Here is a 115343-nt window from a genome sequence, read left to right on the forward strand (position 1 = left end):
AGCCCGCGGAAGCGAGCGCTCGGCGGGCGCGCGCAGCGGCGGCTTCGCCGGCAAGGGCCCGCGCGGCGGTGGCGGCGCGGGCGGCAAAGGGCCGCGCGGCGGCGGCCAAGGCGCGCGCGGACGTTCAGGCGGACGCGGCAGATAACCGCGTCGCCCTGCGGCAAAAGACCCCCAATCCGGGTAACCGGACTGGGGGTCTTTGCTTTTCGCCGCTAAGGTATGCTCCATGGCAAAGATGCTGAGTTAGCTCCAAAACCACCATTTCCGGCAAGTAACTATCACTGTGGAACAGCCTTCTCCACTCTAACGAATCCTGTGATCGCTATTTGCTCAAAAATCGGCTGTTTCTAATTCTAACGAATTGAGGACACGCTATTTGGATCAAATCATCGCCGCAAGCACCAAATTGGCTGAATAGCGTGTCTATGATTCGTTAGAAGTCCACCAGCGCGATATTGCTCAAAATAGCGTGTCTGTGGTTCGTTAGCTATTCGATCCATAGATTGTACGCGCTCAACACTACCATTTCCGGCAAGTAACTACACTGTGGAGCAGCCTTCTCCACTCTAACGAATCCTGTGATCGCTATTTGTTCAAAAATCGGCTGTTTCTAATTCTAACGAACTGAGGACACGCTATTTGGATCAAATCATCGCCGCATGGCACCCATTTGGCTAAATAGCGTGTCTGTGATTCGTTAGAATTCAGAAAGCCTGCTTCTGCACTCAATAGCGTGTTTGTGATTCGTTAGAATACGGCAAGCTTGCTTTTATGCCCTATTCGGCACTAAACTGGGCGCAGCCCGCGGCTACTCCCAACTCCCTCCCTTGGCCCCGCCTATTTCCCCTCCCACACAAAGGTCAGGTAGTCCATGGACGCTCCTTTTTGGCCGAGTGCACGCAGCATCGTTGTGATTTGTCCGCGGTGATAGGTACCGTGGTTTACGAGATGCTGAACGACCTCAACCAACGAAGCCTGCAATGAGGAACCATCCTTTCTTGGGAAGGGAACGGTGCGAGTCAAGTCGCTCTGATCATTCAAGTACTGCGCAATCTCATGATGCTGCTTACACATCTCCTCTTTCAGCCAGTCGTAGGAGACCGCTTTTTCCTCCTGCACCTCTACCTCGTACTCTTTCATCCGCATCAGTATGCGGCGGTCCGCCTGGTAGATATGAGCCAGAGTTTGCAGGATCGTCGGAAATGAGCTCGGCGACTCCTGCTCCAGCAGCTCCGCGGGCATTCCGTCCAAATGTTGAAACAATCTTTCGTTCGCCCAAGCATGGTAAGCAAAAATCCTCATAGTTACTCCTCCTACTTTACGTTTTCTAGCCTGCTCTACTTCTCCCCAACCTCTTCACTTTTCCTACCCTGCTTTATTTTTCCTACCTATTGTACTCTTCCTAACCTACACTACACTCTCCTGCCCTGCACTGCATACGTTTGCCTTACCTGCTTTCGTCTTCCTATCTAGATTACCCTGAAATCCCCTTCCGTGAACGCTTCTGCAGAAGCAGGTTTGAGTTCGAGCCTTGGAAACACGCCGCGGAACTCACTTACTTTTTAACAGCGACTGTGATATAATAGGTGGAAAGGAGATGATTCAAGTGGATGAAAGGGATCTATGCGAGAAGTTCCAGATGTGCCCCCAATTTGAATCGGCTTTTCAAATCCTGAGTAAACGTTGGAGCGGTTTAATTATCCGTGTGCTCTTAGAGGGGCCGAAGCGGTTTAAAGATATATCGGAGCTGATTCCGAACATTAGCGACCGTATGCTGATCGAGCGTTTCCGGGAGCTGGAGGCCGAAGGCATTTTGGTGCGGCATGTGTACCCTGAGGTGCCTGTACGGATCGAATACGAACTGACGCAAAAGGGACGCGAGCTCAAGCCGGCTATGGAGGAAATCCACAAGTGGGCGAAGAACTGGTCCTTAACTAAAGAAGAGGTGCAGTCCTAAGTGGTTTCCCGCATAAAATAAAGGTAACGCTCTCCCCGCCAACGAAGGGCCAGGAGTATCGTTACCTTTTTTGTTTATTCCGACATCATGATTTCACGACCCACAAAGGGTTAGCTCCCCCAGACTGTACCGGTTTACCTAAACCGACCGCATTATACTCCAGCTTGACTGATTTCGGCAAAGACAGCACCAGCTGCTGCAGCGGCTCCCGGTTCTCGTCGAAGCCCCGGTGCTGCGGCGGGTTTTTGATAGTAATGTAGAGCGTTTTCCCGACTTGATTCCAAGCTATAAAATCCTCTTTCGTTACTTCCACATCAGCCGAAATGCCGCCGGAACCCGCAGCCGCAGATTCCACACTGCTCACCTTCCTGTAAGTACCGAACACGTTCACTTCCCGCGCATCCGAAGCCTCCAGCCGGATCGGCCACCTCGTGTATACGGAGCCCAGCACAACGATACGTTCCACCCCCGGAGCAACCGCTTGCTGCCACGCCGGGATGTCCTCCGTGGACTCGACCGAAGCCATCGTATACCGCACTTCCTGCAGCACTCCTGTGGAAGACAGCCCCAACACGCCCAAGCACACCATACCTAAAAATCCTACGAACACAATACTGAGCATATCCCATTTCAGGACCGGATTCTCTCTGCGGTGTACGGCCAGATAAACCAACACTTCCGCACCTAGCAAAATAAAAATAACGGGCCACCACAAACTCAACGCATCCTCAGCGGATTTGCCCGACACTTGCGAACTAAGCAGGAGCAGCCCGGCCATAATAAGACAAGCTGCCATTGAAAATGTACCTACGCGCCACTGCCTCATTCCGTATCCGCCTCCTTCCGTTTCCGGCTGCCGGACAGCAGCTTGATGCCTCCTGCAATCAACAGGAACGATACCAGTGTAGTTTGAAAATACTCATTGTAATACCGGTAAATATTAATGCTGCTAAACATTCGCTGCAGAAGCTCCACCAGCACATGATCCAGCAGATAAAATCCGCCCAACGCCAAAAGCCCGATACCCACCCACCGCTGATGGTTCATCAGCCAGTCGACCAACGGGGCATCCGTCAAAGGCACCCTCTCCTGATAACGGGAAATTTGCTGCAGCGCATCGAAAAAGCTGAAAAACCAGATCAACGGAATCAAAAACAGAAACAGTGACAAATGCAGTACGTCCAAAATGTAAATGGAGAACAAAAAGAACGCCATCAGCTGCAGTCCGCGCCTTTGCAGCCCTAAGTACAAGTGCCCTGCCCCCGGGAAAATGGAAAGCAGCGTAGCCACCAGCCTGCTCTTCCGGCCGTCCTCCCGGTGCCGGTCCAAATCTTCCAGAATCGTACGGTCCTCTAATGTTTCGCCGCGCTGTTTCCGGTGAAGCAGCTGTACCGCATCGAACATGGAATACAGCCAGATGATAGGCAGCGCCCCCATAAAGACAAGGAAACTTTCCTCATTGGTTAACGCCGACACAAACACGACCATGATCCCCAGTCCGAAAAAGCCGATCAGCAGCGTCAGCCCCCGCTGCATCAGGCCCAGTTGAAAATGACCTAATCCAGGAATCATCGATAGCAATATGGTAAAAAAACGTTCATCGGTTCCGCTGCGCGAAGAGGCAGGGTACCCGGCATAACCTTCTGCTCCGCCTTCCATACCGGAGTGCTCCTCAGCTCCGCCGGCGGGCGTTTCGCCCGGGCCGTACGAATAGGATGGCAGCGGACGGCTCGCAGCCCCCGCCATCAGACTAAAAATCATATCCAACCCATTTACGACCCAAATGATAAAGCACAGCATCGCGCCGACCATTCCGAACTGATCGTCGTTGGAAAGAAAGGTCAGCAGCAAGAATAGCGCTCCTAAACCGAAGAAACTAAAGGCATAAAGAAATGCCCGTCCATATTTGTTCAGGTACATATGCCCCAAACCTGGAATCACGGATAAAAAGAATGCAAGCGCAGCATTTTTACGTATCATGGCCTCAAGTCCCCTTTTCGTAAGTCTTTGACAGGCAGTTCATCGAGAACTACGGCTGCCTTCTTCATAATTTTCTGTGTAACGGAAACCGGACGGCCCCCGCTCAATTCATCAGATACATGCTCCGTACGCTGGAGCAGCTGTTGGAAGACTCCAGAGGACATCAACAGCAGTGTAATCGCAGCCGCCACCGTATAATGCAGCCAAGTGCTGCGCCGCGGCACGGACCCGGGTTTACGCGAAACATTGCCCGCGTTCAACACCGCGGCAGGTTCCGGCAGACTTGCCATGACCCGGTCCGTAAAGTGATCCGGGAGTTCCGCTTCTACAGCAGACTCACCACCGGAAACCCCGTCCGCCTCCCCTTCCATTACATCTAAATAAATACTCATGCAGGCATCGCATGTGTAAAGATGCGTTTCCATCGTCTCCGCTTCGTTCAACGGCAAACTTTCCTGTATATAGTTCAGCCACGCTGCAGCCTCATAATGCCGTTCCGTCATCTGAAGTCTTCCTCCTTCCAGTGTTCTCGGATCCACTTGCGTGCGCGGTACAGCTTGGACTCGACCGTCTTCAGCTCTACGCCCTGTTCCGCAGCAATTTCCTGATAGGACTGCTCCCGGATGTAGTAGGCATGGATCACGCCCCTGTAATTCTCAGGCAGCTCGCCAAGCCTTTCCGCCAGCACCGCCGCCTTCTCGCCCCGCTCGAAAGCAAGCTCAACCGGACTGCCGCCGGCTCCGGCCGCATGGCCTGCGGGGGCAAGCTGCCCCTCATCTTCCAGCGTGTCTTTCAGTTCTTCGCGGGACCGCGCCCGCTTGCGCTTCACATCGATCGCATGGTTCAGCGCGATGCGGGAGATCCAGGTTTTCAACCCTTGCCCCTCATACTGCGGGAGAGAGAGGTACACCTTCACGAAAGCCTCCTGGGCCGCATCTTCCGCATCTTTGGGATGCTTCAGCACGGAATACGCAAGCCGGTATACCTGGGTTTTATATGTGTCTACGATGTCGCGGAACGCTTCCCTGTCTCCGCTGCGGATCCGCTCCACCGTTCCCCTTTCTTCGATGGCCCTCTCCCTCCTTCCCTCTAAATAGACGAAAGCAGGGGGAGGTCCCCCTGCACATGTTTGAAACTTTTTTAGTTATGTCCGCCGCGTCATCATTTCGTCCGTCTGAAAACCGAATTTCTCATACAACCCGTGCGCATCCCTGGTGGCCAGCCGCTGTTTCGTATTCTTCACATCCGGATGCTCCAGCACGCAGCTCATCAGCCACTTGCCTAAGCCCCGGCCGCGGTAATCCTCATGAATGATGACATCGCAAATCCACGAAAACACAACCTTATCCGTGACGACCCGGGCAAATCCAACCTGCTTGCCAAGCGCATCGTACAGCCCGAAGCACAATGAATTGCGGATACTTTCTACGATGCTGCTCCTCACCCGTTCCCCCGCCCAGTAGGACTTCGACAGCTCTCTGCATATAAAATCAAGGTCCAGAGCGTCCGACGCATCGCTGATTTTGTACATTCCCTTTTTCCATTCCATTGGCGTCTTCCCCCTGATCGGCCGATTCAATATTTTCCAATTAGGAAATACTACATCAATACTGGTATTATAAATAAGGATAGCGTTAGAAAGCTACTAAAAGGTTAATGTTAGGTGAGGCATCCCACCAATGGAGGGCGATACATATGGAAATGAAAAGTTTTATGGGCGGTAAAAGTGTCATACTTCGTCTTGAGATGGATACGGAAAAAACGAAGTTCGGCGAAGTGGCCGCGTTTATCGGGCAGCGGGGCGGAGATATTGTAGCGATTGACGTCATTCAGACGAGCAAAAATATTACGGTCCGCGACCTGACGATCACAGTGAGCGAATCGGGGCAAATCGAAAAAATTATCGAGAGCATCCCTCAACTGCCAGGCGTGAAGCTGGTGAATATTTCAGACCGGACGTTCCTGCTGCATCTGGGCGGCAAAATTTCGGTCAGCCCGAAAACGCCGATTCAGAACCGGGACGATCTGTCCCGTGTGTATACGCCGGACGTAGCGCGCGTGTGCTTGGCAATCAAAGAGGATCAGAAAAAAGCCTACTCGCTTACGATCAAGCGCAACACGGTTGCGGTTGTGTCTGACGGCTCCGCTGTGCTGGGCCTCGGGAATATCGGGCCTTATGCGGCAATGCCGGTCATGGAAGGAAAAGCGATGCTGTTCAAGCAGTTCGCAGACGTGGACGCGTTCCCGATCTGCCTGGACACGCAGGATACCGAGGAGATCATCCGCTCAATTAAAGCGATTGCGCCGGGCTTCGGCGGGATTAATTTGGAGGATATTTCCTCCCCGCGGTGTTTTGAGATCGAGGAGCGGCTCCGCCACGAGCTCGATATCCCGGTGTTCCACGACGACCAGCACGGAACGGCTGTAGTGCTGTACGCCGGCTTGATCAGCGCGCTGAAAGTGGTGAACAAGTCGATTGGCAACGTGCGGGTCGTCGTGTGCGGCATCGGCGCCGCGGGCATAGCCTGCAGCAAAATCCTTATGGCCGCAGGCGTGAAGGAGATTGTGGGCGTAGACCGCGAAGGCATCCTTACAGCGGATCGGGAGTACGAGAATCCGATGTGGAACTGGTACGCTTCGCGCACGAATCCGGGGCGCAAGAGCGGCACTCTGCAGGAGGCGATGGTGGGCGCAGACGTGTTTATCGGCTTGTCCGCAGGCGGTATTCTGAAACGCGAGGATGTCGCAAGCATGGCATCGGATCCAATTGTATTCGCGATGGCAAACCCTACTCCTGAGATCATGCCGCAGGAAGTGGAAGACATTGTTGGCGTCATGGCCACGGGCCGTTCGGACTTCCCGAACCAGATCAACAACGTGCTCTGTTTCCCGGGGATCTTCCGTGCGGCGCTCGACTGCCGCGCGACGGAAATCAATGAAGAGATGAAGCTGGCCGCCGCTGAAGCGATTGCCGACTCCATCTCCGATGAAGAGCGCGACCGCTTCTACATCATTCCTAGCCCGTTCAACACCAAAGTCGTGAAGAAAATGCGCGACGCCGTCATCAAAGCCGCCTTGGCCACCAACGTAGCACGCCGCGTACCGCGGGAGTACCGGTAAGCATACCGGATCGCGAGTGTTTAAGGTGTTAACTGCCTAGGGAGGTACATCAGTTTGAAATATGGTTGACCACCGTCCTGGCTGGCACTGGCAGTTACTATGGATGCAAGATACTAGTTGTTGTCCACGGGCTGCAATTTGGATAACCAATTTCGCTATCATGCCGTGCCATTACGTAAATTCGCCAATATCATCAACATATTTCAAATGAACTACACTAAATTTCCTTATTCGGTCGCTCGATGCACACATTAAGGAAATTGGTGGTCGAATAAAAGATAGTAGCCGCTAATCCGAGGGAAATAAGGTAATCCGGAGACAAATTAGAGTAATTCGTTACCATGAGTAATAGTTACTTTCCGGAAATGGTCACTTGATACGTACGCAGCACATCAACCACAATAGACCTCGATCCTGCTTCAGGATCGGGGTCTTTTATACGCTAACGAACCACAGACACTCTAATTAGACCAATAACACCTTTTGAAATGTAACGAATCCCAGCCGCCTTATTTAGCTGTTTTCCCGCCTAAGAGACGAGTTTTCTTCCATATAGCGCGTGTACGGTTCGTTAGATTGAAAAAAAGGCAATCTTTGATCAAATAACGTTCATAGGATTCGTTACGCTGTGGTAGCGGTTGATTTGTTCTTCGGCGGTTGGCAGCCGGGCTTAATGGCAACATCAGCTGCGATAGTTAATATGGGGAAGTGTGAGTTAGTAAGTCCGTGTACAGCGGTATAGCATACAAAACCCCAAAAAGCCCGGAAAGTCCGGGCCTGTGGGCAAGAAACGCTCCCCAACCCCCACTCAAGCGGCCTTCTTAGGCCAAAGCGTATAGCTAAAGCTATAGAGAAAATCGGCACCGAGGATGATGCTCCATAATTGGATGGTTCTCAACAGGCTTTCGGTACGGGCAGCATCGCCGACCATCCAGACCATGCCGAGCAACAGCAGGCAGCCGATGGCATAAGCTGCTAAATGGCGCTGCCACTGGTGCCGCTGTCTGCGGGCATGTTCAGGGCCTGACTTGGCTTTCGGCTGAGGCGCAGGGCCTCCCGCATACCGGTGGTGAAACCACCCGTCCGCCCTGCTGATCATCTGATGGCCGAATGCGATGGACACACCGATGTAAATCGCTGCCACCCCGTGCACAAATGTTGCCGTAACACCGCTTCGTAACTCCACAATGGTTGCGATGAGCAGCGCCAAGTCCACTAACGGAGTGCACATAAGCAAAACCGCACCCAACCTGGGTTTTCTCAGCAGGTATCTGCAAACCAATCCGGCCAGGACAAACACCCAGAACCCGATTTCGCATCCTATAATAAATGAAGTGATCATGGCGCATATCCCCTTTGTAATACAGGTGTATTATCAAGCACAATCGTATAATAGCACACTTGTATTATAAAAAACAACCATGCTACAATAAGTCTATGCCCAAAAAAGTAGATCACCACCAACGCCGCGAACAGCTCGCTGAAGCTGCGTGGCACATTATACGGCGGGACGGCATCGAAGGCGTCTCCGTCCGCAACGTTGCGGAAGAGGCCGGCATGTCGCTCGGTTCTCTCCGGCATTACTTCACTACGCAATCGGAATTGATTGCCTTCTCTATGCGCTTGGCTTCGGATCGAGTCACAGCCCGGATCGCCAAACTCACCTTCAGCGGCAACCCGCGAAAGGATGTTCAGATGCTGGTTTGCGAGCTCGTCCCGCTCAACGAGGACACGATTGCCGAGAGCGAGATCTGGCTCGCCTTAACAGCGAAGGCACTAGTAGATCCGGTACTTAAAACTCACTTTCAGGAGGTGCACAGTCAGCTTCAAGCTTTTTTCCTGCAGGCAATGCATGCATTCGCGGCTATAGAACAAGCCCTCCCCGGCTTACAGCCGGAATTGGAAGCCAAACGGCTGCATGCGCTGGTCGACGGACTGGTGCTCCACGGCATTCTTTTACCGGGGAGCTTGTCCGCAGACGAGATCATCACCATCGTTTCGCGCCATTTAGACAGCCTGCTGGAGGCCTAAGAACTTACCTTACAAGCACAAAGAGCAGCCCGCGGCTGCTCTCTTCTCATCCAATCTTACACTTCCCCGATATCATGCTGCCCGACAATCAGCTTCACCGGCTCCAAATATGCACGCGTCACGACCGGCGATTCCATCATATCGAATTCGATGTCGATGATCTTCGAGCGGTTCTTGCCGTTGAAACGCGGATCAATGACTACTTCAAACTGCTTCAGTCCCAGCGAAGGGACGATCACCGTGCATCCGATGGAGAAATTCGGGGTCTCCAGCTGCCCGTACTCGAACAGGGTTTCCGTGATCGGTTCTTCGTTCATATCCACGATTTCTACACGCTGACAAATGCTGTATTCCATCCAAATCCGCCTCTCAAAGACTTCCATTTCTTTCTATTATAAAGGCGTACCGGATAGCCTGTAAACGCAAAAATAGACGGGATTCGACATCCCGCCTACCTTTTTTATTCCTTATTTCTTTTCAAGAATAATGATGCTTTGGGACTCTTGATCCCAAGTTACGTTGGAGTTTAAGGACTCGCTCACGAAGCGGATCGGCACAACGATGCGGGATTTCACGGATTGGGCAGCCACTTCAAGAACAACCTTCTTGCCGTTGATGTAAGCCGCTTTTCCATTGACAACCAGTGTCAGTTTAACGGAACCTTTTACTACCAGGATCGTTTTTGTTTTTGCATCGTATGTTACAGTCGCATCCAGTGCTTCAGCGATAGCACGGAAAGGAACCAGTACTTTTCCTTTTTGAACCATAGGCTGTGTATCGAACTTAGGCTCTTCCCCGTTTACATAAGCTTTGATGGCCAGTTTGCCAAGTTTCTTCTGCAGTTGAGCCAGCTTTTTGTAAGCTTTCATGTCGTTAGGGTTTGCTTTCAGCGCTTCTTTTTGCAGATCGATGGCAATCGCCAGGTTGCCGCTTGCTTCGTACTTGGCAGCCGCTTCAGCCAATGCTTTTTCTGCGTCAACGCCATATTTGGTTTTCAGAAGCTCAGCAATGACTTTGCCTGCAGGTTTGTTTTTCACATTGTTGTATGCATTTAAAAGGCCCTTGTAACCTTTGTAAGTATCGTAAGTTACGGAAGTTACGCCGCCGCCGTATACGTCGTCGCTTACAGTTACTTTCACAGGCTTGTTAGGCTGAACTTTTACATCTTGCTTGGAGTCGGTTTTCTCTGCTTTAACGACAGCTTTCACTTCAGCTTTCTCAGCCGCTTTGGACTGGGATGCCGGTGCCGCCATAGCGGAAGATGCGAATAAGCTCAGAGACAGTACTGCTGCGCCTAGGGTTAGTAAATTTTTCTTCATCATTTGTTCCTCCTCAGAAACGGTTCTGTATTGTTGGTCACCATAAGCTTTCGCCAAGCTCGTCCGTTTTTCTGGGGGTGTCCGGAAAATTTAATCCAGTAAACTATTTCAAAGCGCTGCCCCCAAAAAGAATCCGATACTCCCAAGCCTTGCCTTCAAAAGAGTCCACACGAACGCCTCCGCTGGCCTGGGAATAGGTGTGCAGCACCTGCCCGTTACCGAGATAAATGCCTACATGAGTAATGGTTTGGGTTTCCTTGTCGATCCCTGCATAGTCGCTTGCCTTGTAACCTTTATAGGGCATAAAAAAGATCAAATCCCCGCGCTCAAACGTATGCCAGTCGGTTTTCCGGTTGCCTAAGCCGGTTACATGGTCCCCTTGGCCTCTGGAATCGGCAGGCAGCACCTTGCCAAGCGCATCTTTAAAAGCGGTTCTTACAAAATCGGAACAGTCAAACGTAGCCGTCGTGTTGCGGTCCGAACCATATTCATAAGGAGTTCCCAAATACTTCATTCCCGCTGCAATCACGGCTTCCGCCTGCTCGCTCGGACTCAGTACAGGCTTTGCAGGTTCGGCGCCCGGCACTTCTCCGGCTTGAATGTACCTGCTGTTGGTACTTACGTAACCGGCGGTTCCGCTGCTGTCTTTGATCTGGTACCAGTAACTGTTTACCTTGCTGACAATCTGCACTTGTTCCCCTGCCTCCAGCATGCGGATTATGGCTCCGGAAGCAGATGGGCTCTTACGGAAATTAACACCGGAGAGAATGGCTGCGTTCGAGGAAGGGGCAGCAGATATAATTTGAGTATATTTGTCGTTGGTCGAGATATAGCCTGTTTTCCCGGAGCTGTCTTTCACCCGATACCAGTAAGCATTGGTCTGTTCCAATATGGAAACCTGTTCGTCCGGGCGCAAGTAACGGATCAGGCCGCCTGACGTGCTTGGCTGCGTTCGAAAGGAAACGGATTGTTCCACTACAGCGGCTTTCGGCAGTTCGGCAGCTGCTCCTGTCAGGGGCAATGACGCCAATGAAAGGCTTGTCAGCAGGGTCCACAGGACGATCTTCTTCTTTTTCATCTGAACGTTCCTCCAAGTATGCAGTAATGTGAAGGGGCGCTTCTATACCCAAATAAGACAAGCTTGAATCACCCTCCTCCATTATCGGAAGAAAATTATTCATCTACTATGGTTCCTTTTCCTTAATTGGTATATCTTTCATAGGAAAAATGAACTAATTAATGTTGTTAATTCATACCAGTTTACTATGGTTACATCAATACGGATATACGGGTGTGATGCAAGAAGGAATGGTTTTGCGCATAAAAGGTATGAATTGGAACATGTTGCACACAATGGACTATAGAAGCCCAGTTGATATATGGAGGGGATATCTATGTTTCATGTCAAAGAGCACGGAACTTCCATCCGCAAAGAGATCGTAGCAGGACTTACGACTTTCTTAACGATGGCGTACATTATGGTCGTAAACCCGATCATCCTTGCCGACGCGGGGGTGCCGTTCGAGCAGAGCTTTACAGCAACGATTCTGGCGGCAGCCGTCGGGACACTGTTCATGGGATTGCTGGCGAACTACCCCTTTGCCGTGGCGCCCGGGATGGGCCTGAACGCTTATTTCGCCTATTCCGTCGTGCTCGCGCAAGGCGGCGCCATAGACTATCGTATCGCCTTCTCCGCCGTTTTCGTTACGGGCCTTCTGCTGGTCCTGCTCTCGCTGACTCCGCTGCGGACGAAGCTGATCGAAGTGATTCCGCGCAGCATGAAGCATGCGATTACCGCCGGGATCGGCTTATTTATCGCCTTCATCGGCCTTCGTTTATCGGGGCTGATCGTAGCCGACCCTAGCAACCTTGTGAAGCTGGGGAATTTGCACAGCCCTTCGGTCGTATTGGCCTTAACCGGTCTGTTAGTCACGCTGGTTTTACTGGTTCGGAATGTAAACGGAGCTCTTTTTATCGGGATGGTGATTACGGGGATTATCGCTTACTTATCCGGATATTTGTGGTTCTCCAACGGGTTTGTGGGAACCCCCGGCTTGCCTGAGGGGCTGCTGGTCTGGAACCCGGTGACCGCGGTTGGAGATGTCATTCGTTACGGGTTATATGGGGTGGTCTTCTCTTTCTTCCTTGTTACTTTGTTCGATACCACCGGCACCCTGCTGGGGTTGGGCGAACAAGCCGGTTTCATGCGGGAAGGCAAGCTGCCTCGCTCGGGGCGGGCGCTCTTTTCGGATTCAGCCGCTACGCTGTTCGGATCCATGGCGGGGACAAGCCCTTCCACAGCCTACATCGAATCCGCTTCGGGCGTAGGCGCGGGCGGCCGCACGGGACTAACGGCTATCGTGATCGCGGTGCTTTTCGGGTTGTCTGCCTTCTTTGGCCCTACGATCGGGGCGATAGCCGGCATCTCCGCCATCACATCGCCGGCCCTGATCATCGTCGGCTCCTTTATGATCACAAGCGTCAAGCATATCGAATGGGACAAGTTCCATGAGGCCTTTCCCGCCTTTCTTGTCATTCTCAGCATGCCGCTCACCTCGTCGATCGGCACAGGGATTGCACTGGGGTTCATTTCTTACCCGATTATGAAGGCCGCTAAAGGCCTTTGGAAGGACATCCATCCGCTGATGGCCATTCTGGCTCTATTGTTTATTTATCAGTTGGTGTTTTTGCCGCATTAGGGTTGGAGCTGGAGCCGTTATTTATACTCCTTCGCTTCAGGCACCATCAAACCTTTGCCTATCACGTTCGGCGACACCGGTTTTCTGCCGAGCTCCCGCGCCCATACGGACAACTGGCCGCAGTGGTGGATCTGATGGGCGATTGTATGGCGCATGATTTCCCCCCAAGTGTCCGTGACCGTCGTACCGTCAGCCCGGGTATCGGTAAACGCACGATTCTCCATCCGCTCTTCCCAGTTATTCACGAACGCCTCCACTTCCGGACGAAACAGCTTGTCCAGCTCCCTAACCTTGGTCAACGAAGCATATTCCTGGAACTTCTCTTGGAAGTCGGGCTTGCCTTGCATCGCACGAATCCAGCTCCACTCGACGTCAGCCATGTGAAAGAGCGTTTCCAGAATGCTCCCCACACCGCCGGTCCGGCGCCGCAGCAGCTCCTCTTCAGGTACCTCCCCGCACCACTCATACCACTGTTCTCTAATAATCCAGTTATAGCGGAACCATGTTTTCAAATCGAACGCCTCCCATTTCTACTATTCTTATCTCCATAGTTTACCACCCCTAGTTCCAAAAGGCATACCTGATTCGGCTTGATCTCAAACTTGGTCCGCATCTTATAGGCACTTATCTCCTCATCGGTCATATAGTGTAGGAAGAGTGAATAGGAGAGGAACTTAGAATATGTATAAAGACACCATTCTGCAAGAACCCGGCCTTACACTGGCCGCAGACTCGAATCGCGTATTGAACTATGAGAAGGATCCCCGGAATTACTTGACCCAGCTGTTCGGGGAGCAATTCCCTGCCATAGACACCGGTCTGTTCAATATCCGGCTCAGCCAAGGGAACGTTGTTCAGCCTCACTGGCATACCAATGCCTCCGAGCTTGTATTTGTGATCAGCGGGGAAGTGATGACTTCTATCTTCAATCCGTTTACTCAGCGGTTGCTAACATACCGTTTAAGTCCCGGGCAAGTATCCCAGTTCCCCAGAGGCTGGTTCCATTGGATTGTAGCGTTGTCCGAACAAGCCCATTTCCTTGCGATCTTCGACCAGCCTACACCCGACGTTGTGCTGGGCTCCGATTTCCTGCGCTATTTGCCAAAAGAAATTGCAAACCGGGCCTATTGCGCGAATGAAGCCGCTTATGCAGCAGCGGTAGCCCCTATTACGGAATCCGTCATTTTGGGGCCTCCTCCTAGCTGCAGTGTGTAGACAGACACAAAAAAGACCCTTATCAGGGTCTTTTCATTTTCTATCCTATAAACTCCTGCACCCATTGTCCGTTATAGAACGCTATCCCGATTTGGGTGAACCCCGAGTTTAGGATATTCGCGCGGTGGCCCGGGCTGTTCATCCAATCATTCATCACCTGGGTTGCACTGGTTTGGCCGCTGGCAATGTTTTCACCGGCCGTGGTATAAGTTACACCGAATGATTTCATCATATCGAACGGCGAACCATACGTAGGCGAATTGTGGTCAAAATAATGATGGTCATACATATCCCTGGCTTTCGCCATGGCTGCATTGGTCAGATTGGTATTGTTCATAGTTAAGGCAGTCAAGCCAGCTTTGGTCCGTTCCTGATTGACAAGGTCCAATACCTGCTGCTCGAAGCCCGCAGCGGCTGTAGACGTTGCCCCGGTATTTGGACTTCCCTGCCTCTCTTGGCCCGGATTGGCTGCATTCGGCGTTCCAGTCTCTACGGGTGCAAGAGGTGCTTGATCACCGGCCGGTGCCTGCGTCTGTCCTGGATTGTACAAGTCCTGCCAGTCCATGGTACCAGGTTCCGATTGCATCCTCATCCCGTTCTTCGCCGCCCCCTGCGTGGAGATGGATGAAGCTTGGGTAGTGGTGCGCAGATGGTTTTTGGATGGAGCAGGCTTAGCATAGGATTGATAGGTACCTGTGTCCCTTTTTGCCGGTGCTGCTTGTTGTTTCGCCTTCATATCCTGATTTGCTGAACAGCCTGTAACTAACAATAGAGCTGCTATGGCGACCCATTTCTTCATAAAGATAACCTCCCTGCACAATTGCCGAGTATTGGTGTTTTTATAAAGATATGGTTCGCTATCCGCCCTGCACTTATTCTGCAAAACAAGGAACTAGGAGAAACTTCTGTTTCCCTCGGCCAACTCCTTAAGGGCCAAAGCCCTTTCCTTCAGAAAGCGCCTCATATAACGCTCCAAAAACAGGCGGTCCGCCAATTTTCCAAGCACGCCTAAGGGTGACTTATATTCAAAATTGTCCACCATCAATGTACTCCCGTCGGGCCGGCCGATAAATTCATGCTGATGCACAAAAGAATCAAAAGCCCCCTTTACCATCACATCCACAAAGCGGCGAGGCGCTTCCATTTCGATAATACGGGCCGTCAGTCTCTGCTTTACCCCAAAATGAAGCGCCTCCCAAACCACTTCGTCCCCCAGTTTCAGCAGGCCGGTTGTTACTCCCCCTACTGCTTTTTCCTTGGTTGCGGCTGTAGTCTGCGTATGTACGTCCACGTTTCTGGCTAAATCAAAGCATCGTTCGACAGGTGCTTGAATTGAGACAGTGTGTTGAATGACCGGCATTTTTTCCTCCTTGCTCACTAAAAAAGGGTCGTCTTTGTGCATTAAAATGGTATAATACTAGGCAACTATAAACGGCAACGCATACAAATCCTCCATACGTTAGGGTGAGCATGATGTCAGCGAGCGAACCTCTTAGACTGCGCCAACTGTTTGCTTTCTTCCTGCCGCTGGGCTTGTCCGCAAGCCTGGTGACGATCTCGCATGTCATTATCAACAGTACGCTGGCCCGCTCGGCCGAAGCGGAAACGGTCATCGCGAGTTATGCGATTGCGCTAAGCCTGCTTACGATTACGGAACGGCCCGCAGTCCTTCTGCGGCAATCGTGTTCCGCGCTCGTAAGGGACCGCCTGTCGTTCCGCGCCATGTCGGCGGTGGCCTATTATGTGTTCGGGGCCATTTTCCTGATAGGGCTGCTTGTGTCTTTCACGCCGGTGGGAGAGTGGATTTTCCGCCATTTCTTCGGTGTGGCGCCCGAATTGCTGCGCGCCACCGTAAAGGTGTATCAAATTTTGATGTTTGTCAGCATCTTTTCGGCGATCCGGTGTTTGTATCACGGCATTATTATTTTTAATTACAGGACCAAATGGCTGACTATCGGGATGGCAGTCCGGCTTGCGGTGATGTACCTGCTCTCAGTATATTTCATTGAAACGGATCAAGTACACAGCGGGCAAATCGGGGCCATTATCTTTTTGTCAGGTATGATCATAGAAGCAGCCGTCGCCGTGTTTGAAGGCCGCAGGCTGCTGCGGACCATCCCCGAGCGGAAGCCGGATCATCCGGTGTCGTCGCCCGGCCATGTAATGCGGTTCTACAAACCGCTGCTGTATTCTTCGCTGATCGCGGTGTTTCTGGGTCCCTCCATTAACGCGCTGCTAGGCAAAACTGCGGATATTGAGCTGTCCATCGCCTCCTATGCGATCGCGGCAAGTCTGATCCAGCTGGTGTCGAGCTTTTTCTCGTATATGCACCAAATGGTGCTGAACTTCTACCCCCGGGACCGGCACTTGGTGAACCGGTTCGCGCTGCTGTTAGGTTTTGTTCCGGCGGCGCTCCTGTCGCTGTTATGTTACACCCCGTTGGGTGAATGGCTTATGCATCATGTCATGGGCGTACAGGACCGGCTGCTCCATGAAAGCCTGGATGCACTAAAAGTGTTCATCCTGCTAGCCCTCGTGCTGCCGTGGCTGGATTTCCTGAACGGCATCATCATGCTGCGCGGTGAAACACGGGTGATGGTCCGTTCGCAGGCTGCGAATCTGGCCGTTACTCTGGTTGTACTGGTCACCTGTGTGCTGCTCGTTCCCGCATGGGGAGGCCGCATCGGCGCACTAGCCGCCTCTCTCGGTTCCCTCGGCGAAATGGCCGCCGTGTTCTATATCATCCGCCGCCCGGCCAAAGCCTCTGCAGAGGCTATGTGACGGGCCTCCTGCAGCGGACAAAGCGGCCGCTGAGTGCGGGATATTCTAGGAAGAACAAGACTCTAATAGTTTCCTAGTGTTGATACTTTTCACATGACATCATAACACTCTAACCCTGCATTCCTTATATTTTGTTGAAGAAAGTTATTGTATTGCTATAATTAAGAAAAGTGTACTTAACTTTCATATGATATTTAGGAGGATTTACTGCATCATGACAATCAAAGTCGGAATTGTAGGATATGGGAATCTTGGAAAGGGCGTTGAACAAGCCATCTCGCAAAATCCAGATATCGAGTTAATCGCCATTTTCACCCGCAGACAACCAAATCAATTTAGTTCCCAACAAAACGGTGTGAAATTTGAGCATATTTCCGCAGCAGACAGCTATATGGGTGTAATCGATGTCATGATTATGTGCGGTGGCTCTGCTACGGATCTTCCTGAACAAACTCCGTGGTTTGCCCGCATGTTCAACACCGTGGACAGCTTCGATACACATGCCAAAATTCCTGAGTTTTTTGACGAAGTGAACGCCGCAGCTAAAGAGAACGGCAAGTTGAGCGTAATCTCAACGGGCTGGGATCCGGGCTTGTTCTCCTTGAACCGTTTGCTGGCTCAGTCTATTCTTCCCGAAGGAACCGATTATACGTTCTGGGGCAAAGGCGTAAGTCAGGGGCACTCCGACGCCATCCGTCGCGTACCTGGCGTAAAAGGCGGCGTACAGTATACGGTTCCGGTCGAAGCTGTGATCGAGCGTATTCGCTCAGGTGAAACACCAGAGCTGTCCACCCGGGAGAAGCATTTGCGTGAGTGTTATATTGTAGCCGAAGAACACGCCAATCAAGAGGAAATTCGAAACGCTATCGTATCGATGCCGAACTACTTCGCCGATTATAATACGACGGTTACATTTATTACCGAAGAACAATTAAAAGCAGAACATGGGGAAATGCCACATGGCGGCTTCGTGATCCGAAGTGGAGTTACTGGGCAAGGCAAACGCCAAATCATAGAATTCGGTCTGAAGCTGGAGAGCAATCCGGAATTTACAGCCAGTGTGCTGGTCGCTTATGCAAGAGCAGCATTCCGCTTGAGTCAAGAAGGCCAAACGGGCGCCAAGACCGTCTTTGATATTCCATTCTCTTACTTATCCCCTAAATCTGGCGAAGAGCTCAGACGCGATCTGTTATAGATCCAACACGAGGATGCCGCTGAAGAGCGTCAGCTTCATTAACTATCGGTTTTCAAAAAAGTCCCGGCGCATCCCGCCGGGACTTTCCTATTTCCCTGCTGCTGTCTGCTTATACAGCTGCAGGTACTGCTTGGCCGACTGCTTCCAGCTGAAGTCGGTCTTGCCGATGTTGGCGTTCAAGGCGTTCCACGTGTCCTTGTCGCCGAAAGCCCGCACCGCGCGCTGGATCGCATACAGCATCTCATGCGCGTTGTAATCGTGGAACGTGAACCCGGTGCCGGTTCCCGTTTCGGGGTTGTACGCCTGCACAGTGTCCTTCAAGCCGCCCGTCTCGCGGACGACCGGCACCGTACGGTAGCGCATGGCGATCAGCTGCCCGATGCCGCACGGCTCAAAGAGCGACGGCATCAGGAACAGGTCGGAGGCCGCATAAATATTCCGCGCCAGCTCCTCGCTGAAAAACAAATTCGACGACAGCTTCTCCGGATGCTTCGCCGCCGCTTCCCGGAACAGCGCCTCGTAATACGGCTGTCCGGTCCCCAGCACCACGAGCTGCACATCCAGCTCGAGGATTTCCTCGAGCACCCGGTGGATGAGGTCGAGCCCTTTTTGCTCCACAAGCCGCGTCACCAGCGAAATCACCGGCACATCCCCGTCCACCGGGAGCCCGAGCCTCGCCTGCAGCGCGGTCTTGTTGAGGCGCTTCTTGGTCAGCGCCCCCCGGTAAGTCGCTGTAAGATGGGGATCCGTCATCGGATCGTATTGATCGTAATCGATGCCGTTCAGAATCCCGTACAGCTCGCCGCTGCGCTGACGCAGCAGCCCATCCAATCCTTCGCCGAAGTACGGCGTCTGGATTTCCTCCGCATACGTCGGGCTCACCGTCGTGATGACGTTCGAGTAGCCGATCCCGCCTTTCATGAAGCTGACCGCGCCGTTAAACTCCAGCGCCCCCGGATGATAGTGCTCCTCGTTCAGCGTAAGAATGTCGCCCAGCACTTCACGGCCGAACACGCCCTGATATTTAAGGTTATGAATAGTAAACATCGTACGAATGTCCTTGTAGAACTCATATTGACGGTAATTGGCCTCCAGGAACACCGGGATCAGCGCCGCCTGCCAGTCGTGGCAGTGGATCACGTCCGGCTGGAACCCCAGCTTCGGCAGCGCCTCCAGCACCCCGCGGCAGAAGAACGCATACCGCTCCGCCTCATCCCCGAAACCGTACAGCCCCTGCCGGTTGAAATAGTACTGATTGTCTACAAAATAGTAAGTAACCCCGTCATGCTCCGCTTCTTCAATGCCGCAATACTGCTGCCGCCAATTCACATAAACGGAGAACGACTGGACCGTGTACATCTCCTCGCGCAGCTTCTCGGAAATATCGCCATACTTTGGCAAAATAACGCGGACATCCGCCCCCTGAGCATTCAGCGCTTTTGGCAGCGAGCCCGCTACGTCGGCGAGCCCCCCGGTTTTTACGAACGGTACTGCCTCTGATGCGACAAAAAGAACTTTCAACCCTAACACTCCCATCCCATGTTCATTCTTCTATCTGTCTCTACAGTCAAAATAGTGACAAACAACCGCGCCCCGCCCGCCAGGGAGGATCACCGTCATTTATCACTATTCCGGCCGACCTTAAATCACTTTCTTCTTCACCGCGATAAACGGCGCCCGGCTGTCGCCATGCAGCACGTTGCCGCTTTGGATGAACACATCTTTATCGAGAATAGCGCGCTCGATCTGCGCGTTCAAGTCGATGACGCAGTTTTGCAGCACGATGCTATTTTTCACGTGAGCTCCCCGCCGTACCCGCACACCCCGGAACAGAATTGAATTCTCCACTGTACCTTCAATGATACACCCGTTTGCGATCATCGAGTTGCTCACGTTGGCGTGATCAAGGTACCTTGCGGGCGGCTCGTCTTTGACTTTGGTATAAATACGTCCGTTCTCAAAGAACAGGCTCTTCCAAATTTGCGGATCCAACAGCTTCATGCTGTTCGTGTAGTAGCTTTGAATCGTATTAATAATGCCCATATGGCCCTTATATTCATGCCCGTAAACCTTTAACTTCGTTAAATTCTTCATAATGCCGTCACGCACAAAATAATCATATCCCTGCGCCAGGCAAGTATCAATCATATCCAGCAGCAGCGAGGTGCTCATCAGGTACATTTCCATCGACAGCTTGTTGCTTCGCGAACGTCCCGTATGCTCCTCCATCACGCGAACCCGGCCGTCCTCATCGGTTTCCAGCCTGCGGAATTTGGAATGCTCCTCTTCGCTGCTTTCCTTGTACACCATCGTAATATCCGCGCCGCTCTGGATATGCGCTTCCAGCACCTCGCAGTAATCGATGTTGCACACGATATGGCTGCGCGTCAGCAGGACATAAGGCTTGTTGCTCCGGTAAAAATAATCGCGGTGGCTGTAAAAGTTATACAAATCGCCCTTCATCATTTCCCGCATCTCGTCGATCGACGGCGGCAGGACGAACAGGCCTCCGCGCTTGCGGTCCAGATCCCATTCCTGCCCGGAGCCGAGATGGTCCATCAAGGAACGGTATTTCCGGTGAACGAACACGGCCACATCTTCCAGCCCTGAATTCACCATGTTGCTCAATGCAAAATCAATCAACCGGTACCTTCCCGCAAAAGGAACTGAAGAAATGCAGCGGTTATACGTCAGCTCTTCCAGATCGTCCGGCTCATTAACAAGGTTAATTACTCCCATGATTTGCTTCATACTTGACCGCCCTCTCTTACGCCTGAATTAACGGCAATTTGACCGATTCGTTCCCGCCGATCAGCACAATGTCCTCGTCTTCTCCGCCAATGACGCAATCGTCTTCCACCACTGTATTTTCGCCGATGATAGCACGCGTGATCTTGACGTTGCGGCCGATTTTGGCGTTCGGCATGATGACGGAATCTTTAATCTCGCTGTTGTCTCCGACTTGCACGCCGTAAAAAAGAACAGAGTGATCTACGTTACCGTACACCGTGCACCCCTCGTTGACCAACGATCTTTTCACGGATGCCGTTGATGCGATGTATTGCGGCGGCTGATACGGGTTCAGCGAATAGATGCGTAAATCCTTATCGTTCAGGTTGAGGCTCGGTTCCGGCTCCAGCAGGTCCATGTTGGCTTCCCACAAGCTTTGCACTGTACCGACATCTTTCCAGTACCCTTCAAAAGAATAAGCATACATGCGCAGGCCATCCTCGAGCATCGCGGGAATGACGTCTTTCCCGAAATCTTTGCTGGAATTCGGGTTCTGCTCATCCTGGATCAGATACTTGCGGAGCACATCCCAACGATAGATGTACACGCCCATGGACGCAAGGTTGCTGACCGGTTCCTTAGGTTTTTCCGCAAATTCCTTCACACTGCCGTCCTCATCCGTAATGATCACACCGAACCGGCTGGCTTCTTCCCAAGGCACTTCAAACGCTGCAATGGTTACGTCCGCCTGCTGCTCCTTATGATAGTCCAGCATGAGGTTGTAGTTCATTTTATAAATATGGTCGCCGGAAATGACAAGCACATACTCCGGTTTATATTCGTCGATAAAGCCGATATTTTGATAAATCGCATTCGCCGTCCCGCTATACCAATCCGCGCCTTTCTGCTGCTGATACGGGGGAAGCACGAACACGCCGCCATGCTTTCGATCCAGGTCCCAAGGGCTTCCGATCCCGATATAAGAGTTCAACACTAATGGCTGATACTGCGTCAACACGCCTACGGTGTCGATATTGGAGTTCGTGCAATTGCTGAGGGTGAAATCAATAATGCGGTATTTCCCGCCAAAATGCACAGCAGGCTTAGCCAGCTCTTTGGTCAACACGCCGAGCCGTTTCCCTTCGCCCCCTGCCAGCAGCATAGCGACCATCTCTTTGCCTCTTGCCATATGTCGTTTCCCCCTCTGGAATAAATATTCGAACTAGTAAGCTTACAACGTGGGCACAGCGGCGCTGCGGAATGCATACCTGAACATGACCGAAGCAAGCGGAGGAACTTTGATGACGATGCTGTACGGCTGATTATGCCACGGCACTTTCTCGGCTTTCACCGGAACCTCATTTACTTGTCCCGAGCCGCCGTACTTCTCGCTGTCGCTGTTCAATACCTCTACGTACGTTCCTGCCCGGGGCACGCCTACACGGTACTCCATATAGGTGGCCGGAGTGAAATTGGTCAGGCACAGGAGCACATCCGTTTTCTTCACGCCTTTACGAAGAAAAGTAACGATCGATTGGGCTTCCGCATGCGGATCCACCCACTCAAACCCGTCCGGCGTATGGTCCTGCTGCCATAACGGGGAAGCGTCCTGGTAGAACCGGTTCAGTTCCCTGACGTACTGCTGCATCTGAGCATGTTTTTCGTAATCCAGCAGGAACCAGTCGATCTCCCAAAGATCCTTCCACTCGGCAAAATGCCCGATCTCTCCGCCCATGAACAGTAGCTTTTTGCCCGGATGGGCCATCTGGTACCCGTAAAGCGCCCTGAGGCCTGCGAACTTGCGCCAGTAGTCGCCCGGCATTTTGTCCAGCATCGACTTCTTGCCGTGAACGACCTCGTCATGCGAGAAAGGCAGCACATAGTTCTCAGAGAACGTGTACATAAAAGAGAAGGTCAACAGGTTGTGATGATGCTTCCGGTAAATCGGGTCCATCTCCACATATTTGAGCACATCGTTCATCCAGCCCATGTTCCATTTGTAGTTGAAGCCCAGCCCGCCAGCATCTGTCGGACCCGTAACCAGCGGCCAATCCGAGGAATCCTCCGCCATCATGAGCGCCTGCGGGAAGTATTGAAACACGGTTTCATTCAGCTTGCGCAGAAACGCTATGGCTTCCAAGTTCTCCAGCCCTCCGTTGACGTTACGGATGGAATCCGCATCCTCGCGGCCGAAACCCAGATACAGCATACTCGCTACCGCATCCACCCGCAGCCCGTCCATATGGTAGACGTCCATCCAGAAGATGGCGTTGGAGATGAGGAAGCTGACCACCTCCGGTTTGCTGAAGTCGAAACTCAGCGTCCCCCATTGGTGCTTCTCGGCCAGCCGCTCGTCCGCAGGCTCGAACTGAGGCGTGCCGTCGAACAGCCGCAGTCCGTGATCGTCTTTGCAAAAGTGGCCCGGCACCCAATCCATGATGACGCCGAGTCCTTTGGCATGACAGCGGTCCACGAACAGCTTAAACTGGTCCGGCGTTCCGTACCGGCTCGTCACGGAGTAATACCCCGTAATCTGGTAGCCCCACGACCGATCGAACGGATGCTCGGACACCGGCATCAGCTCAATGTGCGTATACCCCATGTCCGCCGCATAATCCACGAGATCCGTAGCCAGCTCCTCGTACGTGTAGAACAGTTCTTTCCCTTTGATTTTCCATGTGCCTAAGTGGACCTCATAGATGTTCAGCGGGTTGTTGTACACGGCTGCCGTTTTGCGTTTTTTGCGTTTAAACCAATCTGCATCCTGCCATTGGTAGCCATCGATTGAAGTCACAACGGACGCCGTATTGGGCCTAAGCTCGGAATAGAACGCATAGGGATCGGATTTCAGTTTCACTTCCCCGCCGTGTCCGTGCACTTCATACTTATACAGCGCACCTTCCCCGACATCGGGAATGAACAGCGTCCAAAGCCCCGAGTCTTCTATTCTATTCATGCAGTGGTGCCCGGCATGCCACTCATTAAACGAGCCTGCCACTCTGACCTCGCGGGCATTCGGCGCCCACACCGTAAAGCGGGTTCCGGAACGGCCCTCTTCTTCCGAAGGATGCGCGCCCAGCAAGCGGTAGCTGTGATACAAGTTCCCTTGATGGAACAGATAAATATCTTGAGAACTGGGGAACGAACCGCTCATGTTGACCATCCTTTCTTTGAAGGTACCTTCTATTGAATAATTACTACACTATAACCGCAAAATCCTGCGTAAAACGAAACTTACCCCGAACTATTTTTGCTATTTGAAGAAATATGAAAGAATTCGAACGAAAACGACCCAAATCGACAGATGAAAGGAAATGAATGGGGTTCTCATACAATTGGAAAACAGAGCCATACTAAGGGTAATACTCGTTAGGAGAGGTGAAATTTCTTATGCAAAATCATTGCAAAACCGCACTTGCCGCAGTAGCTGCTGCGGGGTGCTTGTCCCTGCTGCCGTGGGCTTCGGCCGCTGCAGCTTCGGGAAATGTCCAAACTAAATTCATATACCCTCAAATTGCACCCGCTAAACAGGTTGTGCAGACTTCGGAAGGCGATGTAACGGGAGACGGCAAACTGGATAAAATCGAACTGCTCGGCATCAAAAAGGATCCTGCCAGCAATTACTACGACAAATTGGTTGTGAAAGTAACGGGCGGCGGGGACGGCAAATCTGCGGAAACGGCACTGGGAGGCGGTTACACACCTACGGTTCGATTGTGTGATTTCACGGGGGATGGTGCCTTGGAGACCTTCGTGACGGCTTCCACCGGGGGAAGCGGCGGGTTGAGTACCTTTTACCTGAACTCGTGGGCGAAAGGGCAGCCGAAGACCCTGGCGCTGCCCGTGCCTCTGAAGGCGGTTGGCACATACGAGAACAACTACATCGTAAAGTTTGATGTGCCGGAGCAGAAGAAATCGTTCCGCATCGACGTGCGCGACAAAAAAGCCGACTACGACCAATCCGGCCTTTATCGAGGCGGTTTACTGACGCGTCCCCAGTCCGCAGACGTCCTGCCGTTCAGCGAGCTGCGCCCGATGGACACCGACCGCGACGGCATCTGCGAGCTCGTCGGCTTCCAGCGTGCCACCGGCCTGTACAACGCTGACACTGTCGCTTATGCCTTGTCCCTGTGGAAGTACCAGGGGAACAAGTGGAAGCTCGTGAACACGGTGGTGGTGAAGGCTAAGGTGTAGGGTTAAGAAAATTGCGTATGGGGCTTGCGCCGTTGCGGGAAAGGATGTGTCTGCATCTTTTTCTGTCCTTGTGCATCAAGATTTTTGCTACCAAAGCTTACCACGGGACATGTTAGAAGAAGAATGGGTGATTTTATTATAAGACGTTGAAAATAATCAAAAAATAAACCACATGGAGTGGGGACTCACATGTGGTTTTATTTTTAATTACTTCTAAGAATTATTAACTCTACATTAAAACTAGGATAGTTTAACTTGAATCCCAACCCTGTATTTTTAACAAAATACTCATCTTCCATTGGTTCATAATCCAAATTTTGTGCGTATATCTCCTTTAACTTAGCCAATGGAGTTCCAATACTTATTTTCTCATCTAATTTACCTAAGTAAGGCCCACGGAGTGTAATGATTGTTAATTCCCGGGAGATTAAATCAAAAAACAAATCAACAAATTCTCCCTCAATAATAATACAATCACCTTCAATTATATTATATTCAAAATCAATTTTTGATATAACTTCATTAAGTTTCATTCCAAATCTAATATCAAGCCATCCATTTTGGAAATAAACGTCCCGTTCTAGATACTGACTCATAGACATCCCTCTCTTATTTTATGAATAAGAAATAATTAATATCAACAGGCACACTAATTGTCATTAGAACCGAGGTATAGAAATGTGCTCCGTCATTAGCAGTACTGTAGCTATTTCGCCATTCTGCCATTGAGCCAAATGCCGTTTGAGCAGCAACTGTCGGACTCACGGAGACATGACCAGTTTCCTCGTTATCTATATAAGCATAAAATAATCCAGTATCATTTATAGCTTCTTTTGTTGTTGCCCACGAGCCGTATCTAAAATTGACACTCATTGAAAGTGATTTATCCGTTGCAGGCTTAACTCTACCACCCGCTAAACTAGTACCCTTATTTGCTGGGGTATAGCTCTTTGCATCATGAGAGTCGGCGAATCTAAAAACCCAAGTTTCATCAGAATCGTCTATAAGAGACTTGAATACCTTTTGAACTCCCTTTTTCGAAATAGACTTTATGTTAGGAACATAATCATCGATAGCATCGATAAAATCATCGTTTACTTCTTCTCTAATGTCGTTTGCTTTAGAGATAAAGTGAGCCATTCTTATTCGATTGGCAGTTGCATGTATATTATCTTTAAGTGCTTTAGTTTTAGCATTTTTCCAGTCACCAGTCAGTTGCCGAATTATCTTTTGATCAGCTGAGGATAGTTGATTGTCAAGTCCTTCAATCCAGTGACCTGTTGGATCTAGCCAACGTAATGGATTATTGTGGACATACGTATATAAATTCTGTGTCAAAGGGTTAGCAATTTGCCCCCCATACGCATCCACACCAATAAACCGCCCAATACTCGGATCATACCACCTAGCTCTTAAATACTGTAACCCCACCGAGGAATCGTACATTTCTCCAGAATATTTAAAAGGCTGTGCTATGGTTTCATTCATGTAAGACATATTACCAAAGCTATCATATTTGTATTCATTGAGTTTTGTCATTCCTGTTTCATCCATGAGATTAACAGTATCACCATGTCCATTTTGTACATAATATGATTTTCCTTGGCTATCTTCTCTTGCAATCAGTCCTTTACCTCTTATATATCTCGCTTCCAAAGTTTCTTCGCTGCCGTTAACGGTTGCTTCTGCAATAATATTCGAGCCGTCCCAATAAAACCTTTTTGTTACTCCACTTTCGGTTCTCTCCCACAATAAACCATCACCGTTATACTTATAGCTTACAACACCGCCAGTTGATTTAGTAACACTTATTAACCTATCCCGCTTATCATATGCGGTTATTCCGTCTGGGCGATCGAACGTTTTACTGGCAACCATACTTTTACGGTTTCCGCGAGAATCATAAGTATACGATTGATTGAAAAGTGTAGTATTCTTTAGGCGATTAAGCTCATCATAATTAAAACTATCCGTTTGAGCGTTCTCTGTTATTGTTTTTATATTCTTATTGTTATCATAACTGTATGAATAGTTACTCATTATGGTTCCATCTGACTTCTTTACTTCCAGTGTATTCATACTTAATCCATCATAAGTATAGACAGAATTAACACCATTGCGTTGTGTAATCTGCTTAAGCATACCATCTCGGTAGTGTTGATATTTAGCTACATAATCATTACTAAAATCATTAGATGTAGCTACAATATCTAACCGATTAAGGGAATCGTAATGGTAATATATGTTGCTTTCGAAAGGTCCATTCATGCTCCTTCTATTGTGATTAGGATCATAATCATATTTGATTTCGTGATCATCAGGAAATGTTACAGCTTCTAAGAGACCTGTTGTGGAGCTATAACCATATTTTGTAGTTCCTGTGCTGTCTGTCATGGTTTTTCTTTTACCAGTTAGGTTGTATCCGAATGAAATTGTCTCCTCGCCTAAGATCGCATTCCATGCACTATCGACAATTTCTTTTTTCCTTAAAAAATTACGACCATCATATGTGTATTTAAATCTATTGTTATTGCGATCAATAAACTTCACTTGGTTACTATTATTATCATAATAATATTTTTCTATATTATTTTTTCCTGTTACTGCGACTATTTCAGTTTTTAAGAGTCGTCCCATTTCATCATAACTTTTCGTAGTGATATTATTATCTGGGTATGTAACCCTTACAATATTACCCATTAAATTATAGTTATATGATGTGATTTGTGGTATTCCAGCCACGTTTACTTTAACACTAGTTAATTGACCCAGCTCATCATAACCATAGGTGGTTATGTTCTGAGGTGTTACACTATCTGTGACATTTAGGGTTTGCCCTAGGTTATCATATGTTTTAGTAAATAAAATTGTTGTTTTTCCCGTACTAGTTGTTTCTTCTTGTTTGGTTTCTCTTCCAAGTTTATCGTAATAAGATTTTCTTCCATAATTCTCAGGGGAAATTGCCGTTTTTGTATTATTGATGTCGTCAATAATATATTTTTCAAAAGATACTCCGTCAGAATATCTAACAACATTTTGACGACTCCACTGATCGTACTCATAATAGGTTCTATTGCCCAGAGCATCTTCGTTCCATACTAGCCTTCCCTTAACATCATAACCGACTTTGTTTTTTGATTTATAATTCCCTTGTTCATTTATACCCTCATCTACTTTCCAACCAAGAGGGTTCCAATTCGTTACAGTTTGAATACCTTCTTCGTCAATAATAGTTTGTTTGTTAAGAAAATCGTTATATTGAACTTTTGTTGTACTACCATCGGTGTTGTTTAATACTGAAGTCAGTCTCCCCACTGCATCATAGGAGTAACTAGTTTTATTTAAATTACCATCGATTAATTCGAGTAATTTACCTGTTGAAACATCGAGCTTATATTCCTTTACAATTGTTGAAATATTGCCGTCAATATCATGAACTGTAGTTGATGTTTTAGTTGGATAAGCCTTTTGATAGGTATCGGCATATTCAATAACAGTCACGGTGTCATAAGGTGAACCATTTTTCACTCTTATTTGGCCGACATTACCTGTTGTTACATCAATATTTTCATATGTTGTTTCCCGAAGTGGATTACCACTTGGTCCTGCGGATGTACCGCCGTAAACCTGTTCTTTTGTTACTGTTCCTTGAACATTTCGAGTGTATTGAGTATATTGCCACTGCTGATTTCCATTCACCTGTTTGGCTACAGTCATAAGCAAATGAGTTGTTGGATCAAAGGTAAATGTACTTATGCCTCCTATCGGGTCTACACTCTGAACGATATTGCCATAATCGTCGTATTGATTACTTGAATTTATTACATATGTCGAAGTCGTATCTGATTGGGAATTAGTAATCACAGTTGTAACTGGTACAGGCCATTTTCTGGCGCGATCATATCCGTAATCTATAGTTTTGGTGTAAGTCTTTGCGTTATAAATTGCATTCTCAATTATTTTTGTATTATAAAAGACCGGTGGTGAAGTATCATCAATGTAATCTTTATCGTTATAGTATGTTGAAGCTTTAAGTCCGTCATTAATAGTTACTGAAAAAGTAAAATCAGTATTATAAGAGCTACCGATATCACTTGAAGGATAAGTAATATCCTTGTAGTTGTAAGTATCTATAGAACCATCTGATTTAAAAATTTGATTTTCACGAGCTTTTATTCTGTACACTTGATTAACAGAGTTAGTCCCAATATACCTTGTGACAGGATTAGCTTCATAGGTATAAACAGCTTTTGCCCCTGTGGGATATGTTACGCCAGTTAATAGTGCATAAGGATTATCTGTAATAGGCGTGGTTCCCAGTAAATTAAATTGAGCATTTTTCAATGTATAATCATATGCAGTTGATCGACCAATGGGGTCAATAACTTGGCTTAATACTTCTTTACCATTTTGAAGAGACTTATAATAAATAACAGTTCTAGAACCAGCATTCAACCTAACCGATGTATCTTCATAGGTGATACTAATTGTATTACCAATAGAATCTGTTATTCCAGTTAAAACAGTTCCATATTTAGTATTGTTACTGTAAGTAAATGTAACTTTATTACCATAGGCATCAGATATCTGTAGTAACTGACCTTCAGCACTAAAGTACTGATTAATAAGCTGCACAGATTTTAATACATAAGCGGATGCGATACCATTTACGTTGACTGTTGTATCTGCAGTAAATGTAAGATCCAACCAAGGATATCCAGTTAACTTATTACTAGAATCTATTTTGAATACTCCAGAACCCGCTAAATGAAGAAACTTCCCCGATTCATTAATTTCTAGATACGAAATATCCCAACTCCAACCTTTACCTATCGGAAACAGCTTCTCTTCTAATGGCAGCTGATTATCATTACCTCCTCCACTAACGATCATTTGGTTGAATTGAGAGGAGTTGCTGTCATAAACTCTTGTTAGAGTAAAACCCAATCCATTTCTACCCGGCAGGGAAAGATCACCAGCTCTTAATGTTAATGATCCAGATAGTGTTGATACTACTTCCTGATCAAGTACAACAGAGAACGGTGCTTCGTCAGGTTTAGTTTTAACATAACTAAAATCTGGAATTGCAGAGGCACTGGCTAAGGAGCTAAATGTTGTGGCATAAGATGCAGATCCTAGCTCGGATTTGATTGTACCCTTGGCCTTTTTAGAGTTATTAACAATGTGAGGAATAGTATCTACAAGCTCATTTAAATTTTTATTTTTTGATCTCTTATCAGACAGGACTCTTTCAATTTGTTCCAAAGTAAAGCCTCTATCAAGGGCATATTGAATTTCCTCTTCAGAGACTCCAAATAGTTTAGTCAAATTCTTACGTTTAGATTCTGCTGTTTTTAACTCACTAGAATCTTGCTTATTAGTTGTGTTCCCTGGAATCGCATAGCTTATTTGTCCTAGGGGAAAAAGCGTAATAAATATTGATATTAAAATAGTAAATACTATAGACTTATGTATCGCTTTCATTAGATTGAACTTACCTCCGTATAAAGGCAGCTCTAATTCTTAGGGCTGCCTCAAAATGTATTAACGAATAACTACTGTAGTTTTGTTTGTAATATTACCGTTGCTATCATATTGGTAAGTTGTTTGATACTGAGCACTTATTGGAGTTAAAGTGAAGGAATACGTACTAGTAATGCTGTTATTCCCTCCTACACCGACAATTTTGATGTAGTATGTGTTTCCTGAAGTTACATCAAATAGTTGATTCTCTGTAATAGCAGTTCCTTGTACACCAGCCGTGATTAGTTGCATAGAGGAATTATAAATATACAAATCGTAATTAAGCCCAGACGGCACATTAAGAGTTAACCTATTGATTTCACTAGCAGTTGGTGTAAATTTAAAAAAATCAACGTCCGAACTAGAATTAATTAATGATGTATAAGTCTGATTGTAGTTAATTGGGAAGGCTTGAGCATTAGTATCATTAGGCTCAAATGCGTTAGGTAATGTCAAATTATTTCGGAACGCTGCATTGGACCACTCTAAACCATCAAATACAAGTAGTTTGAAGCTCCATGTCCCACTCGCAAGTGGGCTAGTTGTTAAGGATGTAGCATTGCCATTCAATATCCCTGAATTATAGGCGATGGTATTCCAGTTATTCTGAGTGCCGAGAATTTGGTATTTGTTTTGTGTCTGAGAATTGGAATCACTATAAACCCAGTTAAAGGTAAGGATATTATCACTTAATTGTTGGCCATCAGTATATGAGGAAATTGAGGCTGCAGGTAAATTATTAATCTTGAAATAATATGGTGCCATAAAACCGGAAATAGCACCTGCATTATCTTTAGTTCGAACTGTCCAATTATATGTGGTACCTCTTGTTAGCACTGAACCCGGTACAGTATACGAATTTGCAGAGGACGTTACCCAACCTGAATCATGAATAACAGTACTGCCATTTTTAATCTGTATTTGGTAAGCCGATTGTGTGTTACCAGCATCAGGATCAGTAAAAGTCCAGTTAAGTACAGGATTGAGTGATATTATAGTCGGTGTTGTTGGATTTGCAGAACCGGGAGAAATATATGTAGGTATATTGGGTGCCTGATTGTGAGCAATAGTAAATACGCTATTTGACTGGTCCCAAGGTCCGAATTGCACACCATCAAAAGCTCTAACTCGAATCAAGTTATTGTTAGAATTAGCCTTTGAACTAAAATCGTAGCTTAATTGCGTTTGGCCTGCATTAGTTAATGCTATGATATCAGTCCAATTTGCTCCTCCATCCTGTGATAGCTGAACATGATACTTAAGCTGAGATTGCACAGTATCTGCATCAATGGCAGCATTCCAACTAATATTGAACAGTGTATCTATTTTTTCGTTACCATTTGGACTAGTAACCACAGGACCTTGGGGCATGCTTTCATAGTTAACAGTTAAGTATGGACGATATCTAGAATCAGTGTATTCGGAACTATAGATATTTTTGGTACTTTGATATCCTGCTCCTAATGTCACCTTCACACCATAGTTTGGTCTTCCATTTGACCATAATTGAACAAATGAGGATAGATCAACAGTCATCCAACCTGGCCTAGTCACAGAATTAAGGACCGTTCCATAAGGACCTGTAGACACAATAATTGGATTTGTAGAGTCCGTTGTAGGCCTTGTAGTAGGAGTTTTATTCGTCTGACTCCAAGGTGAGGTAACCAGATATGCCGCGCCACTGATAGAATTATCAGTATAGCCTTGGTAAATATATAGACCCATAGTTGCATTATTTATCTTACTATTAGCCGGTATTGATGCTAAATCGAATTGAAAATAATCTTCATCTGAGTCACTACTTGATCCATTATTTGAACCTAAATATAAATTCCCATCCGAACCGTTATCACAGTAACTGGGGTTGCAGTAATAATCCTGTGAAGGATTTTTTGTTAATACAGTTGGATCTACAACGATAGGGTATTTCAAATCTGTAGGATCTATAATAAGTTCCATATACTGTTTACCAATATCTTTTTCAAGCTTCAAAGTAACATCTTTTTTTGTTCCATTTGCATCAATCAGCCACGGAGATTGTATTTCTAAACTTTGTAATTTTTCAATTTCCCCATCCACCTGGAATTTGTAAGACAAAGGGGCCTTCTCATTCTTAAGTATAATCGTTTCCTTAAGACCCATATCCAATAGTGTTAACTGTAGATCAGTGTTATTCCATGCTTCCTGATATTCAATGGTATCTACAGTATCCTTGTAAACTGATGCTGTAACATTATTTGCTCCTAAAGGCGTAAACTTAACATATTCTGTCCCATTACTGATAGAATAACCTTTTTTAATTTTTTTGGGGAGTATTACATCAAATGGAACTTGAGGTCCCCTGAAATTTGTTTGATTGATATCAAGTCTATTTTCTTTGTCCTTATAGACCAGCTCGTTAATAGTTTTAGACATTAGCTGTGAAACAGGAACAGCTAATGAACCCAATTCTGCTTCATCAACCAAAGTGGCTTTAATAGGCTGCCAAATTCCATTATGATCCAAATAGTTTTGTGGTCTAGATGAGATTTCAGCAACAACAGACCCATCAGAAAGGCGATAATGTGTACTGTTTAAAGTTCTCTTCTCTACTCCAATTATATTTTTATTTGGTTTCTTACCCCCAACAATCTCGTTTGACTTTGATTTTTGCCCTAGCCTTATCGCATAAGCAGAAGGTATTAAGAACTGTGATAAACTAAAGTTTACAAATAAAATTACCACAAACCAAGTAAGCAATTTAACTTTTAAGGACATTGTTTTAACGCACCTCTTCTCGCAAACTATAAAAACCCTTTATTTCCTTTTAAATACAAATATACCAGAAATTTAGCGTCCTTCCTTTCTATTTTATTTCATAAATATACACTAGATTTTTTTGTTAATAAATATGTATTTAGCTTTAATTAACAAATTATTCTTTAAGACCAAAATAGCAGCCTGGGATCAACCCTGGCTGCCTCTGTTTACCTCATCCTCCGCATATAAACAATCTACGATGCCTGAAGTGCTTTCCACATTTACAGAGATAAGAAAACTACTATCCGCTTCGCTAATATCGTAATATCTCTTTCGACAGAAAGTAGCTATTTTCGACAAAATAACCCTCTATCTATTTCTTTATTTGCGTGCATAATTAAATTTGATGTCGAGAACGTATTGTAAATTCTAGAACTTGCTTTCTTATCTTTAACCGCCAAGGAGGTTTAAAAATATAACTCAATGATAGTTTAAAACTGTGTTAACTCTAATTTTTCTGTTTTTATTTGATGTCCTTTTAAAAAATGTAGGGGAGAAAAAATAAATAATGAAAAAAACAAAAGTCATTGTCTCAACACTGTTATTGTTCCCGTTACTTACTTCTATTGTGTGTGCAGCTCCATTAACCTACTCTAGCACTACCGGTTTAATACAAAAACAGAGTAAATCTACTGTAAGTGATTCAGTCTACAGTGAAACTAATACTGGTTTACCATCTGGAAACGACAAGATTATAAAAGAACTTGTGGAAAACCGAACGTCAAATAGCAAAGTCTATTTAAAAGAGGATGGTTCATATAAAGCGGTTATAACTGCAACTCCTCAGCATTATGAAGATTCTAACGGACAGTTTCAGGATATCAATCTCAAATTGATTGACGAAGCAGATATTGACACAACAAGACCAATTACATCTAAGCAGTTTATACTTGCCAATCAACGTGAAGGTGTTACGAAGCTAAGCAAAGACCGCAATGTAACATCTTATCGCGCATTGCAAATACCTTATGACGTAAAAATTCCAAAGGACTATAGTAAAGGGTATTCAATTGGTAAGGGACAGGATAAACTAACGTTCATTCCCCAAGATGCCGCAACTGTGACAGGAAGTGTTTATAAAAATTCAATTATATATAACAGTGTATGGCGAGAAACAAACGTGGAGATTGATGTAAAAGAAAACGGATTGAAAGAGACACTAGTGGTTCAATCTGAAGCAGCTCCTCATACTTTTTCATTTGAAGTTAAAGGTCAACTATCTAATAATTTTACATCAGAAGAGTTTGTAATAAAACCAGCTTGGCTTGAAGATAGTGTAGGTAATAGGCGAGATGTCTCGCAACATCTAAGAAGAGAAGGTAATAAGACATACATTGATTTTTCATATGAAAATACTGGTCTTATATATCCCTTGAAAATTGATCCAACGGTTGTAGTGCAACCTGATAGCAGAACAGGTAAGGATGCAGAAATTAGTAATTATTATTATTCTCTAGGAAGAAACTTTGGTTCTGATACTACTGCTGCTATTGGTCATGCAAATGATGGTACAGATAGAGGTTTCTTTGTTCAATTTCCTATAAATACCTTCCAAGGTCATGTAATTACCAGTGCTCAACTTAAGCTTTATATGTTTGCTATTAGTTACCCGCCTGCTGAGTTTAGCACTGTAAATGTTCATAACGTCACTTCTGCATGGTCAGAAGACACGATAACCTGGGTTAATTCTTTTAATATTTATGAGTCTAATTCTGTTGCAAAAATCACAAATATAAGTAGAGATCAAGCAAATTATTGGTGGAATTTTGATGTAACTAGCTTGGTCTCACAATGGAGTAATGGGAGTGTAACTAACAATGGAATGTATCTAGATAATACTGCTACAGGTTATTGGAATATATTAACCTCAGAATATTCTGATGCTTCCCTAAGACCACAACTTGTTGTCAATTATGTACCCGATCCACCAACAGCCCCGGTAATAATTAGCCCGTCAAATGGACAAATCTTAGATGGTGTAAGTACGATTGTATGGAATGCGTCAACTGATCCATTGTTTGTTCAATCTTCTCTTAGGTATCAAATTCAATTATCTACTAATGGCGGGGCAAATTGGTCGGATATAATTTCTCTCACGAATAGCGGTACAGTCAGTTATAATTATGATTTTAGCGGAGTAACTGCTACAACAAATGCAGTCATTCGAATACGTGGGTGCAATGGCGAGGTTTATGGAAACTGGGGTACTTCTAGCAATTTTACAATTAAACATAATCAACCCCCTAATCAGCCCAGCAATTTAAGTCCTGGTTCTGATTCATTAACTTCGCCGCTGCTTATTGCAGGAACCTCACCAGCACTGAATTGGTCGTTCTCCGATCCTGATGCAGGTGATACTCAGTCTGCATACCAGATTGAAATATATAATGGTTCTACACTTGTAAAAGATTCCGGCTGGGTTTCATCTTCCACATCATCTTACACGGTACCAATCTCAACATTGGTACCAAATGTTTCTTACAGCTGGAGAGTTAGGACCAAAGATAAAAAAGGAGCAATTTCGGCATTTTCAAATTCGAAATACATTAAGACGAATAGTTTGCCAACATTATCAATAACATCCTACTCAGATGGTCAAATTGTTCCTGATAATGTTCTGTCGTTTACTTGGACTTACAGTGATGCAAATGGTCAAACACAATCTGCATATAGAGTTCAAGGCTCTAAAGATAATTGGGCTAGCGTCAATTTTGATTCGGGTAGTGTCTCAGGTATAGCAACATCGTTCACAACTGCACCGCTTGCCAATGGCCAATGGGATTTCCGAATCAGTGTTTCTGATGGCATGGAGTGGTCGCAATGGAGATATCGTAATGATCTCCAATTACCTAGCAATTTTGAACCTAATGACACACAATCTGCCTCCTTTCCAGTTTTATATAACACTCCTTATAGTACACTAATTAGTTCAAGTTCCGACATCGATTGGTATAGTTATTCCCCAAGTCAATCTGGAGTAGATGAAGTCCTTCTTACTGTTCCGGCGGGACTTAATTACGATGTCTACATCTATGACAAAAATATGAACCTCCTTGCCTTTGGTGCCCGGAGCCCTGGTGTGGCAGAAGATATTATCTATAAGGTCAATAGTGGCACTGCTGAAAAATATTATATCAAGGTAGTGGGAGTCGGCGGTAATGCAAGCACGACAGCGCAATACACCTTGAACGTAGCGCGAATGAATCTGAATTATCAAACGATTTATCTATATGACGAAAATGGAAATATTAAATCCAAGACGACGACAGTCGGTAATTAGTTTAGAAACCAGCGCAGCCCCTTTACATGCAGACTAGAAGAGCAGTATTAATTGATTGTAGAAGTACCAGGGGAACAAGTGGAAGCTTTGAAGGCTAAGGGGTAGGCGTATTGTGTAATAAAACATGCTCAAGAGGCCGTGGGACTTGTTCCTGCGGCCTCTTATCAGGTCGTCCTTATACTTACTTCATCACGGACCCGACTCATGTTGGAAGTGTACTAGTGGAACTGTTTGGTTTACAGTCAGATCTTTTTGAACCCCAGAAGAGTTACAAATTGTACACTCAGTTGAACTTGAACGGACTGCATCTGATAAACCCTAATCGAGTTAGCTTAAAGGGCGGCAAGGAACTATCGTTCATTAAGATCGATATCAATTCTTGTTGCATCACAGCTTGATTTTTTACATCATTCATATTACCTGCATAATAGGCGGCGCTATTCGGTTGTTTCACTAGCACTCTCTCTTCAGCAGCATATTGTGCGGTTTGCCCAGCATTTTGAGTAGCTGTGTTCAGTTTCTCTATAATAGAGTCTCTCTTGTTTACAATTTACATAGCTTAGATTCCATATGATAATACATAAAATGAGTATAGCTAGACTAAACAGAGCAATATTAACTTTAGTCTTATTTTTTAACACTGGACTAGTCATCAACTTTTATAATAATTCCCTGTCATCACGAGTACTCAATCACAAAGCAAAATATTGTATCCGAGATCCCCGTAATAATCTACCCGCCTCTGAAACTTAAGTAACTCATCAAAATCATGCTCCATACTATGCATATCTACAATAAATTCTTTATCAGTAGCACAAAGATTATACTCATTATAGTGCTGCACGATTTCATCTAATATTACATCACCGTCTTGTTCTGCTAGAATACAATAAAAATCATGTATCATACGCCATCTAGGTTCCATTATGTAATCCCCTATCTAAGATGTAGTTTATTTCCTTCATTATATCATTCTTAGAAAAGCTCACTGAGATGTAGTAAAAGGAAAAAATACATACTAACATTCCAAGAAAAAAGAGCTTGGTCACCCAACAGGATGCCAAACTCTTATTATTTGCCTTAGGTTCTTCACACTATAACTACCTCATCCTCCGCACATAAACAATCTGCGAAGCCTCCGGCTCCAGCTCGAAGCTCAAGCCCTCTTCCATTAAAGCAAGGCCGGTGGCTTTGCCGTATTCGCCGCCGTCCTCGTACATCAGCTCGTAGACGGACGTCTCGTTCAGGCCCTGCAGACGGAAGGTCCGCCGCTCGTCGTCGCCTCCGTCCAGTCGGAAGATAAACAGCACCGCCTCATTACGCTCCTTCATCACGTAGAAGTAGGCATTCCACTGCTCGCCTGTTCCATCGCGGAGCGTAGGCCCTGTCAGACGGTGCATATCCCCCTCGCCTACAAACTTCCGCAGCATGCTTTTGTACAGGCCGATATGGTAGCCCAGCCGCCGCTGGGCCCAATCCGGCAGCTCGGGCAGCCGGTAGGAGCAAGCGAAGCTGTTCAGCATGTTCGCTCGGATCATGTAGTCGAATTTGTGCAGCGGCATGTCGGGCTTGATCGGATCTTTGTCCACGTTGCTGTCATAATGAACAATGGTCTGAGACCATGTGAAATGATAACAAGCCGAAGGATGCAGCATCATCGAAGCTCCCCAGAACAACTGCAGGTGATGCCGGGTAAAATCCGGATCGCTCAGGAAGGCCCCGTGCGTATGCTTGGCCAATCCCAAGTCAATGCGGAGCCCGCCGGACGAACAATTTTCCAGATATACTTCTGGATACAACTCCCGAATCCGGGTCAGCACCTGATAATACCCCATATAATGCTCATACAGCCCGTCCCCGTCGCCATGGCCGTGGTCCGTGCGATTGCAGCCGCATTTTGGATCCAGGTTGAAGTCCAGCTTCAGCCAGTCCGCCTTGTAATCCACGATCAAATGCTGCAGTGTCTCAAACGCCCACTGCCTTGCTTCCGGGTTGCCGAAGCATACGTAGCCCAGCTGCTCTCCGTCGCGCAGCGCGGCATACTCCGGATGCAGCGCCGCCAAATCGGCCTTCACACCCAACGCCTCAATCTCGCACCAGATCCCGAACTTCATCCCTTTGGAGTGCACGTACTCGGACAAGTCGGCAATGCCGGACGGGAAGCGGATCGTGTTGATTTTATGCCAGTCGCCGCGTTTCAGGTACCAGTCTACATTTTCGCTCCAGCCCAGGTGGTCGTTGCATTCCGGATTCGGCTCCCCGAACCAGCCTGCATCCAGCGTACAAATTTCCAGCCCAAGTTCAGCGGCGGCATCTACATTCGATTTAAAAACATCCTCGTTAATCGCCGAATCCTCATAGGGCCACCAATGGTTCCAAGCGGCAGGGACCGCCTCCGTAATCGCATTGGACGGGTACCAGAACTGTTTCCCCCAACGTCCGAACTCAATGGAAATTTCATTCAGGCCGCCTTCCGCCATCTCTGCGTACAGTATATGCACACTTTCCATCCGGCCGCCCGGCTGCAGCACTTTGAAAAACTCCCAATCATGCAGCCCGCCGCTCAACCGGTACAAGCTCCCCGCCTCAGGCTCCAAACGCAAAATCCAGTTCCCCGACCAAGCCACCGAGCAGGCAAATACGCCACCCTCTGCGCCGCGCAGCGTAAGCCACGGATGCATCAGACGAGAAGATCTCCCCGCCGTGCAATCCAACACCTTCGTCCCTTCCAGCGGGCAGGTCACCGGGATAAATTCCGTTCCATTGGCATGATTCATGAAATAATCCAGCGTATAAGCACCCGGCGCCAAAGTCCCCTGCACCGTATCGATCCGCGTCAACTTCAACTCGCCTTCGGACCCGTTCACAATCTCAAGCCACTGCTCCACTACAGCGGATCCCGGATAATGTACCGTATACCTTTCTACCCGGATTTGCCGGACTCCTGCGGCGAACACGGTCTTAATCTCCAAAGCCCCGTCCGGCCGCGTAACCGCCCTTTCCTCCACCCTCTGCAGCCCTTCCGCTTCGCTGTATCTCCGGTCATTCGCCACCACGGCAAATCCGTTCATCTGATGCACATAACCAGCTCCTTCGCCCATGTTCATCCTTTTTATATCCAACATCCTGCTATCTTTCAGGCACCTACTCTTTCACCGAACCCAAGGTAATCCCCGTCACGAAATACCGCTGCAACAACGGATAGATTACCAGAATCGGCAGCATGCTCACTAAAATCTTCGCCGCGTTCACCGTTTTATCCGAAAGCTTCGCCATCCGCTCGATTTCATCCACCGTCATATTGGTCGTAGGCTGAGCCGACTGGACGATAATCTGATTGAGGTATGTTTGCAGCGGCACTTTCTCAGGAGAGTTCAGGAACACCATCCCGTCAAAAAACGCATTCCAATGCCCGACAAAGCTGAACAGTGTCACCGTAGCGAGCGAAGGCAGCGACAGCGGCAGATAAATTTTCCACAGCAATTGCCACGGCCCCGCCCCGTCGATCACGCCCGCTTCGTCCATCTCTTTCGGCAGGTTTTTGAAAAAGTTCATCAGCACGATCACGTTAAACACAGGCACCGCCGACGGCAGCACCAACGCCCACATCGTATCGAGCATATGCAGCTCTTTGATCGTTAAATATAACGGAATCAGCCCGCCGCTGAACATCATCGTAAACACCAGTACCCACATGTACACATTCCGGGACCGGAATTCCGAAGAGGAGCGCGACAGCGCATAAGCCGTCAAAATCGTAACCGCAAACTGAATCCCCACGCCCAATACGACCCGCTGAACCGACACCCAGAACGCCCGGAAAAAGGCCCCGTCCTTGATGACCGCTTCATAAGATGCCGTAGAAAAATGCACCGGAAACATCGTCACCAGCCCGCCGGCCACCGCCGACTTGTCGCTGAACGAAATGGCCAGGATGTGGATTAACGGAAACAAGGTGCTCAGACCGCACAAAACCAGAACCGCAACAATGAAGTAGTCAAACAACCGCTCGGAAGCGCTATAGTTTGTAACCATGTCCAACACCCCTCCCTAAAAAATCCGATAGTTCGCAAACTTCGAAGCCAAAAAGTATGATACCGTGATCAAAATAAAGCTAACGCCCGACTTCAACAGCCCAACTGCCGTTGCCAGCTCGTATTGGAACTCTTTTAACCCAGCCCGGTAGACGTAAGTGTCGATAATATCGCCGGATTCGTACACCATCGGGTTGTACAAATTCAGAATCTGCTCAAAGCCCGCATTGAGTACGTTCTGCAAATCCAGTGTCAGCAGAAGAATAATCGTTGTCATGATCGCAGGCAGGGTCACGTTCGTAAGCCGTTGCATCCGGGTCGCCCCGTCGATCGCAGCCGCTTCATACAAGCTCGGATTGATGCCCGTAAGCGCCGCGAGATAAATAATGGCCGAGAAACCGAATTCCTGCCATACATGCGAACCTACCAGAATTCCCGGAAACAGGTTGTTGCTTCCCAAAAAGAAAATCCGGTCCAGGCCCAAGCCTGCCAGCGTATTATTCACAATCCCGTCGAGCGACAGCACATTGATCACAATACCCCCGAGCAGAACCCAGGAAATAAAATGCGGCAGATAGACAATGGTTTGGATACTCTTTTTGAAAAACACATTCTTCATCTCATTCAGCATCAAGGCGAATACCAGTGCGATCACTTGTGTAAAAAGAATCTTCAATACGGCAATCGACAGCGTATTGACGAACACCTGCTTAATTTCCGGAATCTCGAACATGTATTGAAAGTTCTCCAGCCCGATGAACTCCGAACCCCAGATGCCCTTGCCGGGGTTGAAGTCCTGAAAGGCGATCATCAGCCCGAACAGCGGGTAGATGCTGAAAATCCCCAGCAGTACGATGGCCGGAAGCATCATGATGTGGTAGTTGATGGATACTGCTTTTTTCATTGCGATCCCCCGATTCCTAAGGTGGTGATGGAAAAGGGAAAGCGCGGCACTTTCGCGCAGCGCTTCCCGCTTTTGGTTATGGAGTGTGCATAATGTTCCTATTTCATAGACTCGTTAATTTCTTCGGTAATCTGGTCGCCGCCCATCTTCTTCCACTGGGTCACAAATTCATCGAAGTATTCAATAGGCTTTTCGCCGGTAATGATTTTGATCATCGCATCGATTTCGAGTTTATCCAGGTTGGTCATGCGGCGTTCCATCGTTTTGGTGGAACCGTAGAACTCGCTGTAGATTGGCTGGATATCGTTCTCGATGATCGGCTTCACACCGACGATCCGCGAGAACGGCTCCGCGAAGCTGTCCGGATTCTTCTTCAACCAGTCGATGCCTTTGGCCCATAGCTCGCCCATCTTCTTGTAGTTCTCAGCGGTAGCTGCGGCTACTTCAGGAAGCGGCTCGCCTTTGGATGCAGCCAGGATGCCCTTGCTGTCCAGAATGACGGAGTCCGCTCTCCACAGAGGAATTGGCACCGGCTGTGCATGGAAGTTCGGCAGCGGCAGTCCGGCATACGGGTCTCCGCCTGCTTTGGATGGATCGTCCAACGTCACTTGGTATTCGTAGTTGATGATTTTGACCAGTGCTTCCGGATGCTTAAAGCCTTTCTTCACGACCGCGATAGAGCCGATCGGCGTCTCTTGCTTTGCTGTCGCTTTGCCGTCGATGTCCTTCAGGGCGTAAGCCTGCCAGTCGGCGGACGGATCGGTTTTTATCGCGTCATTCAACGGGCTCCAGCCGGACCACCACGGTCCGAAGAAGGCTCCTGCTTTACCCGAAACGACCTGCTCGGTAGCCTGCTCCACTTTCAGGATGGCGAACTCGCGCGGAATCAGCCCTTGGGAATACAGGTCGCGCAGCTTAGCCAGAGCGTCTTTGGTCTGCGGTTGGATGGATCCGTATTGGATCGTGCCGTCCTCGCCTTTCACCCAGTTGCGCACATATGATTTCTGATAGTCAAAATAAGGATCCAACCCGTACATAGCCGCGGTAGCTCCCGTAAAGCCTTGGGCTGTGGCTAGTCCGGCGGTGTCTTTTTTGCCGTTGCCGTCCGGATCTTTTTCCACGAAGGCCTTCAGGATCGGGGTCAGCTCGTCAACCGTTGTCGGCGGCTTCAGGCCTAACTTATCAAGCCAGTCTTTGCGAAGCCAGATCAGCGGATCGGAGTTATGCGTCGTGCCCATGGAAGGTATGCCGTACAGCTTGCCGTCGATGGTAGCCAGTTCGAGGGCTTTTCCTTCGTCGGTCTGCAGCACTTCTTTCAGCGCTGGGCTCGCGTACTCGTTGTACACATCGGTTAGGTCCTCCACCATGTCCGATTTCACCATTTGCAGGTATTGCGTATAGTTGACCAAAATAATATCGGTAATGTCGTTGCTGGCGATCATCAAGTTTGTTTTTTCCGTGCCTGCCGCGCCTTTTACGACAACCGGGAATTTCGCTTCAATATTCAGCTTTTCAGACAAAGCTTTGGTGTACCGGTTGCTGAGCACCGTTTCGCCATCAGGCAGGTCGAGCGCTTTCGGCCCCCCGTCCGGCTCATTCATGAAAATGCTGACCTCCGTTTTCTCAGCCAGCGGACCGAACGGGTCTTTGGCTTCCTGCGCTCCGTTGTTTGCATTCTGGTTAGCGGGTTGATTGGCCCCGTTCGAACTGTTTCCCGAAGCAGCATTGTCATTGCTATTGGAACCTGAGCATGCCGACGTTACAAGGAGCGTCATAGCGATCATCGCCGCTGCGGAGATTTTATACATTTGTCTCTTATTCAATGGAATACCGCCCTTCTGTCTGGTTCGTATTTTGTAAGCGCTTCATGTTTGTATTACCATGATACTCCTCTCAGGAAGCGCTTTCTATGCACATTGATGCTCAGTAAGGTGGAATCCTGTGCACAGGGAGATGACAGGATTCACACTTGGAGGCTAGGTAGCTGCCAACACAAAGAGCCCTAAGCAGATCCGTGTCCGCCCAAGGCTCACCATTAGATTATTTTACTCCCCGCTTCATCTGCGGTGTCCCCTTGCGGTACTCGTTCGGCAGAATGCCGGTATAGTCCCGGAACACACGGCTGAAGTAGCGGTAGTCCTTGAAGCCGCAGCGCTCGGCGACGCGCATCATGGGTTCGTCGGTTTGCAGCAGCAGGCGCTTGGCGCGTTCCAAGCGAAGCAGCTTTACGTATTCACCGTAGGACTGGCCGGTGACTTTCTTGAAGCATTTGCTGAAGTAGCCGCGGCTCATGTTGGCGATTTTGGCAATGTCCGATTCGCTGATCTCCAGATCCGGCTGGGCCTTCAGCGCCTCAATCGCCCGGAAAATGCATTCGGCGATCGGCTTCGATGCGTTCTGGTGAATCTTCTGCGTAATCTGAGCCCGCAGGCCTTCCAGCCACCCAATAGCGTCCCGCCAGAACAATACATCCTCCAGGCCTGATACCAAACGCTGCAAATCCGGCAGCTTCAGCAGGCTGTCCCAATCCAGCGCGATCTGGTACAGCAGGCTTTTCAAAGCAGCCTCCTCTAGATCGGTTTCCCGGGTCGTACGCAGCAAACGCTGAAACGCTTCCTCCTCGTGGACCCAGACCGCATCCCGCCAAAGCTGCACCGTACCGGTCTCCGGCTGCGGTGCGGAGTCTTTTGACAGTTCCAGAAGAAGCTCCGCAAAGGAAAGCCGACCCGATGACCCCGCATCCTCCTCGTAAAATAACCGGCCCGAACGGAAGCGGCGGATGGCGGCCCACTCGCTCTCCCCCATCTCTTCCGGAAGATCGGTGAGATGGACTATAACCCAACCGTCCCCGGTCTGCCTGAACGCGGCCTCCGTAAGCAGCGCTTCTGCCTCCGCAGCCGTCGTCACCAGCACCCAGGCTGCCAGGCCGAGCTCCTTCTGCTCCGCTCCGCGCTCTGCAGCTACAGTGCTGCCAACGAGCTCCGCGGGATGGACACCGCGCTTTCGGGCACATAGAAGCAGCGCACTTTGCTGAACGGATTCCACAGTTTTCTCGGCACCCAACGCTGCTGCCTCCGCCTCTTCCCCCTCGCCGCGCAGTTTCTCCGCAATCCGCACCAGCGTCTCCTCAACGGTGTCGTCCTCCAGCTCCGTTTTGACAATATAATCAAGCACGCCAAGCCGCATCGCTTCCTGGATATATTTAAAGTTATCATGGCATGTAAGAATGACTACCGGCATATCGCCGTACAACGACCGGACCCGCTTGATCAATTCCAGGCCCGACATCCCCGGCATGGCCAAATCCGTGACCAGCAGGTCCACCTGTTCCCGCTCCAACACCGCCAACGCCTTATCCCCATTGGCTGCCTCACCCGCTATTCTAAAACCGTGCCGCTCCCATGGAAACGTCGTAATGATTCCCTGCCGGACCAATTTCTCATCGTCAACTACCAGTACTTTTCTCATAGCCCAGTTCCCCCCTGTTGTCAGGAATTTCGAAGCTGTAGACGGTGCCTTCTCCCTTGCGGCTGTGCATATGAAGTTTGCAGGATTCGCCGTAATGGACTTCCAGCATTTTGTTCACGTAGTTGAGACCGATGCCCAAGCCCACTTCATGATCCCGTTCCTTCGTCCCCTCCAACAGCTCCGCCATCTTGTTCTCCGACAACCCTCTGCCGTTATCGCGCACAGACACCTGCACCGTACCTTCCAAAGTTGAGAGCACACTCACCTCGATCGTACCTTCCCCTTCTTCCAATCCGTGATAAATCGCGTTCTCCACCAGCGGCTGCAAAATAAACCGGGGAATCGCCACCCCCTCCGCCCGCTCGTCAATCCGGTACTGTACCTCAAACTGATAATCGTTGCGGACGAGCTGTATGGCTACATAATCCCGCAAAGCCGACACTTCCTGTTCTACGGTGACAATGGAGCCCTCTTTCCCCAAATTGTACCTCAACACACGGGTCAGCTGCGTAACCAGCTGCACGATCGGCTTTTGCCCCTCGGCCCGCGCCATCCATTGAACGGTATTTAACGTGTTGTACAAAAAATGCGGGTTGATCTGCGACAGCAGCTTATCGACTTCGAGCTGGCGCTTGTCGAACTCTTTTTGCTGAACCTCCGCCAACAGCTCCTGGATATTCTGTTTCATCGACTGAAACTGCTTCAGCACCCCGTCAAACTCCACGATATTCGTCCGCTCCGGCGTCGAGTCAAAATTGCTTGACGAGATCATCCCGATCTCTTTACGGAACAGCCGGATCGGCTTATACACCGCCCGCCACACCAGATAGCCCGCCAACAGGCTCACGAGCATCAGCACCACGCCCAACACCGCCATACGAAGCGCCCAGCTGCGGATTTCCTGGTTAAACACGCTTTTGTTGAACGTGCCCAACAGCTCCCAGCCATAGCGGCTTTTGCTCCCAAACACATAAGCATCATCCAGCTTCGGGCGCCCCCCCTCGTACACTGCACCCACTTTAAAATCCGCCGGCCGATCGCTGTACACAATGCCGCCCTGGTTGTTCACCAGCACATACCCGATGTCCATGCCGAGCTGATTCTGCTTCAATGTGTTCGTAAGCGCATTCAAATTCGTCTCCAAATACAGTTTCAAATTGAATTCACCATATAAGTCAACGGGCCGGATCAGCGACAGCACCATACTTTCCCCGCCGTCCACAAACGTTTTGTGAGGCCCGTAGAACGTGTACAGCGTTTTGTCCGTCAACACCGGCAAACGGTCCCCTCGTGAAGAAAACCCCTTATCTACCTTGTTATTGGAAAAAAGCGGCTGCTCCGTCACAGCATTATAATAGAAATGCAGCCCCGCATTCGGATTCGTGAAGTCGATCAGGTTCAGGTAGCTGGTGATGTTGTCGTAGTGCGTTCTTTTGGATGAAAAGCTGTCGGTCGACATAAAATTGAACAAATCATTGGACACCACCCCGCCGTAGCTCAGCTGCTGCGATACGGAGATGAGATTGTCCATATTCGCATCCATCTCTTTGGTAACTTGATCGAGGGTGATCTGGATGCCTTTTTCTATTTTGTTATATAAAATCGAGTACATCGTATAGTAAGAAGCGGAACTGACCAGCGCGAAGGTGATGAACGAACTCAGCAAAAAGGCGGCCGTCATCCGGCTTCGCAGCGAATATACGAGCTTGTTCCGGTAGAGCGCCTGTTTGACCTGCTGCATCCAAGCCATCTTCATCGTGTATGCCCCCTTAACCGTTAACGCGGTTAATTAAATTAAACCATAGATAAGCGGTTCTGGACAAAAGAAAAATCCCGCCAAGCGCATGAGCATCAGCTCTGCATATTGGCGGGATGTTATAACGTTACTTTTTCAAATGATAAGGCACTGTAGTCACAATGAGATTCCGGCTGTACAGCAACCGCGCCCGGATGAACAGGCTCGACTGGTTATGGAGGATGTTGTGCCAGCCTTTTTTGGGAATGAACTGCGGTATGATGACGGTCACCTGGTAGTTGGACTCCGCTGCCTTGCGCTGCACCGTATCGATAAATTTCGTCAACGGCTGAATGACGCTCCGGTAAGGCGAATGCAGCGTAACCAGGCGCACATCCGGCTGCCAGCTTTCCCATTTACGCTCGAACGCTTCCTCTTCCTCCCGCTCAAACGGCACGTACACTGCAATAATCTGATGGGGCTTGAGCGACTTGGCGTAATCCAGGGAATGCTCGACCACATGGGTGATCCCCGAGACCGGCACAATAATAACGTTCCCCTCAATCGGCACAATCGGCTCACATGTAGTCAGCCGCAGCTGATCTCCGACCGACTCGTAATGCTTGAGGATCCGGTGGAACAGGAAGACGATCGCAGGCAGGAACACCAGCACGGGCCACACTTGCGAAAATTTGGTCAAAAAGAACATCATCGACACGACAAAACTGATGACCGCACCGATGGTGTTAATAATAAACTTTGGGATCCAGCCTGCCGGTTTTTCCCGCAGCCATTTGATCATCATCCCGCTTTGGGACAGGGTAAATGGAATAAATACGCCTACAGCGTACAGCGGAATGAGCTGCTCTGTTTTTCCTTTAAACACAATAATCAGCAGGATCGAAAAGAGGCCCAGAATAATAATCCCGTTCGAGTACCCCAGCCGGTCGCCCCGGGCTGTGAACATGCGCGGAATGAACTTGTCTTTGGCCAAATTCACCGCCAGCAGCGGGAACGCCGAATACCCTGTATTCGCGGCCAAAATCAAAATCAGCGCCGTAGTGCCTTGGATGAAGAAATACATGAAGTTCCTTCCGAACGTATGCTCCGCAATCTGCGAAACTACGGTAACTTCTTCCTTCGGAACTACCCCGTACTGATAGGCCAGAAATACGATACCGGTAAACAGTACAGCTAACAGCGTGCCCATCGCCATCAGAGTTTTGGACGCATTGTTAGGAGCCGGGTCCTTAAAGTTAGGAATCGCATTCGAGATTGCCTCGACGCCAGTTAACGCCGAGCTCCCCGAAGCAAAAGCCCTCAGCAGCAGAAACAGGCTAATCCCTGCAATAGGCGTCCCGACCGGCGTGTGCAGCTCCGGCGGAACGTCCCCGTTCAACACCCGGAACACCCCTACACCAATCATGATAAATAGCGCAAGAACGAACAGGTACACCGGATAAGCCAAAATAGAAGCCGATTCAGTGACTCCTCTTAAATTTAAAGTGGTAATGAACAGGACAAACAAGATCGCGATCGGCACGGTATATTCGTGAAGGGTCGGAAACGCCGACGTAATCGCATCCGTACCTGCCGATACGCTTACCGCTACCGTAAGGATATAGTCCACCAGCAGCGAGCCGCCGGCAATTAAGCCCGGGTATATGCCTAAATTCTCTTTGGAAACGACATATGCCCCTCCCCCGTGAGGATAAGCGAAAATAATCTGCCTGTAGGACAATATAAGTGCCAACAATAATACCAACACACCTGCTGCAATCGGGATCGAATACCAGAACGCAGCTGCACTGACGGTAACTAGTACAAGTAAGATCTGCTCCGGACCGTAAGCTACGGAAGACAGCGCATCCGAGGACAGGATAGCCAGCGCTTTCGTCTTGTTCAGCTTCTGCTCCCCGAGTTCGTTCGATTTTAGAGGGCGCCCGATGAGAAATCTTTTAATAGAGGATAACAAAACAATCACCGCCAAATTTTGATTAACTATAGAATACCCTGCTTTTGGAAATATAAAACGGGCACTTACCGATACTTATCATACTGCTGCCCTAACCCAATGTAAAACGCGCAGATGCCCCTAGAATGCAAGCAAACAAACGAAAAAACTCCCTTCCCCCCCATGCACATCATGCCATGAAGGAAAGAAAGGAAGTTTCGCCAATGTAACCGTTTTTTTAGTCTTCCGAGTCCACGTTGTGGTACACCCGCTGCACATCGTCCAGGCTTTCCAGCGCGTCGATCAGCTTGTCGAACTGCACTTGCGCATCCGGTGCCAATTCTACATAGTTTTGCGGAAGCATGGTCAGCTCTGCTACCGTAAATTCGGTAATGCCCGCCTGGCGGAACGCCTGCTGCACAGCATGGAACTCGTCCGGCTCGGCGTACACGATCACGGCGTCCTCCTCTTCAAGGATATCGCGCACCTCAATGTCCGCTTCCATCAGGAGTTCCAGTGTTTCTTCGGCTGTTTTGCCTGTGATACCAAAAACAGCCGTCTTGTCGAACATATAGTTCACGGAACCGCTCACGCCCAGGTTCCCGCCGTTCTTGGTGAAGGCGGAACGCACATCGGAAGCCGTACGGTTCACGTTATTCGTCAGCGCATCCACGATCACCATCGAGCCGTTCGGGCCAAAGCCCTCATACTGCAGTTCGGAGTAGTTCTCTTCCCCGCCGCCCTTGGCCTTCTCGATCGCACGGTCGATAATCGCTTTAGGTACGTTATAAGTTTTCGCACGCTCTAAAACGAACTTCAGCGCCTGGTTCGATTCCGGATCCGGCTCGCCCCGTCTTGCGGCTACATAAATTTCAACGCCGAACTTGGCATAAATTCTGCTCGTGTTCGCGTCCTTCGACGCCTTTTTTTCCTTAATATTGTTCCACTTGCGGCCCATAGGTTCTCACTCGCTTTTTATATAAATTTGGACATGTTCCAACTAAACACCTTGTACCATTATAGCGGGAAACCGTTGGGTAGTAAATTCTAGGATTGGGACAAAAGTGTTTGAAGCCGCCGGGTCAACAGCTCCGGAATACGGTACATGGTGCTGGTTTCCGCCTTGTTGACGAGGGACCACTGGTTTTGTCAGGGCGAAGCCATAGGTAATAGGAAACTTTTTGGACATGGAACAGCCCCCTTTTCCGCTTTATGATTCTGACGGAAGGAAGAGGGCCAAGGTTTCTGCCTACTAATGAATGTTCTGCGGTCCGGCGGACGCATCCGGAATATATGGCTCCACATGGACATGGATATACATCACGTTATGCTCTTGCTTCATCTGCCGCTCAATTTCGTCGCTGATTTCATGGCCGCGGATCAGCGATAGTTCCGGATCGACCTGAACGATGACGTCCACCAGCACATGGTTGCCATGCACCCTGCCGCGGATATCTTTGATAGCGCGGACACCTTCGGTATTTTTGACGGTAGTTCGGAGTTCGCTCAATTGGGCGATGTCAAATCCGTCCGTCAACGCATGCGTTGTGTCCTTGAAAATTTCCCACGCTGTCTTCAGGATGATGCAGCCGACCAGCAGCGCGGCCAACGGGTCCAGCCACCACAGTCCGAGGGAAGCGCCCGCAATACCCACAGCAGCCCCTATACTCACCAGAGCATCAGACTTGTTATCCTGAGCGGCCGCATTCAGCGCCTGATTGTTGATTTGGGCGGCAAGTCTGCGGTTGTAGAAATACACCAGGAACATGGCCCCCGCAGACAACAGCGCAACCCATACGCCGAAAAACTCAGGTTCCTCCCGGGTCGTGTCAAAAAATGATCGCACCGCCGTAATCAACACCTGAAGTCCGACGGTAGCCATAATAAAGGAAGCGACCATCGCAGCAATCGTCTCGGCCCGGAAATGTCCGTAAGGGTGGTCTTTGTCGGGCGGTTTTTGGGAGATTTTCAGGCCAATCAGCACTGCTACCGAAGCCACTATATCCGTCATGTTGTTGACTCCGTCCGCGATCAGAGCCTCGGATTTTCCGAAGTATCCGCTGATGACCTTGAACAGGGAAAGAACAATGTAGGCGCCGATGCTGATCCATGCGCCCCGTTCCCCTTTTTTGATATCGCTGTACATTTCCAATTTTCCGCACCTCCGTAAGCACTTGAACAATTCTTAGCCATGGTATCAAACGCGAACCGTGTGGGTCTAGAGAAACAATGTTAGTTCCGGGTAGGTTTGTGGCGCTTGGGAAACAGGTTGACCGCCGTCCAACTTTCGTTACAACGATGGTTCCCCTTGAACTGGCCCTTGAAAACCATTACAATGAGGGCATCCGCATATAGTAAGGAAGGTGTTACTTATGACCGAGAATCAAAACCCGGAAGGACAAACAGGCGAACCGAAGAAAGTTTCTCTTCAGGAAGCCATTAAGCGCAAGCTGGAGCAGAAGAAAGCGGCGCAGAACCAGCCCAAAGGCGGTTTCGACCCGAACTCCGGTTCCAAGAAGCTGACAAGCCAGAATACGAAAAAGCCGAACAACCAGCGCCGCCGCACCGGCGGAAGCTAGGGCTGACGCTATCGGCGGTTGCCAAGGCGGAAGCCACGGGCGGAGGCCAAGGCGGAAGCCACGGGCGGAGGCCAAGGCGGAAGCCACGGGCGGAGGCCAAGGGCGGAAGCTAAGGCGAATTGAAGAAGGAAGGGATTAACTATCATAGTTATCCCTTCCTTTTGTGTTTTTATGCTTGGTTGTAGAGCTGGCGGAGTGGAAAGACAGGTACCCAGTGCAGATTATGCAGCAGCTGTGTTGCCGGATGGGCCGCGGACGGCAATATCTTGTACTTTATACAACATTTCGGACCCGGGATGCCTGCGAGCGGCAAGAATTGTACTTTGTACAACATTTGGGACCCGGGATGCATGCGAGCGGCAACGTGTTGTACTTTGTACAACATTTCGGATCCGGGAAGGCCTGCGAGCGGCAAGAGTTGTACTTTGTACAACATTTGGGACCCGAGAGGGCCTGCGAGCGGCAAGAGTTGTACTTTGTACAACATTTGGGACCCGAGAGGGCCTGCGAGCGGCAAGAGTTGTACTTTGTACAACTTTCGGGGCCGAAATGGCCTTTGAAAGGCAATGTGTTGTACTTTCTACAACATTTGGGAGCCATGGAGTCCCTCAGAGCGGCAGAATGTTGTACAAAGTGCAATATTTGAAGTAAACACACCTTTTTCAGCGGTCAAATGTTGTACAAAGTACAATATTTCAGCCAGGGTATGTGGCAGTTTCGAGTAACTTCTACTTTTCCAGTCTTGGTATGCGATAGTTGTCGAGTAACTTCTACTTCTAGTCAGGGTATGTGGCAGTTTTCGGGTAACCTCCGCCTTTTCAGCAAAAGTTCCACAATTACCACTTGACCCTCACACTAATGTGATACTTTATACTTCAATTAGTTACTTCTCTGCAGGGAGTTGCTTTTATATGAAAATTGGTGAGTTAGCTAAGGCGACAGGGGTCAGCGTTCGCTCCATCCGGTACTACGAGGAACAAGGCCTGCTCCATCCTGTCCGCGGCGGGAACGGGTACCGGGAATACCACAGCCTCATGGTTGAGCAGGTAAGGACAATCAAATTTTATTTGGAGCTGGGTTTGACTACGGAGCAGATTTCGGGATTTTTGCATTGTGTGATGAAGAACAAAGAAGCGTTCTGCGCGGAAATTATGCCGGTGTATCAGCAGAAATTGAACGAAATTAATGAACAGATCCGGCTGCTGAGCTCGATAAAGCTCAACCTGGAGGAACGCATGGAGTCGATTCGGCGGGAGAATCCGGAAAGTGTGAGCGGGAGTTAGTGAGTGTGGCGGGTTTTGGTTGGTAAGACGGAGTTAGTTAGTGTAACGGGTTCAGTTGGTAAGACGGAGTTAATTAGTGTAACGGGTTAGGTTGGCAAAGTGAAGTTAGTTAGTGTAGATGGATTCGATTGGCAAGACCGAGTTAGTCAGTGTGAACGGTTCAGTAGGATAGTGGAGATAAAGTTGGCGCATAGAGAACAAACCATATTTTGAAGGAGGAATCGGCTATGACGATTCGAGCTTTGAGCGATCAGGATTTCAGCACCGCGCTGCCCGCCGACGGGCTGGCGCTGGTGGACTTCACGGCGGCTTGGTGCCCGCCGTGCAAAGTGCTCCTGCCGCAGCTGGAAGAGCTGCAGCAGGAGCTGGAGGGCCACGTCACCATGTACAAGGTGGACGTGGACCAGGCGCAGGAGACAGCCGCCGCATTCGGCGTGATGTCGATGCCGACCGTGCTTGTCTTCCGGGACGGAGTTCCCGTCGACAAGCTGGTCGGCCTGCGCCCCAAGGCAGCGTACCGCGCCGTGCTCGCGCGGTACATGTAACAGCAAGAGCGCAGCGGAAGTGCCTGCTGCGCTCTTTCATATGCGTCACACTCTAACGGACAGCATGAAATAGTTTACAAAATACACCTTACCGGGCTCAATCAACTTATATACAATATGGGGGAATTCTCACCGTGGCAGACTTCCCTTCCATATTTAGTACATTCATTCGTGCGTTGTTCACGGCCGTCACCTTTACTATTTCGGCAGTGCCTTGACTCCATGCCGCATTGCAAACACCAAGACCGCCACCACCAGCCCTGCCGCGATCAAGCTTTCTTTTTCCTTACATCCATCCCTCTCACTCCGTCCTTCCCCGCAATCCCGCCGCTACATAAAACACCAAATACCCGATCAGCGTAAAAGCGAAGATCAGCACGCTAAAAGACACTATGTGCTCTAACTGCTCCCGTTCCGTGAACATACGTACCGTTTCTTGCAGCAGATACCGAGGCCGCACCCACACGTCCCAACTGTTCCAGCGCACAAAACGGCCTATGTAGATCCCGATACTGCTCGCTCCCAGCACCATGACGGCAAACAACCAGCTCGCCAGGGACCCGAACGACAACCGAACCAGACGCTGCACCGAAAAAAGCGAAATAAAACTCAGCACAATCCCGATACAGGCCGCCGAAAAAAACAGCATCAAATGATGCCAAAATTCAATATCCCAAACAAATCTCTGCCCCGGTTCCGGCCTGTAATGCACAAAAGGATGCAGCAAATCTGTAATCAAATACCCCGAATTCGGGTAAAAAAACAGCCACAGCCCACCCAGGCCCAGCATAACCGCCGCCCGCAGCAGCCTCACCCTCGCCAGCATGACAAACGCCGCTTCCAAGCTCAACGCCAGTCCCATCGGCACCCAAGCCAGGAACATGTCCCAATTCAAGTACAGATAGATGCTCCGCCCGGTGTAAGTTCGGATATGCTGCCCCAGTCCCAGACACAGCACGGTTCCGAGGAACAGCAGAAGGATGAGGATTGCTTTTGCACCAAAAGTCCGCCTGCCTTCTCCCTTGTCCACAATGTGAGCCTTACGTTCATCCATTGATCAACATCAACTCATTCCTATAAATCCTACGATAAAAGAAGAAAGTATCATGAAACATCCTATCCCCGCAAACCCCAGCACAAAACAAAGCCATAACGGCATCCCCCGCCGCGCCTGCTCCAGTTCCTCCACTCTCTCTTGCAACTGGCGGACCTGCCACTCCAGCTTGGCCGCATCCATCCGCTCCAATACCCGGACCCGCTCCCGAAGTTCCGCCAGCTCCACCTGTTCCTCGTAACTTGCCATAACTCAACACTCCTTATCCAAGTCAAAATAAAATCCTTCCCGCAAACAACGGCAGCGCCAGCGTCACGCCGGACAACCCCAGCCAAATGGCCATCCAGCACAGGGAAAGCGGCCGCTCATCCGTAAAAGGATACCAACCCGCAGGACGGTACACATTTCGGTACATGATAAAAACCGCAACAAACACCGCAAGCACTATAGAGATAACCTGCCCCTCCGTGTCGATCCCTGAACTTTGATATAAACGAAAAAAGAGATTTGCCCCCGCCACTTCACCTATGAGTAAAATCAACAAGGCCCGCAGCGTCTCCAGCACCGAACGAACCGCTAAACTCCAAGGCCGGTGCCCCCGCCCCAGCACGTTCAGATTATGAATACCCCCGTTCCCCCGGCTTCTGAACACCGCGATGAGTAAAACGAACGTAAGCAAAACAACGACACCAGCCATCCGCTCAAACACAAATCCGCACGGAATCCCGCCAAAAGCCAGCCAGAGCGTACTCGAGCGCTGAATCGCTTCCTTCCTATGCAGCTGAGCAAAAGTACACTATAACAAAGCCCGGCAATCAGGAGTACTGCCATTTCTGGCATAAACCGCATCTGCATCTCCCTCTGTTTAGGGTACCATATTTTTACTTAAAAGGGTTGCATCGGAAGAGCTAAATTGTCCCCGGCAGGCAAAACAAAACACCCCGCTCCTTGCAAAAATCAAAAGGTTCTGCATGGAACAAGGGTGCTAGCCCGACCAAGAAGTTGCACAGACGCTCTCAACGTAGCGTAACCGTATGTTGTTGTTTGTACTAGCTACTATAAAGGGTTGTCGTAGTCTAACTCGATTAGAAAAAGCCTGGCCTCCCGGCCGGGCTCCACTCTCATCTCACAACCCCGTATTCGCCCTAACCGCAACCTCCGTATACTTCTTCGCATCCTCGCGCGAAGAAAACAGCGTGCCCAAGATGGCCCCGAGGAACCCGAGGGGGATCGAGACGATCCCGGGGTTGGCCAGCGGGAACCAGGCTTCGCCGGTGAAGATGGCCTTGCCCGCTGGGCCCCAGACGCTGGGACTGGCGGCCACCAGGATCAGGGCGCTGAGCAGGCCGGTCAGCATGCCCGTGATTGCCCCTGCCGTGTTGAATCGGCGCCAAAAGATGGTGAAGATCAACACCGGCAAGTTCGCGCTGGCCGCCACCGCGAAGGCCAATGCCACGAGGAAGGCGACGTTCAGCTTCATCGCGAACAGTGAAAGCACGATAGACAGGACGGAGACGCCGACGGACGCCCAGCGTGCTGCCTTGAGCTGTTCTTTCTCGGTCGCCGCGCCCTTGCGGATGATGTGGCCGTAGAAGTCGTGCGCGAAGGCGGAAGCCGCCGACAGCACAAGTCCGGTCACGACCGCAAGGATGGTCGCGAAGGCGACCGCCGAGATGAAGGCGAACAGGAAGTCGCCGCCCAGCGCCTGCGCCAGCAGCGGCGCAGCAAGGTTGCCGCCCTTATCCTGTGCGGTAATGGCATCCGCGCCGACGAAAGCGGCTGCGCCGAAGCCAAGAAACACGGTCATCACGTAGAAGATACCGATAATCCAAGTCGCGTAAACAACCGAGCTGCGGGCCGTCCGCGCATCCTTCACCGTGAAGAAGCGGATCAAAATATGCGGCAATCCCGCCGTCCCCAGTACCAACGCGAGGTTCAGCGACAGCGTATCCAGCGGCACTTTGTACTTATTGCCCGGGTCTAGAAACGCCTGGCCGAGTGGAGTCGCCGTTTTCATATGTTCGAACATCTCATACAGCGAAAAATGAAACTTCGCAAACACGATCATCGAGATGATAAACGTACCGCCCATGAGGAGCACCGCTTTTGTAATCTGCACCCAGCTCGTCGCCGTCATGCCCCCAAACACCACATACACCGTCATCAGAACGCCCACGATAATGATCGAAGTGACTGCATCCAGCCCCAGCAGCAGCTTGATCAAACTGCCCGCCCCTACCAGCTGCGCAATCATATAGAACGTGGAGATCGTAATCGTGTTCAGTGCGGCTACCCCGCGGATTTTGGCCTGATCGAACCTTGCTGCTATCATGTCCGCCATCGTGTATTTGCCTAAATTCCGCAGCGGCTCCGCAATCAAATAGAGCACTACCAGATACGCGACAAGGAACCCAATACTATAAAAGAACCCGTCAAAGCCGGCCAACGCAATTGAGCCCGCGATCCCCAGAAACGAAGCGGCCGACATGTAGTCCCCCGCAATAGCAAGCCCGTTTTGCCAGCCCGTCAGCCCGCCGCCTCCGGTGTAGAATTCGCTCGTGCTTTTGGTTTTCAGAGATGCATAATAGGTAATCAGCAGCGTAATCGCAACAATGGCCAAAAACAGAATAAAAGCCGTCGTATTCATACCCGCTCCCTCCCCGCCTCTTCCCGGATCCGTTCCACGTCCTCATCGAACCGCGCAGCCTTGCGCGAATACACAATACAAAGCGTCCAGGTCATCACAAATTGGGCAAATGCAAACACCCAAGCCCAGCTGATCGGCCCCAGCGCCGGTTCATTCAGAACATCCGTATACGAAGTCAGCACAGGAAGCAGGAAGTAAAAGATCAGGAAAAAAGCGGTCATCGGGAACAAAAAACGTTTTTTGCGTCGCATCAGCAGCTTAAAGCTTCTGGACCTCGCGATCTGGCCATAGTCTGTCTTGGTTTCCATGTCGATCCCTCCGTTTGGATAGTAACCTTTCATGGCAGCACAATATGTAAGCGCTTCAATATACATATACACCGAAGTCTCGTTTTAGAATACCGTTGTGTTCAAGCCCCGGGTTTCAAGGTAATATGAAAGAAACGACAATCCACAGGAGTTTGCCATGAAAAAGAGTTCGACCGCCGCGCGGCGCACCCTCCAACTGGCGCTTGCTGCCGCCATTGCTTCAGCTGCTGCTATGGCTGTTCCGGCCACGGCCGGCGCGGAAAGCTGGCTGGACAGGCTTAAGGCGATCTACGATACGCCGGAGAAGCTGGACAAAGTGCTGCAAGATTACGAAGCGGCTAAAGAACAGCTGGAGGATCAGCGCGACCGGATCAGGGAGGCCGAGGAGCGCCAGCAGGAGCTGGCCCGCCAAAACGAGGCGCTGCTCCGCCAGAACGAGCAGCTGATGAAACAGCTGCAGAGCCTGGAGCAGGCCCGCCTCGACCAGGCCGCCCGCTCCCGCCGCTGGGTCGCCATGCTCGGCACGGCCGCAGCCCTGCTGCTCGGCTACATTCTCTCCGTTCGCGTTTGGCGCCACTTTATCTGGCGCAGCCAGCGGGCGGAGCAGAATAGAGAGCATAACAAGAAATAAAATCAGGAACTTCATTTACAGCATCGTTTACATTTCTAAGTGAGGGCGGCGGCAAAACTATGAACATTAAAGCACCCGTACCGACGGGCCACGTGCGGATTGAGCTGGAATCAGCAGAGGCACTGAACGTGCTGCATCCGAAGTCCATCGTCGCTTACCAGGGGGCGCCCCAGCTGCGGGAGGACCGGTTCCTCACATGGACACGGGCTTACCATAAGCGTAAATGGATCCAGTCCCGCCTGCAGGGACCCTCCTCCTTCCTGCTCTCCCTCCCTGCCGGATGCTCCCTCGAAACGGTGCGCCTCCAAGAGCACAGCAACCTGCTGTTTGATTTCCGCCACGTGATGTTTTTCACGGAGGGCCTGGAGCTTCACAGCAAGGTGCAGAAGATCCGCAACGCCTGGATCACCCGCGAGTTTGTCCGGATGAAATTCTCCGGACCCGGGGCGGTCGGCGTCGTTACGGCCGGCGAGCTCGCATCGGTCGAGCTGCGCCGGGACGTCCCGCTCTTTGTGGAAGCCGGCGCGCTGGTCGCATACCCCGAAGACGCCGACATCCGGCTCTCCGTCTACGGCAACCAGCTCGCGAGCCAGCACATGAGCGTGCAGTGGCAAATCCGCGGCACCGGTCCGGTCCTCATCCAGACCGGCGCCGCCGACACCGTCCTTGCGGACGACCTCCGCAAGGACGGTCTGGTCAAACGCCTCCTCCGCGAGCTCCTCCCGTTCGGCAGCGTCTATATCAAATGATTCGCGCTGCATTGCCCGCCCGGAATCCGCTGCAAAAACAACCCTGCCCCCAAATTCAGGGGCAGGGCTGTAGACGTTAGCAGTGTGCATACATTTTATGCGTTTTTTCATACAAAATCATGGAAATTCGCTTGAATTTAGCCGTTTTGTGCTATTTTTCATACAAAATCGTTGGCCCGATGCCGGACTGGTACGTTTTTATACTATTTTTCATACAGAATCGAGATTATCCACTGTATTCACGCTTTTTTATACTATATTTCACACATAATCGTGGCCTCTTACATCTCTCTGATTTCTACCCCGTCGGGCAAAATCCCCTTCACCCTCTCGGTCACTTCCCCGTTCCGGTGCAGCTCTTGCCCGAAGATGGTAACGATACCGCGATCCTCACGGGAACGGATCAGACGGCCGATCCCCTGACGCAGGCGCAACAGCATGTACGGCATGTCCACCTCGGTGAACGGCTGCTCCACCGCTTCCCGCTTGGCATTGTACACGGGATCGTTCGGAGGGAACGGCAGCGACCAGATGATGACATTGGAGAGCGAGGGACCCGGAATATCGAGGCCTTCCCACAGGCTGACGGCGCATAGGATGCTGTGCTCTTCTTTTTGGAAGGCGGAGATCAGATCGCTGATTTCCCTGTCTCCCTCGAAGCGGAACGTCATATTATGAAGCTGGGGCAGGTTAGGGATCGCTCGTTTAAACTGCTGCATGTCCTCTCTAGAACGGAACAGCAGCAGCGCCCTTCCTTCCGTTTCCACCAAAAGGTTGACGGCGCGGTCCATCCGGTCCTGAAACAGCCGGCTGTCGTCCAGCTTCGGAAGGTTCACCTGCATTTGCTGCTCATAATCATACGGCGACGGTACAGTAAAGGACAGGTAATCCTGCACACCCAGGCTGTCCGCCACGTAAGTGAACGATTGGTCTACGGACAAGGTGGCTGAAGAGAAGACGATCGGCATGTTTTGGGAAAAGACGCGCTCTTTCAGCACTTCCTTCACCAGGCGCGGCATGACCACCAGCGTCAATCCGCTTCCGTCGGTGACGGACCAGGAAATGACCTGCTCCGGACGCTCGTACAACGCGAGCGCCGTCTGGATCATCTCCAAATGTTCCTCTACAATCCGCAGTTGGTAGCTGTCCAGTGAGAACAGGCCGCTTTCGAAGACGAGTTCCTCTTCGATGACGTCAAGGATGCTGCGGAATTTGCGGAGTGACGTATACAGAGCTGTGTCGTACACAATCTCGCAGCGGTCCGAACCCGCTACCGGCTTGCTTTGCTTTGCCAGCTGGTCGAACAAGATTTCGCTGTGCTCAATAGCCGCCTCTACCGCCTCCGCCAGCGTTTCCCGAATCTCCCCTTGTAATAAACGGGTTATAATTTCCTCGAAGATAGCATGTTTCAGCTTGTAAGTGAGTGCTTTTTGCGCTGCAGGTTCCAACAGATGCCCCTCGTCGAACACTACGGAGCTGTGATCCGGCAGCAGCGGCAGCTGGCCTTCTCTTTTGCGGCCCTCATAGGTCCAGACATGCTCCATATAGAAATCATGAGAACAGATAATCAGGTCAGCCGACTTCCGGTAGTGGTCGCGTGACAGCGTCTGCCCGCAGCGGTTTCGCTGGTCGCAGACCAGGCAGTCCTGAAACGCGTCCCAGCTGATTTGCTGCCAGGCTTCGTCGTTCAGGTGCGGGTAATTTTTGCGGTCGCCGTAAGGGTGGAACGATTGAAGCGCCTGGTAGTTATGCACAAACGGCGGCAGTTCCTCATGGATCTGCTGGAACGGGTAAGCCTCGTCAAAGGTGCCGCCCTGGCGGGCTTTGTCCAACTTTTTCAGGCAGAGGTACTGGTCCGGGGATTTCCCCAGGCGCGCGTCTACAGTGAGGTCGAGGTGACGGGCCAGCTTGTCCAGATCGCCTTCCGGTTTCACCAGCTGCTCGATCAGAGATTCATCCGCACAGGCAATGATCGCCGGCTTGCCCGTATACCGCGCATAGCAGATGGCGTATAGAAGATACACTAACGTTTTTCCGGTACCTACGCCCGCTTCGGCAAAGATTGTTTTTTTCTCCGCATACGCCCGCTCCAACTGGAACGCCATATAAATCTGCTCGTCCCGGACTTCAAAGCCCGCCTCCGGCAGAATCTCATAAAAAACGTCCGCCACCCAGTCACTAACCTGGGCGACGAACGGCTCAGAAGGTTTTAATTCAAAAGGGTATCTCAATGGACTTGCCTCCACATCGTAATAAGAGGAGGATACAGGATTGGGGGTGGGAAAGCAAGGGGAATTGGCGCGCAGAGGTTACCGGCATCGGATGAAAACTCCTGTGACCCCAGCCAAAACCAACTGCAGCCCCTCCGACAGCGCCTCGCTAAAATCCCGGTACTCCATGGCTGCCGGTCCCCGGCGCAACTCCTCGGATCCGATCTCCGTGATGGAGCTGACCCGATACAGCACACTGTCCGGCTCTCCCGCCACATCCAGATGCAGCGTAAATCGGCGGTGCAGCTCCTCAACAAGCACATCATAAAGCTGCCACAGCGCTCCCCGGTCTTCGGGTCTTTTGGACATGAGCGTCAGGATGGCTTGGGACAGCGGCGGAGAAATGTACGGGTTTAACGTATGGGGGGCTGCGGGGATGGTCCATTTGTGGTCTTTTTTCAATTGAGATTGTTGGTCGCCGGGAAAGGGAAGTTCTCCCGTAAACAGCTGATACAAGGTGCAACCGAACTGGTACAGGTCGGTCTGCCGGGTGAGCTCTCCGTCGTCCCACTGTTCCGGGGCGGCATAGGCGCAGGACAGCAGCTTGGACGTTCCCCGGAACTCCTTGAGCACACGGGAAAGCCCGAAATCTCCGACCTTGACTTGACCGTTATGGGATAAAAATAGGTTCAGCGGCTTCAGATCCCGGTGCAGCACCCGCCGCGTGTGGGCATATTGGATCGCTTTGCACGATTCGTACGCTATATACAATGCTATATAGTAATAGCTTTCGGGGTCCAGCTCCGGCTGCAGTTGCGAAATGTATTGCCTGGCATGGATCCCGTCCACAAATTCCATCACTAAATAATGCTCGGTCCGGGCTCCGTCCGCATGGCGGCCGAAATCCAGCACAGACACGATATTCGCGTGCCCTGTGAGCAACGCGCCGGTCTTTGCCTCCGTATGGAACTGGGCAAGTGTTTCCTCCAAATCTAACAGATCATGAGTCTTGATCAGCTTGACGGCCACGGTCCGGTCCAGCAGCAGATCCGTCCCCCGCCACACTTCCCCCATGCCCCCTTTGGCCAAAACATGCTCTAAACGATACCTCTCCGACAAAAGCCTGCTCCCGGAATAACGCATACGTTCCTCCATAGCGCTTGATTTTCTAACTAACCATTATGTATGCGCCTGCCCGGGAAAGGGTTCTGGAGCAATTACCATGCAGCTTGCCTGCAAAGAGAAAACCCGCCGCCTCTCTAGGCAGCGGGCTTCAAGAAGCTCACACACTATACCGCTTTCCTCACAAAATAACCCCAGCCGCACGCAAAAAACACAACAAAGCTGACGGCGACAACGCTGAACAAAGTAACCATAGAGAGCGTAAAGTCATTCGGGCTAATGCCGCCGGAAGGCAGCATTCCGAGCAGAGGCTGTGCCCACGGGTAGTACGGAGCGTATTTCTCCGAGTTCACCACGAGCAGATTCGGCATAGTGAAGATCACGTTTACCGCCAGCGGAGCCGCAAAGCTGGCCCAAGCGGTGGAAACGGCCAGCTGGAGTGCGGCCAGCGGCAGGCAGGCAAGCCAACCCCGGCCCGCGGAAGCAAGGAGCGTCTCCCACGGAATCGAACCGGCGCCGCCCATCACCGTACCAAGCAGCACCATCATGCCCAGGAAAATCAGCTGCATTGCCGCCAGCAGTCCCATCACAAACAGAAACTTCACCGCATACACCTGGCTTCTCGTCACCGGCAGGGATAGAAGCTGCTTCCACCCGCCTCCGGCATGTTCGTACCGGCAAAGCAGCGCAGAGAACACGCCCGTAAGGAGAGGCAGAAACAGCATGGCATGCACGACAGACATCACCGTCATCATTTCCGTCCATGGAAAACCGGCCGACGGACCGGCTGCAGCCGCTGCCTTCGTATCCAGGTACCCCGCGCCTGCAGCCATAAGGGGACTTACACAAAGCAGGAGCCAGATGACGGACCGGCGGACTTTCAACCATTCAGCTTGCATCATACGTAACATCGGCTACTTCACATCCTTTCGGCTAAAATGCAGGGCTCCCGCGCCCAACAACAGCAAACCCGCTCCCGCGCCTGCGCTTACGGCAAACAGCTGATGACCGGCTTCTCCGGCCAACATCGGCCATTTCCAAGGAAGCCAATCCGGGAACCGGAAAGAAAACATACACACCAGCATGCCCGCAATCCCGACCGTCAGAGGCACAGCCTGATTGTTCACCGTCACCGACAGCCAAGTCTGCAGCGCCAAAAACGGCAGGGAGGCAACAAACGGATAGAAACACGCAGCAGCCATGGCCCCCAGAGGAACATCGAACCCAAAACCGAGTACGATACCCAGCACGGCCGTTCCCGCCACCGTTAAGGCAACCGAAGCCAGAAGCAGAAGCACACTAAGTGTAAATTTGGCAGTAAACACCTGCACCCGGGACACCGGCAGCGCCAGCGTCTGCTTCCACGCGTTGGTCTGATGTTCGATCCCGGCGGTCATCGAGGCGATAATCGCCAGCCCCATGAACAAAGTCGGAACCATCAGGCCGACCACGTTTTGCAGCAGTCCTCCCCAAAGATCGGCGGCATATTCATGGTGAACCAGATAGTCGTACCGCAGTCCGAAGTTGACCGCCTGCAGCCCGACAACGCCCAAGGGGCCGAGAAAGATGAGAAACCAGATCATTTTGCGCCGAATTTTCAGAAATTCAACCGCCAGCAGCCGCCCGATCACAAGCTCCCCTCCCCGCCGGTTATATCCAGAAAAATGCTCTCGAGGGAAGCCGCGTCTTCCTCTACCCGGTAGACCTCGAACCGGTGATGGACCAGCGAGGACACCATCGCCGCTACCGTCTCATCGCTCCCCATGTCCACCGTCAGCCGCGCGCCATCCCACTCGGTTTCCAGCCCGTTGGCAAGCAGCAGCTTCCAGGCCTCTTCCGGCCTGCTTACGCTCAACCGGATCCGGTTTCTCGCCTGCCTACGCAGTCCCGCTATGGAGTCCTGAAAAATCATCCGCCCCTTCGCAATGATGCCCACCCGGTTCGCCATCTGATCAATCTCAGATAACAAATGAGACGAAATCATCACGGTCACGCCGTGTTCCTGGGGCAAGCCCTTAATCAGCTCCCTGATTTCCAATATGCCCGCCGGATCCAGTCCGTTCGTGGGCTCATCCAAAATCAACAGCTCCGGCTGCCCCAACAAAGCCGTCGCAATGCCGAGCCGCTGCTTCATCCCGAGCGAATAGCCCTTCACCGCGCGCCTGGCGTCTTTGCTCAACCGCACGATGGTCAGCACTTCGTCAATCCGGTTCCGCGGCACATCCAGAATTCGCCGGACCGCTTCCAGATTCTCATACCCGCTCAAGTGCCCATAATAGGAAGGGTACTCTACCAGCGAGCCGACCTTTTGCAAAACCGCCATCCGCTCCTGCTTCATGTCCTTGCCAAAAATGCGGATACTCCCCGAAGTAGGCTTTGCCAGACCCAGCAGCATACGGATCGTCGTTGTTTTTCCCGCTCCGTTCGGTCCCAGGAAGCCGTAAATATCGCCTTTTGCTATCTGCAAATTCACTTGGTTGACTACCGGTTTGCCTCCGAGCTGTTTCGTCAGCCCTTTTGTTTCCAGAATCCATGGATTCATCCTTCATCACCTCAGACTCCACAATACAGGGTCAAGGTTAAGCCTATAGGCGCACCGCGTTTAAAATTCGTTTAAAACCTTCCCAAACTTCGCATGATCGTAATTGTGGTCCCTTGTTCCGAGCTGGAAACGTCCGCACGCAGGCTCATCTCTTTCAGCATCAGCGCTGCGATGGTGAGGCCGATGCCCGCCCCTTTTTCCTCCGTTACGCCGTTTAATCCAGGTCCCCGGTCGCTAATCTCCATAGAACCACCCTGCTCAGCCGACAAGCTGACCCTGATGTATTTGCCGGAGCCGGCGTGGCGCAGCACATTTTGTAAATAATTATCGACAACTCTCTCCAGCCACTGGGGATCCAGGCGCCACAGCACGGACGTTTCCGGGAAATCCGGTTCGATCTCGAACCCCTCTTTTTCAAACAACGGGTACCACTGGGCCAAAAGAGTCCGGACCAAACGCACAATATCCGTCTCTTGGGGCTTATATGGATAGACCCCGGCCGTCAGCAGCGAATAAGAAAACAGGTTTTCGATCAGTTGGCCCAGGTAGCTCATTTTTCGCTCAATTAATCGGAGAGACTCCATCCCTTTCGCGCTTAAAGGCTCCTCCTTCAACCGGTACACCAGTCCCCCGATCGTGGTAAGCGGCGTGCGGAGATCATGCGACAGCTTGGCGATCAGGTCGCGGCGCAGCGCCTCCTCTTCCGCTTCCCGGCGGCGGCTCGCCTCGAGCTTGCCGACCATATCCGCGAAGGCGCTCTCCAGCCGGCCGATCTCATCCCGGTTCTCCACCTTCACCGGTTCAGGGATGCCCGACTCCGTGGGAGCTGTCATCGCTGCCTGCAGCCGGACCAGGCGTTTGCGGATCCGATAGAAGAACAAAAGGGATATGAACAGAAACAGGCCGAGGATGGCCAGCGTACCGGCGACGAATATTTTGCTGTGATCCTCCCGCAGCCTCTCCCCCTCCGCCCTCATCTCCGAGCGCGGCACTTCAAATACCATAAAGCCTTGCCCTGACCCGGGACCCAACCGGGAACCGGAGCTTCCGCCTCCCCGCTCTTCTCCGATAAAAGCTACTACCGTAAACGGGTCGCCGGCGGTCCTTTGCTTCATAAAAGAAATCGTGTAAGCCGCAGTCCATTTCTCAGGCAAGGACAATGGCTTCGGCAGCTGAAGCCGGGTATTCCCCTGTCCGTCCACCCAAAACATCCGAGCTTTTGGATACGTCGCCTGAAGCCGATACAGCGCGGCATTGACATCTGCATCCTTATGGCCTTTTAAGGCCGCCGCCTCTTTATGCCACATTTCCTCTAAGTCAAGCCCGTTGCGGTACACGTTCTCTCCAGCTTCCGGCCGGTCGAGCAGCATCAGGCTGACGGACAGGACGGGAATCATGAGGGGCAGCAGTACCAGGGCGGACAGCACGATCAGCAAATATTGGGACAGCAGGGAATGCTTCAGCCGGATCATAGTCTCACCCTGTAGCCCAGCCCGCGCACGGTTTCAATAATGGCAGGAGAGCCGGGATCGATCTCGACTTTTTCGCGAAGGTAGCGGATGTGTACCATAACTGTTTTGTCCCCTTCCATAAAAGGTTCCCCCCACACGGATTCGTAGATCTGCTCCTTCGTCAGGATCTGATTCGGGTGCCGCAAAAAATACTGCAAAATCTGCAGCTGCTTGGCCGTCAAAATAATTTCCTCCTGTGTCCGCGTATCCACAATCGAAGGCTGGGACAACCGGATTTCCAGGTGATGCAGCCGGATCACCTTTTCCTCATCCCTGCCGAACCGCCGCAGCAGCACCTCCACCCGCGCAGCCAGCTCCTCCGGATGAAACGGCTTCGTCAAATAATCGTCGGCGAACCGGAGCCCTGCCAGCTTATCCTCTACCGCCGTGCGCGCAGACAGCATCAGAACGGGTATGCCGGGCGCTTCCTTTTTTAGCCTCGCCCCTACGGAAAACCCGTCCAGCCCCGGGAGCATCACATCCAGTACTACCGCATCCGCTTCATGAACCCGCTCCAAGGCGCCTTCCCCCGCAAGCAGCCATTCCACCGCATACCCCCGCCGCTCCAGATCCTCTTTGACCCACGCACCAATCTCGCGGTCATCTTCTATATACAAAATCCGCTTCATCGGATCCACACCCCTTGTCATCCTTATCTTTTCAGGATAGTCAAACAGGACGGGAAAGAAAAGTTAAATTCCGTTTAAAAAAGAAAGAATAACTTGCCCATTGCAACTTATAACCGGCAGCATGAACTTATTGCTGAAACTTGCTCATTGAAACTCTAAGGGACTATGCGCCTACTTGCTGCAACTTGCCCATTAAACCTCTAACGGACACCCAGTGATTTTAATTGGCTAAAAACCTGTGCTTAGGCTTTTTAACGGACACCAGCGCTCTTATTTGCCGCCTTAGCTGCTCCTGCCACCCGAAAAACACCAAATAGTGAGTCTTATGTCCGTTACGTTTAGGAATCTCCCATTTCCCGCACAATAGCGTCGCTCCTGTCCGTTAAGCTGAGGACACGAATGGTTCGGCATCGCATCTTCCCACCAACACCGCCATCAAAGGGTTATAACGCGGCACAAAAAAACAGCGGCTGTCCGGTACCCGGAATGTCCGCTGTTTGTCTATTCTTTCATAGCTGCATGATACCGTTCGACAAGCCCCGCCTTGCTGCCGGCGGGTTTGGCACTAGTTTTTTCTTTGCCGGCCAGCCAAATCCGAAACACCGTCAACACCGCGACCGCTCCTCCAGTCAGTAGATACATGTCCCGCACCCAACCCAGCTTCGTGTCCGTACCCAGCATGATTCCGTGAACCAACGCCATAGCAAAAGCCGGGAAAGCAAGCATGTGGATCGTACGCCACGCGCGTTTGCCAATCGTTTTGATCAGATCCGAACTGAGCATCAACAGCAGCATGCCATAAAAAGCCAGCGTCCCTAAGCCTGTCAAAACCGGATGGGTGTGCGCCGTAAAGGGGATCAGCATCCCGCTGACTGAATACCCTATATACTTGTCGTAAATCAGCACCATGCTATGCACCATACCGAACAACAGCCCGAACCAGCCGCTCGACTGATGCAATGTAAGAGAAACGGCCCTCATCCGGGCAGGCAGCACCTTCATGCTGTGGCTGATTCCCGAGATCATCGATACAAAAAGCAGCAAATAAGACGTGATGCCCGCGCTCCGGCTTGTATACCACACGTTTAGATACCGGCTTGCCTGATGAAGAATATCATCCATGTTCCCTCCCGCCTTCCGTAATGCGGATGCTTCGTCCGCCTTGTACTATGGCCCCGTCCCGCCGGATGCCGACGGTGGACAGGGCCGCGCCCCTCCGCTCGAGCCAGGCCATGCCCTGCTCCGAGCCCAGGATCAGCACGCATTTGGCGTACACTTCCGCCTGCGTGAGATCCGGCGCAGCCACCGTGACCTGCACCAGATCCGACCCGGCCGGCTGGCCGGTGCGCGGATCGAGGATGTGGTGCAGGCTGCGCCCTGCGGCGCTCTTCCAGCGCCGCTTCCATGCGCTGCTGGTGGCGATGCCGCAGTCCCCCGCGGGATGGAGCGTGAACCGGTCCGTTCCGGGACGGAACGGATCCTCCACGCCTACCTCCCAGACGCGGTCCGCGCCGCCCCAGAGCGCCAGATCACCGCCGGCGTCCAGCCCGCCGGCGGAAACGCCCTGCGCGCGCAGCATGCGGGCCAGCCGCGCGGCGCTCAAGCCCTTGGCGATCCCGCCGAGGTCCACGGCGGTTTCGCCGCCAAGCACGACGCTGCGCATCCCGGCGTTCAGCAGCGGAGCTTTAACTCCGCCTGGCCGCGTCGTGGCCGGCCGGTGCTGCCCTGCAGACCCGCTTCCACGGTGGTCTGCCGCCTGATCAGCTGCCTCCAACTCACGCTCCTGCAGTGACCCTTGCCCTACCGCCCCGCCTTCCCCCCACTCAGCCAGCTCCTCAAAACTCCCGCCGTAACCCAATTCCTCCATCGTTTTCCCCAAATACGGAGTAAACAGCCCCTCCGTCGTGCGATAGAACTGCTCGGCCTGCAACAGCACCTCATATAATAAAGGCGACAACAGAAACGGCCTGCCGCCCGACCGGTTCAGCCTGGACAGTTCGCTATCCGGACGGAAACGGCTCAAGTTCGCCTCGACAAAAGCAAACCAGGACTCCGCTTTCTTCCGGTCCGCAGCAGATAACCCATACGTAGAGAAATTCGAATTCATCGCCCGGAACCTATGCACCGCTGCCGCCTCCCTAGGACGCATGGGACCGGATCCGGCCAACGCCTTGTCCCTGCCCCTGGTCCGACAGACCGCCGCCATCGCTCCACTCTCCGCCGCCCTGGTCCGCTCCGCTGTCTGTCCACGCACTCCCGTCCGAACCGGCTGCATCCGGATTGGAATCATAATTAAAATACTCCGGCGCATCCCGCCACTGCTGCTCCACTGCATCGTTCAAACGTTCCTGGCCGTTCCCCGCATCAACAGGAACCGTGCCCTCCACCTGCCCCGTTTGCCCGAGATACCCGACGAAGCCGGAAAAGAACACGGCGCTGGAAAGGCCCACGGCCCATTTTATCCATACATGTTTAGCCATTCTTCGAATCACCTGCCCAGAAAAAGAATTTGTGTGCTTTTGACTATATCATCGTTAAGTGAAAAAATAGTGAAATGCCCTTTCACCCAAATTTCATCAAAACATGCTATGTTGGAAGTAAAAGGAGAGTTGCGGAATGAGGCTGCTGCTTGCGGAAGACGATCCCTTGTTAGGGGAGTTAATTGTTCATATGTTAAAGAAAAAAGCCGGCTACACTGTCGAATGGGTTACCGACGGCGAGGACGCGTACGATTACGCCGCTGCTTCCATTTATGACGTGTTGATATTGGACTGGATGATGCCCGGCCGCAGCGGAACGGACGTATGCCGCGAGCTGCGCAAAGACGGATACAGGGGCGCGGTGCTGATGCTGACGGCCAAAGACACGCTGCAGGACCGGGTGGAAGGATTAGATGCGGGTGCGGATGATTATTTGGTGAAACCTTTTGAAATCGACGAGCTTCTGGCCAGGCTGCGCGCGCTGTCCCGCCGGAATTTCGCTCCGATCCAGGATGATACCGTCCGCCTGGGCCGCTATGTGGTCCACCGCACGAACCAGACGGTTCATCTGGGCGGCGAGCGTATCCAGCTGTCCCCGAGAGAATTTCAATTATTAGACCTTCTTTTGCAAAATAAAGGCATGGTCCTCGCCCGCGAAGTGATTCTGGATCGAATCTGGGGCTTGGATGCCGATGTAAACCTGAAAACGATCGACGCTACCGTCAAACTGCTGCGCAAAAAACTAGGCAGTTCCGAACAGGACGGACTGATCCAAAGCGTGCGCGGGGTGGGGTATAAACTTGAGCATTCTTGACAAGCTCCGCAAACGTACGGGAAGCAGCATGTTCAGCCGGACACAAAACCGGTTGACACTGCAGTACAGCGGCATTCTCATGTTATTCCTTGTTTTGTTTATCGTCATTGTGCTGAGTTTTCTGTACTACATTCTGATCAGCCAGCCCAAAAACCAGCTGAAAGCCCTTGCAGACGACGAGGCACAGGCGTTGTCGTACATACTTACGCATAAAGACAGCCCGAAGGACGGGATGCGGAAGAAAGGCGAAGATTTTTTCACGATCGGGCAAAATCAATTCTTCTATTACCTGCTCGATGCCCAAGGCAATGTTCAGCTTGGGGAAGAGCAGCATCCCGCGGCAAGGAAAGCCATCCTTCCTAAACTTGCCGGATGGCAGGCGGCACCCGAGCGGATCCGCTATACCAGGCTGTCGCTCATTGACAAACGCAGGGACATCCGTCTTGATCCGGATCTCCAGATGGAACAGCAGGTCCGACTGATGTCCGTAGGACGCGGCATTTACTCCGGCGAGGAGCGGATCGGCACGCTGTTCGTGGGGCGCGACATCGCGTTCCAGTCCAACCTGTTCCGCTGGTCGGTACTTGCCTTCCTGGCCCTTGGCGTCCTCTTTTTTGCTCTGGCTTTGGCGCTGAGCCACTACATGTCCAAGCGCGCCATGGGGCCGATCGCCCGCTCCTACGAACGGCAGCGCGAGTTCGTAGCCGATGCCTCGCATGAGCTGCGGACGCCGCTCAGCGTGCTGCTCTCCTCCATCGACACGCTGCAGATGGAGGAGAGCTTGGAGCAGGATGCTTTTGCACGGCGCATCCTGTCCAATATGAAAGGCGAGGTGCGCCGGATGACGAAGCTCGCCGGCGACCTGTTGACGCTGGCCCGCTCCGACTCGGGCGCGGTGGAACTGCAGCGCGAGCCGCTGGACCTGCGGCAGCTGGCGGAAGGCGTCCTCCGCTCCCTGCAGCCGCTCGCCGAGGCGAAGCAGCTGCGGGTCGAGCTGGACGCGCCCACGGCGCTGCCGATGCTCGGCGACACCGACCGGCTGTCGCAGCTGCTCGTCATCCTCGTCGACAACGCCATCAAGTACACGCCGGACGGCGGCGCTGTGCGGGTGGCGATGGCGGCGTCGGGCGCCGGTGCTGCCGGCGCGGGCGGGACTGCCGGGCCGGGCCGGGCCGCTGCTGCTTGGCTGGACATCGCCGTCAGCGACAGCGGTATCGGTATCCCGCCGGAGGAGCATGAGCGCATCTTCCAGCGGTTTTACCGGGAAGATAAGTCGCGCTCCCGCGCGCTCGGGGGCCACGGACTGGGCCTGGCGATCGCCAAATGGATCGTGGACACCCACCGCGGCACGATCGCGGTCGACAGCGCTGTCGGCGAGGGCAGCACGTTTCATGTGCGGATCCCTCTGGGGTAAGATGAAGTTCATTGGTTGTCCACAAAATTCATTCTCCACCATTTATACTAAAATGTATTGAGGCTAAGGAGGATTTGGGAGATGGCAATGGCAACTTGGAACAATACAGTACCCTGGCAAGCTCCTTGCCCCGGTTTACAACAAATAGATCAATTAGGGCGCACAGTCATAGTGCGCCCGATTTATGTTATACCAAGTTTTAGGCTATTTGGTCGATAACAGGTAAAACTGGATATGTCATAATAAACCTGTACATGGGGATGTCCAATTCAAAAGGAGGAAAATAATGAAACAGAAATCGAGGAAGATCTTGTTTCTATTTACGTTAGTCCTTACCCTTTCGCTGGCCGGAATCAGCTCTGCCTTGGCGTCGCCTTACACGGATTTTGTTAACCCGAGGGGAACGTTGACCGCACCGGCTTCTTTTGGCGAAATCGAAGACATTGTGTTCAACCAGAGCGGCAGCCAACCCGCCTCTTCCTTCTCAATTGTGTATTCGAACACGAACTCTACGCAGATTTATGCCCAATCCGGTAATATTGCGACCAACCAAGGCAGCGGTTATATTCTGTACAACGTCCCGTCATCCGAGTTTAACGCTCTACCCAAAAATACGGTGATCAAAGTAACAGTAAAAACCTACAACAGCACGGGCGGCTTCATCGACTCCGCTGTAACTTACATTACTGCAGGATAGTTTTTTCGCTGCATACCCCAGTACAAATTAAAAATGGATAGAGGTTCAGAAACTATCTGAATCTTTATCCATTTCTTTTTTAGATGTTTATTGCCTGACCATTAGCCCTCTGCTTCCCTCGAACTTCAACACCTTACATGCTTCCGCTTAAAACCGAGTTTCCGCCTCTGTAAAAACTTTTGAATATTTACCAGAGCGTTAATGTGTTTGCTTTTTCCCTTATCACTGTTGACTTCTACCGGCCCTACTGCCTCCGCGGCTGCGACTGCCTGGTCATGCAACGGCAAATAGGATGTCGCTACCGTGTATATAAAATTATTCATTGCATATTTCGTTCGCTCGGGAGCATTGTGAATCGTATGTTCTACCTGTTCAAGCATGTGGGTAAGTTTACTTTCCGAAAATTCGCGATCCGGACGGCTGCCCAACAGCCAGCAATAACAACTCCAGCCCGCTGACATTCTCAAGTCTTCGCCGCTTGCAATCCACTTATCGGCAACATCCTGCGCAATATCTGCTTCTGACAAAGTGACCGCCACAACATAATCGGACAGCATATAAAAATAGGCCGAATCCAGCCAACGATCATAATCCGCCTCAGTCATGGAATTTGGCTCGGCTATGATACCGGCAAAGTACATTGCATCGTAATTCCCCGTGGCATAAAGCTGCTCCGCCAAAGGCTGATTGAGCTTGGTCTTTTTGAGAATCGGCTTCATTTCTCCTGTTGCCACACCAAATAGCGGCTCCCGCGCGCCATAGGACAAGTACATTTTCTTAAGACGTTCCTTGCCGAGCGACTCAAGTTCCTGCATAACCATGTCAAAGTTCATAGGTTCACACTTCCTTTGTTTTCAGCTTTTTAGGGCCTTTGAGATTCTCAATCGATGTCTTCCACAGTTTCTCCTTTTTCATCCACTTTGATAGGAACCGCCTCCAAAAAACTCAAGCAGCTCATCCAAGCTGGTAATCGTATAGCGCGGTTTGGCACTGATCCAGGTACATAATTCTGGTAAACATCTCTTGGGTCGAATGCATATGGTCAAAATACCGACGCAAAAAGGCAGCAACAAAACCCGAAAATGTGCTTGTGCGGTCAAGAACCGTGTTATCCAGATCGATAACCGAGTCGCACTGCGCTAACGAATCCTCATATCGCTATTCTTCCAACAACAACCGATTTCTCGACTTAACGAACTACAGACACGTTATTTGCCGGTTTTTGCTGGTTTGGATGGTGAAATCCAGGAAATAAGGCTACCACGATTCGTTAAAACTTTAAAATGTGGGTTTTAAGCGAAATAGCGTGTCTAGGGTTCGTTACCACACAAAACAGCTTGGCCATTGATACAAGACGCAGCATTGGTTCAACAGAATTGCCTTGCACGGCCGCAGCTCTCTGCACGCAGGGAAGCGGCACGAATACTTAACGATCCATCCTATGCATGTCAATGCCCGCAAAGCATAGCCCGCCACCCTCGAGCGTCAATCCCATTAATCCCTCAACAACTTCTGATAACTAGCAATATCCAGCCGCCGTCCGAACTTGCTGCCGACTTCCCGAAACAGGGCGCACCGGACGTACCCTTGACGTTCGAAAAGCCGAATACTCCGTTCATTCTCCACACACACCGTTGCAATCAGGGAATGAAACTGCTGCCTGCGGGCGGCTTGCTCTATGTAGTGTAAGGCTTCGGTACCAACACCGCGCCCGAGACAGCCCGGATCCAGGTACAGGGTGACTTCGGCTGTGCTGTCGTAAGCCTGCTTCTTTTTGTGCTGAGCAGTAAGTACGTAGCCAATGATCGTCTGCTTAGATTCGATTACAAAGGTTTGGAATCTCGGGTTCTCTGCAATAACGCTGCTGCTGAATTCCTCCAAGTCCAGAGGCTCCGTATGAAAAGAAACCGTAGTATGGCGCACATAGTGGTTGTAAATATCCAGCAGCACAGGAAGATGATGTTCCTGGACCGTCACAAACTGAACTTCCTTCGGTACCTCCATCTTGTCCCGCACAGTCGCCCTCTCCTCTTCAACCAAATTGTTACTTCCAACTATAATAATCCTGCGAATGCACCGCCTCAAATCCGACAGATTTGTATAAACCCAGTGCATGCTCATTTCGGACCTCGACTTCCAAGTGCACGGAGCGGCCTGCTGCGTCCAAATTCTTGACTACTTGCTGCAGCGCTTTCCTGCCGATTCCTTGCCCCCGCCATTCAGGCAAAATTACAAATCCGTAAATCCAAGCCTGCTCATTCTCCAAAATAACCCTTAGCTTTCCTACCGTCTCACCCCCCGCATCAATCATCCAGTCTGTGATCATATCTGCATCCCGTTTGACGGCGAATTCCACTTCGTTGGCGCTCTGTTCGTCCACACCGAACCCCTCGACCAACAACCGGATCCGTAGCTCAGCATCCGCATCACCAGCTTGCCGCAGCGTGACCCCTTCCGTATCCTCAAGCGGCTTTTTCCGCCATTCCATCTGAAACTCCGAAAACGCATATTCCGCACCCAGCTGTTCCATTAACGCCTTCCCTGAATAGGAGCCTGCGGGTGTGTTGAGCAGTACTTTCTGGTAGCCATTGGTCCTGATTCTTTCAGACGCTTGCTGAAACAAATGTGTAAACCGGCCTTTCCGCCTCTCGCCGGGGAGTACCATGCCGCATACTTCAACCTTAGAACCGAACGGATAAAGTCCAAGAAAGGCTGCCAGTTCCCCCTGCACATAGTGAAAAAAATCCAGCCCTCCGCTCTCGCGGTTTCTCAGCATATCCCAGTTTAGTTTCAATTGGATGCCGTCATGTTGCTCGCATTTCTTTTGCAGCTGTTCAATATCACGTAATTGTTGTTCTGTCAGCATAGGAATCCTCCTTTTCTTCATTACATTCAACGTCCATTGCCGTAACCCCTTTAGTTGCACTTAACGAATCCTCATGCCCAAAAACGGCCGCTTTCCCAACCTAACGAACTGGACACACGCTATTTGCTGGATTTTACCTTTGGACAGTCAACTACGCCATATAAGGCTGCTACGATATAACGTGTCTGAGATTCGTTAGCGCCGCGGTCCCCCTGAAATTTTCAAATCCTTCTCAAATGCATATATAATGTTGAAAAAAGGAATGATTACCCGCGAAAGGTGATGAGAATGACTCACAAATTGCTGCTTGTGGACGATGAGGAACAGGTGCTGGAGTTCATGGCGCCATTCTTGAGGCAGGAAGGGTACGAGATTGTTACAGCCAATACGGGGAAAGAAGCATTACGTAAGGCTGCTGAGACACAACCGTCTCTCGTCGTCCTGGATTGGATGCTGCCGGAAATGAGCGGCCTCGATGTTTGCCGGGAGCTCCGAAAAAACAGCCGTGTAGGCATCATCATGGTTACGGCGAAGTCCGAGGAAACCGATAAAATCATTGGTCTTGAAGTCGGGGCCGACGATTACTTGGCGAAGCCTTTCTCGCTGAGGGAGCTCTTGGCCCGAATCCGTTCGCTGCTGCGCAGAATGGAGGGCGGAGAGCCTGCGGCACAACTGATGGAGCGTGGAGAGCTAACGATATCCGAAGAGAAATACCGTGTGTGGAAAAGAGGAGAAGAAATCCCTCTCACGCCTACGGAATTCAAAATGCTGCTTACGCTGGCTGCCAAACCGGGGATTGTATACAGCCGCTTGCAGCTCTTGCAAGCTGCATTGGAAGATGACTTTTTAAATGACGAACGTACCGTGGACGCTCACATAAGCAAAATCCGCAAAAAAATCGAGGATGACCCGGCAAATCCAATTTTTGTTCAAACGGTATACGGTTTCGGCTACCGCTTCGGTGAACGGTCATGACGATCCGGCGCAAGCTTTTTTTGGCTATGGCATTTTTTATACTTAGTATGGGCGCTGCCTTCGTGTTCGTAACCCTGTTTGTCGTAAAAGCAACACTAGAACATATCCGGGTGGCGGACAGAACGTACGAAATCGAGATTTTATCCAGGTCTTTCGAAGAGTATTACAGGCAAAGCGGCGGATCGTGGGAGCAAGTACAAGCAAGTCCCATCGTTACAAACGGACAAGGCAGCATCCCGGCGAACGCCAGCTATCTGCTCCTGTCTGAAGATCAGAAGCTGTTGTACTTGCGGGGAACCGCAGACACGGAGCAAATTAAAGTAATGGGCATCAGGGCACCGGTCCGAATGAAAGAGGAAACGATCGCGTACTTGTATTATCTCGACCCGGAGGTCGCCAATTTATCCAAAATCCAGCTGGGCATTGGAAGCTCCGTGACAACATTGCTGCTCGCCAGCTCCCTCGTGTTCTGTCTCCTTTCCCTCCTGATCGCCTATTGGTTGTCGAGCCGGCTGACCAGGCCGATCCGGATGCTGGTTCCGGCCATTATGCAATTGGGTGAAGGAAAATTCGGCGTGAAGGCTCCTGTGACCACCAAGGACGAATATGCCCAGGTAGCAACGGCATTCAACCAGATGTCCCAGCAATTGCTTCGTGCTGAGGATGTAAGGAGAAATTTGACCGCCGATGTCGCTCACGAGCTACGTACGCCGATCACAATTCTCCGCGGAAAGCTGGATCTCATCCAGCAGAGCGGCCGCTCCGTAGAGCCGGAATCGCTGCTCCCGCTGCAGGATGAGCTGATTCGTCTGAGCCGCCTTGTCGACGATTTACATCAGCTGTCGCTTGCTGAAGCCAAGAAGCTCCAGCTCGAGTTAAAGCCGACCCGCCTTCCGGCCCTGCTGCAGCGGATCATAAACCGGGTTTCTCCCGAAGCGGATAGAAAAGGGGTGCGGCTTGAGCTAAAGGCGCCTGTCGACTGTCCCGAAATCCTCGTCGATCCGAACAGGATGACGCAGGTGTTCCTTAATCTTATCGTGAACGCCGTGCACTACACGCCTGCTAGGGGCTTGGTTGGCATTGTTGTCCGGATCGGGGATTCAGCTGCAGCGGACATACCGCGGTATCTAAACATCACGATTACAGATACAGGACCTGGCATTGGAGCCGAGCATCTGCCGCATATATTTAACCGCTTTTACCGCACGGATGAAGCCCGCACCCGCAACAAAGGCGGTATGGGACTAGGGCTTGCGATTGCCAAGGAGTTCGTTTCGGCCCATAACGGCATCATTGATGTGGAAAGCAGCCCGGGTCAAGGTACATCTTTTATTGTCACATTACCATTCAACATTCCATAAGAATCATATGCTCCGAATATAGCTGACGTCATGCAAAATATCATGATAATCGCATAGGATCTTCAAAAGTTCACAACATTTATTTGGTAAAGTAAACCTCAGTTGTAGCAATGCTAAATCCGAGTATCCGGATTGGCAGACTTTCGAAGAAAGGGTTGTATCCTATGGCTTATCGGCTTAGTCAAAAGAAGAAAAGTATACTGGTAGCAATACACGTTATCTCTGTAGCTTCCTGGATTGGCGGTACATTGGGGATGCTGCTGTTAGGATTGTACTTGCGTACAGCTGAGAATGGCAGTCAGCTTGTCTATACTATAGCCAGCATGGAAGTGATTGATGAGAACCTGCTCAAGTATCCGGCATTGCTGAGCTTGCTGACGGGCATCCTGTTGTCCGTGTGGACGCAATGGGGCCTGGTCAAGCATTACTGGATTATAGCGAAACTCGTTCTCACCATTATGACCATTATGTTGGGAATCCTCTTCCTGGACAATTGGACGGCATCACTTGGAGAAATGATTCATGAAATGGGGTTTGCAACCTTACAAGACCAGACATTCCAGACGAGATGGATGTCCATGATTATCATGTCCAGCTTTAACTTAGTGTGTCTGCTCTTTATGGTGTTCCTTACCTACCTCAAACCATTTGGAAAAGTGAAAAAATCAAGGTAGTTCATCGTCTTGTCATTGCCGTTGTGTCAGCTTCGGACTCTCCTTTAGCACGATAGCTGGCACGGCCGGCAAAAGGCGCATACAACAGCAGGAACATCACCAGCGCCAGCAGCTCCTCCACAAGAAGGTAATACGGGTAAGGCCCGAACCAGTCCAGCACCGAAGCCGTTTCCGGTTTTCCCGCCAAAAACATATAATTCGCACCCGCCCACCGGTCCACGCCCCACACCAGGACAGCGAGCACGTTCAGGAACAACATCACGCGGAGGATCGACTTGAACGACGGCCTGTATCCTTCCACCAACGTCATATACAAAGCGGCAAGAACAATCCCGGCATGCGCAATGAAAAAATGAAAAAACCGGAAATGCGGATAAGCATACCCCAAATTTGGCGTTAGCAGTGCTTGCAAAGCCCCCGCAATCCCGGCAAAATAAACAATTTCATACAACATGTAATTTCTGGTCACCAGCATCACGACAGACAGGAGCAGCGTAATACTGCACAATTCTAATGGCAGAGTATTTCGAACGGACCATATATGTTGTGTGACATACCATACATTCAGCGCAGCTTCACACATCAGCAGCACCGCGGCAAGGGCCAGTCGAACCCCTTGTTTGCATAGTCTGTACCGAAACACCGCCATAAGTACCACCGCCGCCGCTAGAATAGCCAGTGCCGCTGTATGAGACGGCGAAAACGCAGCAAACCTCTCTCCTAAATGAGCGTCAAAAAAATTCAGCATTCCGGCCTCCATTTAATAACTTAGTCATCCTCAAAAGTTTCGGACACTCGGACAATTACATCTAATACTTGATTGATCTGCTTGGTTTTATCCTCTTCCGAAAGCCCATCAAGATTAAAAATATCGTCCATCGACATAGTGGACATAGCCTTTTCTAGCTCAGCCGGATTGATCCAATGTCCTGAAATCAAATATTCTTTTGTACCATTAAACCGATTCTCTCTTATCTTAATGTTTAAATCTTTGTACTCAAACTGTTTATACATCGTTGGATAGATAAATACGGTGATCCCAAAAACGGTAATACTTGCGATAATGAATAAAATTAACTTCTTCAACAGTACAACTCCTACCTTCTCCGCTTCCTCACCACTGCCTCCACAGCTTTTTTCATAGCCGAACCCGCATGATTCCAAGTGTAGCGCCTCATGTCGGCCCGGCCTTTTGCACCTTTGGCTTTGCAGAGCAGCGGCTGGCTGTAGGCTTTTCGCATTTGCTTCCGCAAACTGCCGTTATTGGGCTCCGCCCACAGCTGCCCGCCCTGACAGAATAAAGGACGGAACGTCTTGGAGATAGCTCCCTTCATTTTCACCGCAGGCGGCATGAGCTGATAATTCACAAGGAAGGAGTTGCCATGGTTTACAAAATCCATCTGCCCGCCCCACCCCGTTGCGATCACCGGGACTCCGCTGGCCAGGGCCTCCTGAAACGGCATTCCTACTCCTTCCCCCCGGGTTGGCAGCACAAAAGCGTTTGCCGATTTGTACAACCCCTGAAGGGTACGGGAAGATACCCTATCGGTAATCACATAGACCGGAGCTGTGGATTTGCGCAGCTTTAATCTGTTTTTATAGGCCTGCATTTTTCGTTTCAATCTCGTGCCGGACTCGCTCCGCTGGAAGCCTTCGGTTTTGATAATAAGAACTGTTTTATCCGCCCTGGAAAATTCCTTCCAATAGGCCCGCAGCAGCCCTTCCGGATTTTTTCGGTGCTGAAAAGTAAATACCGACAGAAAGACAAAGGTCCCTTTTGGATAAGGCAGCTTCCGTTTCTGGTTTAGCCCGGGGGCCAGGTTCCCATGAACGCCGTGCGGGACCAGATAAATCGGTACCTTCACGCCGCTGCGGCGCAAAGCTTTTACATTATGCAGGGATGGAACGCAAACCGCGTCGTACCGGTTTATACTCGGAAACCAGTTCCGCGGAATCCGGGTGGTTTCCCAAACCGTATTCAAGATCACAGCACCATACTTCGCGCGTGCTTGTCTCAGGTTCAGATGATGCGGAAGGCCGTGATGGATCAGGACTGCGGACTTTTTTGCTGAAGATTTTGCGCCGCCAATTGCTCTTTGCCGAAGTTCCACCTGCACACCTTGCCTGCGTAATGCCCTGACGTATTCTCTTCCCGCAATCCCGATTCCTGAACCTCCGTGGGTGTGTCCGCTCCAAAACACCTTGTATGTCGTCATTCTCTCTCCGCCTTTACCACTGTTTCTAATACCATATGGCAGACAGGGGGAAAGGGACTGGGTGATTTCAAAGAGGCTTTACCGCCGCTATCCGCAGCCTTCGGTAATCCATAATCCAACGGCCGTCGTGAAACAGTTCATCCCGCGCCTCATTCATTATATTCTCAATAGCACGCTCTTTATCCTTCAGAGAAAAGCCCTGAAAAAAATCGCCGGCCATCGTCTCCAGCCACTGAGCCGCCCCTTCTTCCCCTTCCATCGCCGTAGGCCTTTCGAAATGCGCAGCATATAACACATCAAACCCCTGACGCTCCAAAAGGGTTGTATACTCCCCGACACTTGGAAAGTACCATGGGTTTCTGGCGGACGCTTCTATTTCGTAATCTCGCTCCAGCACCTTATATACCGACTTTACGATCTGTTCCACGTTCCCTTTGCCCCCGAACTCTGCAACGAATCGGCCTCCGCTGCGCAGTGAGTTCCAGACGCAATGCAGCACCTTTTCCGGCCGTTTCATCCAGTGCAAAGCCGCATTGGAGAACACCGCATCCACCTGATCATCCAGCTGGAACTGTTCTGCATTGCCGACATGAAAGGCGATCCCGGGATACTTGCTTTTGGCCGCCGAGATCATGTCCGCCGACAGGTCCAGTCCCGTAACCCTGGCACCGGAAAGAACCATTTCGTTAGCCAGGTCACCCGTACCGCACCCCAAGTCGAGGATACTCTCACCCGCCCGGGCATTCAACAGCTCCAACACTCCTTTGCCGAACTCCGACACAAAGCCAAAATTGCCGTCATACCTACTGGAGTTCCAAACCTGAAACGTTCCCATTGTTCCTCAACCCTTTCCTGTGGATAGTTTCATCTTCTCACATACGTGCTTATTAATATAATATATAGAACAAATATACTTTATAGTTACAACCTATCATGAGCATAAGAATAAAAAACTGCGGTGTACACTTATATCGTGTCCACCGCAGTTTTTTAATAAATGATTATAACTTCAGCCCAAGATCCAAAGTTACATTCAACACTCTAAGGATTAAGGTAACAGCTTCTGCACGCGAGGCAGTTGCGTCAGGCGCGAACTTATTCCCGCCCTTGCCGCTGATAATGCCGGCGTCAGCAAGTTGTTTGATTTGCTTTTCAGCCCAGCTGCCTTGAATGTCTGCAAACTTGGAAGAGCTGGATGCATCCTGAAGATTCATGACCTTGGAGAGAAGCGCAACCATCTCAGCACGCGAAATCGTTTTATCAGGTTTAAAACTTCCATCGCCATATCCGCTGATGATGCCTTTGGACTTCAGAGCAATGATGGCTTTTTCAGCCCAGTGACCTTTCGTGTCCTTAAACATATCGGACCCTTTAGTCTCGATACCTAGCGCTTTCGCCAGCATCGTTGCGAACTCAGCCCGCGTTACGGAGCCATTCGCTTTGAATGTACCATCACTGTATCCCGACACGAAGCCAATTTGGGAAGCTAAGGCAATAGCGTTTGAACTCCAGCTTGTTGTTGGCACATCACGGAACACCGCTGCCTTGGCATTTGCAAGTGCATTCGCTATGATCTCCTTCACCTTTACGACATCAATGATGTCGTCTCTAAGCACCGGTTGTTCCTCTGAGGGAGTAGGCACAGGGGCTGGTGTTGGGCCCGGTGTTGGACCCGGTTTTGGGCCCGGTGTTGGGCCTGGTGTTGGGCCTGGTGTTGGGCCTGGTGTTGGGCCTGGTGTTGGGCCCGGTGTCGGATCCGGTGTCACGGACCGCCACTCGGCGTATAACATAATATTTGCATCCTTCACAGTCAAGGCAGCCCCCGGAGCATATTTCGTTCCACTTCCGTCAACCGACGTGTTCCAACCGGAGAACCTATAGCCTGTCTTCACTAAATCCACGGCATCACTATAGACGCTGGTCGTTACTCCAGGAAAATAGGATTGGTTGTCGCTTGGCACATGACCGCCTGTATTTCCGTTTCCGTTGTAAGCCACAAACTTCTGGATAGGGTGCAAGTAAGGATAACCCTGATTCCTTGTTGGATCAATACTCCATGCGCTGGTGAAATCCCAAGAAGTATAAGTGTTTGCTGCCTTCATCTCGTTCGTAGATTTACCGTCACCTTTTCCAGTGTCCGTTTGTCCTGTTGTATCCATATCGTAAAAGCTGTTATTTAGCACTGTTGTAGACTTGTAATTTGTGCCGACTAAGCCGCCCTTATCGGTGCCTGCCCCGCTTATTTTCCCAGTAGCGTAGCTGTTATTGATGGAGCCATCCTCTGTAAAACCAACCAAGCCCCCTGCTCCAACTAGCGACCCTTCAACCGCTCCTGAAGCATAACTGTCGTTGATTGTTCCGCCATTGTAATTCTCGCCAACTAAGCCGCCTACGTCGTACATTCCATTCACATTCCCTACCGCATAGCTGCCGGTAATCGTTCCATTATCATTTTCACCGATTAAGCCGCCTGCAGCATATTTTCCGCCGCTTACGTTTGCCGCTGCGTAGCTTTTACGGATCGTTCCTTCCTCATTATAACCGACCAAGCCGCCCGCGGTTTGTCTCGATGCACTTACAGTTCCTATTGCGAAGCTGTCATGGATGGACCCTGCCTCATTAATCCCTATTAACCCGCCTACTTCCCTCAATCCAGAAACGGAACCTTGTACACTGCTGTTACGGACTGTTCCCTCACTGAATCCGACTAATCCGCCTACATCCCACCCGCCGCTGATGTTTACGCCATCCAGATGCAAATTAGTCAATACCGCATCGGCACTTATGGCGCCAAATAACCCTGATTCATCCGCGCTATCAATAGATAAAATAGTTAAATTTGTAATTTGATAACCGTTGCCATCCAGGATCCCTTCGAATTTATCTGAATCCGTCCCAATCGGCACCCAACCTGCTCCCGCTTGGTATTCGCTTAAATCAATATCATTCGTTAATTTAAAGTAGGATCCGACTTCAAAGGTATGGTTCCGAACATCATTTAGTTGAGCAGCCGTTGCAATTTGGTACGGATCCTCAAGGGTGCCCGTCCCGGCTCCAGCGTACGAAGCCTTCACCAGTTGGCTCACCATTGCATCCGCATATCCAGCTGCCATAACTGTAAATTCATGAATTCCTGTGGTTAACTCGCTTGCTTCGATCGTTAACTTCCCGTTACTCACAGTGTAAGCTACCGGGGTAGACCCATCCTTTACAACGGTGATCGCATCGCTCCAAGCAGCATCTTCCGAGAATGCAATCTCGATGGGGTGTTCAACATCGTTATCGGTGCTGTCCGCCGTTAAGATCGGCGGCTTATTAACTATACTCATCACAGTAGCTCTGCTTTTTTCCCAGCCCAGATATGCTAAATATGGGATACCGTTATATATATCCAGCGTCATATTTACAGGATATCTCGCGGAAAAACCGGGACCGTACGCGTGCAGCCAGCTGTTTGTGCTTTCATCGTATTGCATAACCGAGGCTGTACCTTCTGCTTTAAATTCTCCATATGCCATATAGAGGATATCATTATATACAGACAGGTCTACCGAACTTATCTGAACAGGCAATTCCGAACCGCCCAATGGTGTCCAACCGGTTGTCCCGCTTCCGTCATATTTCATTATCGTGGCCTTGCCCCCGCTCACGTAAGCAATATAAGGGATACTATTGTTTACTTTGAGGGATAGCGATTCTAACCAGCCCGTCTCCGGGCTGCCTAGGGTCATCCAACCCGTCGGGTTCGCACCATCTTCACCAACATATTTCATTACCTTGGAATTACCCAGTTCTTCATCACGAAATGCAACATAGGGTATTCCATGATCTATTTGTAAGGTTACATTTCCTGCTGCACCCAACGAGAAACCGGTACCGCCCACAGCAGACCAACCCGTTGCACCGCTTCCATCATACTTCATTACCGTAGCTTTATTATCGTTCGAACCATCAGAATAGGCCACATAAGGGGTGCCATTGTATACATCCAGCCCCACACTACCGTATGAATAACCGGCGCTGCCCACAAGGTTCCATTGGCCGTTACCGCCATCATCGTCATACTTCATTACCGTGGCTTTCCAGGTATATTCATCAGTATAGGCCACATAAGGTGTACCCTCGTATACGTTCAGAGTGACACTGCCTACGGTGCCGTCCGAGAAGCCGGCATTGCCCACCAATGCCCATCCCGTAGGGTTTACGGCATTCGCTCCGACATACTTCATCACCGTAGCTTTACCGCTGCCTTCCCACTCTTCCCCATAATCGGCGAACGCCACATAAGGAGTGCCGTTATACACATCCATGGACACGCTATTTTGCGTTACATTCGAGAACCCCTTACTGCCCAAATTCCCCCATACTTTCTCGGGTGCCGCATAAGCTGTGCTTCCCCCGGGAATCAACAGGCCAGGCATCCCGCCCATTACCATCAACATCGCCAACACGACGACCAATATTTTTTTTCCTGCAATTTGATACATCTTTCATCTTCCTCCATTCCAAGCTTACGGGTGCAATCATAGTCATCCAGTCCTGCCGATCTTGTCGATTATGCATCCTTGTCCTACTTTAAGACTATTCCGGCCAAAAAAAAACTCCCCGATTGGGGAGGTTCGCCAAATGTTAGGCTGTCATGTGATGATCCTGAACTCTTTGGCACGCTGCAGCGCTTGTACACGGTTCTTTACGTTCATCTTTCTGTAAACATTCTTTAGATGAAATTTTACGGTTTCACTTGTTATATATAAATGAAGGGCAATTTCCTTGTTGGACAATCCATCCGCCGTCAATAGCAGAACCTTCGTTTCCTGTTCGGTGAGCAGGTCTTTTCCTGCCCGTTCCTCTTCCGAAGCCAAACGAAATGCTTGAAGCAGGTTTTTTACGTAATCCGGGGAAACCGAAGAACGACTCTGGATACGACTGCCCTGCCAAAAAGCAGACAGCAGCTGGTCCATCACAGAACCTTCATCTGTGAAACTTCGAATATACCCTTGCGGCTCGGCCATTTGCAAAGCGATTTCCAAGGTTTGCAGCGCGGCCTCTGTCCGGCCTAGACGCTGAAGCGTTACGCTTTGGAGAAGGAGCACCTGGATTCGGTCCCGGAGACGATCATCCTTGTCATATAGGCAATATAACCGCTCCAATACAGGAAGCGCATCCTCTTCCTGTTCCGACGCAGCAAGCACTCTGGCCAAAGCCATATATTCGGCCGCACGATGCAATGTAACCTCATCCGTATGAGCCAGACCGCATCGCTGCAGCCAATCTTGAGCTTTTGCAAGGAAACCCTGCTTTAAGGATAGAACCGCTTGTTCCGCTTCTATTTTCTGCATAAATAATGCTCGGTCGGGAGAATCAATCTGCGATTTCAATTGTTCCATCAACAAGGATGCCCTGTCGGTATTCCCCTGTGCCTGTTGAATCCGCGAAGCGCTGAAGGCAATCTGCATCATAATCCGTGAAAAAGGCCGAACATCCTCACGTTCAAGCGCCAACTTCACGTAAAATTCCGCCTCATCCAACCGGTTCCATTCATATAGCAGCTTGCTGTAGGAAGCGTACAAGAATCCTAAGAAAGGGTAGTTCCGCTTCCCCTCCCATCTTTGAATCCATGTGAGCAAAATAGCGTCAGCCGCTTTAAGATCGTGAATATGCACTAAAAAGTCATCGAACGAGTCATACCCTTGGTACCGGTTACGCCCAACTGTCTGAAAGAAGCTGCCTTCCGGCATGTGCTGATCCATCAGCTCAAAGTAATTAGACGTCCGCACCAAATCTTTTTGAAGATAAGAAGTGATTGCGCAGAAAAAGTAAATATTGCCCATGGCCTGATTCCATTCTGCATCTGTACATTTCCCTCTCAACGCTCGAAACCGGGGTAAAGCCCGCTCCACTCTTGTAAAAGCAGCATCCCATTCCCCTACTCCCAGAAGCACGGAAATATAGAACAGTTCAATCATGGGCTTTTCCGCAAAGGAGTCTTCCGGTAAAACCGACACCCACCGCATCAACACGACACTTTTCGTCTGGACTAACGTATGCAGATTTTTCTCAATTAATCTAACGGCATCCTGAGACTGTTTCCCCTCTACATAATGCTCTACTGCTTCTTCATCAAACCCATGATTCTCCAGCCAATTCGCCGCACGAACATGCACCTTCACCCATGTGTCGGGATCCGTACGGAGATATTTTTGCTGCAAAAAGTCAGAAAGCAAATGATGAAACCTGTACCAATGCCGATGTTCGTCCAAAGGGATCAGAAACAAATTCAGCTGTTCTACTCTTTCCAGCAGCTCCTGACTGTTCATTTCGCCCGTTACGGCTTGGCACAAGGAATGGTTCATACGGCTTAAAATCGAAGTTTTCAATAAAAAAGCGCGTATGGGCTCCGGTTGATTCTGAAACACTTCTTCCAAAAGATAATCCGAAATATGCTGCTGCCGACCGCTGAATTGCTGAATCGATTCGGCGATATTCCCACTGCGCTTCAGCGAAATCGCCGCCAGCTGTAAGCCGCTTACCCAGCCCTCGGTGTAATGGCAAAGCCTTGTCACTTGTTCTTGGGTCAGCGGCAAATCCGTCATGTTCCGAAAAAAAACGAACCCTTCATCCAACTGAAAACGCAAATCCTGCATGAGTATTCGGTGAAATTCACCTTTGGCCATAAGTCTGGCCGTGGGAATGTCCATGTCGGTACGGCTTGCGATATATAAATGAACATGAGGAGGCAAATAATCGAGAAGATAACTTAGGGATTGATGAATTTCCGGCAGATCAATCACATGAAAATCGTCAAGAATGATCACCAATTCACCGGCCATATGATTCAACTCGTTTACGAGAGCCGTAACCAGAGGCTCCCAGGACACTCCTGTATCGAGGAGCGAACGAAGCTTCGCACCGAACGAGGGAACCCGCTCCTGAATAGAGGCTATTACGTACTTCCAGAATTGAAACAAATCATCATCCTGTCTGTCCAACGATACCCATGCTGCCATGCTGCCGCATTGTTTCACCCATTCTGTCAACGCCGTTGTTTTCCCGTAACCGGCCTGCGCGGACAAAAGCGTTAATTTTGCATGCATTCCCTCATTCAGCATACGCATCAATCTCGGCCGGGCTACTAAAGAGCCGCGGGCATGGGGGATATGTAGTTTTGTGCTAAGAATCATAGGAAAGTCCTCTCCGAACATAGATAGGGAGACCAGGTTGAGCCATGCATCCTTAAAGGCTGCATGGTTATAACAGAAAAAGCAGCTATTGCAGACTGCTCTGCGACACCTGCTTTCTCAATAAGTCATGAGTTATAGATTAACTTCACGTTTTACTTTCCCATAGTATACCAGACTACTAGTTATTATGATATACAATTAGCGACATGAATAAGCTTATTTCCCTTCCTTCAGAAACCGCTCAATCCGCTCCTTGATCGAATCCCGGACCGTGCTGAACTGCGCCATAATTTCCTCTTCCGTACCGGTCGCTTTGGCCGGATCCTCGAATCCCCAGTGCCATCTCTCCGCTTTATCGTTGTGTACGACAGGGCAGTGATCGTTGGCATGCCCGCACAGAGTGATAATGTAGTCGGCTTCTTTCAAAATCTCCGTGTCGATCACATCGGAAGTGTGGCTGGAAATATCGATACCGGCTTCTTGCATCGTCTGCACCGCCCTGGGGTTCAGTCCATGAGCTTCCAGACCGGCGCTTTTCACTTCATAACGGTCCCCGCCCAACGCTCTCAGGAACCCGTCCGCAATTTGGCTTCTGCAGGAATTCCCTGTGCAAAGAAAGTATACCATCGGTTTTTTCATAATAAACTACTCCTTATATTTGTTATTTTCCGGCCTGTTTATGGCCTATCAACCGATTTATCACAACAGCAGCTGACAGCAAAATCAACGTAACTGCAACCGTGCCAACCCAAACATGAACGATGCCGCTGCTGATAAAAGATAACCACAAGTACAGGCCCGCCAAGGTGACGAACAGGGTCGGCACGGTCAGCAGTACCCCGACCTTGAAATAGTAGCCCCACGTGATTTTGACGTTCTTACGGGACAGGACATGCAGCCACAACAGAGTGGCTAAGGAACCGATAGGCGTAATCTTGGGCCCTAAATCAGATCCGATGACATTGGCATAGATTAGCCCCTCTCGGACAATCCCTTCTGTTTGGGTCGCTTGAATAGCGAGAGCATCGATCATTACTGTAGGCATATTGTTCATTACAGAAGAGAGGATGGCGGCAAGAAAACCGGTCCCTATCGTTGCTGCAAATAATCCCTGATCAGCGATTCGTTGAATGAGGTCACCCAGCACATCCGTTAAGCCCGCATTTCGGAGACCGTAGACGACCACATACATCCCTATCGAAAATACGACGACTGCCCACGGAGCCTCTTTCACAAGCCTCATCGTGTGGATTGCAGGACTCTTTCTCGCAGCCGCCAGAAACGCAATCGCAGCCAATCCGGCAACGATCGAAACAGGGACCGAGAAGGCCTCGCTGACAAAATAGGCTGCCAACAGAATGGCTAGAATGATCCATGAGATTTGGAACAGCTTGGGATCTTTGATCGCTTCCGCGGGAGATTTCAAATCTTTGAGATCGTATCCTGCCGGAATGCTTTTTCTAAAGTACAGATACAGCACAAGCAAGCTGGCCGCAATAGAGAAGAAATTCGGTACGATCATCCGGCTGGCGTACTCGGCAAAACCGATTCCGAAGTAGTCCGCAGACACAATGTTCACCAGGTTGCTGATAACTAGCGGAAGCGAAGATGTGTCGGCTATAAAGCCGCTCGCCATGATGAAGGGAAACACCATTTTATCGTCAAACCGCAAAGCCCGCACCATAGCAAGAACGATCGGCGTCATGATCAAAGCTGCGCCGTCATTGGCAAAAAGCGCGGAGACCGCAGCACCCAGCAGGATGATATACACAAACATGACCACACCGTTCCCGCGGGCAAACCTGGCCACATGCAGCGCCGACCATTCAAAAAATCCAACCTCGTCCAGAATCAGCGAGATCAGTATAATGGCCACAAACGTAAGGGTAGCGTTCCAGACGATGCCGGTCACAGTCCCAACATCTGCAAAAGAAACCACGCCGAATAATAGGGCCAGCACGGCACCGCCAGCGGCAGACCACCCTATGCTAAGACCTCTTGGCTGCCAAATTACAAAAGTTAATGTAAGTAAGAAAATAAGAATAGCCGTAATTGCCATGTTCCCCCCGGATCCTTAACAACAGCCTTTAGCTGCTTCGATTTTATCTTTCATATCAGGTAAACTTTCATAAATGCAGGTCAAATACGGTTTATCCGTCTTAACCAGTGAATAGTACACCCATTGTCCCCTGCGGCTTTCATTCACAAGGCCTGCAGATTTCAGCTTTCTTAAATGCTGGCTCGCATTGGGCTGGGACATGCCCGTAATATCCGTAATATCACATACGCATAATTCCCGGTCCCTAAGTAAGGTGACAATCGATAGCCGGGTCTTGTCGGACAAGAGCTTCAAGATATCCGCCATTTCTTGTATAGAGTCATCCAATATGGGTCCTCCTTTAATACTTCCTAGTACTTCCTATTACATTCAGTACGGTCATAATCATATGCTTACGCAATTATATAATCAAGTGGTGATATTGTAAATGAATCGGCAGCCAATGTAAAAAAGGCCCTCGAGGGGCCCTACTCCATGATATAGCTGCAAACCGTCCCTGCTACTTCCCCTCAGCGCTGCCTCGTATGACTTCTTTGTCACGGAAGACCATCTTCAACAGAAAAGGCGTAACCAGCGTTGTGAAAATAACCACAACCACCAGCACAGTGAAGTACTCCTGTTCCAACAGTCCGCTTTCCAAACCGATCGTAGCGATAATCAAGGCCACTTCCCCGCGCGACACCATCCCTGATCCGATTCCAAGAGAAGAACGGGTCGAAAATCCGGTAAGCCTTGCTCCCAACCCGGATCCAAGCAGCTTGGTCAGGATTGCAACGATGGTGAGAATGGCAATTAAGCCGATCTGGTCACCTATGCCGTCAAAAGAGACGGAAAACCCGACACTGACAAAAAAGATGGGGACAAATATAGCATAGGCGATCGGTTCCAGCTTATGCTCCACTTCTTCTTTATAGCTGGTCTGGGAAATGGCTAAACCGGCGGCAAATGCGCCGATAATGCCGGCCACACCCAACTGTTCGGCGACAAAGGCCAAGAAGAAGCAAACGATCAATCCGGCGCTGATCACCGATTCTGTAACACGGAGCGGAGCAAGCAGTTTCATTACCCACTTTGCGCCTTTCCATATCATGAATCCTGCAGCGATGAAAAAGAGAAACTTTTTGCTAATCACTAGGGCAAGATTCACTTCTTCTCCTCCAAATATACTCATGACAAAAGCCAGAAGAACAACCACCATAATGTCGTCGATAATCGCCGCGCCTAATATAGTAGTACTTTCGCGGCTTTTCATCATATCCAGTTCTTTTAACGATTGCACGGATATGCTGACAGACGTCGCGGAAAGCAGCAACCCCAGGAAAATCGCATGCGGCGTATCCATCCCGATCCACGTACCAACCAAGTATCCCCCTGCAAACGGAAGAAGAATGCCCCCTGTTGCAACAGCCATCGAGGATTTGAACGAGCGTTTGAGCTCATCCAGATCCGTCTCCAGACCGGCAATAAACATCAACAGCAGCACACCGATCTCACTCAGTTCATCAATCATTTCCGAGTTATCGATCCAACCCAGCAGGGCCGGCCCAATGATTACACCAATGATCAGCTTTCCCACTACGGCCGGCTGCCCTGCCCGGACAGACAGATCCCCTGCAAGCTTGGTTGAAAGCAGAATGATGAGAATCGTAATAAAGAACATAGAATTACCTCCTTTAAAATGATGTGTAGTATGCCCAAAAAAAGACAAAAAGAGCCCGCTGTGTGCAGGCTCCTCCAAGAAAACAAATATTCAGTTGTTTCACCGATAATAATTAACTCTAAGATACCATGCTCTCGTCAGGCTGGCAACATAAAGGATCTTTTCCAAAGGATTTTTTTTAACTGAACCACCCTAGCCACCCCTTGCTTCCTCTAACTATTACATAGACGATTCGCCCTCTGTTTTAGTTACTTTTTCCTGTTCAACAAATTCATGTATAACATCTGCAACATATCATCCGCCTATGCCGTTTATAAGCATGTCACTATATTTTGGAAAGTGCAAAGGAGATATGAAGATGAAAAAGACATCAGGAATTACCGCTTTGCTATCGGCTGCTTTACTATTAACCGTAGGTTCCACAAGCTACGCTGCCCAAAATTCATTTGTTGACCTGGATAAGGTGCCGCAAAAAATCTATATCGAAGGCCTGGCTCAAAAAGGAGTCGTTCACGGCATGCCTAACGCGCATTTCAAGCCAAACCAGCAAATCACTCTGGCTGAAGGCATGACCATGATTACGCAAGCGTTCCACCTGGAAACGTTTAAAGATGCTGAGGACGCGTCGAAATCTGCTCCTGAGCTGCAAGCCAACTCCTGGTACGCGGAATATGTTTCGATCGCCGCTGCGAAAGGAATGGCGCTGCCTGAGAAATTTGTAGCCTCAACTAAGCTGAACAAAGAAGATTTCGTATATCACCTGGTTCGCGCCATGGAGATTACCGGCGGATTCCCGCTGATCAAGCTGATTCCTATCGACATTGCCGATGAGAAACAAATGACTCCAGCCTACCAGGGCTCGATTCAGCGTGCGCTTCACTATAAACTCATCGAGCTGGACAGCAAAGGGAACGTAAACCCGAAAGCCAAGCTGACCCGCGCGGAAGCTGCCGAAATTCTGTATAAAGCCTCCGTTCTTTATGACAAAATGCTAACCATCAACAAAGCAAATGGACAACCCGCATCCGAAGGCGGACGCTGGATGTACCTGCCGGAAGGCGTAACTCCTGCTGATAACGAATAACATTTACGTATATTAGTATCGCTAAGCAAAATAAGGGACTGTCCCATGGGACAGCCCCTTTTTCATTTGCCTCTTATCCAATCGGAACGCGGTACGGAAACGTATGCCACACCCCGAAATTATCCTTCACCGTTAATCCCCGTTGTCCGCCCGAAGCTGCATCCGTATAGAACGGATAGCTCCGTCCTTGCGTGAAATTCCCTAGGTAATTCCCTTGGAACGTAACGGGCGCGTCACTGAACCGGATTCGGTTCGCCGTTATATTAGTAACGGTCGTCCGTTCTGTGGAGTTTCCGTAGTTCTGCTGCGTTGTTTTTTGCACCGGACTTTGGGAAATCAGCAGATTTACGTCCCGTTGCAATCCTGCAACCACATTTTGATAAGAAAAGAAATCAGGCAGAAAATTGTAGGAACGGTCCAGATAAGGATCGTAATTGACCGGAATCCCGTAATAGTAAGGGGCGTAGTACACCGGATAACACTCCTTTCATCTTATATTCCATGATATTCGCCTAGTTTGGCCATTGTGAATTGAAAGTTATATTTTACATATTTTTGAAATCTACCTCACTTGGTATTGCGCTGCTGGCGGGCGCGGCTTTCGGCCCAGGAGGGAGATAGTACCTGCAGCTCCCAAAAGTACCTTTGGAGGAGCGCGGTAGTGTTCACATGGGTGAGGCAGCCAGGTCATACGGAAGCTTCTATTTATTCGTTCCTGTTCGACTTGCGAATTTCTGTTTTTATCAGATTCAACTCACTTTTCAATTCGTGCAGTTGACTGGATAAGTTGTGCTTAACGTACAGACTGACAACTATCAGAACGATAATCAACAGTAAACACATCATGTTATCGACTCCCTCTTCTTTTGAATTCTTATGATAGTTTGATCAAAAGTTGAAAGATAGTGGGGATTTCTTACAAAGAATCCATTGACCTCCAGCACTTTCATTAGCTATAAAGAAGTTAACCGGTTTTTTATAAATTATTTTAAATGGAGTGTCGATCCTGATATTACCCGTTCGTTGTACATATAGAGAGGCCAATGAAAACCAGGAGGAGATTGAAAATGAGATTCATGATGATCGTAAAAGCAACCAAAGATTCCGAGGCCGGCATCATGCCTAGCCAAGAGCTTTTTGATGCCATGTCGAGGTACAACGAGGAGTTAGCAAGGGCGGGTGTGCTGGTCGCTGCAGAAGGGCTCCACCCAACTTCGGGCGCGATTCGCATCTCCTATCCCGAACCCGGCGGAAAGCCGAAGGTGGTCGACGGTCCATTTACAGAAGCGAAGGAGCTGATTGCCGGTTTCACCTTGATCGACGTGAAGTCAAAAGAAGAGGCGATCGAGTGGGCGATGCGGATGCCGGACCCGCACGGCTTCGGGGAAGGGGAACTTGAGCTGCGCCAGGTGTTCGAGATGCCGGAACTGACCCAAGACCCGGAGGCATTAGCCAGAGTGAATGAACTGCAGGCACAAGTCACCAGGAAGCCGAAGTCGTGAAGGAATCTGCAGTCCATCGCACCATAGATGGAATTTGGAGAATCGAGTCGGCTAAAATTATTGCCGGCCTCGCACGTATGGTACGCGATGTCGGGCTTGCCGAGGATCTGGCACAAGAAGCACTGATCATCGCGCTGGAGAAATGGCCCGAGACGGGCATACCCGACAACCCGGGAGCTTGGCTGATGACAACCGCGAAACGACGGGCTATCGATCACCTGCGGAGAAACAAGCTGCGCGACCGCAAATACGAGGAGCTTGGCTGGGAAATCGAACGACAGCATGAGCCGGATTGGGATGAAGCGCTCGACGATCCCATTGGCGATGACCTCCTGCGCCTCATCTTCACCACTTGCCATCCTGTCCTTTCCGCGGAGGCTCGCGTAGCGCTGACGCTGCGGCTTCTCGGAGGATTAACGACGGAAGACATCGCCAGCGCGTTTCTTGTTCCGGTGCCGACCGTCGCCCAGCGGATCGTTCGAGCAAAGCGCACACTTGCAGCAGCACGCGTTCCTTTCGAGGTGCCGCCGAAAACCGAGCTGGCGGAACGGTTGTCGTCTGTGCTCGAGGTCATCTACCTCATGTTCAACGAAGGGTACGCCGCATCTTCCGGAGGAAGCGTGCTTCGCCCCCTACTCTGTGAAGAGGCGCTGCGGCTTGGACGGACCCTCGCTGAGATCGTTCCGGAAGAGCCGGAAGTCCATGGACTCGTAGCATTAATGGAAATTCAATCGTCGAGATTCAGGGCGCGGGTCAGCCCGAACGGAGAACCGATTTTGCTCATGGATCAAAACCGGGCGCTATGGGATTACTTACTCATCCGCCGGGGTTTGGCCGCTATCGAAAGAGCCGAGCGTCTTGGCAGAGTGTTCGGTCCCTATCTGATTCAAGCCTCGATCGCGGCTTGTCACGCCAGCGCCCGCACGGCTTCGGAGACGGACTGGGTCCGAATTTCGGCGCTTTACGATGCTCTCTCTCAAACCGCACCATCGCCCGTCGTCGAACTGAATCGTGCTGTCGCGCTCTCCATGGCGTTCGGCCCGGAAGTAGGGCTAGACATCGTCGACGCGTTACTGCAAGAACCGTCCCTGCAAAATTATCATCTTTTACCCAGTGTACGAGGGGACTTCCTTATGAAGCTGGATCGAAAGCAAGAAGCATGTTCGGAATTCAAACGTGCCGCTGCACTGGCGCGCAATGAGAAGGAGCGCGCACTGCTCTTAAAGCGTGCATCCGAATGCGCAGTACAGTAAGACCAGGAATGAGAGGAGAAATTCATATGAGTCAAGAGATTACCGAGTTTATCGAGAACGTAAAAGAGCCGTGGCAAGCCCAGTTATGCCATGACTTGCGCCAAGTTGTTCACAGTGTCATTCCCGACGTTCAGGAGCGCATCCAGTACAACAAGCCCCATTTCCTGAAGAACAAAAAATATGCTGCGGTCATCTCGAATTCAAAAGATGCGGTTAGCTTCACGATCTTCAACGCGGCGGGGCTGGAATTGCCCGAAGGATTGTTCGACGGCCCGCCGGAGCGGAAGACGATGAAATTCCGCAATGGCCAACAGGTTGAAGACGAAATGCTGACCCCTCTGCTAAGACAAGCCTCCAGTACGCTATGAGATAAACCTCGCTAATAAGATTTCTTATGTGGGGGAAAACAAAAACCGCCCGTCATTGGGCGGTTTTCTATTTTGGAGAACTCATAGCCTTTATAAGGTACGGAAGACACTTTGAGCAACCAATTCCTCCTTGCTCAACGTTTGCTTCACATTGTTCTTCCGCTCTACAAACTCTACTTTCCCGTTGGATGCTTCCTTCCCGACCACAATCCGATAAGGGATGCCCAAGAGATCGGAATCGTTGAACTTGATACCCGCACGCTCATCCCGGTCGTCGAAAAGCACCTCCATCCCTTGCCTCTGAAGCGTTTCATACAGCTCGTTTGCTAACGTTACTTGGGCTTCATCTTTTGTAGAAATTACAATCAAGTGAACTTGGTAAGGGGCGATGGCCTGCGGCCAAATGATGCCCCGGTCATCGTGACTTTGCTCGACAATGGCGGATAGCAGCCGGGAGACCCCAATCCCATAACACCCCATAATCATGGTCTGCTCTCTGCCGTTCGAATCGAGATACCGCGCGCCTAACGGATCGCTGTATTTTGTACCCAGTTTAAAGACATGGCCCACCTCAATTCCCTTATAAAAGGTTAGTTCTCCCTCCTGACAATTTGGACACCGATCTCCTTCTTCTGCATTTCTAAAATCACCAGTTTGTTCAATGGAAAAATCACGGCCCGGGACAACATGGATAACATGGGCATCCGTTTCATTGGCCCCGCAGACGCCTGCCGCCATCTGTAAAACTGCGAAGTCCACCAATACTGGAATCTTCATGCCAATAGGACCTGCAAAACCGGCTGAGACCCCAACGGCTTTTTGAATAGCTTCCGGATCGGCCAAACCGAGTGTCTCTGCGCCCAAATAATGTTTCACTTTAATTTCGTTCACTTCATGATCCCCGCGGATGACTACAGCAACGGGTTGATCGTCAGCCATGTAGATCAGTGTTTTCATAATCTCCTGAGGTGCAGCCTCAAGGAATTGGGAGAGCTGCTCTATGGTGCGTACGTTGGGAGTATGGATTTTTTGAATGGGCTCCGTCGTTGGCTGGTTCTTGCCCTGTGCTTGCTCTCCCGATTTTGCCATCTCCAAATTGGCGGCGTATCCGCAGTTCGAACAAGTTGCAACGGTGTCCTCCCCAACCTCGGCGAGCGCCATAAATTCGTGGGTTTCCCCCTCGCCGCCTATTGCTCCGGCATCCGCTTCTACCGCCCTGAAGTTCAATCCGCACCGTTGAAAAATACGCTCATATGCCTCGTACATGTTCCTGTAAGAGTGATCTAACCCCTCCCACGAAGTGTCGAAGGAATAGGCATCTTTCATCAAAAATTCTCTCCCCCGAAGCAATCCAAAACGCGGCCGCCGTTCATCACGAAACTTCGTTTGGATTTGATACAGAGTCACCGGCATTTTGCGATACGAACCGATTTCTTGTTTCACCAAAGCAGTAATGACCTCTTCATGGGTCGGTCCTAAGGCGAACTCGCGGTCGTGGCGGTCTCGCAAGCGGATGAGCTCCGGGCCGTAAGCATCATAACGCCCTGAATCTTTCCAGAGCTCCGCAGGCTGCAACGCCGGCATTAACAGCTCCTGTGCACCGGCCCGATCCAACTCTTCGCGGATGATTCGCTCTATATTACGCAGCACTCGCCACCCTAGCGGCAAATAGGAATAAACTCCGGCAGCTAACTGCCGTATGAATCCCCCTCTTAACAAAAGCTGATGACTGACAGCCTCCGCATCGGAAGGCGCTTCCCGTAACGTGTTGACGAATAATTTAGATTGTTTCATGGCAAGTCCTCCTTTTAGATACAAAAAAATAAAAAGACACACTCGTCAGGGACGAATGTGTCGTGGTACCACCCTAAATGTAACCGCAGTTCATCATGGCGGTCCTCAATCCGAATAACGGTCGGCTACCGGCAGCGGATACTATGTTCACCGTTGCAGCTCACAAGGCGGGGATGTTCCGTTTCGGGGAGGACCTTTCAGCTCTAGGATCCCTCTCTGCGCCGCCGAATACTCCAAAACATGCTCCTTGGTCAAGGCTGTTGCTGAAATATATTGTTACTGATGATATACGATAGGGCCCTGCCTAGTCAAGATATTAGCTCACTTTTAGACTGCCAGGTGGTTGGAACCAGCAATAGTTGATTTTTGCTTTTTGTGATAACAGATGTAGGAACCTGCAATCAAGGCAAATCCGATCAGGAAAAACACCCATCCACTCACCGGGTCGCCTACTGCAATCGTGGAATACATGGCTCCTGCCAGATCAAATGTGAGACCTGCGTAAGCCCATTCTTTGATTCGCGGAAAACCGGGGATCAAAATAGCTGCTACACCTAACAGTTTGGCGACGCCAAGGAAAGGCAACAGATAGGAAGGATATCCTAAATGCTCGAATCCATCCACCGCAGCAGGTATCGAAAGCAGATCCGGGATGGCGCCTCCCCCCATTAAGAAAACTAATAATCCTGTGAAGATCCAGTACATGATATTTAACTTTTTCAATGTGCTTCACTCCTCTTCTTAATCTTATCTTACTTGCAGCGAAGCCAGGAGCTTCTCAAGACGATCCAGCGTTTGGTTACCGCCCTCAATGGCTCCGTATTCCTTCACTACGTAATTCCGTTCTTCCGCTGTTTTGAACAGCATTCTCATGTTGACCAGCGTCTTTACTCCTTCTTCGGCAAACGTTACTGTTGTTTGAAATTGACCCGGACTGTCCTCGTCGCCATCTCCCGCTGAATAAACAAGACGTTCCGGCTGCCGCACCTCAATAAACACGTTATGATTCGGGTAATCCACACCGTCAGGTCCGTGCATTACGTACTTCCAAACACCGCCGGTTTTCAATTCGAACTCCTGCAGCGTAATGGTAAAACCTTCGGGCCCCCACCAATGATTCAGATGCTCAGGCCGGGTCCATGCCTCCCATACGAGCTCCCGTGGAGCATTCAAAGTACGGTTTATCACGATTTCCCGATCCTGCATGTTTACCTCAGTTTGATTAGTATTGTTATTAGTCATGCTTCATGCCTCCATTGTTTATAGTTACTGTTTAGAATAAATAATGGCGGTTAGTTTGCGCTGAACTTTGATAACATGAATTCATGCCCCGCCTTTGTACATCTCATTAAGATCATCCTGCAAAAACAATATACCATATAAGGAATATTCCTGTAAAGGAATATTTAAAAATATTTGTACCATCTGCCAGAATCGAAAAAAGCGACAATCGTGGACGAAAATAAGAAGTCCTAGATTGCCGCCGCATAAATACACTTACTCAAAATGATTCCTCTGAATGATTATGAAATCCTAAAGTTCTCTCCTTCCCACCGAAATGATATAAGCAGCATTGTGCATATCAAAACGTTGAGTCACGGTGACAAAAGCATCTTTCTTCACTTCCGGTACTTTTTTATAAATTGGTTTTGTATAGGAATCGGTAGAAAAGCCTTTTTTATTCTTGAAGGAGACGAGCGGATGGATATCCGATTTTCCTGCGGGAATGGTGCTCCTCCCTGAACTATTTTGGGCTGTAATGGACAACGAGGAAGATGTTACTGAAAACGACTTTACATGAAACGCGCCGTCTGCGTGACCGGAAGTGAAATCATTGCCTTGAAAATCTAGAAACGGCTGGAAATCATCTTCATTGGATCGTCACCTGCTCGCGGGAGGTTTCCAGTTCGGGCGCAAGCGAGGGCTGCCTCATTTCCTCCACATGGTACAGCGGGCGGCGCTTGACTTCGCGGTAGATTTTGCCTATGTACTCTCCTACCAATCCCAACGCAACGAGCTGCACGCCGCCGATGAACCAGACGGACACCATAAGGGACGACCAGCCCGAGACGGTGGCTCCCTGCCATTTTCGCACCACGACATAACAACCTACCACGATACTCACCGCAAAAAGCAGAAACCCTATCAAAGTGACCCACCGGATGGGCCTCACCGAAAAGGAAGTGATCCCGTCCAGTGCAAAAGCCAGCATTTTTCTCAAAGGATATTTGGACTCTCCGGCGAACCGTTCCCCGCGGTCATATGTAACGACAACGGACCGGAATCCGATCAGAGGAATGATCCCTCTTAAAAACAAGTTCACTTCCTTATAACGTTCCAGCTGCTGCAGCACGGCCCGGCTCATCAGGCGGTAATCCGCATGGTTATAAATGAGCGGCACGCCAAGCCGGTTCATAAATTTGTAGAAGGATTGGGCGGTGAATCTTTTGAAAAAGGTATCGGAGCTGCGCTCCCCGCGCACGCCGTACACTACGTCGAACCCTTCCCGGTATTTCCGCACAAACGACCTCACCGCACCGACGTCATCCTGCAAATCCGCATCCATCGAAACGACGCAGTCCGCCGATTCTTTGGCATGGAGCAGCCCGGCTAGCAGTGCCGCCTGGTGCCCGCTGTTGCCGGCCAACTTTAATCCTCCCACACCCGGCATCATCCGGCTGTAAGATTCGATCAACGCCCAGGTGCGGTCCCTGCTGCCGTCATCTACCAGCAAAATGGAGCTTTTGGGGGAAATCAGCTGCTCCGACTGCAACAGCTTTAGTTCCTCCGTCAATCTCGAGACCGCTTCCGGCAGCACTTCCTCCTCGTTATAACAAGGCACAACTATATATAAAACAGGAATTTCACGCCGTTCTCTCATAACTACCTCTCATCTCAGGAAGAATTCTAGTAAATAGGATATAAACTACCAGTAATTAACTCCATTAGTTTACCTGCGGCTAACTAAATCTGTAAACCTCCGGGGTCAAAATCATACTTGCGAACTAATCCTGCCTTCCAGCACCTCCCTATTCTATAGCGATTCATGGTATGGTAAAAACGGACATAATTTCCCAATCTTATCTAAAAGGACAGGTGCTTCCTCTTGAATCAGACAATGCAGGCTATTCATGTAACCGGATACGAAGGGATTACCTCCCTCCGCGTAGGCGAGGCTCCAGTCCCCGTCATTAGCAATAACGAGGTGCTCATTCGCGTGAGCTGCAGTTCGATCAATCCGTCCGATCTTCTATTTATTGAGGGGAACTATGGCGTGAAGCTGCCGCTTCCTTGTATAGGCGGCATCGAAGGCAGCGGTACTGTGGTAGAAGCAGGCAACAGCCTGTTTGCCCGCAGGCTGAAAGGCAAGCGGGTCGCTTTTGCGGGTGCGGCATGCGGGGCTTGGGCGGAATACATCAAGGTGGACGCTATGGCGTGTATGCCTTTGCCGAAGGGTGTGTCGGATGAGCAGGGCGCGGTGTTCTTCGTGAACCCGCTTAGCGCCATAGCCATTCTCCGCACTGCCCAAAAGCACAAGTCGCCAGCTGTAGTTCACACTGCAGGTGCCAGTGCCGTAGGTAAACTGCTGGTGAGGATCGCGCCGCATATGGGCGTGCAGGTCATCAGCGTCGTGCGCCGGGAATCACAGGCGGAAACACTGCGAGGTCTGGGTGCGGTGCACGTCGTTAACAGCGAATCGGCTGATTTTGATGCGGAACTGCGGCGGCTGGCCTCCGAGCTAAAAGCTGCCGTCAGCTTCGACGCCGTCGGCGGCTCGCTCGCAGGCCGCGTGCTGACCGCCATGCCGGACGGTTCGACACTTTATCAGTACGGCCTGCTTTCGGCAGATCCCGTCACGACGGCCGATGCCGACCAGATCGTGTTCCACCGCAAAAGCGTCCGCGGCTTCTGGGCCGTCGACTGGGTGAAGGAACAGTCGATCTTCAGTATGCTTTCGCTGCAATCGGCAATGAACAAATGGATCGGCAGTGAAATCCAGACCGACATCAGCCGCACCTATCCGCTTAGCCAGGCAATGGAGGCCATCGCCTACTATGAAGCCAACATGAGTGCGGGCAAGGTGCTGTTGGTGCCGGGGCGGTGAGTTACTGACTAAGTTGCTGCCGGCCTGCGGGGAGAGTTACTGACTAAGTTGCTGTTGTTGGCCAGCGGGTGGATTTTGTTGGTGCCTGTCGGGTAGAGTTTTCGATTTAGCTGCTGTTGGTACCGGGGCGGGATAAAGGTTTAGTGTGTTCTTTGAGTGCTCTTGAGGTTAACCAGGTTTGTGCCGAGCATGCAGTATGAGAATGTTGTATTTTTTACAACATTTGTGACCGATTTGACCCTCAAACGGCCGAATGTTGCATATTCTACAACAATTTGGAGTCCTACCGCACGTTTGGAGCACAGATTGTTGTATATCGTGCAACATGATCACTTTTAGGTGCGAAAACACCTAAAATATGTTGTACGTTTTACAACTTTCGAGCCAACGCCCGTGGCAGGGGACCGCATGAAATGGAAAAGGAGCTGCCCTACAGAGTTACAACAACTCTGGGGACAGCTCCTTTATGTTATCGCTTCAGCACAGCCGCCAAACCGGCAAGCAGTTCCGCCTGCTTAGCCGTTAACCGCTTGCCCGCATAAGAGCGTACTTCTGCGATGTAATCATCGTACTTTTTCATCTCCAGCTTCTTCACAAGCGAGGCTGCCACCCGGTCAGCACCGGCTCCCGTTACGAACCGTTTCGTTAGAGCAGCAAGGCTGTCAATCGTGACCACTACCTCGTACTCCGCCGAAGCTGTGCCGACATGCCCTGCGGCATCCGTCGCTGTCGCGGTAACAGCATGGCGTCCCACGCCCAGCTCATACGCCGGCGCATCCACCAAAGCCGCGCCGCACGAATCGCTTGCCACGCCGGAAACGGCATCCGCTGCGGTACAAGTAATCTTCACCGTCTGATCTACGGTGTATACGCCGCCGACGCCGCTGATTTTGACCACCGGCGCGGCCAAGTCGATCGCGACTGCAACAGACTTCGCCTCTTCCCTGTTCCCGGCCGCGTCAACCGAGCGGTACAACACCGTATGCTTTCCTTCCGCACCTAAAGTCACCGCTTCACCGTTCCCATGAACCTGCCAAGTCACACCGCCGTCTACGCTTACTTCGGTTACAGCTACCCCGGACAACTCATCCGTCGCAGTGAACGCAACCGACACCGCGGAGCCATACCAGTCACCCTGTTTCTTGCCCGACACTACAGCCCAAGTTACAGGTGCCGTTACGTCCGGAGTATTCGTCAAAGTAACACTGTTACTAGCACCGCTTTCATTATGCAGACGGTCAACCGCCGTTACGACATAAGTGTACTGCTGTCCCTCCACTGCCGAAGTATCAACGAACACGCCGTTCGCCGCATCCGCAGCCCGCCGAACCTTCCCGACGATACGGGACGGATCATCCAACGCTCCAGCCGTATTCCCGTCAAAACGGTACACCACATAATAAGCCGCATCCGATCCTGCCGCATCCTTCCATTTCAGCTCGACACCTGCAGCTCCGCGGCTTACAGCCGATTCCACCACAGCCGCAGCGGGAGCCGCACTGTCTATCCAAGGCATCGCAGGAACCAGCGCAGGGTAACGGTACAAGTCATGTTTCAACCGGTCCGTAAAGCCCAGCGGGTTTTCGGCGAACCATTTTGCGCTAAAGAACATACTTCCCTGCACATTCTCAAAATTGCGGTTGTACTTGATCTGATTGGGCACCTCATCCGGGCTCATCCAACCGTCTCCCGATCCGATGCGGTAGATGGCCTGCCCGCTGTACAGTTGAACATGTTTGCCCTGGACCGCCCCGCTCCACCATTCGGTCAACTTGTCATAAGCCGCCGGGGAGTAACCCAGGTACCAGTAAATCTGCGGAGTAATATAGTCGATCCACTCTTCGTCAATCCACTTTTTGGAATCCGCGTAAATTGCGTCGTAACTGCTCAAGCCGTTCGTGTCCGAGCCGGCCGGGTCGGTGCTTTTGTTCTTCCAGATGCCGAACGGGCTGATACCGAATTTAACATGGCTCTTGGCCTGTTTGATTTTAGCTGAAATCTCCTGAACGAACGTATTTACATTATTCCGGCGCCAGTCCGCTTTGTTCGCAAAACCCGCACCATACTGCTGATACTGCGCATCATCGGGGAAATCCACACCGGTTACAGGATAAGGGTAGAAATAGTCGTCAAAATGCACCGCATCGATGTCATACCCGTTGACCACTTCCATAATGCTGTCCTGGATAAAAGCTTTCGCCGCAGGAACACCCGGGTTATAGTACAACTTGCCGCCGTAGCTCACAACCCAATCCGGATGAAGACGAGCCGGATGGTCCGCCGTCAGCTTGGTGACATCGCTTTGAAGGCTGATGCGGTACGGGTTGAACCAGGCGTGGAACTCCATGTTGCGCTTGTGCACTTCTTCCAGCATGAAGGCCAGCGGATTATATCCCGGATCTTTGCCCTGGACTCCCGTCAACCATTCGGACCAAGGGCCATACTGCGAAGGGTAAAAAGAATCCGACGTCGGCTTCACCTGCATAATTACCGCGTTAATTCCCGCCGACTCCATCTGGTCCAGCATCGCGATGAAGGAGGCTTTTTGCTCGGCCTCGGTGACGACGCCTTTCGCCGGCCAGTCTACGTTATCGACGGTTGCGATCCAAGCTGCCCGCATTTCGCGCTTTGGCGCTGCCTGCTGCTTATTCACCGTAAGGTAGTAGCTGCTGGTTTTCCCGCCATAGGTTGCTGTAATGCGCGTTGCCCCTACAGCCAGTGCCGTTAACGTGCCGTCAGCCGCTACCGAAGCTGCCGCCGGGTTACTGCTGGTAAACTGCACGCCGCTGGTCAGTTCCACCGGTTCGGTCAACCACGTATAGGTGCCTGTTACCTTAGGCTTCAGCGTGTCCCCGATCGTCAGCGAGTTCAAGCCGAGCAGGTCGATACGCTGCAAAACCGGTACCGGTTCGCTAATCGTGAGCAGGTAGGAAGTAGAAACCCCTTCATAAGTCACCGTAATGGTCGACGTACCGGCTTTCAGCGCCTTCAACCCCCCTGCCGCGTCGATAAAAGCTACCGCCGGATTGCTGCTTGTGAAGACAGCGCCCTGCAGAACCGCAACCGGCTCCGTCAAACCAGCATAGGTCGCGTAAGCTTTCACCTTGCTGGCGGTCCCCGCTTCCAGCTTCGTCAGCGCCGTCACTTCCAGCTTGGCCGGCAGCGGCTTATCCGCTGTCACGTTCAAGTTGTAGACAGCCTGCGGAGCGCCGGCATAATCAGCCGTGACCGTTACCATGCCCGGCTGCAGCGCTTGTACGGTGCCGTCGGGGCCAACCGTCGCCACTTGCTCGTCAGAACTGCGAAAAGTCACGCCGCTCTCAATCAGCGCCGGCTCTACACTGCCGTTCGATGTCTGGAATACCGAGGCTTTTCCCGTCGTTCCCGCTTGGAGCGGCGTTAAGCCGGCAATGTCCAGCGCGGCGATCGGGGTATCCGCATACATGGCGCTGAGCTGATCGAAATACAGCCTGCCGCTGTTTTTGTTCGTATCCTTGGTCTCTACGATATACAGCTGCGTCAGTTTAATCGGGTAAACCACGGTGCTAGGGACAGCGACCGTGACGTATTTCCAGCCGGTCCAGCTCAAGCCGTTGCTTGCCGTGATGTCCAGCGTGGACACTTTGCCCGCGCTGTCACGCACCACTGCGCGCAGCCAGTGATTGCCCGCATCGCCGTATACCCACACGCCCAGCTTCACCGGATTTCCGGGAATGGACCGCCCCGCCGTGCCGTCCGGGTCTTTGAAGTTAATGTAAGCGGCCGAAGTGCCGATCGTACCTGTAAAATCATAGTCCAGCTTGGCAGCCCCATAGCCATAAAGCACAGGCTCAGGCCGGGACAACGGGTCCAGCTTCACACTGTTAGCTCTTGCTGAGGAGGGCGCCAGTTGAACCAGCGACTCAAACCCCTCGACAAGGGCAGGAGCAGCAGCATCAGCGGCATAAGCTCTTGGTAAAGCGCTTTCAAAAGTGGCTGTGAAAGTGTTGAGCGTAAGTATAAGAGCGGTTGTTACTGATAGGGTTTTTCGCAAACTTCGAACGGGAAAGGAAACGGACATTTCTTCACATCCTTTTTCAAGTTGGCCTTACGGTAGTCATGTACCTTTTTTGAGCAAATTCTACACCGCCATTAGGCAGACCGTGTACCACTCCCCTCTATGTACTTGAGTGCATCTCCAGTTGCTTCCCATTCAGTGTAATAAATAATATTTCAGTTTACAATACATAATTCAAAATTTTATTTCATAATAAAATTTTATTTCCCCAACCAACAAAAAAAGGGCTCCCTTGAGCCCTTCCCGTTGTATGCCGCTACATCTCCTGTTTCCGTCCTCCGCCGATGAGTGCCAGCCCGCCCACCAGGATCATAAGGATCGCGATGAAAGGCTGTCCCGTTAACTGATTTATCACCGTGCTGATCGAGAAGATCCCGAAGAACACCAGCGAAACGGCACCCAGAATATTGATGGGAATCAGCAAATATTTATTCCGACCACCGAACCAGTACAACTCCAACAGTCCGACCGCCGGCGCCAAAATAAACCCAGGCCACGTATACTCCCAATTATCAAACAGCATGGAAATTTGGCACACTACGCCCACCGTCAGCAGAATGCCTCCCGGAACCAGCAGCCCCACGCCTTTCCGCCCGGTCACGCCGAAATACAGCCAATGGAAGAAGAATGCCAACGGCAGAACGAAGATACTCGGCCAGAAATAGGCAAATACATCCCCCGTCCCAAACTCCGCCCCGTTATTTACAAATAAAAAAACACCAACCAGCATTAACACAATACCAAATAGTGATCTTGGGTTCATTAGAACTTTTCCTCCTAAACAATTCACTCTTTAAGTAAAGAATAACACATTCAGGAAGAACTTCCTCCTACCGGGGACAAATCTTTTTCTCCGTCCAGCGACCGATGACTCAGCGGCAAAAAGCATTTAGACCAAGCTGGGCAACCGCACTGACAGGCATTCATCCCTCGGCATAAGCATGGAGTATGAGGAGGTATGCGATCGTGACCTATTCCAGCCGTTCCGTAAGGAGCAAGTGGACCAAAACGAAGTGGCTCAGGCAAAACCGCACATTAAGAAGGCATATACCACATACATCGCTGTTCACCAAATCCAACTTGGATACGATGCTGAACCATTACCGGTTAGTATATTTCAAGCCTACCGGGGGTACGGGCGGACAACGGATCGTTCGCTTAAAAAAGACCAGACAAGGTTGGCAAAGCAAGTACAACTTCACCGTCACCACCCACAGGGACCGCCAAATGCTGTATCGGTATTTAAGGAGCTTCTCAAAGGGCAACTCTTTTTTGCTGCAAAAAGGAATTCGGCTGGCTAAAGTCCATGGCCGCTCTTTTGACATCCGTGTGATGATGCAAAAGACCAATTACGGCAACTGGATAAACTCGGGCCTCTTCACCAAAATCGGCCATCCCGGCAAAGTAGCCACCAACTATAACCAGGGCGGGACGGTCGGGACGGTCGAAGCTGCATTGTCCGGTGCGGGCTTCCGCCGGGCCGCTGTCCGGCATAAAAAAGCCCAGCTCCGCCAACTGGGCGTGGCTGCAGGCAAGGTGTTCAGCCGGAAGCACCGCCGCTTCCGCGAGCTGGGTTTGGACGTGGCTATGACGCCAAAGGGGAGGTTGTGGATTTTAGAAGTTAATACGAGGCCTCAATATTACCCCCTGAAAATCAGCCACAAGAAAATATACAACCGGATTCGTGATTACGCCAAGCAGTACGGGCGGCGATCATAAAGAAAGCCGTCTTCCCGATCGGAAGACGGCTTCTATATAGTTTTTTTTAGCTTGCGTGTAATTGGACTCGAATGTAAATTCAATATTATTTACGAAGTTCTCCCATACCGCACAATCCCCTTGGACTTCGCATAAGCCGCGGCCTGCGCACGGTCTGGAAGATTCAACTTGGCCAGAATTTCGCTGACATACCTCATAACGAGATATTCGGATATAAACAGCCTCACGGCAATCGCCTTGTTATTGAGGCCGAGACCGATGAGACCCAGCACTTCTTTTTCCTTAAACGAAAGCTCCTCGAACGTATGGGCTCCCTCGCGCACCTTCTTCTCCAGCAAGCCCGCATCAAAATGCTTCCGCCCCCGCTGCACCATCCGGATCGTATACACCAGTTCTTCCGGTAGCGCCTCCTTCAGCAAGTACCCGTTCACATTCATAAGGTCAATCGGACTTACTTGCTGCTCCCCCGGCTGGGCTTCAATGCAAATCCATTGGGTTTGAAGCCCTCTGGCCTTCATTCGCCGGACCACCTCAAGCCCGCTCTCTCCGTGAAAAGGTGTCCCAATGATGCATATATCGGGCTTATGCCTGATCAAAAGCAGAAACAGCTCCTGCTCCGATCCCGCTTCCCCCACAACTTCCAGATCCGGCTGAGCCGAAACGACCCCCATAATCCCCCGCCTGACGATGGGAAATGTATCAGCTATCGCAATTTTTCTCATCGGAACCCTCCCGTAATTTCACTAAAATGAGAGTGCCCCTCCCCGCGCTTGTCCATCCGTCTGCCACTCTACCTAGTATCCTACCTCTTCCCGCGGAAAAAGTTTGTAAAAAACTGTAACCGGAATAGCTTCTTTTTTTGGCGTATGGTGTCGAGGAACGGAAGTTATACAAATTGATGCTACCTTATACCCTCTGCTTCTAACGAACTCCACAATCGTTATTTGTTCAAAAAAGATGCGTTTCCCATTGTAACGAATCCTACAATCGCTATTTACCTCGAATGAGGGCGAATGGGCATGATTTGGAAGAAATAAGGTGTCCTGAGTTCGTTAGAACGAATAAAGCCGAATTTTTGCGGAAATAAGGTGTGTACGGTTCGTTAGCGAGCAAGGGTCCTGACAGCAGCACCGGTTTCGCAACCTTCCAGTACTCCCACGGTGTTCGCGACAGCCAAACTAAGCTTAGCCTCACTGTTCCGGCTGCCAATGTCCGCTGCCCCAGCGTCCCTTCCAAACAAAAAACCCGCCACCATATAGGTGACGGGTTTTAAACTACTACTATATAATTACAGCTTTTCCGTTACACCCATCGAGGCGCGCAGCGCTTGGATCTCGTCGCTCTCGAGGTACTCGTCGTACGTCATTTGACGGTCGATGATCCCGTTCGGCGTGATTTCAACGATGCGGTTCGCGATCGTTTGGATGAACTGATGGTCATGCGATGTGAACAGGATCGTGCAGTCGGTGTCGATCAGCCCGTTGTTCAGCGCCGTGATGGACTCCAGGTCCAAGTGATTCGTTGGCTCATCCAGAATGAGCACGTTGGCGCCGTTCAGCATCATCTTCGAAAGCATGCAGCGAACTTTCTCGCCCCCGGACAGGACGCTTGCTTTCTTCAGCGCTTCCTCGCCGGAGAACAGCATACGGCCCAGGAAGCCGCGCAGGAACGTCTCATCCTGATCCTTGGAGTATTGGCGCAGCCATTCAACAAGGTTCAGTTGCACGCCGTCGAAGTAGGCGGAGTTGTCTTTCGGGAAATACGCCTGGGAAGTCGTAACGCCCCATTTGTATTCGCCGGCATCCGGTTCAATTTCGCCCATTACAATTTGGAACAACGTAGTCTTCGGCAAGCTGTTCGGCCCGACAAAAGCAATCTTGTCTCCCGTATTCACAACCAGGTTCAGATTGTTCAGCGCCTGCTCGCCTTCCACGTTCTTCGAGATATTCTCGATCGTCAGCAGCTGCTTGCCCGCATCGCGATCCGGTTTAAAGTTAATGAACGGGTACTTCCGGTTGGAAGGACGGATATCGTCCAGTTGGATCTTATCCAGCTGTTTCTTACGGGAAGTCGCCTGCTTGGATTTCGAAGCGTTCGCGCTGAAACGCTGGATAAACGCTTGAAGCTCCTTGATCTTCTCTTCTTTCTTCTTGTTGGCATCGCGGGTTAACGCAAGCGCCAGTTGGGAAGACTCGTACCAGAAGTCGTAGTTGCCGACGTACATCTGGATTTTGCCGAAGTCGATGTCCGCAATGTGCGTACACACTTTATTCAGGAAGTGACGGTCATGGGATACCACGATAACGGTGCCTTCGTAGTCCATGAGGAAGTTCTCCAGCCATTGGATGGACCGCAGGTCCAAATGGTTCGTCGGCTCATCCAGCAGCAAAATGCTCGGGCGGCCAAACAAAGCCTGCGCCAGCAAGACGCGGATCTTCTCGTTGCCGTCCAGCTCCGCCATCTTCTTGTCATGCAGCTCGCGCGAAATGCCAAGACCGATCAAAAGCTCGCCGGCTTCCGGCTCCGCATCCCAGCCGTTCAGCTCCGCGAATTCGCCTTCCAGCTCGCCGGCACGCATGCCGTCATCTTCGGTAAATTCCGTTTTAGCATAAAGCGCGTCTTTCTCCTCCATAATCTGATAGAGACGCTTGTTGCCCATGATGACAGTCTTCAGAACCGTAAACTCATCATACTCGTAATGGTTCTGCTTCAGAACGGACAATCTCTCGCTCGGGCCGATATGGACTTCGCCCGAATTCGGTTCGATCTCACCGGACAGAATCTTAAGGAACGTCGATTTCCCTGCACCGTTCGCGCCGATGAGGCCGTAACAGTTGCCGGGCGTGAACTTGATGTTCACGTCTTCAAACAGGGGACGCTTGCCGTAACGCAGCGTAACTCCGCTAGTGCTAATCATGTAAATGCATACCGCCTTTATATAAAAATATGAATAGTTAGGTCGCTCAAACTCAAATTATAGCATATTTATGCCCACATCGAAACGTGCATACACGCGAAAGATCGGTTTTATCCTTTTTTTAACATGGAGAGCACCCATTGGCACCATTCTACGGCATTTTTGGAATCGGTCAGCGCTTTGGTGAGCAAAATATATCTGCTGAACGTAGGCACACCCGGAGAAAGATAACGTTGTTCTCCTTGATCGTCCTCTTTGAGCTTCACAAGCAAAGATTCATAATATACCGCTCGTTCCGCGTGCATTTTCTCGCGTTCCTCAAATAAGCGTATCGCCTTCTCCGGGTCCGTCAGCCAAATGGAGTAGGCTTTCAACATCATTTCATCCCGGTTGACCGGATCCGATGTCGGCTCGTCGATCCAGCGCTTCAGCTCTTCTATGCCTTTTGAAGTGATCGTATAAATTTTCTTGTCGGGCTTATCGGATTGCCTGATCAGATCGAAGGTTAGGTAGCCGTCATGTTCCATTTTGCCGAGTAAGGGATAGATCTGACTGTGTTTGGCCGGCCAAAACGGTTTAATATACTGCGTTAAATCATAACCGGAACGCGGTTCTCTTGCGAGAAGGCCAAGCAGTCCGTAAGATAAAATGTTCATAAAAGAACCCCCTATTGCTCATCTATTTCGCTTATGTAACGTTTGACATATCCCTCATGGAATAGTATCATTTGTAACGCCGTAATTCAAAATCATGACCCGGAGGAATCCATGAGTTCACCTATAGAAAGCAGCAAGGAAGCTGCCTCCGCCGCTCAGGCGATTCAGCAGACTAGATTTTGGCCCTTTATGTTCGCCATTTTCATTGGATCATTTGTTTGTACACTCAGTATTAGTACCATTAATATTGCCATCCCTGTCTTGATTCACGAATTGAAAGCAGATTTAACGGTACTTCAGTGGACCATCACCGGCTTCATGCTGGCTACGGGAGCGGTTGCTCCGATTACAGGCTTCCTCGGAGACCGGTTCAGTTATAAGTGGGTTTACCTTGCCTCTTTGGTCGGTTTCACCATAGCCTCGTTCTTGTGCGCTATCGCTTGGGACGCCACTTCGCTGGTTGTCTTCCGTATCATTCAGGGTATCTTCAGCGGGTTGGTTATGCCTGCGACGATGACGATTATTTTTCAGGTCGTTCCGGTAGAGAAACGCGCGATGGCCATCTCCCTGTGGTCCTTGTCCGCTATGCTGGCTCCGGCCCTCGGACCTACCCTTGCCGGATATATCATTGAAATTTCCAGTTGGCACTGGCTGTTCATCGTCAACATTCCTTTAGGAATTGTCGCTTGTATTATGGCATCCCGCCTGATACCTTACTATCGGATGCATGTGCCCAAGTCGTTCGACGCCATCGGCTTCGTTACCGTTATCGGCGCAAGTCTGGCGATTCTGATTTCGTTCAGCAAAGGCCACGCTTGGGGCTGGTCGTCAGGCAAAACGCTGATCCTGCTCATCGGCGGCCTGATCCTGCTGGGTATCTTTATCTGGCGCGAGCTTATTGTGAAAGAACCTTTGTTGAATGTGCGTGTGTTCAAAAGCTCCAGGTACACCATCACATTAATTATTAACAGTATTATTACGATCAGTCTATACTCAGGTTCCTTCTTAACCCCGTTATTCCTGCAAAATATTCAGCAGGTCACGCCGCTCGATACCGGCCTGATTCTGCTGCCGGCGTCCCTGGCCATGGCGTTGTCCATGCCGCTGGTCGGCAAGCTTTACGGCTCGCTCGGGCCGAGGTTACTCATCTCGGCCGGCGTCGTGCTGATGGGCATCGGTACCCTTGCCCTCAGCTGGCTGAACGTCTCGATCAGCCACAACTATATTATCGTGTGGATGATCGTGAGGAACCTCGGGATCGCGCTTTCGACGATGCCTGCCAGCAATGCGGGCATGGAGCAGATCCCCCGGGAGCTCTCGGGCCACGCCACGGCGATGTCGAACTGGGTACGCAACGCGTGCGGTTCGTTCTCCATCGCGCTGTTCACCTCCCTGCTGTCGTCACGCACCGTGACGTATACGCAGGAGCTCGCTGAAGCGGCGGGCGGCGTCAGCCCGGCGGTGCAGGCCAAGGCGTTCACGATGAGCGTGAACGACGTGTATTTCATCGCCACGATCATCGTGGTGATCGGGCTGCCGCTGGCGCTGCTGGTGCGGAAGCAGGCCGCGAAAGCCGCTGCTATGTAAATGCCAAAGAGGACGTTCTCCCCTGAAAAGGAAAAACGTCCTCTTTGTTATCCTCGTTGAACCGCTGCAAGGTGCCCGGCAGCAGTACCAGGCTTTTCACTCGTATCCGGAGCGCCCGGTTATGGTAACCGATTTACCATAATACGACACCTCCGCGACGCGATAAGGAATTTCAGTCTCATTAAAAACCCTTTTTCTCGAGAAGAGTGCCCAAATAAGGAAATTCGGCAGCGGAATATGGAAATTGGTTACCTTACAGATAACATGCCGTACACCGACACGTTCTAAATGTTCACTGGAGCCGTGGCGGCAGCTTGCCTGAAGTGCTTTTGCTTCTCCCGGATCAGCAGCGCCAATACCCCAGCGTAATACAGCCAGTACAGCAGAAACTCCTCTAATGACGGGTTCTGAGTATAGCCCAGAAACGCTTTAAAGAAGATGCCGATCTGCCCGCTTAGCAGCGGTGCCTGGCCGGCGTCGCGCAAATATTGTTCGTAATCCAGCGGATGTTCCGGCATTAGCCAAGTCAGGTTGTAAATTTCCCCGATTTCGCCTCCGGAAGTGCGGTACAAGGTCCCCATCAAGCCCAGGTCCTGCAGAATGCCTATCGCCTGCACGAACAGTCCGGCGGAGATAATTAGCAGAAACATGCTCACGATGCGGAAGAAAAGGCCGAGAGGCACTTTGCGGGTACCGCGGAAAAACAGTACGGAGACAACAACCGCCGCAAGCAGTCCCAGCAGCGCTCCCCAGCTTTCTATCGCCTTTTGGATATCCCCGCCGCTGATGGCGGCGAAGAAGAACACCGTTTCTACCCCTTCACGCAATACGACCAGATACGAATGTACCACCATATTCAGAATACTGCCCGAAGTAATGATCACGCCGATCTTTGATTCCACTTTCCCTTTAAAATCCACACTCTGCTTCGCCATGAACATCACCATATGGGTAAGCAGACCGCAGGAAACCAGCATGATGCCGATCTTCAGGTAATTTTGACCGCCCATCGTGCCGAAACCGGTAAATACGACTTGAAACAGTAAAGCTACCAGATAGCTCGAAGCGATCCCGAAAAAGACCCCAAGCCACACCCACTTCTTCCATTTGCCATAGTCCGTCCGGTTCAGATAGGTTGTAATGATTCCCACGATCAGCAGCGCTTCCAGCGCTTCACGGAAGGTAATCAGAAAAGCTTGCAGGTCCATTTCGGTCTCTCCTACATGATTTTATTTTACAATGACAATTTCATCTTTGCTGTAGAACACTTTATTGCCGAACATTTCGGCAGCTGCGCGAAGAGGAATAAAGGTACGGCCGCTCTTGACTTCCACCGCCTGATCAAGCTTCAGTTTCACATCAGCTTCTCCATTCTTCACAACCGTGCTGCTGTTAACGGCAAGGCGGATCTCCGTGCCGTTCTTTACAATCACAACCGTCTGCGTGCTGTTTTCAAAAGATACTTCAGCGCCCAGGGCCTCTGCAATCACGCGGGTAGGTACCAGAGTGCGGAATGTTTTGGCATGAACATAAGACTTCGCGTCTACTTTCTTTTCTTGCCCGTTCACTGTAATGGCATCCGTGTTCAGCTTCAGCTGTAAGCCGTCCGCTTGGGCAAGCTGTTTCAGAACTTGGAAAGACTGCAGTTTCGCTTCTTCTGCGCTGCCGGCTTTTACAGCATTGAAATAACTTTCAGCTTGGGATACGGCCGCGTTGTATGCATCAGCCCCAAGCCGTTCTTTTAGAAGAACTTCCTGCGCAGCCAGGAACATGTTGCCTTCCATAGCCGTTACTTGTGCCGCCTGAAGATCTTTCTTCTCCAGCGATACCAGTGTCTTTTGGACATAGCCCGATATTTTGCCGTTAAACGCTGCGATGAACGCTTGTTTGATCTTGGCAGGATCGATCTGTTTCGGGTCTCCGGAAGCGAATGCCTTCTCAATGGACTCAGCGGCTTCCTGATTGCCGGCCTTCAGGGAGGCGACGATCGGCATATAGAAGAAGTAGCCCTCGGTTACGCCGATTTTGGCATCCGCTTCATTGGCCAGCGTAGGGATTTTCTCCGCATATGCCACTACACCCAGGTGGAATACTTTGATCAGCGTCTTGTCGAACATTTGCCGGAACAGGTTGTAACTGTGCACATCTTTGTCCTGAACGGCTTTCTTTAAGCCCGGTACAACGACGGTGGAGAGAAGATCCTGCGTTCTTACGCCGTACTTCGCATTCCCTGTGTCCCGTTTGCCTGCAGTCGGGTACAAAGCGCCATTGAATAATTCCAGAGCTTTATCCAGCGATGCTTGCGCTGCCGCTCCGTCACCTTTGTCCAGTGCGTTCTTCACATCGGTCTTCGTCAGATTGGTAACTGCGGCATAGAAATACCATTGCAGCCCTTTGTCTACAGCCTGTTTCACTTGTCCTGCGGACAACCCGCCGGAAATGCCAGCCTCGATGGCGAACAGGATTTTCGTGTCGATCTCAGGGTTTACAGCTTTGACTTCCGTTTGCAGTTTCGCTATGTAGTCTGCTTTCAATTTGTTCAGGTCGGTCTTGTCAGTGAACAATGCTTTCAAATCGGCAAAAGCTTGAAGCTGCGCTTTCTGTACGGACACGTCCGTTGCCGCTGTAACAACTGCTGTTTCCGCAGCAAAAGCGGAGCTTGCCGCTGTTCCCACGGCACTAACGGTAAGAGCTAAAGATAAAGCCAAAGATAATTTACGCATACATTCCATCTCCCTAGATTTGATTTATTTGATGAAAATTTAAATAGATAAATAATTCTTGTGCAGTAAAAGGTATCCGGGCCTACAGCAGCTTCTTCTTCCAGATGAACCAGATCCCGGCTCCGGCCAGCAGCGCAACCAGACCGATGACCGCTGCGCTGACCAGCGGATTCGTCTTCTCGCTGCGAGCCATCGGCGCATGGGCCGCCTCCGCTGCCGTCTCGCCCTGCAGCCCGGCCTGCGCGGCCGGCTCCCCGGCGTCTGCCGCTGCAGGCTCAGCCGGCGTCTTTACCGCCGGCGCGGGCTCGCTGCCCGCCGCTGGCGCGTCACCGCCCGGCTTCGCCTCAGGCGCCGGCACGGCCGGAGCCGCCTCCGGCGCGGCCCCGCTCTCGGCAGGCTGCTCCGCAGGCGTTGCCTCGCCGTTCTGCTGCGGCTCCTGGCCCGCCGCCGCAG

Annotated in this window: 98 protein-coding genes (1 of these 98 running past the window's edge); 27 read left to right on the forward strand and 71 right to left on the reverse strand. The window is 50.6% G+C overall.

Going from position 1 to position 115343, the window contains the following annotated elements:
- Positions 1-837: 837 nt before the first annotated feature.
- Positions 838-1302, reverse strand: coding sequence for a DinB family protein (locus tag ACFSUF_RS17385; protein WP_377604779.1), 465 nt, complete (start codon positions 1300-1302; stop codon positions 838-840).
- A 295-nt stretch (positions 1303-1597) separates the two neighbouring features.
- Between ACFSUF_RS17385 and ACFSUF_RS17390 the strand changes: the two genes are divergently transcribed.
- Positions 1598-1957, forward strand: a complete 360-nt coding sequence (locus ACFSUF_RS17390) for a winged helix-turn-helix transcriptional regulator (RefSeq protein ID WP_377604781.1) — start codon at positions 1598-1600, stop codon at positions 1955-1957.
- A gap of 85 nt (positions 1958-2042) precedes the next feature.
- Here ACFSUF_RS17390 and ACFSUF_RS17395 read toward each other — a convergent pair whose 3' ends face one another.
- The 5 genes from ACFSUF_RS17395 to ACFSUF_RS17415 form a co-directional block, all read right to left on the reverse strand.
- Complete coding sequence (locus ACFSUF_RS17395) at positions 2043-2783, reverse strand: hypothetical protein (RefSeq protein WP_377604783.1); 741 nt, start codon at positions 2781-2783, stop codon at positions 2043-2045.
- Positions 2780-3937 carry a hypothetical protein gene (locus ACFSUF_RS17400; RefSeq protein ID WP_377604785.1) on the reverse strand — a complete coding sequence of 386 codons (1158 nt, stop codon included), beginning with the start codon at positions 3935-3937 and terminating at the stop codon, positions 2780-2782. Before ACFSUF_RS17400 ends, ACFSUF_RS17395 begins: the two co-directional genes overlap by 4 nt.
- Positions 3934-4440 carry a hypothetical protein gene (locus ACFSUF_RS17405; protein ID WP_377604787.1) on the reverse strand — a complete coding sequence of 169 codons (507 nt, stop codon included), beginning with the start codon at positions 4438-4440 and terminating at the stop codon, positions 3934-3936. The genes ACFSUF_RS17400 and ACFSUF_RS17405 overlap by 4 nt, the downstream gene beginning before the upstream one ends.
- Entirely contained in the window at positions 4437-4988 is a 552-nt protein-coding gene (locus tag ACFSUF_RS17410; RefSeq protein WP_377604789.1) for a sigma-70 family RNA polymerase sigma factor, read from the reverse strand. The genes ACFSUF_RS17405 and ACFSUF_RS17410 overlap by 4 nt, the downstream gene beginning before the upstream one ends.
- A 93-nt stretch (positions 4989-5081) precedes the next feature.
- On the reverse strand, positions 5082-5486 hold the full coding sequence (locus ACFSUF_RS17415) for a GNAT family N-acetyltransferase (RefSeq protein WP_377604791.1): 405 nt from the start codon (positions 5484-5486) through the stop codon (positions 5082-5084).
- A gap of 152 nt (positions 5487-5638) precedes the next feature.
- Here ACFSUF_RS17415 and ACFSUF_RS17420 point away from each other — a divergent pair, with 152 nt between their 5' ends.
- Complete coding sequence (locus ACFSUF_RS17420; protein WP_377605284.1) at positions 5639-7057, forward strand: NAD-dependent malic enzyme; 1419 nt, start codon at positions 5639-5641, stop codon at positions 7055-7057.
- Positions 7058-7865: 808 nt separating this feature from the next.
- Here the strand turns inward: ACFSUF_RS17420 and ACFSUF_RS17425 are convergent.
- Positions 7866-8399, reverse strand: a complete 534-nt coding sequence (locus ACFSUF_RS17425; protein WP_377604793.1) for a hypothetical protein — start codon at positions 8397-8399, stop codon at positions 7866-7868.
- Between the two features lie 95 nt (positions 8400-8494).
- Between ACFSUF_RS17425 and ACFSUF_RS17430 the strand changes: the two genes are divergently transcribed.
- Positions 8495-9088, forward strand: a complete 594-nt coding sequence (locus ACFSUF_RS17430; RefSeq protein ID WP_377604795.1) for a TetR/AcrR family transcriptional regulator — start codon at positions 8495-8497, stop codon at positions 9086-9088.
- Between the two features lie 56 nt (positions 9089-9144).
- On the opposite strand, the gene ACFSUF_RS17435 is transcribed toward ACFSUF_RS17430, so the two are convergent.
- The 3 genes from ACFSUF_RS17435 to ACFSUF_RS17445 all read right to left on the reverse strand — a co-directional run bounded on the left by ACFSUF_RS17435 (position 9145) and on the right by ACFSUF_RS17445 (position 11485).
- The gene (locus ACFSUF_RS17435; protein ID WP_377604797.1) at positions 9145-9444 is read right to left on the reverse strand and encodes a hypothetical protein; all 300 of its coding nucleotides are present in this window, start codon (positions 9442-9444) and stop codon (positions 9145-9147) included.
- A gap of 111 nt (positions 9445-9555) precedes the next feature.
- Positions 9556-10410, reverse strand: coding sequence for a copper amine oxidase N-terminal domain-containing protein (locus tag ACFSUF_RS17440; protein WP_377604798.1), 855 nt, complete (start codon positions 10408-10410; stop codon positions 9556-9558).
- A 100-nt stretch (positions 10411-10510) separates the two neighbouring features.
- Positions 10511-11485, reverse strand: a complete 975-nt coding sequence (locus tag ACFSUF_RS17445; protein ID WP_377604801.1) for a C40 family peptidase — start codon at positions 11483-11485, stop codon at positions 10511-10513.
- A gap of 316 nt (positions 11486-11801) precedes the next feature.
- On the opposite strand from ACFSUF_RS17445, the gene ACFSUF_RS17450 reads away from it, so the two are divergent.
- Complete coding sequence (locus tag ACFSUF_RS17450) at positions 11802-13106, forward strand: NCS2 family permease (RefSeq protein WP_377604803.1); 1305 nt, start codon at positions 11802-11804, stop codon at positions 13104-13106.
- 17 nt (positions 13107-13123) lie between these two features.
- Here ACFSUF_RS17450 and ACFSUF_RS17455 read toward each other — a convergent pair whose 3' ends face one another.
- Positions 13124-13618, reverse strand: a complete 495-nt coding sequence (locus ACFSUF_RS17455) for a DinB family protein (protein ID WP_377604805.1) — start codon at positions 13616-13618, stop codon at positions 13124-13126.
- A 169-nt stretch (positions 13619-13787) separates the two neighbouring features.
- Here ACFSUF_RS17455 and ACFSUF_RS17460 point away from each other — a divergent pair, with 169 nt between their 5' ends.
- Positions 13788-14321 (forward strand): cupin domain-containing protein, encoded by a 534-nt coding sequence (locus ACFSUF_RS17460; protein WP_377604807.1) that lies wholly within the window; start codon positions 13788-13790, stop codon positions 14319-14321.
- A gap of 40 nt (positions 14322-14361) precedes the next feature.
- Here the strand turns inward: ACFSUF_RS17460 and ACFSUF_RS17465 are convergent, their stop codons facing one another.
- Together ACFSUF_RS17465 and ACFSUF_RS17470 are read right to left on the reverse strand one after the other, a co-directional pair.
- A complete protein-coding gene (locus ACFSUF_RS17465; protein WP_377604809.1) occupies positions 14362-15120 on the reverse strand; it encodes a CAP domain-containing protein in 759 nt (252 codons plus the stop codon).
- A 93-nt stretch (positions 15121-15213) separates the two neighbouring features.
- A complete protein-coding gene (locus ACFSUF_RS17470) occupies positions 15214-15681 on the reverse strand; it encodes an SRPBCC family protein (protein WP_377604811.1) in 468 nt (155 codons plus the stop codon).
- A 113-nt stretch (positions 15682-15794) separates the two neighbouring features.
- Between ACFSUF_RS17470 and ACFSUF_RS17475 the strand changes: the two genes are divergently transcribed.
- Together ACFSUF_RS17475 and ACFSUF_RS17480 are read left to right on the forward strand one after the other, a co-directional pair.
- Entirely contained in the window at positions 15795-17102 is a 1308-nt protein-coding gene (locus ACFSUF_RS17475) for a multi antimicrobial extrusion protein MatE (protein WP_377604812.1), read from the forward strand.
- Positions 17103-17316: 214 nt separating this feature from the next.
- Entirely contained in the window at positions 17317-18297 is a 981-nt protein-coding gene (locus tag ACFSUF_RS17480; RefSeq protein ID WP_377604815.1) for a diaminopimelate dehydrogenase, read from the forward strand.
- Between the two features lie 87 nt (positions 18298-18384).
- On the opposite strand, the gene glgA is transcribed toward ACFSUF_RS17480, so the two are convergent.
- The 4 genes from glgA to glgB all read right to left on the reverse strand — a co-directional run bounded on the left by glgA (position 18385) and on the right by glgB (position 24181).
- A complete protein-coding gene (gene glgA, locus ACFSUF_RS17485) occupies positions 18385-19818 on the reverse strand; it encodes a glycogen synthase GlgA (RefSeq protein ID WP_377604817.1) in 1434 nt (477 codons plus the stop codon).
- A 120-nt stretch (positions 19819-19938) separates the two neighbouring features.
- Positions 19939-21048: a glucose-1-phosphate adenylyltransferase subunit GlgD gene (gene glgD / locus ACFSUF_RS17490; protein ID WP_377604819.1), complete on the reverse strand. Its 1110-nt coding sequence runs from the start codon at positions 21046-21048 to the stop codon at positions 19939-19941.
- Between the two features lie 16 nt (positions 21049-21064).
- Positions 21065-22216, reverse strand: a complete 1152-nt coding sequence (locus tag ACFSUF_RS17495; RefSeq protein WP_377604821.1) for a glucose-1-phosphate adenylyltransferase — start codon at positions 22214-22216, stop codon at positions 21065-21067.
- Positions 22217-22258: 42 nt separating this feature from the next.
- Positions 22259-24181 (reverse strand): 1,4-alpha-glucan branching protein GlgB, encoded by a 1923-nt coding sequence (gene glgB / locus ACFSUF_RS17500; RefSeq protein ID WP_377604823.1) that lies wholly within the window; start codon positions 24179-24181, stop codon positions 22259-22261.
- Positions 24182-24417: 236 nt separating this feature from the next.
- Here glgB and ACFSUF_RS17505 point away from each other — a divergent pair, with 236 nt between their 5' ends.
- Positions 24418-25221: a hypothetical protein gene (locus ACFSUF_RS17505; RefSeq protein ID WP_377604825.1), complete on the forward strand. Its 804-nt coding sequence runs from the start codon at positions 24418-24420 to the stop codon at positions 25219-25221.
- 203 nt (positions 25222-25424) lie between these two features.
- On the opposite strand, the gene ACFSUF_RS17510 is transcribed toward ACFSUF_RS17505, so the two are convergent.
- From ACFSUF_RS17510 to ACFSUF_RS17520, 3 genes are read right to left on the reverse strand one after another with little or no spacing between them, the layout of a single operon-like run.
- Positions 25425-25817 (reverse strand): hypothetical protein, encoded by a 393-nt coding sequence (locus tag ACFSUF_RS17510; protein ID WP_377604827.1) that lies wholly within the window; start codon positions 25815-25817, stop codon positions 25425-25427.
- 13 nt (positions 25818-25830) lie between these two features.
- Positions 25831-30705, reverse strand: coding sequence for an RHS repeat-associated core domain-containing protein (locus tag ACFSUF_RS17515; RefSeq protein WP_377604829.1), 4875 nt, complete (start codon positions 30703-30705; stop codon positions 25831-25833).
- 60 nt (positions 30706-30765) lie between these two features.
- Positions 30766-33501 carry a DNRLRE domain-containing protein gene (locus ACFSUF_RS17520; RefSeq protein WP_377604831.1) on the reverse strand — a complete coding sequence of 912 codons (2736 nt, stop codon included), beginning with the start codon at positions 33499-33501 and terminating at the stop codon, positions 30766-30768.
- A 550-nt stretch (positions 33502-34051) separates the two neighbouring features.
- On the opposite strand from ACFSUF_RS17520, the gene ACFSUF_RS17525 reads away from it, so the two are divergent.
- Positions 34052-36823: a DNRLRE domain-containing protein gene (locus ACFSUF_RS17525; RefSeq protein WP_377604833.1), complete on the forward strand. Its 2772-nt coding sequence runs from the start codon at positions 34052-34054 to the stop codon at positions 36821-36823.
- A 688-nt stretch (positions 36824-37511) separates the two neighbouring features.
- Here ACFSUF_RS17525 and ACFSUF_RS17530 read toward each other — a convergent pair.
- The 10 genes from ACFSUF_RS17530 to ACFSUF_RS17575 all read right to left on the reverse strand — a co-directional run bounded on the left by ACFSUF_RS17530 (position 37512) and on the right by ACFSUF_RS17575 (position 51064).
- Positions 37512-37748 (reverse strand): hypothetical protein, encoded by a 237-nt coding sequence (locus ACFSUF_RS17530; protein WP_377604835.1) that lies wholly within the window; start codon positions 37746-37748, stop codon positions 37512-37514.
- A gap of 175 nt (positions 37749-37923) precedes the next feature.
- The gene (locus tag ACFSUF_RS17535) at positions 37924-39924 is read right to left on the reverse strand and encodes an alpha-galactosidase (RefSeq protein WP_377604838.1); all 2001 of its coding nucleotides are present in this window, start codon (positions 39922-39924) and stop codon (positions 37924-37926) included.
- A gap of 43 nt (positions 39925-39967) precedes the next feature.
- Positions 39968-40858, reverse strand: a complete 891-nt coding sequence (locus tag ACFSUF_RS17540) for a carbohydrate ABC transporter permease (RefSeq protein ID WP_377604840.1) — start codon at positions 40856-40858, stop codon at positions 39968-39970.
- A gap of 15 nt (positions 40859-40873) precedes the next feature.
- A complete protein-coding gene (locus tag ACFSUF_RS17545) occupies positions 40874-41761 on the reverse strand; it encodes an ABC transporter permease (RefSeq protein WP_377604842.1) in 888 nt (295 codons plus the stop codon).
- 98 nt (positions 41762-41859) lie between these two features.
- A complete protein-coding gene (locus tag ACFSUF_RS17550) occupies positions 41860-43584 on the reverse strand; it encodes an extracellular solute-binding protein (RefSeq protein WP_377604845.1) in 1725 nt (574 codons plus the stop codon).
- Between the two features lie 217 nt (positions 43585-43801).
- Positions 43802-45229, reverse strand: a complete 1428-nt coding sequence (locus tag ACFSUF_RS17555) for a response regulator transcription factor (protein WP_377604847.1) — start codon at positions 45227-45229, stop codon at positions 43802-43804.
- Entirely contained in the window at positions 45207-46985 is a 1779-nt protein-coding gene (locus tag ACFSUF_RS17560) for a cache domain-containing sensor histidine kinase (RefSeq protein ID WP_377604849.1), read from the reverse strand. Before ACFSUF_RS17560 ends, ACFSUF_RS17555 begins: the two co-directional genes overlap by 23 nt.
- Before the next feature lie 127 nt (positions 46986-47112).
- On the reverse strand, positions 47113-48939 hold the full coding sequence (locus ACFSUF_RS17565) for an APC family permease (protein ID WP_377604851.1): 1827 nt from the start codon (positions 48937-48939) through the stop codon (positions 47113-47115).
- Positions 48940-49156: 217 nt separating this feature from the next.
- Positions 49157-49876 (reverse strand): YebC/PmpR family DNA-binding transcriptional regulator, encoded by a 720-nt coding sequence (locus ACFSUF_RS17570; RefSeq protein WP_377604854.1) that lies wholly within the window; start codon positions 49874-49876, stop codon positions 49157-49159.
- 294 nt (positions 49877-50170) lie between these two features.
- The gene (locus ACFSUF_RS17575) at positions 50171-51064 is read right to left on the reverse strand and encodes a cation diffusion facilitator family transporter (RefSeq protein WP_377605286.1); all 894 of its coding nucleotides are present in this window, start codon (positions 51062-51064) and stop codon (positions 50171-50173) included.
- A 226-nt stretch (positions 51065-51290) separates the two neighbouring features.
- Here ACFSUF_RS17575 and ACFSUF_RS17580 point away from each other — a divergent pair, with 226 nt between their 5' ends.
- The 3 genes from ACFSUF_RS17580 (at position 51291) to trxA (ending at position 53325) form a co-directional block, all read left to right on the forward strand.
- The gene (locus tag ACFSUF_RS17580) at positions 51291-51497 is read left to right on the forward strand and encodes a hypothetical protein (protein ID WP_377604856.1); all 207 of its coding nucleotides are present in this window, start codon (positions 51291-51293) and stop codon (positions 51495-51497) included.
- 911 nt (positions 51498-52408) lie between these two features.
- Positions 52409-52780, forward strand: coding sequence for a MerR family transcriptional regulator (locus ACFSUF_RS17585; protein WP_377604858.1), 372 nt, complete (start codon positions 52409-52411; stop codon positions 52778-52780).
- Positions 52781-53007: 227 nt separating this feature from the next.
- Complete coding sequence (gene trxA / locus ACFSUF_RS17590) at positions 53008-53325, forward strand: thioredoxin (protein WP_377604860.1); 318 nt, start codon at positions 53008-53010, stop codon at positions 53323-53325.
- 301 nt (positions 53326-53626) lie between these two features.
- Here trxA and ACFSUF_RS17595 read toward each other — a convergent pair whose 3' ends face one another.
- The 5 genes from ACFSUF_RS17595 to ACFSUF_RS17615 form a co-directional block, all read right to left on the reverse strand.
- The gene (locus ACFSUF_RS17595) at positions 53627-54379 is read right to left on the reverse strand and encodes a DUF1361 domain-containing protein (RefSeq protein ID WP_377604863.1); all 753 of its coding nucleotides are present in this window, start codon (positions 54377-54379) and stop codon (positions 53627-53629) included.
- A gap of 9 nt (positions 54380-54388) precedes the next feature.
- Positions 54389-54628, reverse strand: a complete 240-nt coding sequence (locus ACFSUF_RS17600) for a hypothetical protein (protein ID WP_377604865.1) — start codon at positions 54626-54628, stop codon at positions 54389-54391.
- Between the two features lie 22 nt (positions 54629-54650).
- Positions 54651-55058, reverse strand: coding sequence for a hypothetical protein (locus ACFSUF_RS17605; RefSeq protein WP_377604867.1), 408 nt, complete (start codon positions 55056-55058; stop codon positions 54651-54653).
- A gap of 447 nt (positions 55059-55505) precedes the next feature.
- Complete coding sequence (locus ACFSUF_RS17610; protein WP_377604869.1) at positions 55506-57026, reverse strand: solute symporter family protein; 1521 nt, start codon at positions 57024-57026, stop codon at positions 55506-55508.
- Positions 57023-57334, reverse strand: a complete 312-nt coding sequence (locus ACFSUF_RS17615; protein ID WP_377604871.1) for a DUF485 domain-containing protein — start codon at positions 57332-57334, stop codon at positions 57023-57025. The genes ACFSUF_RS17610 and ACFSUF_RS17615 overlap by 4 nt, the downstream gene beginning before the upstream one ends.
- 157 nt (positions 57335-57491) lie before the next feature.
- Here ACFSUF_RS17615 and ACFSUF_RS17620 point away from each other — a divergent pair, with 157 nt between their 5' ends.
- Positions 57492-57965 (forward strand): hypothetical protein, encoded by a 474-nt coding sequence (locus tag ACFSUF_RS17620; protein WP_377604874.1) that lies wholly within the window; start codon positions 57492-57494, stop codon positions 57963-57965.
- 59 nt (positions 57966-58024) lie between these two features.
- Positions 58025-58714 carry an AIM24 family protein gene (locus ACFSUF_RS17625; RefSeq protein ID WP_377604877.1) on the forward strand — a complete coding sequence of 230 codons (690 nt, stop codon included), beginning with the start codon at positions 58025-58027 and terminating at the stop codon, positions 58712-58714.
- 281 nt (positions 58715-58995) lie between these two features.
- On the opposite strand, the gene ACFSUF_RS17630 is transcribed toward ACFSUF_RS17625, so the two are convergent.
- The 10 genes from ACFSUF_RS17630 to ACFSUF_RS17675 form a co-directional block, all read right to left on the reverse strand.
- On the reverse strand, positions 58996-60945 hold the full coding sequence (locus ACFSUF_RS17630) for an ATP-dependent DNA helicase (protein WP_377604879.1): 1950 nt from the start codon (positions 60943-60945) through the stop codon (positions 58996-58998).
- A 78-nt stretch (positions 60946-61023) separates the two neighbouring features.
- Positions 61024-62067 carry a serine/threonine-protein kinase gene (locus tag ACFSUF_RS17635; protein WP_377604881.1) on the reverse strand — a complete coding sequence of 348 codons (1044 nt, stop codon included), beginning with the start codon at positions 62065-62067 and terminating at the stop codon, positions 61024-61026.
- Between the two features lie 146 nt (positions 62068-62213).
- Positions 62214-62957, reverse strand: a complete 744-nt coding sequence (locus tag ACFSUF_RS17640) for an ABC transporter permease (RefSeq protein WP_377604883.1) — start codon at positions 62955-62957, stop codon at positions 62214-62216.
- Positions 62958-62960: 3 nt separating this feature from the next.
- Positions 62961-63677, reverse strand: coding sequence for an ABC transporter permease (locus ACFSUF_RS17645; protein ID WP_377604885.1), 717 nt, complete (start codon positions 63675-63677; stop codon positions 62961-62963).
- Positions 63674-64588: an ABC transporter ATP-binding protein gene (locus ACFSUF_RS17650; RefSeq protein WP_377604887.1), complete on the reverse strand. Its 915-nt coding sequence runs from the start codon at positions 64586-64588 to the stop codon at positions 63674-63676. The genes ACFSUF_RS17645 and ACFSUF_RS17650 overlap by 4 nt, the downstream gene beginning before the upstream one ends.
- 71 nt (positions 64589-64659) lie before the next feature.
- A complete protein-coding gene (locus tag ACFSUF_RS17655) occupies positions 64660-66060 on the reverse strand; it encodes a HAMP domain-containing sensor histidine kinase (RefSeq protein ID WP_377604889.1) in 1401 nt (466 codons plus the stop codon).
- Entirely contained in the window at positions 66057-66728 is a 672-nt protein-coding gene (locus ACFSUF_RS17660) for a response regulator transcription factor (RefSeq protein ID WP_377604891.1), read from the reverse strand. Before ACFSUF_RS17660 ends, ACFSUF_RS17655 begins: the two co-directional genes overlap by 4 nt.
- Positions 66729-67229: 501 nt before the next feature.
- A complete protein-coding gene (locus ACFSUF_RS17665; protein WP_377604893.1) occupies positions 67230-67850 on the reverse strand; it encodes a ferric reductase in 621 nt (206 codons plus the stop codon).
- A complete protein-coding gene (locus ACFSUF_RS17670; RefSeq protein ID WP_377605288.1) occupies positions 67843-68934 on the reverse strand; it encodes an FAD:protein FMN transferase in 1092 nt (363 codons plus the stop codon). The genes ACFSUF_RS17665 and ACFSUF_RS17670 overlap by 8 nt, the downstream gene beginning before the upstream one ends.
- Positions 68867-69208, reverse strand: coding sequence for a hypothetical protein (locus ACFSUF_RS17675; RefSeq protein ID WP_377604895.1), 342 nt, complete (start codon positions 69206-69208; stop codon positions 68867-68869). The genes ACFSUF_RS17670 and ACFSUF_RS17675 overlap by 68 nt, the downstream gene beginning before the upstream one ends.
- A 136-nt stretch (positions 69209-69344) precedes the next feature.
- Between ACFSUF_RS17675 and ACFSUF_RS17680 the strand changes: the two genes are divergently transcribed.
- The 3 genes from ACFSUF_RS17680 (at position 69345) to ACFSUF_RS17690 (ending at position 72133) form a co-directional block, all read left to right on the forward strand.
- Positions 69345-70022, forward strand: a complete 678-nt coding sequence (locus tag ACFSUF_RS17680; RefSeq protein ID WP_377604897.1) for a response regulator transcription factor — start codon at positions 69345-69347, stop codon at positions 70020-70022.
- On the forward strand, positions 70009-71436 hold the full coding sequence (locus ACFSUF_RS17685; RefSeq protein ID WP_377604899.1) for a sensor histidine kinase: 1428 nt from the start codon (positions 70009-70011) through the stop codon (positions 71434-71436). Before ACFSUF_RS17680 ends, ACFSUF_RS17685 begins: the two co-directional genes overlap by 14 nt.
- A 286-nt stretch (positions 71437-71722) precedes the next feature.
- Positions 71723-72133: a hypothetical protein gene (locus ACFSUF_RS17690; RefSeq protein WP_377604901.1), complete on the forward strand. Its 411-nt coding sequence runs from the start codon at positions 71723-71725 to the stop codon at positions 72131-72133.
- Positions 72134-72258: 125 nt separating this feature from the next.
- On the opposite strand, the gene ACFSUF_RS17695 is transcribed toward ACFSUF_RS17690, so the two are convergent.
- From ACFSUF_RS17695 to ACFSUF_RS17705, 3 genes are all read right to left on the reverse strand, one after another.
- Positions 72259-72966 (reverse strand): DNA alkylation repair protein, encoded by a 708-nt coding sequence (locus ACFSUF_RS17695; RefSeq protein ID WP_377604903.1) that lies wholly within the window; start codon positions 72964-72966, stop codon positions 72259-72261.
- 661 nt (positions 72967-73627) lie between these two features.
- Positions 73628-74149, reverse strand: a complete 522-nt coding sequence (locus tag ACFSUF_RS17700; RefSeq protein ID WP_377604905.1) for a GNAT family N-acetyltransferase — start codon at positions 74147-74149, stop codon at positions 73628-73630.
- 28 nt (positions 74150-74177) lie between these two features.
- Complete coding sequence (locus ACFSUF_RS17705; protein ID WP_377604907.1) at positions 74178-74999, reverse strand: GNAT family N-acetyltransferase; 822 nt, start codon at positions 74997-74999, stop codon at positions 74178-74180.
- A gap of 288 nt (positions 75000-75287) precedes the next feature.
- On the opposite strand from ACFSUF_RS17705, the gene ACFSUF_RS17710 reads away from it, so the two are divergent.
- The 3 genes from ACFSUF_RS17710 (at position 75288) to ACFSUF_RS17720 (ending at position 78009) form a co-directional block, all read left to right on the forward strand.
- Positions 75288-75974, forward strand: coding sequence for a response regulator transcription factor (locus tag ACFSUF_RS17710; protein ID WP_377604910.1), 687 nt, complete (start codon positions 75288-75290; stop codon positions 75972-75974).
- A complete protein-coding gene (locus ACFSUF_RS17715) occupies positions 75971-77335 on the forward strand; it encodes a HAMP domain-containing sensor histidine kinase (RefSeq protein ID WP_377604912.1) in 1365 nt (454 codons plus the stop codon). The genes ACFSUF_RS17710 and ACFSUF_RS17715 overlap by 4 nt, the downstream gene beginning before the upstream one ends.
- 164 nt (positions 77336-77499) lie before the next feature.
- The gene (locus ACFSUF_RS17720; protein WP_377604914.1) at positions 77500-78009 is read left to right on the forward strand and encodes a hypothetical protein; all 510 of its coding nucleotides are present in this window, start codon (positions 77500-77502) and stop codon (positions 78007-78009) included.
- A 1-nt stretch (position 78010) separates the two neighbouring features.
- Here ACFSUF_RS17720 and ACFSUF_RS17725 read toward each other — a convergent pair whose 3' ends face one another.
- From ACFSUF_RS17725 to ACFSUF_RS17770, 10 genes are all read right to left on the reverse strand, one after another.
- On the reverse strand, positions 78011-78757 hold the full coding sequence (locus ACFSUF_RS17725; RefSeq protein ID WP_377604917.1) for a YwaF family protein: 747 nt from the start codon (positions 78755-78757) through the stop codon (positions 78011-78013).
- 20 nt (positions 78758-78777) lie between these two features.
- The gene (locus ACFSUF_RS17730; RefSeq protein WP_377604919.1) at positions 78778-79095 is read right to left on the reverse strand and encodes a hypothetical protein; all 318 of its coding nucleotides are present in this window, start codon (positions 79093-79095) and stop codon (positions 78778-78780) included.
- A gap of 11 nt (positions 79096-79106) precedes the next feature.
- Positions 79107-80225, reverse strand: coding sequence for a glycosyltransferase family 4 protein (locus tag ACFSUF_RS17735; RefSeq protein WP_377604921.1), 1119 nt, complete (start codon positions 80223-80225; stop codon positions 79107-79109).
- 67 nt (positions 80226-80292) lie between these two features.
- A complete protein-coding gene (locus ACFSUF_RS17740) occupies positions 80293-81060 on the reverse strand; it encodes a class I SAM-dependent methyltransferase (RefSeq protein WP_377604923.1) in 768 nt (255 codons plus the stop codon).
- A 166-nt stretch (positions 81061-81226) separates the two neighbouring features.
- A complete protein-coding gene (locus ACFSUF_RS17745; protein WP_377604926.1) occupies positions 81227-84712 on the reverse strand; it encodes an S-layer homology domain-containing protein in 3486 nt (1161 codons plus the stop codon).
- 150 nt (positions 84713-84862) lie between these two features.
- Entirely contained in the window at positions 84863-87406 is a 2544-nt protein-coding gene (locus ACFSUF_RS17750; protein WP_377604928.1) for a LuxR C-terminal-related transcriptional regulator, read from the reverse strand.
- Positions 87407-87622: 216 nt separating this feature from the next.
- Complete coding sequence (arsC, locus tag ACFSUF_RS17755; RefSeq protein WP_377604930.1) at positions 87623-88045, reverse strand: arsenate reductase (thioredoxin); 423 nt, start codon at positions 88043-88045, stop codon at positions 87623-87625.
- 22 nt (positions 88046-88067) lie between these two features.
- Positions 88068-89465 carry an arsenic transporter gene (locus ACFSUF_RS17760; RefSeq protein ID WP_377604932.1) on the reverse strand — a complete coding sequence of 466 codons (1398 nt, stop codon included), beginning with the start codon at positions 89463-89465 and terminating at the stop codon, positions 88068-88070.
- A 15-nt stretch (positions 89466-89480) separates the two neighbouring features.
- Positions 89481-89771: an ArsR/SmtB family transcription factor gene (locus tag ACFSUF_RS17765; protein WP_377605290.1), complete on the reverse strand. Its 291-nt coding sequence runs from the start codon at positions 89769-89771 to the stop codon at positions 89481-89483.
- A 193-nt stretch (positions 89772-89964) separates the two neighbouring features.
- Positions 89965-91125, reverse strand: a complete 1161-nt coding sequence (locus ACFSUF_RS17770) for a cation:proton antiporter (RefSeq protein WP_377604934.1) — start codon at positions 91123-91125, stop codon at positions 89965-89967.
- A 358-nt stretch (positions 91126-91483) separates the two neighbouring features.
- Between ACFSUF_RS17770 and ACFSUF_RS17775 the strand changes: the two genes are divergently transcribed.
- On the forward strand, positions 91484-92209 hold the full coding sequence (locus tag ACFSUF_RS17775; protein WP_377604936.1) for an S-layer homology domain-containing protein: 726 nt from the start codon (positions 91484-91486) through the stop codon (positions 92207-92209).
- A gap of 73 nt (positions 92210-92282) precedes the next feature.
- On the opposite strand, the gene ACFSUF_RS17780 is transcribed toward ACFSUF_RS17775, so the two are convergent.
- Positions 92283-92681, reverse strand: a complete 399-nt coding sequence (locus ACFSUF_RS17780; RefSeq protein ID WP_377604938.1) for a hypothetical protein — start codon at positions 92679-92681, stop codon at positions 92283-92285.
- Between the two features lie 595 nt (positions 92682-93276).
- On the opposite strand from ACFSUF_RS17780, the gene ACFSUF_RS17785 reads away from it, so the two are divergent.
- From ACFSUF_RS17785 to ACFSUF_RS17795, 3 genes are read left to right on the forward strand one after another with little or no spacing between them, the layout of a single operon-like run.
- The gene (locus tag ACFSUF_RS17785) at positions 93277-93711 is read left to right on the forward strand and encodes a YciI family protein (protein WP_377604941.1); all 435 of its coding nucleotides are present in this window, start codon (positions 93277-93279) and stop codon (positions 93709-93711) included.
- Positions 93708-94964, forward strand: coding sequence for an RNA polymerase sigma factor (locus ACFSUF_RS17790; protein ID WP_377604943.1), 1257 nt, complete (start codon positions 93708-93710; stop codon positions 94962-94964). The genes ACFSUF_RS17785 and ACFSUF_RS17790 overlap by 4 nt, the downstream gene beginning before the upstream one ends.
- Before the next feature lie 26 nt (positions 94965-94990).
- Complete coding sequence (locus tag ACFSUF_RS17795) at positions 94991-95332, forward strand: DUF1801 domain-containing protein (protein ID WP_377604945.1); 342 nt, start codon at positions 94991-94993, stop codon at positions 95330-95332.
- Positions 95333-95422: 90 nt separating this feature from the next.
- On the opposite strand, the gene ACFSUF_RS17800 is transcribed toward ACFSUF_RS17795, so the two are convergent.
- From ACFSUF_RS17800 to ACFSUF_RS17815, 4 genes are all read right to left on the reverse strand, one after another.
- On the reverse strand, positions 95423-97126 hold the full coding sequence (locus tag ACFSUF_RS17800) for a proline--tRNA ligase (RefSeq protein ID WP_377604947.1): 1704 nt from the start codon (positions 97124-97126) through the stop codon (positions 95423-95425).
- A gap of 327 nt (positions 97127-97453) precedes the next feature.
- Positions 97454-97849 carry a DoxX family protein gene (locus ACFSUF_RS17805; RefSeq protein WP_377604950.1) on the reverse strand — a complete coding sequence of 132 codons (396 nt, stop codon included), beginning with the start codon at positions 97847-97849 and terminating at the stop codon, positions 97454-97456.
- 24 nt (positions 97850-97873) lie between these two features.
- The gene (locus ACFSUF_RS17810) at positions 97874-98368 is read right to left on the reverse strand and encodes an SRPBCC family protein (RefSeq protein WP_377604952.1); all 495 of its coding nucleotides are present in this window, start codon (positions 98366-98368) and stop codon (positions 97874-97876) included.
- A gap of 628 nt (positions 98369-98996) precedes the next feature.
- Positions 98997-100007 (reverse strand): glycosyltransferase family 2 protein, encoded by a 1011-nt coding sequence (locus tag ACFSUF_RS17815; protein WP_377604954.1) that lies wholly within the window; start codon positions 100005-100007, stop codon positions 98997-98999.
- Positions 100008-100232: 225 nt separating this feature from the next.
- On the opposite strand from ACFSUF_RS17815, the gene ACFSUF_RS17820 reads away from it, so the two are divergent.
- Positions 100233-101231, forward strand: a complete 999-nt coding sequence (locus ACFSUF_RS17820) for a zinc-binding dehydrogenase (protein WP_377604956.1) — start codon at positions 100233-100235, stop codon at positions 101229-101231.
- A 469-nt stretch (positions 101232-101700) separates the two neighbouring features.
- On the opposite strand, the gene ACFSUF_RS17825 is transcribed toward ACFSUF_RS17820, so the two are convergent.
- Together ACFSUF_RS17825 and ACFSUF_RS17830 are read right to left on the reverse strand one after the other, a co-directional pair.
- Positions 101701-105291, reverse strand: coding sequence for a family 10 glycosylhydrolase (locus ACFSUF_RS17825; RefSeq protein WP_377604958.1), 3591 nt, complete (start codon positions 105289-105291; stop codon positions 101701-101703).
- Positions 105292-105544: 253 nt separating this feature from the next.
- Positions 105545-106051 carry a hypothetical protein gene (locus ACFSUF_RS17830; protein WP_377604960.1) on the reverse strand — a complete coding sequence of 169 codons (507 nt, stop codon included), beginning with the start codon at positions 106049-106051 and terminating at the stop codon, positions 105545-105547.
- Positions 106052-106254: 203 nt separating this feature from the next.
- On the opposite strand from ACFSUF_RS17830, the gene ACFSUF_RS17835 reads away from it, so the two are divergent.
- Positions 106255-107007 (forward strand): YheC/YheD family protein, encoded by a 753-nt coding sequence (locus ACFSUF_RS17835; protein WP_377604962.1) that lies wholly within the window; start codon positions 106255-106257, stop codon positions 107005-107007.
- Positions 107008-107096: 89 nt separating this feature from the next.
- Here ACFSUF_RS17835 and ACFSUF_RS17840 read toward each other — a convergent pair whose 3' ends face one another.
- The 3 genes from ACFSUF_RS17840 to ACFSUF_RS17850 all read right to left on the reverse strand — a co-directional run bounded on the left by ACFSUF_RS17840 (position 107097) and on the right by ACFSUF_RS17850 (position 110580).
- The gene (locus ACFSUF_RS17840; protein ID WP_377604964.1) at positions 107097-107729 is read right to left on the reverse strand and encodes a LuxR C-terminal-related transcriptional regulator; all 633 of its coding nucleotides are present in this window, start codon (positions 107727-107729) and stop codon (positions 107097-107099) included.
- Positions 107730-108295: 566 nt separating this feature from the next.
- Complete coding sequence (locus ACFSUF_RS17845) at positions 108296-109924, reverse strand: ABC-F family ATP-binding cassette domain-containing protein (RefSeq protein WP_377604966.1); 1629 nt, start codon at positions 109922-109924, stop codon at positions 108296-108298.
- Between the two features lie 110 nt (positions 109925-110034).
- Positions 110035-110580 (reverse strand): PadR family transcriptional regulator, encoded by a 546-nt coding sequence (locus ACFSUF_RS17850; protein ID WP_377604968.1) that lies wholly within the window; start codon positions 110578-110580, stop codon positions 110035-110037.
- Positions 110581-110691: 111 nt separating this feature from the next.
- Here ACFSUF_RS17850 and ACFSUF_RS17855 point away from each other — a divergent pair, with 111 nt between their 5' ends.
- Entirely contained in the window at positions 110692-112167 is a 1476-nt protein-coding gene (locus tag ACFSUF_RS17855; protein WP_377604970.1) for an MDR family MFS transporter, read from the forward strand.
- 284 nt (positions 112168-112451) lie between these two features.
- Here the strand turns inward: ACFSUF_RS17855 and ACFSUF_RS17860 are convergent, their stop codons facing one another.
- The 3 genes from ACFSUF_RS17860 to ACFSUF_RS17870 all read right to left on the reverse strand — a co-directional run.
- Positions 112452-113375, reverse strand: a complete 924-nt coding sequence (locus ACFSUF_RS17860; protein ID WP_377604972.1) for an FTR1 family iron permease — start codon at positions 113373-113375, stop codon at positions 112452-112454.
- A 21-nt stretch (positions 113376-113396) separates the two neighbouring features.
- On the reverse strand, positions 113397-114890 hold the full coding sequence (locus ACFSUF_RS17865) for a stalk domain-containing protein (RefSeq protein ID WP_377604974.1): 1494 nt from the start codon (positions 114888-114890) through the stop codon (positions 113397-113399).
- Between the two features lie 82 nt (positions 114891-114972).
- Positions 114973-115343: the 3' end of a hypothetical protein gene (locus tag ACFSUF_RS17870; protein ID WP_377604976.1), read on the reverse strand. 802 nt of this gene lie beyond the right edge of the window; the window shows 371 of its 1173 coding nt (coding positions 803-1173); the start codon falls outside the window, past its right edge; its stop codon occupies positions 114973-114975.

Origin of the sequence: Paenibacillus gansuensis, assembly GCF_042684925.1 — a bacterium.
Lineage (GTDB): Bacteria > Bacillota > Bacilli > Paenibacillales > DY6 > Paenibacillus_N > Paenibacillus_N gansuensis.

What these genes read in the sequence shown, in the direction of transcription:
- ACFSUF_RS17660 (WP_377604891.1), bottom strand. Translation starts at nt 66,728, where the DNA reads ATGAAGCGGATTTTGTATATAGAAGATGACCGCGAGATTGGTGCGTGG.
- arsC (WP_377604930.1), bottom strand. Translation starts at nt 88,045, where the DNA reads ATGAAAAAACCGATGGTATACTTTCTTTGCACAGGGAATTCCTGCAGA.
- ACFSUF_RS17795 (WP_377604945.1), top strand. Translation starts at nt 94,991, where the DNA reads ATGAGTCAAGAGATTACCGAGTTTATCGAGAACGTAAAAGAGCCGTGG.
- ACFSUF_RS17530 (WP_377604835.1), bottom strand. Translation starts at nt 37,748, where the DNA reads ATGGAACCTAGATGGCGTATGATACATGATTTTTATTGTATTCTAGCA.
- ACFSUF_RS17775 (WP_377604936.1), top strand. Translation starts at nt 91,484, where the DNA reads ATGAAAAAGACATCAGGAATTACCGCTTTGCTATCGGCTGCTTTACTA.
- ACFSUF_RS17405 (WP_377604787.1), bottom strand. Translation starts at nt 4,440, where the DNA reads ATGACGGAACGGCATTATGAGGCTGCAGCGTGGCTGAACTATATACAG.
- ACFSUF_RS17865 (WP_377604974.1), bottom strand. Translation starts at nt 114,890, where the DNA reads ATGCGTAAATTATCTTTGGCTTTATCTTTAGCTCTTACCGTTAGTGCC.
- ACFSUF_RS17735 (WP_377604921.1), bottom strand. Translation starts at nt 80,225, where the DNA reads ATGACGACATACAAGGTGTTTTGGAGCGGACACACCCACGGAGGTTCA.
- ACFSUF_RS17705 (WP_377604907.1), bottom strand. Translation starts at nt 74,999, where the DNA reads ATGCTGACAGAACAACAATTACGTGATATTGAACAGCTGCAAAAGAAA.
- ACFSUF_RS17540 (WP_377604840.1), bottom strand. Translation starts at nt 40,858, where the DNA reads ATGGTTACAAACTATAGCGCTTCCGAGCGGTTGTTTGACTACTTCATT.
- ACFSUF_RS17400 (WP_377604785.1), bottom strand. Translation starts at nt 3,937, where the DNA reads ATGATACGTAAAAATGCTGCGCTTGCATTCTTTTTATCCGTGATTCCA.
- ACFSUF_RS17650 (WP_377604887.1), bottom strand. Translation starts at nt 64,588, where the DNA reads ATGAATCCATGGATTCTGGAAACAAAAGGGCTGACGAAACAGCTCGGA.
- ACFSUF_RS17695 (WP_377604903.1), bottom strand. Translation starts at nt 72,966, where the DNA reads ATGAACTTTGACATGGTTATGCAGGAACTTGAGTCGCTCGGCAAGGAA.
- ACFSUF_RS17600 (WP_377604865.1), bottom strand. Translation starts at nt 54,628, where the DNA reads ATGGCAAGTTACGAGGAACAGGTGGAGCTGGCGGAACTTCGGGAGCGG.
- ACFSUF_RS17595 (WP_377604863.1), bottom strand. Translation starts at nt 54,379, where the DNA reads ATGGATGAACGTAAGGCTCACATTGTGGACAAGGGAGAAGGCAGGCGG.
- ACFSUF_RS17830 (WP_377604960.1), bottom strand. Translation starts at nt 106,051, where the DNA reads ATGAACCCAAGATCACTATTTGGTATTGTGTTAATGCTGGTTGGTGTT.
- ACFSUF_RS17510 (WP_377604827.1), bottom strand. Translation starts at nt 25,817, where the DNA reads ATGAGTCAGTATCTAGAACGGGACGTTTATTTCCAAAATGGATGGCTT.
- ACFSUF_RS17475 (WP_377604812.1), top strand. Translation starts at nt 15,795, where the DNA reads ATGTCAGCGAGCGAACCTCTTAGACTGCGCCAACTGTTTGCTTTCTTC.
- ACFSUF_RS17425 (WP_377604793.1), bottom strand. Translation starts at nt 8,399, where the DNA reads ATGATCACTTCATTTATTATAGGATGCGAAATCGGGTTCTGGGTGTTT.
- ACFSUF_RS17465 (WP_377604809.1), bottom strand. Translation starts at nt 15,120, where the DNA reads ATGAAGAAATGGGTCGCCATAGCAGCTCTATTGTTAGTTACAGGCTGT.
- ACFSUF_RS17680 (WP_377604897.1), top strand. Translation starts at nt 69,345, where the DNA reads ATGAGGCTGCTGCTTGCGGAAGACGATCCCTTGTTAGGGGAGTTAATT.
- ACFSUF_RS17725 (WP_377604917.1), bottom strand. Translation starts at nt 78,757, where the DNA reads ATGCTGAATTTTTTTGACGCTCATTTAGGAGAGAGGTTTGCTGCGTTT.
- ACFSUF_RS17615 (WP_377604871.1), bottom strand. Translation starts at nt 57,334, where the DNA reads ATGGAAACCAAGACAGACTATGGCCAGATCGCGAGGTCCAGAAGCTTT.
- ACFSUF_RS17560 (WP_377604849.1), bottom strand. Translation starts at nt 46,985, where the DNA reads ATGAAGATGGCTTGGATGCAGCAGGTCAAACAGGCGCTCTACCGGAAC.
- ACFSUF_RS17385 (WP_377604779.1), bottom strand. Translation starts at nt 1,302, where the DNA reads ATGAGGATTTTTGCTTACCATGCTTGGGCGAACGAAAGATTGTTTCAA.
- ACFSUF_RS17765 (WP_377605290.1), bottom strand. Translation starts at nt 89,771, where the DNA reads ATGGCGGATATCTTGAAGCTCTTGTCCGACAAGACCCGGCTATCGATT.
- ACFSUF_RS17470 (WP_377604811.1), bottom strand. Translation starts at nt 15,681, where the DNA reads ATGCCGGTCATTCAACACACTGTCTCAATTCAAGCACCTGTCGAACGA.
- ACFSUF_RS17515 (WP_377604829.1), bottom strand. Translation starts at nt 30,705, where the DNA reads ATGAAAGCGATACATAAGTCTATAGTATTTACTATTTTAATATCAATA.
- ACFSUF_RS17800 (WP_377604947.1), bottom strand. Translation starts at nt 97,126, where the DNA reads ATGAAACAATCTAAATTATTCGTCAACACGTTACGGGAAGCGCCTTCC.
- ACFSUF_RS17860 (WP_377604972.1), bottom strand. Translation starts at nt 113,375, where the DNA reads ATGGACCTGCAAGCTTTTCTGATTACCTTCCGTGAAGCGCTGGAAGCG.
- ACFSUF_RS17390 (WP_377604781.1), top strand. Translation starts at nt 1,598, where the DNA reads ATGATTCAAGTGGATGAAAGGGATCTATGCGAGAAGTTCCAGATGTGC.
- ACFSUF_RS17675 (WP_377604895.1), bottom strand. Translation starts at nt 69,208, where the DNA reads ATGGCTAAACATGTATGGATAAAATGGGCCGTGGGCCTTTCCAGCGCC.
- ACFSUF_RS17395 (WP_377604783.1), bottom strand. Translation starts at nt 2,783, where the DNA reads ATGAGGCAGTGGCGCGTAGGTACATTTTCAATGGCAGCTTGTCTTATT.
- ACFSUF_RS17720 (WP_377604914.1), top strand. Translation starts at nt 77,500, where the DNA reads ATGGCTTATCGGCTTAGTCAAAAGAAGAAAAGTATACTGGTAGCAATA.
- ACFSUF_RS17750 (WP_377604928.1), bottom strand. Translation starts at nt 87,406, where the DNA reads ATGATTCTTAGCACAAAACTACATATCCCCCATGCCCGCGGCTCTTTA.
- ACFSUF_RS17460 (WP_377604807.1), top strand. Translation starts at nt 13,788, where the DNA reads ATGTATAAAGACACCATTCTGCAAGAACCCGGCCTTACACTGGCCGCA.
- ACFSUF_RS17745 (WP_377604926.1), bottom strand. Translation starts at nt 84,712, where the DNA reads ATGTATCAAATTGCAGGAAAAAAAATATTGGTCGTCGTGTTGGCGATG.
- ACFSUF_RS17585 (WP_377604858.1), top strand. Translation starts at nt 52,409, where the DNA reads ATGAAAATTGGTGAGTTAGCTAAGGCGACAGGGGTCAGCGTTCGCTCC.
- ACFSUF_RS17535 (WP_377604838.1), bottom strand. Translation starts at nt 39,924, where the DNA reads ATGGGCGAAGGAGCTGGTTATGTGCATCAGATGAACGGATTTGCCGTG.
- ACFSUF_RS17710 (WP_377604910.1), top strand. Translation starts at nt 75,288, where the DNA reads ATGACTCACAAATTGCTGCTTGTGGACGATGAGGAACAGGTGCTGGAG.
- ACFSUF_RS17575 (WP_377605286.1), bottom strand. Translation starts at nt 51,064, where the DNA reads ATGTACAGCGATATCAAAAAAGGGGAACGGGGCGCATGGATCAGCATC.
- ACFSUF_RS17840 (WP_377604964.1), bottom strand. Translation starts at nt 107,729, where the DNA reads ATGAGAAAAATTGCGATAGCTGATACATTTCCCATCGTCAGGCGGGGG.
- ACFSUF_RS17670 (WP_377605288.1), bottom strand. Translation starts at nt 68,934, where the DNA reads ATGGCGGCGGTCTGTCGGACCAGGGGCAGGGACAAGGCGTTGGCCGGA.
- ACFSUF_RS17810 (WP_377604952.1), bottom strand. Translation starts at nt 98,368, where the DNA reads ATGACTAATAACAATACTAATCAAACTGAGGTAAACATGCAGGATCGG.
- ACFSUF_RS17545 (WP_377604842.1), bottom strand. Translation starts at nt 41,761, where the DNA reads ATGAAAAAAGCAGTATCCATCAACTACCACATCATGATGCTTCCGGCC.
- ACFSUF_RS17610 (WP_377604869.1), bottom strand. Translation starts at nt 57,026, where the DNA reads ATGAATACGACGGCTTTTATTCTGTTTTTGGCCATTGTTGCGATTACG.
- glgB (WP_377604823.1), bottom strand. Translation starts at nt 24,181, where the DNA reads ATGAGCGGTTCGTTCCCCAGTTCTCAAGATATTTATCTGTTCCATCAA.
- ACFSUF_RS17625 (WP_377604877.1), top strand. Translation starts at nt 58,025, where the DNA reads ATGAACATTAAAGCACCCGTACCGACGGGCCACGTGCGGATTGAGCTG.
- ACFSUF_RS17665 (WP_377604893.1), bottom strand. Translation starts at nt 67,850, where the DNA reads ATGGATGATATTCTTCATCAGGCAAGCCGGTATCTAAACGTGTGGTAT.
- ACFSUF_RS17520 (WP_377604831.1), bottom strand. Translation starts at nt 33,501, where the DNA reads ATGTCCTTAAAAGTTAAATTGCTTACTTGGTTTGTGGTAATTTTATTT.
- ACFSUF_RS17620 (WP_377604874.1), top strand. Translation starts at nt 57,492, where the DNA reads ATGAAAAAGAGTTCGACCGCCGCGCGGCGCACCCTCCAACTGGCGCTT.
- ACFSUF_RS17415 (WP_377604791.1), bottom strand. Translation starts at nt 5,486, where the DNA reads ATGGAATGGAAAAAGGGAATGTACAAAATCAGCGATGCGTCGGACGCT.
- ACFSUF_RS17770 (WP_377604934.1), bottom strand. Translation starts at nt 91,125, where the DNA reads ATGTTCTTTATTACGATTCTCATCATTCTGCTTTCAACCAAGCTTGCA.
- ACFSUF_RS17435 (WP_377604797.1), bottom strand. Translation starts at nt 9,444, where the DNA reads ATGGAATACAGCATTTGTCAGCGTGTAGAAATCGTGGATATGAACGAA.
- ACFSUF_RS17525 (WP_377604833.1), top strand. Translation starts at nt 34,052, where the DNA reads ATGAAAAAAACAAAAGTCATTGTCTCAACACTGTTATTGTTCCCGTTA.
- ACFSUF_RS17760 (WP_377604932.1), bottom strand. Translation starts at nt 89,465, where the DNA reads ATGGCAATTACGGCTATTCTTATTTTCTTACTTACATTAACTTTTGTA.
- ACFSUF_RS17495 (WP_377604821.1), bottom strand. Translation starts at nt 22,216, where the DNA reads ATGGCAAGAGGCAAAGAGATGGTCGCTATGCTGCTGGCAGGGGGCGAA.
- ACFSUF_RS17440 (WP_377604798.1), bottom strand. Translation starts at nt 10,410, where the DNA reads ATGATGAAGAAAAATTTACTAACCCTAGGCGCAGCAGTACTGTCTCTG.
- ACFSUF_RS17850 (WP_377604968.1), bottom strand. Translation starts at nt 110,580, where the DNA reads ATGAACATTTTATCTTACGGACTGCTTGGCCTTCTCGCAAGAGAACCG.
- ACFSUF_RS17430 (WP_377604795.1), top strand. Translation starts at nt 8,495, where the DNA reads ATGCCCAAAAAAGTAGATCACCACCAACGCCGCGAACAGCTCGCTGAA.
- ACFSUF_RS17570 (WP_377604854.1), bottom strand. Translation starts at nt 49,876, where the DNA reads ATGGGCCGCAAGTGGAACAATATTAAGGAAAAAAAGGCGTCGAAGGAC.
- ACFSUF_RS17505 (WP_377604825.1), top strand. Translation starts at nt 24,418, where the DNA reads ATGCAAAATCATTGCAAAACCGCACTTGCCGCAGTAGCTGCTGCGGGG.
- ACFSUF_RS17635 (WP_377604881.1), bottom strand. Translation starts at nt 62,067, where the DNA reads ATGCGTTATTCCGGGAGCAGGCTTTTGTCGGAGAGGTATCGTTTAGAG.
- ACFSUF_RS17845 (WP_377604966.1), bottom strand. Translation starts at nt 109,924, where the DNA reads ATGATTAGCACTAGCGGAGTTACGCTGCGTTACGGCAAGCGTCCCCTG.
- ACFSUF_RS17445 (WP_377604801.1), bottom strand. Translation starts at nt 11,485, where the DNA reads ATGAAAAAGAAGAAGATCGTCCTGTGGACCCTGCTGACAAGCCTTTCA.
- ACFSUF_RS17480 (WP_377604815.1), top strand. Translation starts at nt 17,317, where the DNA reads ATGACAATCAAAGTCGGAATTGTAGGATATGGGAATCTTGGAAAGGGC.
- ACFSUF_RS17580 (WP_377604856.1), top strand. Translation starts at nt 51,291, where the DNA reads ATGACCGAGAATCAAAACCCGGAAGGACAAACAGGCGAACCGAAGAAA.
- glgD (WP_377604819.1), bottom strand. Translation starts at nt 21,048, where the DNA reads ATGAAGCAAATCATGGGAGTAATTAACCTTGTTAATGAGCCGGACGAT.
- ACFSUF_RS17785 (WP_377604941.1), top strand. Translation starts at nt 93,277, where the DNA reads ATGAGATTCATGATGATCGTAAAAGCAACCAAAGATTCCGAGGCCGGC.
- ACFSUF_RS17825 (WP_377604958.1), bottom strand. Translation starts at nt 105,291, where the DNA reads ATGTCCGTTTCCTTTCCCGTTCGAAGTTTGCGAAAAACCCTATCAGTA.
- ACFSUF_RS17815 (WP_377604954.1), bottom strand. Translation starts at nt 100,007, where the DNA reads ATGAGAGAACGGCGTGAAATTCCTGTTTTATATATAGTTGTGCCTTGT.
- ACFSUF_RS17555 (WP_377604847.1), bottom strand. Translation starts at nt 45,229, where the DNA reads ATGAGAAAAGTACTGGTAGTTGACGATGAGAAATTGGTCCGGCAGGGA.
- trxA (WP_377604860.1), top strand. Translation starts at nt 53,008, where the DNA reads ATGACGATTCGAGCTTTGAGCGATCAGGATTTCAGCACCGCGCTGCCC.
- ACFSUF_RS17450 (WP_377604803.1), top strand. Translation starts at nt 11,802, where the DNA reads ATGTTTCATGTCAAAGAGCACGGAACTTCCATCCGCAAAGAGATCGTA.
- ACFSUF_RS17690 (WP_377604901.1), top strand. Translation starts at nt 71,723, where the DNA reads ATGAAACAGAAATCGAGGAAGATCTTGTTTCTATTTACGTTAGTCCTT.
- ACFSUF_RS17715 (WP_377604912.1), top strand. Translation starts at nt 75,971, where the DNA reads ATGACGATCCGGCGCAAGCTTTTTTTGGCTATGGCATTTTTTATACTT.
- ACFSUF_RS17740 (WP_377604923.1), bottom strand. Translation starts at nt 81,060, where the DNA reads ATGGGAACGTTTCAGGTTTGGAACTCCAGTAGGTATGACGGCAATTTT.
- ACFSUF_RS17640 (WP_377604883.1), bottom strand. Translation starts at nt 62,957, where the DNA reads ATGTTACGTATGATGCAAGCTGAATGGTTGAAAGTCCGCCGGTCCGTC.
- ACFSUF_RS17655 (WP_377604889.1), bottom strand. Translation starts at nt 66,060, where the DNA reads ATGATCCGGCTGAAGCATTCCCTGCTGTCCCAATATTTGCTGATCGTG.
- ACFSUF_RS17855 (WP_377604970.1), top strand. Translation starts at nt 110,692, where the DNA reads ATGAGTTCACCTATAGAAAGCAGCAAGGAAGCTGCCTCCGCCGCTCAG.
- ACFSUF_RS17420 (WP_377605284.1), top strand. Translation starts at nt 5,639, where the DNA reads ATGAAAAGTTTTATGGGCGGTAAAAGTGTCATACTTCGTCTTGAGATG.